Annotated in this window: 100 protein-coding genes, 1 tRNA gene and 1 pseudogene; 46 read left to right on the top strand and 56 right to left on the bottom strand. The window is 65.8% G+C overall.

Features of this window, described 5'->3' with window-relative positions:
- Positions 1-65: 65 nt before the first annotated feature.
- From DIE06_RS26760 to DIE06_RS26635, 26 genes are all read right to left on the bottom strand, one after another.
- Complete coding sequence (locus tag DIE06_RS26760; RefSeq protein ID WP_124663947.1) at positions 66-1,793, bottom strand: AMP-binding protein; 1,728 nt, start codon at positions 1,791-1,793, stop codon at positions 66-68.
- 258 nt (positions 1,794-2,051) lie between these two features.
- A complete protein-coding gene (locus DIE06_RS26755; RefSeq protein ID WP_006477288.1) occupies positions 2,052-2,477 on the bottom strand; it encodes a F0F1 ATP synthase subunit epsilon in 426 nt (141 codons plus the stop codon).
- Between the two features lie 112 nt (positions 2,478-2,589).
- Positions 2,590-3,984 carry a F0F1 ATP synthase subunit beta gene (gene atpD, locus DIE06_RS26750; protein ID WP_059531206.1) on the bottom strand — a complete coding sequence of 465 codons (1,395 nt, stop codon included), beginning with the start codon at positions 3,982-3,984 and terminating at the stop codon, positions 2,590-2,592.
- A 66-nt stretch (positions 3,985-4,050) separates the two neighbouring features.
- Positions 4,051-4,926, bottom strand: coding sequence for a F0F1 ATP synthase subunit gamma (gene atpG / locus DIE06_RS26745; RefSeq protein WP_124663946.1), 876 nt, complete (start codon positions 4,924-4,926; stop codon positions 4,051-4,053).
- A 69-nt stretch (positions 4,927-4,995) separates the two neighbouring features.
- Complete coding sequence (gene atpA / locus DIE06_RS26740; RefSeq protein ID WP_014895499.1) at positions 4,996-6,537, bottom strand: F0F1 ATP synthase subunit alpha; 1,542 nt, start codon at positions 6,535-6,537, stop codon at positions 4,996-4,998.
- Positions 6,538-6,581: 44 nt separating this feature from the next.
- Complete coding sequence (locus DIE06_RS26735) at positions 6,582-7,121, bottom strand: F0F1 ATP synthase subunit delta (protein ID WP_014895498.1); 540 nt, start codon at positions 7,119-7,121, stop codon at positions 6,582-6,584.
- 2 nt (positions 7,122-7,123) lie between these two features.
- Positions 7,124-7,594 carry a F0F1 ATP synthase subunit B gene (locus DIE06_RS26730; RefSeq protein WP_006477283.1) on the bottom strand — a complete coding sequence of 157 codons (471 nt, stop codon included), beginning with the start codon at positions 7,592-7,594 and terminating at the stop codon, positions 7,124-7,126.
- Between the two features lie 129 nt (positions 7,595-7,723).
- Positions 7,724-7,996, bottom strand: a complete 273-nt coding sequence (gene atpE / locus DIE06_RS26725; protein ID WP_021160442.1) for a F0F1 ATP synthase subunit C — start codon at positions 7,994-7,996, stop codon at positions 7,724-7,726.
- Between the two features lie 75 nt (positions 7,997-8,071).
- Positions 8,072-8,923, bottom strand: coding sequence for a F0F1 ATP synthase subunit A (gene atpB / locus DIE06_RS26720; RefSeq protein WP_124663952.1), 852 nt, complete (start codon positions 8,921-8,923; stop codon positions 8,072-8,074).
- 110 nt (positions 8,924-9,033) lie between these two features.
- A complete protein-coding gene (locus DIE06_RS26715; RefSeq protein WP_124663945.1) occupies positions 9,034-9,561 on the bottom strand; it encodes an ATP synthase subunit I in 528 nt (175 codons plus the stop codon).
- 151 nt (positions 9,562-9,712) lie between these two features.
- Positions 9,713-10,012 (bottom strand): hypothetical protein, encoded by a 300-nt coding sequence (locus DIE06_RS26710; protein WP_185733484.1) that lies wholly within the window; start codon positions 10,010-10,012, stop codon positions 9,713-9,715.
- Between the two features lie 123 nt (positions 10,013-10,135).
- Entirely contained in the window at positions 10,136-11,266 is a 1,131-nt protein-coding gene (locus tag DIE06_RS26705; protein WP_185733485.1) for an SLC13 family permease, read from the bottom strand.
- 13 nt (positions 11,267-11,279) lie between these two features.
- Positions 11,280-12,173 (bottom strand): ParB/RepB/Spo0J family partition protein, encoded by an 894-nt coding sequence (locus DIE06_RS26700; protein ID WP_034183983.1) that lies wholly within the window; start codon positions 12,171-12,173, stop codon positions 11,280-11,282.
- Between the two features lie 31 nt (positions 12,174-12,204).
- Positions 12,205-12,984, bottom strand: coding sequence for a ParA family protein (locus tag DIE06_RS26695; RefSeq protein WP_124663943.1), 780 nt, complete (start codon positions 12,982-12,984; stop codon positions 12,205-12,207).
- Between the two features lie 51 nt (positions 12,985-13,035).
- Positions 13,036-13,722, bottom strand: a complete 687-nt coding sequence (gene rsmG / locus DIE06_RS26690; protein WP_124663942.1) for a 16S rRNA (guanine(527)-N(7))-methyltransferase RsmG — start codon at positions 13,720-13,722, stop codon at positions 13,036-13,038.
- Entirely contained in the window at positions 13,719-15,689 is a 1,971-nt protein-coding gene (gene mnmG / locus DIE06_RS26685) for a tRNA uridine-5-carboxymethylaminomethyl(34) synthesis enzyme MnmG (RefSeq protein WP_124663941.1), read from the bottom strand. The genes rsmG and mnmG overlap by 4 nt, the downstream gene beginning before the upstream one ends.
- Positions 15,690-16,203: 514 nt before the next feature.
- Complete coding sequence (locus DIE06_RS26680) at positions 16,204-16,959, bottom strand: ABC transporter ATP-binding protein (RefSeq protein WP_124663940.1); 756 nt, start codon at positions 16,957-16,959, stop codon at positions 16,204-16,206.
- Positions 16,959-18,743 carry an ABC transporter permease subunit gene (locus tag DIE06_RS26675; protein WP_124663939.1) on the bottom strand — a complete coding sequence of 595 codons (1,785 nt, stop codon included), beginning with the start codon at positions 18,741-18,743 and terminating at the stop codon, positions 16,959-16,961. The genes DIE06_RS26680 and DIE06_RS26675 overlap by 1 nt, the downstream gene beginning before the upstream one ends.
- Before the next feature lie 4 nt (positions 18,744-18,747).
- Entirely contained in the window at positions 18,748-19,803 is a 1,056-nt protein-coding gene (locus tag DIE06_RS26670) for a branched-chain amino acid ABC transporter permease (RefSeq protein ID WP_124663938.1), read from the bottom strand.
- 199 nt (positions 19,804-20,002) lie between these two features.
- A complete protein-coding gene (locus tag DIE06_RS26665; protein WP_124663937.1) occupies positions 20,003-21,160 on the bottom strand; it encodes an ABC transporter substrate-binding protein in 1,158 nt (385 codons plus the stop codon).
- A gap of 1,121 nt (positions 21,161-22,281) precedes the next feature.
- A complete protein-coding gene (locus DIE06_RS26660) occupies positions 22,282-23,256 on the bottom strand; it encodes a branched-chain amino acid ABC transporter permease (protein ID WP_185733483.1) in 975 nt (324 codons plus the stop codon).
- Positions 23,256-24,140 (bottom strand): branched-chain amino acid ABC transporter permease, encoded by an 885-nt coding sequence (locus DIE06_RS26655; RefSeq protein WP_124613219.1) that lies wholly within the window; start codon positions 24,138-24,140, stop codon positions 23,256-23,258. Before DIE06_RS26655 ends, DIE06_RS26660 begins: the two co-directional genes overlap by 1 nt.
- A gap of 114 nt (positions 24,141-24,254) precedes the next feature.
- Positions 24,255-25,454, bottom strand: coding sequence for an ABC transporter substrate-binding protein (locus DIE06_RS26650; RefSeq protein ID WP_124663935.1), 1,200 nt, complete (start codon positions 25,452-25,454; stop codon positions 24,255-24,257).
- Positions 25,455-25,530: 76 nt separating this feature from the next.
- Positions 25,531-26,286, bottom strand: coding sequence for an ABC transporter ATP-binding protein (locus tag DIE06_RS26645; RefSeq protein ID WP_124663934.1), 756 nt, complete (start codon positions 26,284-26,286; stop codon positions 25,531-25,533).
- On the bottom strand, positions 26,283-27,062 hold the full coding sequence (locus DIE06_RS26640) for an ABC transporter ATP-binding protein (protein WP_040142748.1): 780 nt from the start codon (positions 27,060-27,062) through the stop codon (positions 26,283-26,285). The genes DIE06_RS26645 and DIE06_RS26640 overlap by 4 nt, the downstream gene beginning before the upstream one ends.
- A 484-nt stretch (positions 27,063-27,546) precedes the next feature.
- Positions 27,547-29,232 carry a GMC family oxidoreductase gene (locus tag DIE06_RS26635; RefSeq protein WP_124663933.1) on the bottom strand — a complete coding sequence of 562 codons (1,686 nt, stop codon included), beginning with the start codon at positions 29,230-29,232 and terminating at the stop codon, positions 27,547-27,549.
- 314 nt (positions 29,233-29,546) lie between these two features.
- Between DIE06_RS26635 and DIE06_RS26630 the strand changes: the two genes are divergently transcribed.
- Positions 29,547-30,446 (top strand): LysR family transcriptional regulator, encoded by a 900-nt coding sequence (locus DIE06_RS26630; RefSeq protein ID WP_124663932.1) that lies wholly within the window; start codon positions 29,547-29,549, stop codon positions 30,444-30,446.
- Between the two features lie 236 nt (positions 30,447-30,682).
- Complete coding sequence (locus DIE06_RS26625) at positions 30,683-31,216, top strand: class IV adenylate cyclase (protein WP_124663931.1); 534 nt, start codon at positions 30,683-30,685, stop codon at positions 31,214-31,216.
- A gap of 54 nt (positions 31,217-31,270) precedes the next feature.
- Here DIE06_RS26625 and DIE06_RS26620 read toward each other — a convergent pair whose 3' ends face one another.
- Positions 31,271-31,756 (bottom strand): Lrp/AsnC family transcriptional regulator, encoded by a 486-nt coding sequence (locus DIE06_RS26620; protein WP_006408082.1) that lies wholly within the window; start codon positions 31,754-31,756, stop codon positions 31,271-31,273.
- Between the two features lie 140 nt (positions 31,757-31,896).
- Here DIE06_RS26620 and phhA point away from each other — a divergent pair, with 140 nt between their 5' ends.
- Positions 31,897-32,790, top strand: coding sequence for a phenylalanine 4-monooxygenase (gene phhA / locus DIE06_RS26615; RefSeq protein ID WP_221624067.1), 894 nt, complete (start codon positions 31,897-31,899; stop codon positions 32,788-32,790).
- 161 nt (positions 32,791-32,951) lie between these two features.
- The gene (locus tag DIE06_RS26610) at positions 32,952-33,260 is read left to right on the top strand and encodes a 4a-hydroxytetrahydrobiopterin dehydratase (protein ID WP_124663929.1); all 309 of its coding nucleotides are present in this window, start codon (positions 32,952-32,954) and stop codon (positions 33,258-33,260) included.
- A 92-nt stretch (positions 33,261-33,352) separates the two neighbouring features.
- On the opposite strand, the gene DIE06_RS26605 is transcribed toward DIE06_RS26610, so the two are convergent.
- Positions 33,353-33,583 (bottom strand): DUF3717 domain-containing protein, encoded by a 231-nt coding sequence (locus DIE06_RS26605; protein WP_059682648.1) that lies wholly within the window; start codon positions 33,581-33,583, stop codon positions 33,353-33,355.
- Between the two features lie 122 nt (positions 33,584-33,705).
- Here DIE06_RS26605 and DIE06_RS26600 point away from each other — a divergent pair, with 122 nt between their 5' ends.
- Together DIE06_RS26600 and DIE06_RS26595 are read left to right on the top strand one after the other, a co-directional pair.
- Positions 33,706-34,398, top strand: coding sequence for a response regulator transcription factor (locus DIE06_RS26600; protein ID WP_006401494.1), 693 nt, complete (start codon positions 33,706-33,708; stop codon positions 34,396-34,398).
- Positions 34,399-34,514: 116 nt separating this feature from the next.
- Positions 34,515-35,999 carry a sensor histidine kinase gene (locus DIE06_RS26595; RefSeq protein WP_124663928.1) on the top strand — a complete coding sequence of 495 codons (1,485 nt, stop codon included), beginning with the start codon at positions 34,515-34,517 and terminating at the stop codon, positions 35,997-35,999.
- A 103-nt stretch (positions 36,000-36,102) separates the two neighbouring features.
- Here DIE06_RS26595 and DIE06_RS26590 read toward each other — a convergent pair whose 3' ends face one another.
- From DIE06_RS26590 to mnmC, 7 genes are all read right to left on the bottom strand, one after another.
- The gene (locus DIE06_RS26590) at positions 36,103-36,624 is read right to left on the bottom strand and encodes an SET domain-containing protein (RefSeq protein ID WP_124663927.1); all 522 of its coding nucleotides are present in this window, start codon (positions 36,622-36,624) and stop codon (positions 36,103-36,105) included.
- Between the two features lie 179 nt (positions 36,625-36,803).
- A complete protein-coding gene (locus tag DIE06_RS26585) occupies positions 36,804-37,916 on the bottom strand; it encodes an NADH:flavin oxidoreductase/NADH oxidase (RefSeq protein WP_124663926.1) in 1,113 nt (370 codons plus the stop codon).
- Positions 37,917-38,119: 203 nt separating this feature from the next.
- Entirely contained in the window at positions 38,120-38,830 is a 711-nt protein-coding gene (locus tag DIE06_RS26580) for a glutamine amidotransferase (RefSeq protein ID WP_124663925.1), read from the bottom strand.
- Positions 38,831-38,858: 28 nt separating this feature from the next.
- Positions 38,859-39,497 carry a MarR family winged helix-turn-helix transcriptional regulator gene (locus DIE06_RS26575; protein ID WP_124663924.1) on the bottom strand — a complete coding sequence of 213 codons (639 nt, stop codon included), beginning with the start codon at positions 39,495-39,497 and terminating at the stop codon, positions 38,859-38,861.
- 505 nt (positions 39,498-40,002) lie between these two features.
- Positions 40,003-41,118 (bottom strand): YbdK family carboxylate-amine ligase, encoded by a 1,116-nt coding sequence (locus DIE06_RS26570; RefSeq protein WP_006751345.1) that lies wholly within the window; start codon positions 41,116-41,118, stop codon positions 40,003-40,005.
- Between the two features lie 14 nt (positions 41,119-41,132).
- Positions 41,133-42,347 carry a cation:proton antiporter gene (locus DIE06_RS26565; protein ID WP_124663923.1) on the bottom strand — a complete coding sequence of 405 codons (1,215 nt, stop codon included), beginning with the start codon at positions 42,345-42,347 and terminating at the stop codon, positions 41,133-41,135.
- A 673-nt stretch (positions 42,348-43,020) separates the two neighbouring features.
- Positions 43,021-44,979 (bottom strand): bifunctional tRNA (5-methylaminomethyl-2-thiouridine)(34)-methyltransferase MnmD/FAD-dependent 5-carboxymethylaminomethyl-2-thiouridine(34) oxidoreductase MnmC, encoded by a 1,959-nt coding sequence (gene mnmC / locus DIE06_RS26550; protein WP_124663920.1) that lies wholly within the window; start codon positions 44,977-44,979, stop codon positions 43,021-43,023.
- 389 nt (positions 44,980-45,368) lie between these two features.
- Here mnmC and DIE06_RS26545 point away from each other — a divergent pair, with 389 nt between their 5' ends.
- On the top strand, positions 45,369-45,647 hold the full coding sequence (locus DIE06_RS26545; protein WP_006401505.1) for an HU family DNA-binding protein: 279 nt from the start codon (positions 45,369-45,371) through the stop codon (positions 45,645-45,647).
- A 143-nt stretch (positions 45,648-45,790) separates the two neighbouring features.
- Here DIE06_RS26545 and DIE06_RS26540 read toward each other — a convergent pair whose 3' ends face one another.
- Both DIE06_RS26540 and DIE06_RS26535 read right to left on the bottom strand, forming a co-directional pair.
- Positions 45,791-47,101 carry a GTP-binding protein gene (locus DIE06_RS26540; protein ID WP_124663919.1) on the bottom strand — a complete coding sequence of 437 codons (1,311 nt, stop codon included), beginning with the start codon at positions 47,099-47,101 and terminating at the stop codon, positions 45,791-45,793.
- Between the two features lie 172 nt (positions 47,102-47,273).
- The gene (locus DIE06_RS26535; RefSeq protein ID WP_124613203.1) at positions 47,274-47,723 is read right to left on the bottom strand and encodes a lytic transglycosylase domain-containing protein; all 450 of its coding nucleotides are present in this window, start codon (positions 47,721-47,723) and stop codon (positions 47,274-47,276) included.
- A 367-nt stretch (positions 47,724-48,090) separates the two neighbouring features.
- Between DIE06_RS26535 and gspD the strand changes: the two genes are divergently transcribed.
- From gspD to gspF, 3 genes are read left to right on the top strand one after another with little or no spacing between them, the layout of a single operon-like run.
- Positions 48,091-50,415 (top strand): type II secretion system secretin GspD, encoded by a 2,325-nt coding sequence (gene gspD, locus DIE06_RS26530; protein ID WP_124663918.1) that lies wholly within the window; start codon positions 48,091-48,093, stop codon positions 50,413-50,415.
- A complete protein-coding gene (gene gspE, locus DIE06_RS26525) occupies positions 50,412-51,911 on the top strand; it encodes a type II secretion system ATPase GspE (protein WP_124663917.1) in 1,500 nt (499 codons plus the stop codon). Before gspD ends, gspE begins: the two co-directional genes overlap by 4 nt.
- Before the next feature lie 4 nt (positions 51,912-51,915).
- Positions 51,916-53,133 carry a type II secretion system inner membrane protein GspF gene (gene gspF, locus DIE06_RS26520; protein ID WP_124663916.1) on the top strand — a complete coding sequence of 406 codons (1,218 nt, stop codon included), beginning with the start codon at positions 51,916-51,918 and terminating at the stop codon, positions 53,131-53,133.
- A gap of 30 nt (positions 53,134-53,163) precedes the next feature.
- On the opposite strand, the gene DIE06_RS26515 is transcribed toward gspF, so the two are convergent.
- Positions 53,164-53,574, bottom strand: a complete 411-nt coding sequence (locus tag DIE06_RS26515) for a type II secretion system protein N (protein WP_124613199.1) — start codon at positions 53,572-53,574, stop codon at positions 53,164-53,166.
- 176 nt (positions 53,575-53,750) lie between these two features.
- On the opposite strand from DIE06_RS26515, the gene gspG reads away from it, so the two are divergent.
- The 8 genes from gspG to DIE06_RS26475 are packed head-to-tail and all read left to right on the top strand — an operon-like array spanning position 53,751 to position 59,715.
- Positions 53,751-54,203 (top strand): type II secretion system major pseudopilin GspG, encoded by a 453-nt coding sequence (gspG, locus tag DIE06_RS26510; RefSeq protein WP_124663915.1) that lies wholly within the window; start codon positions 53,751-53,753, stop codon positions 54,201-54,203.
- A 44-nt stretch (positions 54,204-54,247) separates the two neighbouring features.
- Complete coding sequence (locus DIE06_RS26505) at positions 54,248-54,796, top strand: GspH/FimT family pseudopilin (RefSeq protein ID WP_124663914.1); 549 nt, start codon at positions 54,248-54,250, stop codon at positions 54,794-54,796.
- A gap of 2 nt (positions 54,797-54,798) precedes the next feature.
- A complete protein-coding gene (gene gspI, locus DIE06_RS26500) occupies positions 54,799-55,200 on the top strand; it encodes a type II secretion system minor pseudopilin GspI (RefSeq protein ID WP_124663951.1) in 402 nt (133 codons plus the stop codon).
- Positions 55,178-55,882: a type II secretion system protein J gene (locus tag DIE06_RS26495; protein ID WP_124663913.1), complete on the top strand. Its 705-nt coding sequence runs from the start codon at positions 55,178-55,180 to the stop codon at positions 55,880-55,882. Before gspI ends, DIE06_RS26495 begins: the two co-directional genes overlap by 23 nt.
- A 2-nt stretch (positions 55,883-55,884) precedes the next feature.
- A complete protein-coding gene (gspK, locus tag DIE06_RS26490; protein ID WP_124663912.1) occupies positions 55,885-56,997 on the top strand; it encodes a type II secretion system minor pseudopilin GspK in 1,113 nt (370 codons plus the stop codon).
- A gap of 24 nt (positions 56,998-57,021) precedes the next feature.
- The gene (gene gspL / locus DIE06_RS26485) at positions 57,022-58,392 is read left to right on the top strand and encodes a type II secretion system protein GspL (RefSeq protein WP_124663911.1); all 1,371 of its coding nucleotides are present in this window, start codon (positions 57,022-57,024) and stop codon (positions 58,390-58,392) included.
- The gene (gene gspM, locus DIE06_RS26480; protein ID WP_124663910.1) at positions 58,389-58,895 is read left to right on the top strand and encodes a type II secretion system protein GspM; all 507 of its coding nucleotides are present in this window, start codon (positions 58,389-58,391) and stop codon (positions 58,893-58,895) included. Before gspL ends, gspM begins: the two co-directional genes overlap by 4 nt.
- Positions 58,896-58,926: 31 nt before the next feature.
- Positions 58,927-59,715, top strand: a complete 789-nt coding sequence (locus tag DIE06_RS26475) for a type II secretion system protein N (protein ID WP_124663950.1) — start codon at positions 58,927-58,929, stop codon at positions 59,713-59,715.
- A 28-nt stretch (positions 59,716-59,743) separates the two neighbouring features.
- On the opposite strand, the gene DIE06_RS26470 is transcribed toward DIE06_RS26475, so the two are convergent.
- Together DIE06_RS26470 and DIE06_RS26465 are read right to left on the bottom strand one after the other, a co-directional pair.
- Positions 59,744-61,297, bottom strand: a complete 1,554-nt coding sequence (locus tag DIE06_RS26470) for an efflux transporter outer membrane subunit (protein WP_124663909.1) — start codon at positions 61,295-61,297, stop codon at positions 59,744-59,746.
- A 269-nt stretch (positions 61,298-61,566) separates the two neighbouring features.
- A complete protein-coding gene (locus tag DIE06_RS26465; RefSeq protein ID WP_124663908.1) occupies positions 61,567-61,851 on the bottom strand; it encodes a multidrug ABC transporter ATPase in 285 nt (94 codons plus the stop codon).
- 174 nt (positions 61,852-62,025) lie between these two features.
- Here DIE06_RS26465 and DIE06_RS26460 point away from each other — a divergent pair, with 174 nt between their 5' ends.
- Positions 62,026-62,514 (top strand): MarR family winged helix-turn-helix transcriptional regulator, encoded by a 489-nt coding sequence (locus tag DIE06_RS26460; RefSeq protein WP_124613189.1) that lies wholly within the window; start codon positions 62,026-62,028, stop codon positions 62,512-62,514.
- A 175-nt stretch (positions 62,515-62,689) separates the two neighbouring features.
- Positions 62,690-64,252: a DHA2 family efflux MFS transporter permease subunit gene (locus tag DIE06_RS26455; RefSeq protein WP_124663907.1), complete on the top strand. Its 1,563-nt coding sequence runs from the start codon at positions 62,690-62,692 to the stop codon at positions 64,250-64,252.
- Positions 64,253-64,305: 53 nt separating this feature from the next.
- On the opposite strand, the gene DIE06_RS26450 is transcribed toward DIE06_RS26455, so the two are convergent.
- Entirely contained in the window at positions 64,306-65,232 is a 927-nt protein-coding gene (locus DIE06_RS26450) for a LysR family transcriptional regulator (protein WP_124663906.1), read from the bottom strand.
- A gap of 139 nt (positions 65,233-65,371) precedes the next feature.
- On the opposite strand from DIE06_RS26450, the gene DIE06_RS26445 reads away from it, so the two are divergent.
- The 9 genes from DIE06_RS26445 (at position 65,372) to fliR (ending at position 71,290) form a co-directional block, all read left to right on the top strand.
- Positions 65,372-65,848: a CidA/LrgA family protein gene (locus tag DIE06_RS26445; RefSeq protein WP_124663905.1), complete on the top strand. Its 477-nt coding sequence runs from the start codon at positions 65,372-65,374 to the stop codon at positions 65,846-65,848.
- Between the two features lie 13 nt (positions 65,849-65,861).
- Positions 65,862-66,584 (top strand): LrgB family protein, encoded by a 723-nt coding sequence (locus tag DIE06_RS26440; RefSeq protein WP_124663904.1) that lies wholly within the window; start codon positions 65,862-65,864, stop codon positions 66,582-66,584.
- 202 nt (positions 66,585-66,786) lie between these two features.
- Positions 66,787-67,323: a flagellar basal body-associated protein FliL gene (gene fliL, locus DIE06_RS26435; RefSeq protein WP_124663903.1), complete on the top strand. Its 537-nt coding sequence runs from the start codon at positions 66,787-66,789 to the stop codon at positions 67,321-67,323.
- A 22-nt stretch (positions 67,324-67,345) separates the two neighbouring features.
- Positions 67,346-68,344, top strand: coding sequence for a flagellar motor switch protein FliM (gene fliM / locus DIE06_RS26430; protein WP_124663902.1), 999 nt, complete (start codon positions 67,346-67,348; stop codon positions 68,342-68,344).
- Entirely contained in the window at positions 68,337-68,828 is a 492-nt protein-coding gene (gene fliN, locus DIE06_RS26425) for a flagellar motor switch protein FliN (protein WP_124663901.1), read from the top strand. Before fliM ends, fliN begins: the two co-directional genes overlap by 8 nt.
- Positions 68,825-69,391 carry a flagellar biosynthetic protein FliO gene (gene fliO, locus DIE06_RS26420; RefSeq protein WP_124663900.1) on the top strand — a complete coding sequence of 189 codons (567 nt, stop codon included), beginning with the start codon at positions 68,825-68,827 and terminating at the stop codon, positions 69,389-69,391. The genes fliN and fliO overlap by 4 nt, the downstream gene beginning before the upstream one ends.
- Positions 69,392-69,427: 36 nt before the next feature.
- Positions 69,428-70,189 (top strand): flagellar type III secretion system pore protein FliP, encoded by a 762-nt coding sequence (gene fliP / locus DIE06_RS26415; protein WP_124663899.1) that lies wholly within the window; start codon positions 69,428-69,430, stop codon positions 70,187-70,189.
- 17 nt (positions 70,190-70,206) lie between these two features.
- Positions 70,207-70,479, top strand: a complete 273-nt coding sequence (gene fliQ, locus DIE06_RS26410; RefSeq protein WP_006750427.1) for a flagellar biosynthesis protein FliQ — start codon at positions 70,207-70,209, stop codon at positions 70,477-70,479.
- Positions 70,480-70,507: 28 nt separating this feature from the next.
- Positions 70,508-71,290 carry a flagellar biosynthetic protein FliR gene (gene fliR / locus DIE06_RS26405; protein WP_124663898.1) on the top strand — a complete coding sequence of 261 codons (783 nt, stop codon included), beginning with the start codon at positions 70,508-70,510 and terminating at the stop codon, positions 71,288-71,290.
- 126 nt (positions 71,291-71,416) lie between these two features.
- Here the strand turns inward: fliR and DIE06_RS26400 are convergent, their stop codons facing one another.
- Genes DIE06_RS26400 through DIE06_RS26385 form a run of 4 tightly spaced genes read right to left on the bottom strand, consistent with a single transcriptional unit; the run spans position 71,417 to position 73,769 of the window.
- A complete protein-coding gene (locus DIE06_RS26400; RefSeq protein ID WP_260433774.1) occupies positions 71,417-71,995 on the bottom strand; it encodes a CPBP family intramembrane glutamic endopeptidase in 579 nt (192 codons plus the stop codon).
- Between the two features lie 39 nt (positions 71,996-72,034).
- The gene (locus DIE06_RS26395) at positions 72,035-72,262 is read right to left on the bottom strand and encodes a hypothetical protein (protein WP_124663897.1); all 228 of its coding nucleotides are present in this window, start codon (positions 72,260-72,262) and stop codon (positions 72,035-72,037) included.
- Between the two features lie 34 nt (positions 72,263-72,296).
- Positions 72,297-73,439 (bottom strand): JmjC domain-containing protein, encoded by a 1,143-nt coding sequence (locus DIE06_RS26390; protein WP_124663896.1) that lies wholly within the window; start codon positions 73,437-73,439, stop codon positions 72,297-72,299.
- 39 nt (positions 73,440-73,478) lie between these two features.
- Positions 73,479-73,769 (bottom strand): hypothetical protein, encoded by a 291-nt coding sequence (locus DIE06_RS26385; RefSeq protein ID WP_124663895.1) that lies wholly within the window; start codon positions 73,767-73,769, stop codon positions 73,479-73,481.
- Positions 73,770-73,970: 201 nt separating this feature from the next.
- Between DIE06_RS26385 and DIE06_RS26380 the strand changes: the two genes are divergently transcribed.
- The 3 genes from DIE06_RS26380 to DIE06_RS26370 are packed head-to-tail and all read left to right on the top strand — an operon-like array spanning position 73,971 to position 78,772.
- On the top strand, positions 73,971-75,329 hold the full coding sequence (locus DIE06_RS26380; protein WP_260433773.1) for a TolC family outer membrane protein: 1,359 nt from the start codon (positions 73,971-73,973) through the stop codon (positions 75,327-75,329).
- Positions 75,326-76,585, top strand: a complete 1,260-nt coding sequence (locus DIE06_RS26375) for an HlyD family secretion protein (protein ID WP_124663894.1) — start codon at positions 75,326-75,328, stop codon at positions 76,583-76,585. Before DIE06_RS26380 ends, DIE06_RS26375 begins: the two co-directional genes overlap by 4 nt.
- A 39-nt stretch (positions 76,586-76,624) precedes the next feature.
- The gene (locus DIE06_RS26370; RefSeq protein ID WP_124663893.1) at positions 76,625-78,772 is read left to right on the top strand and encodes a peptidase domain-containing ABC transporter; all 2,148 of its coding nucleotides are present in this window, start codon (positions 76,625-76,627) and stop codon (positions 78,770-78,772) included.
- Between the two features lie 391 nt (positions 78,773-79,163).
- Here the strand turns inward: DIE06_RS26370 and DIE06_RS26365 are convergent, their stop codons facing one another.
- The gene (locus tag DIE06_RS26365) at positions 79,164-79,886 is read right to left on the bottom strand and encodes a response regulator transcription factor (protein ID WP_124663892.1); all 723 of its coding nucleotides are present in this window, start codon (positions 79,884-79,886) and stop codon (positions 79,164-79,166) included.
- 316 nt (positions 79,887-80,202) lie between these two features.
- Here DIE06_RS26365 and DIE06_RS26360 point away from each other — a divergent pair, with 316 nt between their 5' ends.
- The 8 genes from DIE06_RS26360 to DIE06_RS26325 all read left to right on the top strand — a co-directional run bounded on the left by DIE06_RS26360 (position 80,203) and on the right by DIE06_RS26325 (position 91,968).
- Positions 80,203-81,207: an ABC transporter substrate-binding protein gene (locus DIE06_RS26360; RefSeq protein ID WP_124663891.1), complete on the top strand. Its 1,005-nt coding sequence runs from the start codon at positions 80,203-80,205 to the stop codon at positions 81,205-81,207.
- A 121-nt stretch (positions 81,208-81,328) separates the two neighbouring features.
- Positions 81,329-82,126: an ABC transporter ATP-binding protein gene (locus tag DIE06_RS26355; protein WP_124663890.1), complete on the top strand. Its 798-nt coding sequence runs from the start codon at positions 81,329-81,331 to the stop codon at positions 82,124-82,126.
- A 58-nt stretch (positions 82,127-82,184) separates the two neighbouring features.
- Complete coding sequence (locus DIE06_RS26350) at positions 82,185-83,033, top strand: ABC transporter permease (protein WP_409364515.1); 849 nt, start codon at positions 82,185-82,187, stop codon at positions 83,031-83,033.
- A 77-nt stretch (positions 83,034-83,110) separates the two neighbouring features.
- Positions 83,111-84,478, top strand: coding sequence for a sensor histidine kinase (locus DIE06_RS26345; protein ID WP_124663888.1), 1,368 nt, complete (start codon positions 83,111-83,113; stop codon positions 84,476-84,478).
- A gap of 12 nt (positions 84,479-84,490) precedes the next feature.
- Positions 84,491-85,168, top strand: a complete 678-nt coding sequence (locus DIE06_RS26340; protein ID WP_124663887.1) for a response regulator — start codon at positions 84,491-84,493, stop codon at positions 85,166-85,168.
- Positions 85,169-85,448: 280 nt separating this feature from the next.
- On the top strand, positions 85,449-86,579 hold the full coding sequence (locus tag DIE06_RS26335) for a porin (RefSeq protein WP_124663886.1): 1,131 nt from the start codon (positions 85,449-85,451) through the stop codon (positions 86,577-86,579).
- Between the two features lie 335 nt (positions 86,580-86,914).
- The gene (locus tag DIE06_RS26330; protein ID WP_124663885.1) at positions 86,915-88,933 is read left to right on the top strand and encodes a site-specific DNA-methyltransferase; all 2,019 of its coding nucleotides are present in this window, start codon (positions 86,915-86,917) and stop codon (positions 88,931-88,933) included.
- Positions 88,933-91,968, top strand: coding sequence for a type III restriction-modification system endonuclease (locus tag DIE06_RS26325; RefSeq protein ID WP_124663884.1), 3,036 nt, complete (start codon positions 88,933-88,935; stop codon positions 91,966-91,968). Before DIE06_RS26330 ends, DIE06_RS26325 begins: the two co-directional genes overlap by 1 nt.
- Before the next feature lie 252 nt (positions 91,969-92,220).
- Here the strand turns inward: DIE06_RS26325 and DIE06_RS26320 are convergent, their stop codons facing one another.
- The 6 genes from DIE06_RS26320 to DIE06_RS38460 form a co-directional block, all read right to left on the bottom strand.
- Entirely contained in the window at positions 92,221-92,589 is a 369-nt protein-coding gene (locus DIE06_RS26320; protein ID WP_124663883.1) for a hypothetical protein, read from the bottom strand.
- A 224-nt stretch (positions 92,590-92,813) separates the two neighbouring features.
- Positions 92,814-93,068, bottom strand: a complete 255-nt coding sequence (locus DIE06_RS26315; protein WP_124663882.1) for a hypothetical protein — start codon at positions 93,066-93,068, stop codon at positions 92,814-92,816.
- Positions 93,069-93,124: 56 nt separating this feature from the next.
- Positions 93,125-93,454 carry a hypothetical protein gene (locus tag DIE06_RS26310; protein WP_124663881.1) on the bottom strand — a complete coding sequence of 110 codons (330 nt, stop codon included), beginning with the start codon at positions 93,452-93,454 and terminating at the stop codon, positions 93,125-93,127.
- 272 nt (positions 93,455-93,726) lie between these two features.
- Entirely contained in the window at positions 93,727-94,740 is a 1,014-nt protein-coding gene (gene egtD, locus DIE06_RS26305) for an L-histidine N(alpha)-methyltransferase (protein WP_124663880.1), read from the bottom strand.
- A complete protein-coding gene (gene egtB, locus DIE06_RS26300; protein ID WP_124663879.1) occupies positions 94,724-95,953 on the bottom strand; it encodes an ergothioneine biosynthesis protein EgtB in 1,230 nt (409 codons plus the stop codon). The genes egtD and egtB overlap by 17 nt, the downstream gene beginning before the upstream one ends.
- A 90-nt stretch (positions 95,954-96,043) precedes the next feature.
- Positions 96,044-96,289 carry a hypothetical protein gene (locus DIE06_RS38460; RefSeq protein ID WP_185733481.1) on the bottom strand — a complete coding sequence of 82 codons (246 nt, stop codon included), beginning with the start codon at positions 96,287-96,289 and terminating at the stop codon, positions 96,044-96,046.
- Between the two features lie 249 nt (positions 96,290-96,538).
- On the opposite strand from DIE06_RS38460, the gene DIE06_RS26290 reads away from it, so the two are divergent.
- A complete protein-coding gene (locus DIE06_RS26290) occupies positions 96,539-97,015 on the top strand; it encodes a carboxymuconolactone decarboxylase family protein (RefSeq protein ID WP_124663878.1) in 477 nt (158 codons plus the stop codon).
- Positions 97,015-97,896 carry a sigma-70 family RNA polymerase sigma factor gene (locus DIE06_RS26285; RefSeq protein WP_124663877.1) on the top strand — a complete coding sequence of 294 codons (882 nt, stop codon included), beginning with the start codon at positions 97,015-97,017 and terminating at the stop codon, positions 97,894-97,896. Before DIE06_RS26290 ends, DIE06_RS26285 begins: the two co-directional genes overlap by 1 nt.
- 229 nt (positions 97,897-98,125) lie before the next feature.
- Here DIE06_RS26285 and DIE06_RS26280 read toward each other — a convergent pair.
- Positions 98,126-98,202 (bottom strand) — tRNA-Val (locus DIE06_RS26280).
- A gap of 548 nt (positions 98,203-98,750) precedes the next feature.
- Positions 98,751-98,954 carry a hypothetical protein gene (locus tag DIE06_RS38455; protein ID WP_185733480.1) on the bottom strand — a complete coding sequence of 68 codons (204 nt, stop codon included), beginning with the start codon at positions 98,952-98,954 and terminating at the stop codon, positions 98,751-98,753.
- A gap of 8 nt (positions 98,955-98,962) precedes the next feature.
- Here DIE06_RS38455 and DIE06_RS26270 point away from each other — a divergent pair, with 8 nt between their 5' ends.
- Both DIE06_RS26270 and DIE06_RS26265 read left to right on the top strand, forming a co-directional pair.
- On the top strand, positions 98,963-99,550 hold the full coding sequence (locus tag DIE06_RS26270; RefSeq protein ID WP_260433772.1) for a hypothetical protein: 588 nt from the start codon (positions 98,963-98,965) through the stop codon (positions 99,548-99,550).
- A pseudogene (locus tag DIE06_RS26265) lies at positions 99,547-99,813 on the top strand (Imm71 family immunity protein); the annotation flags it as partial. The gene DIE06_RS26270 and the pseudogene DIE06_RS26265, both read left to right, overlap by 4 nt.
- 591 nt (positions 99,814-100,404) lie before the next feature.
- On the opposite strand, the gene DIE06_RS26260 reads toward DIE06_RS26265, so the two are convergent.
- Together DIE06_RS26260 and DIE06_RS26255 are read right to left on the bottom strand one after the other, a co-directional pair.
- The gene (locus tag DIE06_RS26260) at positions 100,405-101,166 is read right to left on the bottom strand and encodes an anti-sigma factor (protein ID WP_124663876.1); all 762 of its coding nucleotides are present in this window, start codon (positions 101,164-101,166) and stop codon (positions 100,405-100,407) included.
- On the bottom strand, positions 101,163-101,681 hold the full coding sequence (locus DIE06_RS26255) for a sigma-70 family RNA polymerase sigma factor (RefSeq protein ID WP_124663875.1): 519 nt from the start codon (positions 101,679-101,681) through the stop codon (positions 101,163-101,165). Before DIE06_RS26255 ends, DIE06_RS26260 begins: the two co-directional genes overlap by 4 nt.
- 157 nt (positions 101,682-101,838) lie before the next feature.
- Between DIE06_RS26255 and DIE06_RS26250 the strand changes: the two genes are divergently transcribed.
- Together DIE06_RS26250 and DIE06_RS26245 are read left to right on the top strand one after the other, a co-directional pair.
- Positions 101,839-102,927 carry a catalase family peroxidase gene (locus DIE06_RS26250; protein WP_124663874.1) on the top strand — a complete coding sequence of 363 codons (1,089 nt, stop codon included), beginning with the start codon at positions 101,839-101,841 and terminating at the stop codon, positions 102,925-102,927.
- The gene (locus DIE06_RS26245; protein WP_185733479.1) at positions 102,927-103,457 is read left to right on the top strand and encodes a cytochrome b; all 531 of its coding nucleotides are present in this window, start codon (positions 102,927-102,929) and stop codon (positions 103,455-103,457) included. Before DIE06_RS26250 ends, DIE06_RS26245 begins: the two co-directional genes overlap by 1 nt.
- Positions 103,458-103,868: the final 411 nt, after the last annotated feature.

Genomic DNA, 103,868 nt, shown 5'->3' with positions numbered 1-103,868 from the left:
GCCTTGCAAATCTCACAACACCGTTTCAGCTATCGAGCCTTGCTGCACAAGCCTTTGCGAATTGTTCAAGGCCGACTCTGTACGTCGAGCTTCAGTTCGTCGATCATCCGTTCGCGCATCACGAACTTCTGCACCTTGCCCGTCACCGTCATCGGCAACTCGTCGACGAAGCGGATGTAGCGCGGAATCTTGTAGTGCGCGATCTGGCCGTTGCAGAACGCGCGCACGTCATCCTCGGTCATCTGCTCGTCCGCGCGCAGCACGATCCACGCGCACAGCTCCTCGCCGTACTTCGCATCGGGCACGCCGAACACCTGGGCACTCTGAATCTTCGGATGCCTGAACAGGAATTCCTCGATCTCGCGCGGATACACGTTCTCGCCGCCGCGGATCACCATGTCCTTCAGCCGGCCGACGATGTTGCAGTAGCCGTCCGCGTCGAGCGTCGCGAGGTCGCCGGTATGCATCCAGCCGTCGACCAGCACCTCGCGCGTCTTCGCGTCGTCGTCCCAGTAGCCGAGCATCACCGAATAGCCCTTCGTGCACAGCTCGCCCGTCGTGCCGACCGGCACGACGTCGCCGTTCGGATCGACGATCTTCACCTCAAGATGCGGCTGGATGCGGCCGACCGTCGTCGTGCGCTTCTCGAGCGGATCGTCGGTCGAGCTCTGGAACGACACGGGGCTCGTCTCCGTCATCCCGTACGCGATCGTGATCTCGGACAGATGCATCTGCGACACGACGCGCTTCATCGTCTCGATCGGGCACGGCGAACCGGCCATGATCCCGGTGCGCAGCGTCGACAGGTCGAACTTCGCGAAGTCCGGATGATCGAGTTCCGCGATGAACATCGTCGGCACGCCGTGCAGCGCGGTACAGCGTTCGTCGGCGACGGCCGCGAGCGTGGCGACCGGATCGAACGCCTCGCCGGGGAACACCATCGCCGCACCCTTCGACACGCATGCGAGCACGGCCAGCACCATCCCGAAGCAGTGATACAACGGCACCGGGATGCAGAGCGAATCCTGTTCGGTGAAGCGCATCGCCATCGCGATCGAGCGCGCGTTGTTGACGACGTTGCGGTGCGTGAGCGTCGCGCCCTTCGGGCTGCCGGTGGTGCCGCTCGTGAACTGGATGTTGATCGGATCGGTGGCCGCGAGCGTCGCGCCGATCGCGTCGAGCCGCGCGACATCGAGCGTGTCCCGGCCGCGCGCCATTACGTCCGCGAAGCGGAACATGCCGGCCGGCGCGACCTCGCCCATCGACACGACCGTGCGCAGGCTCGGCACGCGCGCCGCGTGCAGGTCGCCCGGCGTCGCGCTTGCGAGCTCCGGCGCGATGGTCTGCAGCATCTCGACGTACGCCGACGTCTTGAAGCGCTCGGCCGCGATCACCGCCTTGCAGCCGACCTTGTTCAGCGCGTATTCGAGTTCCGCGAGCCGGTAGGCCGGGTTGATGTTGACGAGGACCGCGCCGATGCGCGCGGTCGCGAACTGCGTAAGCAGCCATTCGCTGCGGTTCGGCGACCAGATGCCGACGCAATCGCCCTTCACGATCCCGAGCGCGGCGAGGCCGGCCGCGAGCACGTCGACCTCGTGCGCGAATGCGCGCCAGGTCCAGCGCACCTGCTGTTCGCGGAACACGACGGCCGGACGATCGGGGACACGGCCGGCCGTGTCGAGCAGGAACCGGCTGATCGTCGCTTCGGATAGCGGCACGTCGGTCGCGCCGCGCACGTACGACAGTCCGTTTTCGGGCGCGATCAACGCCCCCTTTCCAAGGTCTGCTGCCATCGATGTCTCCGTCCGTTTTTGTCTGATCGGGCAGGCGCGCGGTTGACGCACGCGCCGGCTCCGCCGCGAACGCGGCGCGAACTTCTGATCGGATGATGCCGCGCTTCGCTGACGATACTCTGACATCGAATCGCGGCGGACGGATGAAATAGCACGACCGGACGATATGACCCGGCCCCGCAAAAAACAGACGAAAACGACGGACGAAAAAAAAGCAGCCCGAAGGCTGCTTTCTTTCGCGGGATACGCGCGCGCGGCTCAGTGCCGGCTGCGAATCTTCGCCAGACGCTGGATCGCCTCGAGCTGCGCCATCGCGGTCGCGAGCTCGGATTGCGCCTTTGCGAGGTCGAGGTCCGACTTCGCGTTCTGCAGCGTTTCCTCGGCACGCTTGCGTGCTTCCTCGGCTTTCGCCGCGTCGAGGTCCTTGCCGCGGATCGCGGTATCGGCGAGCACCGTCACGGCGCCCGGCTGCACTTCGAGAATGCCGCCCGCGACGAACACGAATTCGTCGTTGCCGCCCTCGACTTCGATGCGCACCGCACCCGGACGAATCCGCGTGATCAGCGGCGTGTGACCCGGCAGAATGCCCAGCTCACCCGTTTCGCCCGGCAGCGCGACGAATTTCGCCTCGCCCGAGAAGATCTGCTCTTCCGCGCTGACGACGTCTACTTTGATGGTTGCCATATCGACTCCTGGTTGAGCGTGTTGCGGTCGGCGCGACCGGCCGTGAAGCAAATCGACAACAGCGATTCACTACACCGTGGCCGGATCGCGCCAGCGTGCTACCACTCAGCCTTTACTGGATCTTCTTGGCCTTTTCGAAGGCTTCGTCGATCGTGCCGACCATGTAGAACGCCTGTTCCGGCAGGTGGTCGCACTCGCCGTCGACGATCATCTTGAAGCCACGGATCGTTTCCTTCAGCGGCACGTACTTGCCCGGCGAGCCCGTGAACACTTCCGCGACGTGGAACGGCTGCGACAGGAAACGCTGGATCTTACGCGCACGTGCGACCGACAGCTTGTCTTCCGGCGACAGTTCGTCCATGCCCAGAATCGCGATGATGTCGCGCAGTTCCTTGTAGCGCTGCAGCGTCTGCTGAACGCGACGGGTGATCGAGTAGTGCTCTTCACCGATCACGTTCGGGTCGATCTGGCGCGACGTCGAGTCGAGCGGGTCGACCGCCGGGTAGATACCCAGCGAAGCGATGTCACGCGACAGAACGACGGTTGCGTCCAGGTGGCCGAAGGTCGTAGCCGGCGACGGGTCGGTCAAGTCGTCCGCAGGGACGTACACGGCCTGGACCGACGTAATCGAGCCCTTCTTGGTCGACGTGATGCGCTCTTGCAGCTTGCCCATTTCTTCAGCCAGCGTCGGCTGATAGCCCACTGCCGACGGCATACGGCCGAGCAGTGCCGACACTTCGGTACCGGCCAGCGTGAAACGGTAGATGTTGTCGACGAAGAACAGCACGTCGAGGCCTTCGTCACGGAAGTGCTCGGCCATCGTCAGGCCGGTCAGCGCGACGCGCAGACGGTTGCCCGGCGGCTCGTTCATCTGGCCGTACACCAGCGCGACCTTGTCGAGAACGTTCGAGTCCTTCATTTCGTGGTAGAAGTCGTTCCCTTCACGGGTACGCTCGCCCACGCCCGCGAACACGGAGTAACCACCGTGTTCCTTCGCGATGTTGTTGATGAGCTCCATCATGTTGACGGTCTTGCCCACGCCGGCACCGCCGAACAGGCCAACCTTGCCGCCCTTCGCGAACGGGCAGATCAGGTCGATAACCTTGATACCCGTTTCGAGCAGTTCGGTCGACGGCGACAGTTCGTCGAACGCCGGAGCCTTCTGGTGGATCGAGCGCGTATGTTCGCTTTCGATCGGACCGGCTTCGTCGATCGGACGGCCGAGCACGTCCATGATACGACCGAGGGTCGGCTTGCCGACCGGCACCGAAATCGGCTTGCTCGTGTTCTTCACGGTCAGGCCGCGGCGCAGGCCGTCGGATGCACCCAGACAAATGGTACGGACCACGCCGTCGCCCAGCTGTTGCTGGACTTCGAGCGTCAGTTCCGAGCCATCGAGAATGAGCGCGTCGTAGATCTTCGGCATGCTGTCGCGCGGGAATTCCACGTCGATAACGGCGCCGATGCACTGTACGATCTTGCCTTCTACCAAAGCAGCAGTACTCATCGCTTTTCCTTTAAATACCTGATTCTTTACTCGCGCAAAGGCGCAGTTGTCGTCCCGGGCGCGCGCTTAAACAGCGGCTGCGCCGCCGACGATCTCCGACAGTTCTTTCGTGATCGCGGCCTGACGGCTCTTGTTGTACACGAGCTGCAGTTCGCTGATCACCGTCTTCGCGTTGTCGGACGCGGCCTTCATCGCGACCATGCGCGCCGATTGCTCGGACGCCATGTTTTCCGCGACGGCCTGGTACACCAGCGCCTCGACGTAACGCACGAGCAGTTCGTCGACGACTGCCTGCGCGTCCGGCTCGTAGATGTAGTCCCACGACGTGGCCGGCGTACCGTCATCGGCTTCGAAGTGTTCCGACGACAGCGGCAGCAGCTGCTCGATCACGGCTTCCTGCTTCATCGTGTTGACGAAGCGCGTGTAAGCGATATAGACCGCCGACAGCTTGCCTTCCGAGTACAGATCGAGCTGCGTCTTCACAGCGCCGATCAGCTTGTCCAGATGCGGGGTGTCGCCGAGGTGCACGACCTGCGACAGCACCTTCGCGCCGAAGCGGTTCAGGAACCCGAGGCCCTTGCTACCGATCGCGGTGGCTTCGACCTTCTGGCCCTTCTCTTCCAGCTCCTTGAACTTCTGCACCGTCGCACGCAGCACGTTGGTGTTCAGACCACCGCACAGACCCTTGTCCGTCGTGACGAGGATGATGCCGGCCGTGTTCGTGCCTTCGTTCGCCACCATGAACGGGTGGCGGTACTCCGGGTTCGCGCGGCTCATGTGCGCGGCGATGGCACGGACCTTGTCCGCATACGGACGAGCGGCGCGCATGCGTTCCTGCGCGCGACGCATCTTCGATGCGGCCACCATCTCCATCGCCTTCGTGATCTTGCGCGTGTTCTGCACGCTCTTGATCTTGCCGCGAATTTCCTTCATTCCAGCCATAGCTTGCTCCTTGACCGAAGCGGCGCGGGCGCATCAGCACCCGCGCGGCCTCAGTGTGTCACTCGCGGATCAATAGGCACCGGACTTCTTGAAGGATTCGATCGCCGAGCGCAGTGCGCCTTCGTCGTCCTTCGAGAGATCCTTGGTGTCCTCGATGCGCTTGATGAGGTCAGCGTGGCTGGTCTTCAGGTTGTCGCGCAGGCCCTTCTCGAACGACAGCACTTGCTTGACGTCGAGATCGTCGAGGTAACCGTTGTTCGCGGCGTACAGCGACACGGCCAGTTCCCACACCTGCAGCGGCTGGTACTGCGGCTGCTTCAGCAGTTCCGTCACGCGGCGGCCGCGCTCGAGCTGCTTGCGGGTCGCTTCGTCGAGGTCCGATGCGAACTGCGCGAATGCGGCCAGTTCACGGTACTGCGCGAGGTCGGTACGGATACCGCCCGACAGCTTCTTCACGACCTTCGTCTGAGCGGCGCCACCGACGCGCGACACCGACACGCCGGCGTTGATTGCCGGGCGGATGCCTGCGTTGAACAGGTCGGTTTCCAGGAAGATCTGGCCGTCGGTAATCGAGATCACGTTCGTCGGAACGAACGCGGTCACGTCGCCAGCCTGCGTTTCGATGACCGGCAGTGCCGTCAGCGAGCCGCTCTTGCCCTTCACTTCGCCGTTCGTGAACTTCTCGACGTACTCTTCCGACACGCGAGCAGCACGCTCGAGCAGACGCGAGTGCAGATAGAACACGTCACCCGGGTACGCTTCACGGCCCGGCGGGCGGCGCAGCAGCAGCGAGATCTGACGGTATGCCCAGGCTTGCTTGGTCAAGTCGTCATAGATGATCAGCGCGTCCTGGCCGCGGTCGCGGAAGTATTCGCCCATCGTGCAGCCGGCGTACGGTGCCAGGTACTGCATTGCGGCGGAATCCGATGCCGAAGCGGCGACGACGATCGTGTATTCCATCGCGCCCGTTTCTTCGAGCTTGCGAACCACGTTCATGATCGACGAAGCCTTCTGGCCGATCGCGACGTAGATACAGATCAGGTCCTTGCCCTTCTGGTTGATGATCGCGTCGAGCGCCACCGCGGTCTTGCCGCACTGACGGTCGCCGATGATCAGCTCACGCTGGCCACGGCCGATCGGCACCATCGCGTCGATCGACTTGATGCCCGTCTGCACCGGCTGCGACACCGACTTACGCCAGATCACGCCCGGGGCGATCTTTTCGATCGCGTCGGTCAGCTTCGCGTTGACCGGGCCCTTGCCGTCGATCGGGTTGCCGAGCGCGTCGACCACGCGGCCGACGAGTTCCGGACCAACCGGGACTTCCAGAATGCGGCCCGTCGTCTTGACGATGTCGCCTTCCGAGATGTGTTCGTATTCGCCGAGAATCACCGCGCCGACCGAGTCGCGCTCGAGGTTCAGCGCGAGGCCGAACGTGTTGCCCGGAAACTCGAGCATTTCGCCCTGCATCACGTCCGACAGGCCGTGGATGCGCACGATACCGTCGGTCACGGAGATCACGGTGCCCTGGTTGCGAACGTCTGCGCTCGCTTCAAGGCCCTGGATCCGGCTCTTGATCAGCTCGCTGATCTCAGAGGGATTGAGTTGCATTATTCGCTCCTGATAGTCAATTCTGTTGCGTGCCGGCGTGGCGCTCAGGCGGTCAAGGCAGCCTGCATCGATGCGAGGCGCGCGCGAACCGAGGTGTCGAGCACTTCGTCGCCGACCGTCACGCGCACGCCGCCGATCAGCGACGAATCGACTTCGACCGTCGGCTTCAGCTTGCGCTTGAACTTGCGTTCGAGGCCAGAGACGAGGCTTTCGAGATCCGCGCCGTTCAGCGGGAACGCGCTCACGATCTCGGCGTCGGCTGCACCTTCACGTTCGTTCTTGAGCGCCTCGAACTGCTCGGCAATTTCCGGCAGCAGCGCGATGCGATGATTGTCGACCAGCATCTGCACGAAGTTCTTCGCTTCGGCGCCGGCCGCGACCGGCGACTTCACCGCAGCAAGCAGCAGCTCGGCCACTTGCGTGCGCGTCACCTTCGGGCTCGACGCGACCGACAGGACTTCCGGCAGACGCGCAACCTGGGCCAGCTCTTGCACGAGCGTGGACCAGGCGGCGATGTCACCTCCCTCGGCCACGCGGAACAGCGCTTCTGCGTAAGGGCGGGCGATGGTTGCAAGTTCGGCCATGATCAGAGCTCGGCTTTCAGTTGATTCAGCAGTTGGGCGTGGGCCGTTTGATCGACTTCGCGCTTCAGGATCTGCTCGGCGCCCTTCACGGCCAGCGCGGCGACTTCGCCACGCAGCGCTTCGCGCGCCTTCACGATTTGCTGTTCTGCTTCCGCTTTCGCCTGAGCGACGATGCGGGCGGCTTCAGCCTGGGCGTTGGCCTTGATTTCCTCGGCGACCGCCTGGGCACGCTTTTCAGCGTCGGCGATGCGCTGCTGGCCGTCGTTGCGGGCCTGCGCGAGTTCCTGGTCCACGCGCTTGTGCGCTGCGTCGAGTTCCGCCTTGCCCTTCTCCGCGGCGGCGAGGCCGTCGGCGATCTTCTTCGAACGTTCGTCGAGGGCGTTGATCAACGGCGGCCACACGAATTTCATCGTGAACCACGCGAGGACCAGGAACACGACCATTTGCGCAAACAGAGTTGCGTTGAGATTCACGGTGTTTCCTTATCTGCTATTCCGGAAAAATGAAACGGTAAGGCGCTCATCGAGTTGCATTCGATCAGCGCCCCAAGTCTCCGTTCCGCCCTGCGCCGGCTTGCGCCGGACGCATATTTCCGAGGAACCTTAGCCTGCGACGAGCTTCGACAGGAGCGGGTTCGCGAACGCGAACAGCATTGCAACACCCACGCCGATCAGGAATGCCGCGTCGATCAGACCAGCCAGCAGGAACATCTTCGTTTGCAGCGGGTTGATGAGTTCCGGCTGACGTGCGCAGGCTTCGATGTACTTGCCACCCATCAGCGCGATACCGATACAGGCGCCGATTGCACCCAGGCCGATGATGATGCCGATACCGATGGCGGTCAGACCCTGGATGTTGGCGATGTAAGCTTGCATGATCACTCCTTTGTGAAAAGACTTGGAACTGAGATTTAAAAAACTAAAACGGAAACTCTTTCTTGCACGCCGCGCTTAGTGCTTGTCGTGCGCCTGGCCGAGATACACCAGCGTCAGCATCATGAAAATGAATGCCTGCAACAGAACAATCAGGATGTGGAAGATTGCCCAGACGCTGCCCGCGATCACGTGACCAACGAAGCCGAGGAACGTTGCGTCGCCACCGAAGCTCCACATGCTGCCGAGCAGGGCGATCAACAGGAACAACAGCTCACCCGCGTACATGTTGCCGAACAGCCGCATACCGAGGGAGACGGTCTTCGCGAGATATTCGACGATGTTGAGCGCGAGGTTCGGGATCCACAGCAGCGGGTGGGCGCCAAACGGGGCCGACAGCAGCTCATGCACAAAGCCGCCCGCGCCCTTGATCTTGATGCTGTAGTAGATCATCAGGACGAACACGCCGAGCGCGATGCCGAGCGTGCCGTTCAGGTCGGCCGTCGGGACGATGCGATGGTGGGAAATCACGTCCGACAGACCGAGCAGGCCAATGACGCGGCCCGGCAGGTCGACGGGGAGGAAGTCGAGGGAGTTCATCAGCGCGACCCACACGAACACCGTGAGGGCGAGCGGAGCGATGAAGGCACGGTTGCCGTGGACGATGGCCTTCGATTGGTCTTCGACCATTTCGACGAGCATCTCGATCGCGCACTGGAAACGGCCCGGCACGCCCGAGGTCGCCTTGCGGGCGGCCAGGCGCAGCAGGAGGATCGTCACGATGCCGCACACGATCGACCAGAACAGCGTGTCGAGGTTCCAGACGTGGATGTCGAAAATCGACGTCTGATGCGAGGTGGAGAAATTCTGCAAGTGGTGCGCAATGTACTCGGACGGATCCGGACCGCGCGTGCCTTCGCTAGCTGCCATATCGTTAATGCCACCCAAATTGTCGAAAATCGTTTTGCCCCGTTCCGCAATACGCTATTGCGGGAACGAGCCGGTGCGGTTCATTGTCGAAACCGCACGCTGCTTGTTTCTTACCGCCAGGCCAGCGCGATCCAGTACGTCTTCAGCACGACGAGGTAGGTGACGAGGAGTGCCGGCCAGTGCACGCCGGCGTAGCCGTACGCCACTGCGGCGAACATCCCGATCGTCACGCCGAGCTTCAGGGCTTCACCCATCACCCAGCTCATCACGGTGGCCGAGCCACCTGCCTTCAGTCGTGCCACGAACAACGCGCTTGGCACCCAGCCGATCGCCCCGCCCAGAAACGCGGATTGCGCAGCGGCGCCCGGTGACTTTGAAAACAGCCACCACGCCAGCGTTGCAACCAGGGACAAGACCACCTGCGCGATCACCACCTTGTAGGGGGTCACGCGCGACGGCTTGCTCACGTTCGGACCGAACAGCCTCTCGGCTTCCGTCCGCGTGAGCGGAACGATGTTGTCATCTTGCTGCTCGACATCCCAGTCGTCGTCATCGGACTCGCGCCGCTCGCCGGCCGCTGAAGCGGTGCGTTGCGCTCGGTGATCATCGTGCCTGTCGTTCGGCGCCTGACCCGCCATCGCAATCTTCCGCAAAATCCTTGAACCCGGCCCCAAGCTTTCCGAAAGCTTTCAGGGGTGCCTAGCTAACAAATCCGGGCGATTGTAAGCGATAGTTGCAAGTGATTCAAGGCTTTAGACGCGACAAAAACCTGCGTAAAACGACGCGTCATCATGTGAAAAACGCGCGAATCGACGACGTACGATGACAGTTGTAAGGTCGGTTTTTTGCACCCGTATTTCTTGCTCGAAAAAGTCCGTCGACGAGGCAACGACACAACATCGGCGCCTGGCGCGGGCGCCAGCGGCGCGATGCGATTGCAACAGGAATTCCGCTGTGACGCGACCGCCGGAAATGACCTGGCGCGACGGAACGAAAGAGAGGAAATACTGTGACCACCACATCGAGCATGATGCGCGAAATTCGCTTGAACGCGAGCGCGCCGATGCCTGCAATCAGTTGTTGTGCCACCACAGTAGATCGACTGTGGGTTGCCACACTTATCAACAACCCTCGCCTCGCATCCACTGCGAATGCTGTGCCCCCCCCCCCTTCAAGCTTGCAGCCCGCCTGCACCGCACGCGGGCGCACTGCTCAGCCGTGCACGAGCAGCCACGCGCCCAGTGCCGCGCTCACGAGCGCGAACGGAATCGACACGAGGTGAAACGGCAGCCACATGCGCGGCTCCTTGGCGAGACGCACCGCGATCAGGTTCGCGAGCGAACCGATCGCGAAACCAAAACCGCCGACCGACACCCCGAACGCAAGCGCACGCCAGTCGTGTGTGAATTCCGACAGCAGGATCGCCGCCGGCACGTTGCTGATGCCCTGCGACAGCACCGCACCTGCCGCGAACACGCGCAGCGGCGAATCGAGATGGGTCCGCGCGATCGCGTCGTGGACAACGGGCAACGCGGCCGCGCTGCGCAACACGACGAACATCAGCACGAAGATCAGCAACAGCAGCCAGTCGATCTTCAGGACTGCCTCACGTTTTGCCACGAGCAGCGCGATCACGACGACGATGAGGCCCGGCAACGGATGATGCGCGTCGGCCAGCAACACGAATGCACCGAACAGCACCGCCGCGAGCAGTGCGTGGATGCGCTGCACGGGAACAACCTCGACGTCTCCCGACAGGTCGAGCGGCCTCGCGCGAAACGCACACGCCGTCAGCCCGAGCAGCAGCGCCATCAGCGCGAGGGCAAGCGGCCCGAGCTCGACGACGAAGCGGCCGAACGACATGCCGCTCAATTGCCACAGGAAAAGGTTCTGGGGGTTACCGAGCGGCGTCGCGACAGACCCCGCGTTGACGGCCAGCGCGACCACGATCACGAGCCGGCGGAACGGCAGCGGTGTCAGCGCACGCAGCGACACCATCAGCGGCACGACGACGAACAGCGCGACATCGTTGGTGAGCCACATTGCGAGCACCGCCGCAAACACGACGAGCAACATCGCGAGCCCGCGCTCGGAGTGCACGTGATGCACGATGCGATGCGCAAGCCACATCAGGCATCCGGACAGCTCGAGCGCCTTGGTCAGCATCAGCAAACCCGCGAGCGTCGCAACGGTCGGCCAGTCGACGAGACCGGCCAACGCGGAAATTGGTTGCGGATGCAACCACTGAAGAAGAATCAGCGCAAGCCCCAGTACCGTCAGTACTGGTTCCTGCGCAAGCCAGCCGAGCCACCGGCGTGGCGCCGGCGCGCCCGTACTTTCCACCAATTGCGCCTCGTTATTCTTCAGTTGCGACGTTGCCGCGCAGGCGCGCGAGGATGCCCTCGAGCGCATCGAGATTGCCGAAGTCGATCATCACCTGCCCTCGCCCGCGGCGGCCGAGCTTGATCTTCACGGTCGACGCGAGCAGGTCGGACAACTCCTCTTCGAGACGGCGCGTGTCGCGGCCACCGTCGTCCTTCGCGCGCGCCTTCACGGCCGGCGCTTCCTTCGTCGTGTGCGCGACCAGCTTCTCGGTTTCACGAACCGACATGCGCTTGTTGACGACCTGGTGCGCGAGCGTGATCTGCGTCGCCGCGTCGACCGCGAGCAGCGCACGCGCGTGCCCCATGTCGAGATCGCCGGCCAGCAGCATCGTCTGCACCGGCGATGCGAGGTTCAGCAGGCGCAGCAGGTTCGACACCGCGCTGCGCGAACGGCCGACCGATTCGGCCGCCTGCTCGTGCGTGAAACCGAACTCGTCGAGCAGACGCTGGATACCGTGCGCCTCTTCCAGTGGATTCAGGTCCTCGCGCTGGATGTTCTCGATCAGCGCCATCGCGGCGGCGGCCTGATCGGACACGTCCTTCACGAGCACCGGCACTTCGTCGAGACCGGCCAGGCGTGCCGCGCGGAAACGCCGCTCGCCGGCGATGATCTCGTATTTGTCAGACGAAATGGGCCGTACCAGGATCGGCTGCATCACACCTTGTGCGCGAATGCTGGCCGCCAGCTCCTGCAGGCTGCCTTCGTCCATCCGCGTCCGCGGCTGGTACTTGCCGGCCTGCAGCTTGCCGAGTGCGAGCGTGTTCGGTGCCCCTTCGATCTTCACCGCTTCGGTGATGTCCGCACTGCCGCCGAGCAGCGCTTCGAGGCCACGTCCCAAGCCCTTCTTCTTTGGTACCGCGTTCATGTCTTTCTTCCTCGCTTCGCTCATGTCCGGATCACGACACCTCGAACGCGCGCACGCGGTCGATCATCTCGGCACCGAACTGGAGATACGCCTGCGCACCGCGCGAGTTGCGGTCGAACACGACGCCCGGCAACCCGTAACTCGGCGCTTCCGCCAGGCGCACGTTGCGCGGAATCACCGCGTCGAACACCTTGTCGCCGAAGTGCGCTTTCAGTTGATCGGAGACTTGCTGCTGCAGCGTAATACGCGGATCGAACATCACGCGCAGCAAGCCGATGATCTTCAGGTCGCGGTTCATGTTCGCGTGAACCTGCTTGATCGTATTGACGAGATCCGACAGCCCTTCCAGCGCGAAGTACTCGCACTGCATCGGGATCACGACGCCATGCGCCGCGCACAGCCCGTTCAGCGTCAGCAGCGACAGCGTCGGCGGGCAATCGATCAGCACGAAATCGTAGTCGTCGGCCACGCGCTCGAGCGCGACCTTCAACCGACGCTCGCGGTTGTCGATGCTGATCAGCTCGATCTCGGCTCCGGACAGCTCGCGGTTGGCCGGCAGCACGTCGTACGTGACACCTTCCGGGCGCACACGCGCGTCCGTCACCGATACGCCGTCGACCAGCACTTCGTACACGGTCGACTCGCAGGCAGCCTTGTCGATCCCGCTACCCATCGTCGCGTTGCCCTGCGGGTCGAGATCGATCAGCAGGACTCGTTGCTCCTGCGCTGCAAGGCTCGCGGCGAGATTGACCGATGTCGTCGTCTTGCCGACGCCCCCCTTCTGGTTCGCAACGCAGAAGATCTTTGCCATCGTTGGTGTGTTCCCTTTACCTTCAAACAAACGGCGCACTACCGCACGCCTTCAATTCGCCTCGTCGACGGTGACCTCGATCAGATGCCGTTCGGCATCGAGCATCGGTACCGCCAGCCGCATCGTCTGCTTTACGCGACTGCCTTCCGGCAGCCGTGCAATTTCGTCGTCCGGGTGGACACCCTTCATTGCCCAAATCGATCCGCCGGGCGCGACGAGATGTCGAGCAAGTTTAACGAAGTCGGATAGGTCCGCGAAAGCACGGGATACGATCATGTCGAATTTTTCCGGCACTTCGACACCCGGCTGCAGCGATTCGACCCGCCCGGTGACGACCGACAGGTTCGCGAGCTTCAACTCCGCACGCATCTGCGTCTGGAATGCAGACTTCTTCTGCACGATATCGTTCAGCGTGACCTGCCAGTCCGGCTGGACGATCGCCAGTACGATGCCGGGCAACCCGCCGCCCGAACCCACGTCGAGCACGCGCGCCGATGCACGGTCGCGCAGATGCGGAACGATGGAGAGCGAATCGAGAATGTGCTGGATCAGCATCTGCTTCGGGTCGCGGATCGCCGTCAGGTTGTAGACCGCGTTCCACTTGCCGAGCAGCGCGACGTAGTCGAGCAGCTGGTTGCGTTGTGCATCCGTCAAGGCGATGTCGAGCGCGGCCGTGCCGTCGACGAGCATCTGTTCAAGTACATCCCGATTAACCGCCGGCGCGCGACGCGCCGTCATTGTTGCGTCGGGACGGTGCCGTCCCCCTGCTCGGTCGCTTCTGTGGCCGTGCCGTTACGGCGGCCGAGGCCACGGCGCTTCAGGTGCACCATCAGCAGCGAGATCGCAGCCGGCGTGACGCCCGAGATCCGCGATGCCTGGCCGATCGTTTCCGGCCGGAACTCGTTGAGCTTCTGGCTTACTTCGAACGACAGGCCGCGAACCTCACGGTAGTCGATACCGTCCGGCAGGCGCGTGTTCTCGTTCGCATCGTTGCGTTCGATTTCGCTGGCCTGACGCTCGATATAGCCCTGATATTTGATGCCGATCTCGACCTGTTCCTTGATCTGCTCGAGCAGCACCGGATCGTCGGCCAGCGGCTCAGCCGGACCGCATTCGCCGCCCTTCAGGCCGCACACGCCGTCGTAGCTGACGCCCGGGCGACGCAGCAGTTCAGCGAGGCTGTACTCGTGATCGATTGCCTTGCCGAGCAACGCGGTCGCCTCTTCAGGCGGCAGCGTCTTCGGCGTGACCCACGTCGATTTCAACCGTTCGGTTTCACGTGAAACAGCGTCGCGCTTACGGCCGAACGCATCCCAGCGCACGTCGTCGACCAGGCCCAGCTCGCGGCCGATCTCGGTCAGGCGCATGTCCGCATTGTCTTCACGCAGGCTCAGACGGTACTCGGCACGGCTCGTGAACATCCGGTATGGCTCGGCCACACCACGCGTGACAAGGTCGTCGACCAGCACACCCAGGTAGGCCTGGTCGCGACGCGGGCACCATGCGTCCTTCTCCTGCACGTAACGGCCTGCGTTCAGGCCAGCCAGCAGGCCTTGTGCAGCCGCTTCTTCGTAGCCGGTCGTGCCGTTGATCTGGCCCGCAAAGAACAGCCCGTTGATCGCCTTCGTCTCGAGCGACGCCTTCAGCGCACGCGGGTCGAAATAGTCGTACTCGATCGCGTAGCCGGGGCGCAGGATGTGCGCGTTCTCGAGGCCGCGCATCGAGTGAACGAGCTCGAGCTGCACGTCGAACGGCAGGCTCGTCGAAATCCCGTTCGGATAGAACTCGTTGGTCGTCAGCCCTTCCGGCTCGAGGAAGATCTGGTGCGATTCCTTCGACGCGAACCGGTGGATCTTGTCCTCGATCGACGGGCAGTAACGCGGGCCGACGCCTTCGATCACGCCTGTATACATGGGCGAACGGTCGAGGCCGCCGCGAATGATGTCGTGCGTGCGCTCGTTCGTATGCGTGACCCAGCACGGCAGCTGCTGCGGATGCTGCTCCGCGCGGCCCAGGAACGAGAACACCGGGATCGGATCGAGGTCGCCCGGCTGCTCGTCCAGCATCGAAAAGTCGATCGAGCGGCCGTCGATACGCGGCGGCGTACCGGTCTTCAGGCGGCCCTGCGGCAGCTTCAGCTCCTTCAGGCGTGCCGACAGCGACACGGCCGCCGGATCCCCCGCGCGACCGCCCGTGTAGTTGTTCAGGCCGACGTGGATCTTGCCGTCGAGGAACGTACCGGCCGTCAGCACCACCGCGCGTGCGCGGAAGCGGATGCCGATCTGCGTGACGGCGCCGACCACGCGGTCGCCTTCGACCATCAGGTCGTCGACGGCCTGCTGGAACAGCCACAGGTTCGGCTGGTTCTCGAGTCGATGGCGGATTGCAGCCTTGTACAGGATGCGGTCGGCCTGCGCACGCGTCGCGCGCACGGCCGGGCCCTTCGACGAATTCAGGATCCGGAACTGAATACCGCTCTCGTCCGTCGCGGCGGCCATCGCGCCGCCGAGCGCATCGACTTCCTTGACCAGGTGGCCCTTGCCAATGCCGCCGATCGACGGATTGCAGCTCATCTGCCCGAGCGTTTCGATGTTATGGGTCAGCAGCAGCGTCTTCGCACCCATGCGGGCCGATGCCAACGCGGCTTCCGTGCCGGCGTGCCCGCCACCGACGACGATGACGTCAAATTCTGTGGGAAAAAGCATGGTGGATTCCGTGCACAGAACTGCGCACGAACCTATCTGAGAAATGTATGGGCCGAATTATAGCGGGTTCGCTTTTCACCCGAAGACCGTCCGAATGATAGGGCCTGTTCATTTGCTCGTTTTTTCGGCCGAATAGCCGAGCTGTGCCGCCCCCACCTGCTTCGGCGCCGTTGCCGCAGCCTCAACACACAACATCAAACTGTGGAAAACCGCGGATCGGGACGCGGCTCGCGAACCCGACATCGCCGTAGCATCACAGTATTTCCGATCATTCACCCGACACTTATCCCCTGTGCCGTGTGGGCTGCGGCGACAGAGCACGGTCGGCGCCTATAGCGCTCATTACTCTGTGCGACCCGACGTGACGAGCGTCGCACTCCCATCACAGGGCTTCCGCTTGTTGCTCCGGCACTTATCCCCACATCCACATCACCGAAGCACCTCCTCCTCCCGAAAACAAAAACGGCGTGTTTCACGTGAAACACGCCGCCCGTTTCCCGGCCCGCGCCAACCATCAAGCCGTTTTCTTCGCCAAGCCGAGGTACGTTTCAATCACGCGCGGGTTCTGTGCCAGCTCGGCCGCCGGCCCCTCCAGCGCAAACTCACCCGTCTCCAGCACATAACCGTAGTCCGAGATCTGCAGCGCTGCCCGCGCGTTCTGCTCGATCAATAGCGTCGCGACGCCTGTGCCGCGCAACGCGCTGATGATATGAAAAATCTCCTTCACGATCAGCGGGGCCAGCCCGAGACTCGGCTCGTCCAGCATCAGCAAGTCGGGCTTACCCATCAGCGCGCGGCCCACCGCGAGCATCTGCCGTTCACCGCCCGACAGCGTGCCGGCCGCCTGCTTGCGCCGCTCCTTGAGCCGCGGAAACAGCGTGAACACATGATCGAGCTGGTCGAGGAAGTTCGACTCGCCCGCGAGCTTGCGGCGATACGCGCCCAACACGAGGTTGTCCTCGACCGTCATCGTACTGAACAGCTCGCGCTTTTCCGGCACGAGGCACATTCCACGTGCCACTCGCTGCTCGACCGGCAGCGCACCCACGTCGTTGCCGCGGTACACGACCGAGCCTGACGCATGCCCGGTCACCGGCAACGCGCCCATGATCGCGTTCAGCAGCGTCGACTTGCCGGCCCCGTTCGGGCCGATCACGCTGACGATCTGGCCTGCGCCGACCTTGATCGCCGCACCGTGCAGCGCCTCGACCTTCCCGTACCGCACCGTCAGTCCGCGCACCTCGAGAATCGGCATCGTCGTGTCCGTCATCACTCCACCCCGCCCAGATACGCTTCGAGCACCGCCGGATCCTGCTGCACGTCCTGCGGCAGCCCTTCCGCGATCCGCGTGCCGAATTCCATCACCACCAGCCGGTCGGTGAGGTTCATCACGAAATCCATGTCATGTTCCACGAGCAACACGCTCATTCCTTCCGCCTTCAGGCGTCGCAGCAGATTCGCGAGCTGCTGCTTCTCCTGGTAGCGCAGCCCGGCGGCCGGCTCGTCGAGCAGCAGCAGCGTCGGATCGCAGCACAAAGCGCGTGCGATTTCGAGAATGCGCTGCTGGCCGAGCGCGAGGCTGCCCGCTTCGTCGTACATGTGCCGCTCGAGCCCGACGCGGCGGATTTGCCGTGCCGCTTCGGCCAGCAGTTGCGCTTCCTCGTGTGCATTGAGCCGCGCGATGCTGCGCCACACGCCGGTATGGCCGCGCAGATGCGCGCCGATCGCGACATTCTCGAGCACCGTCATGGTCGGCAGCAGCTTCACGTGCTGGAACGTACGGCCGATCCCGCGTCGGACGATCTGGCGCGCCGTGAGCCCGTCGATCCGCTCGCCGCGGAACGTGATCGTGCCGCCGGTCGGCTGCAGCACGCCGGTCACGAGGTTGAACGTGGTCGACTTGCCGGCGCCGTTCGGGCCGATCAGACCGATGATCTGCCCCGCCTTCACATCGAAACTGACGTCGTTGACGGCCACCAGCCCGCCGAACTGCTTGCGCGCGTTATCGACGACGAGCAGCGGCTCGCCCGCCACCGGCTTCGCGCGCTGCGGCAGCGGATCCGCATGGTCGGGCACGTGCGCGCGCGGCCCGCGCGGAAACAGCTTCGCGACGAACGGCCACACGCCTTGGCGCGCGTACTGCAGCAGCAGCACCATCAGCACGCCGAACACGATGATCTCGAAGTTGCCCTCCGAGCCCAGCAGCTTCGGCAACAGCGTCTGCAGGTAGTCCTGCAGCACGGTGAGGATCGCCGCACCGAGCACCGCGCCCCACACGTGCGACACGCCGCCAACCACGGCCATGAACAGGAATTCGATCCCGTGATTCAGGCCGAACGGGGTCGGGTTCACCGCGCGCTGCAGGTGCGCGTACAGGAAGCCCGATACCGCCGCGAGCACGGCCGCGTAGATAAAGATCACGACGCGCATCCACGCGGTGTTCACGCCCATCGCCTCGGCCATCACGCCGCCGCCGCGCAGCGCGCGGATCGCGCGGCCGGGCCGGCTGTTGAGCAGGTTCTGCACCGACACGATCGCGGCCAGCACGACCGCCCAGATCAGGAAGTACAAGCTGCGCCCGCTGCCGAGCTCGATGCCGAACAGGTTCAGCGCCGGAATCCCGTTGATCCCGTCGTACTTGCCGAGCAGTTCGAGGTTGCCGAACAGATAGAACAGCGCGAGGCCCCACGCGATCGTGCCGAGCGGCAGGAAGTGCCCGGACAGGCGCATCGTGACCGCACCGAGCACGAGGGCGACGAGCGCCGTCAGCACGACGCCGACGATCAGCGCGAGCCACGGCGACACGCCGTATCGCGTGGTCAGGAATGCGGTCGCATACGCGCCGATGCCGACGAACGCGGCCTGCCCGAAGCTCGTCATCCCGCCGACGCCCGTCAGCAGCACGAGCCCGATCGCGACGATCGCGTAGAGGCCGATGTAGTTCAGCAGCGTGATCCAGTATTCGGGCACCTGCAGCGCACCGGGCAGCACCGGCAGCGCGAACAGCACCGCGAGAAACACCCAGAAGGTCTTGTTGCGTACCATCGTCTTCATCGCGTCACTCCTCTTCCTCTTCCGCATGCGGCGTCGCGAAACTGCGCCACAGCAGCACCGGGATGATCAGCGTGAACACGATCACTTCCTTGTACGCGCTCGCCCAGAACGACGAATACGATTCGAGCACGCCGACCAGCAGCGAGCCGGCGGCCGCAAGCGGATAACTGACCAGCCCGCCGATGATCGCGCCGACGAAGCCCTTCAGGCCGATCAGGAAGCCGGAGTCGTAATAGATGGTCGTCAGCGGACCGACGAGGATGCCGGACAGCACGCCGAGCCCGGCCGCCAGCGTGAATGCGAGTCGCCCGGCTTCGGTCGTGCCGATGCCGACGAGCCGCGCGCCGAGCCGGTTCACCGAGGTCGCGCGTAGCGCCTTGCCGGCGATCGTGCGGCCGAAGTACACGTAGAGCGCGCCGATCAGCACCAGCGCGGTCACGACCACGAGGATGCTCTGCACCGACACCGTCATACTGCCGACCGACAGCGATGCATCCGCGAAGCCGTTGGTGCGCGACCCTTCCGCACCGAACATCACGAGCCCGAGGCCGACCATCGCGAAATGGACGGCGACCGACACGATCAGCAACAGCAGCGTTGTGCCTTCGGCGATCGGCTGATAGACGAGCCGGTAGACGAACGGCCCCATCGGCACGACGATCGCGAGCGTCAGCGCGATCTGCCCGAGCATCGGCATCGGCTGCGCGGCAAAGCTGCGCGTGATCGCGAACACCGCGAGCGGCAGCAGCACGTAGCGGCTGCCGAGCGTCGCGAGCGTGCGGCCGAGCTGATGGCGGCGTTCGCGATGGCGGATCAGGCCACCGACTTCCAGCAGGAAGCACGCGATGCCCATCACGAACAGCAGCCAGCAGGTGGCGGGGAATTTCTGCGCCTGCAACGCCGCAAGCGTGAGCGCACCGTAGGCGACGAATTCGCCCTGGGGAATGAAGATCACCCGCGTGACGGAAAACACCAGCACGAGCGCCAGCGACAGCAATGCATAAATGGCGCCGGTCGTGATGCCGTCTTGCGCGAGGATCGCCGCAATCGAGAGATCCATACGTTTCGTGTATCGAGAAAACTGCGGAGAAACGGCGACGGGAACGACCCGCGCGCGGACGGCAAGATCGGGGGGTCAGGCGTCGTGCGGCGGCTTCCCGGACATTCCATGCGGCGCGAGCACGGGCCGTCAGGCCCGCCCCGCTGCCGACGGCGCGCACGGCGCCGTTCGCGCCGCGCCCGCCGGTTTCACGTGATGCTTACTCGGCCTGCAGCTTCCACTTGCCGTCGACGATCTGCACCATCACGCGCGCCCGCGTGTCGAAGCCGTTGTGATCGGTCGCCGTCATGTTGATCACGCCGTGCGACACGGGCAGGTCCTTCACGCTCTCGATCGACGCGCGCAGCGCCTCGCGGAACGCCTCGGTGCCCGGCTGGCCCTTCTTCAGCGCGTCGGGAATCGCACGCTGCAGCAGCAGCCCCGCATCCCATGCGTGGCCGCCAAAGGTCGCCAGCGAACCCGCGCCGTACGCCTTCTCGTATGCGGCCTTGTAGCCGAGCGCCGGCTTCTTCACCGGGTTCGAATCGGGCAGCTGGTCGGTGACGAGCACCGGGCCGGCCGGCAGGATCTCGCCTTCGCAATCCTTGCCGCACACGCGCAGGAAGTCGTTGTTCGCGACGCCGTGCGTCTGGTACACCTTGCCCTTGTAGCCACGCTCCTTCAGCGTCTTGGCCGGCAGCGCGGCCGGCGTGCCGGACCCGGCGATCAGCACCGCGTCGGGGTTCGAGCCCATCAGCTTCAGCACCTGCCCCATCACCGACGCGTCGGTGCGGTTGAAGCGCTCGTTCGACACGACCTTCAGCCCGTTCTTCGCGGCAGCCGCGTTGAACGTGTTGTACCAGCTGTCGCCGTACGCATCGGCGAAGCCGATGAAGCCGACCGTCTTCACGCCATGCTTCGCCATGTAGCCGGCGATCGCATCGGCCATCAGCTGGTCGTTCTGCGGCACCTTGAACATCCAGGCGCGCTTCGCGTCCATCGGCGCGATGATCTGCGCGCTCGCCGCGAGCGAGATCGTCGGCGTCTTGCCCTGCGACACCGGATCGAGCATCGCGAGCGAGTTCGGCGTGACGGACGAACCGATGATCGCGTCGACGTGATCCTCGTCGATCAGCTTGCGCACGTTCTGCACCGCGCGGCTCGTGTCGGATGCATCGTCGAGCACGATGTACTGGACGCTCTTGCCCGCGATTTCCTTCGGCAGCAGCGCGATCGTGTTCTTTTCCGGAATCCCGAGCGAGGCGGCCGGCCCGGTGGCCGACAGCGTCACGCCGATCTTCACCTGCGCCGACGCCGTGGCCGCCGCACACACGAGGCCCGCGGCAAGCAGAACCTCCATCCATCGATTCATCTTCATTTACGTTGTCTCCAAACGCTGCTCGAAAAATCCACGGGTCGCTCGGGCGGCTCCCGGTCCTCAAACAAGTTAATAAATTAACTATCTCGCCATACCGCGTCTACGCTCGTTTTCCCGTGAAACACCGGCACCGCGACCGCGCCCTCGGCGCTGCGGCGCGTTCCGACACGGCCGTTCGATCGCCACGATGTGCGGCGGCCATGTCGTCAGGATGAAGAAAGCGGAGAAATGCGGCGTCGCGCGAGCGGCGATCGATGCGGACGCAACGATCGCCGGAAGGTCGGCCGGACGGGCCGGGTTCGGCCCCGCGCGCAAGCGGTGCAAGATCGGGAAACCGGCCGTTCATGCGAATGCGAATCTGGACGTCGGGTCGGATGCGAACGCAACGACCGGGCAAACAGCCGTGCCGGCCAATCGCGCCAGAACGCGCATGCCGGCCGCGGGACGGCTTGTGAAAGCGGCGGCATACCCATGCGCCCCCGGCCCCGAACGAGCGGCGCCAGCCGCCTCTCGTACCCCGATCCATCGTCCTGCGCTTCTCATCCAACCGCACTCCCTCTTCTGCATTTTGCTTGTAGGAGAACTGCCGATCTTTTTCCCGACCGCACGGTCGGCGAAAGCTGAGTGTAACGGACGCTTTTTGCGCACGCCAACCGGGTAAGCCCGGACGGCATGCATGCGGCTGGGCGCCAGCGGCGATCGACCGGCAGGATGGAACGAAAACGGGGGGACGGGAAGAAACGCGAGCGAGGCGACGCAGAACACGGGCGCGCGGAACGTGGCGCCACTCGCCTGCACCATCAATGGAAATTCGCGCACACAAATGAAAAAGCGCTGTTGGATTCCGTCCAACAGCGCTTTGGGGTCCGGGCACTTTGTGCCTCGATTGTCTCCTCGTTCTCCACCTGCAAATTCGTTTCGCGGTGCATCAGAACTGGAACGAAGATTAAAGGACCTTTCACCCTGCGACAACTTAGCATTTACCCCTATGGTGCATCGCCGCACGAAAATGGGGCACCAGCCTTGCCGCGCGGCACCGTCCGGAGGCCGCCGACACCCCCTTCCCCGCCGCGCCGGATGGTGCTTTGCATCAACGCGCCGCAGCACCCGGTGGAATGCGATCAGGACGGCCTGAGCGTCTTGACCCGCGCGACCATCTCGCCGACGATCCCGCGCCGGAACGCAAGCACGCATGCGATGAAGATCAGCCCCGTGACGATCGTCGCCGATTCGCCGAGCGAGTGGAACCAGCCGACGCCGGTCGCCGACGCGAGCCATTCGCCGATGTCGCCGAGCCGGTCCTCCAGCGCGACGATCAGCGCCGCGCCGAGCAGCGGCCCGAACAGCGTGCCCATCCCGCCGACGAGCGTCATCAGCACGACGAGGCCCGACATCGTCCAGTACGCGTCGGACAGCGTCTCGAAGCCGAGCACCAGCACCTTCAGCGAACCGGCCAGCCCCGCGAGCCCCGCCGACAGGATGAACGCGAGCAGCTTGAAGCGGTCGGTGTCGTAACCAAGCGAGATCGTGCGCGCCTCGTTTTCCTTGATCGCGACAAGCACCTGGCCGAACGGCGAATGCACGATCCGCACGATGAACGCGCACGCCGCGACGATCACCGCGAGCACGACGTAGTAGAGCGCGACGTCGTTCGACAGGTCGACGAGCCCGAACAGATGCCCGCGCGGGACGCCCTGAAGGCCGTCCTCGCCGTGCGTGAACGGCGCCTGCAGGTAGATGAAGTAGACCATCTGCGCGAACGCGAGCGTGATCATCGCGAAGTAGATGCCCTGCCGGCGGATCGCGAACAGGCCGACGACGAGCCCGAGCAGCGTCGCGGCGAACGTGCCGACGAGCACACCGAGCTCCGGCGTGAAGCCGAGCGTCTGGATCGCATAGCCGGTCGCGTAGCCGGCGGTCGCGAGGAACATCGCATGGCCGAACGACAGCAGCCCCGTATAGCCGATCAGCAGGTTGAACGCGGCCGCGAACAGCGCGAACGTGAGCACCTTCATCACGAACACCGGATACGCGCCGACGAACGGCGCGACGAGCAGTGCGGCGAGCAGCACGCCGTAGAGCACTTTTCTCTGCATCATTTTTCCTTGCCGAACAGGCCCGCCGGACGGATCAGCAGCACGATCGCCATGATCACGAACACCACCGTGGCCGACGCTTCCGGATAGAACACGCGCGTGAAGCCCTCGATCACGCCGAGCAGCAGCCCGGTGATGATCGAGCCGAGAATCGAGCCCATCCCGCCGATCACGACCACCGCGAACACGGTGATGATCATCGGCTGGCCCATCAGCGGCGACACCTGGATCACCGGCGCGGCCAGCACGCCCGCGAATGCCGCAAGCGCGACGCCGAAGCCGTAAGTGAGCGTGATCATCATCGGCACGTTCACGCCGAACGCCTCGACCAGCTTCGGGTTCTCGGTGCCGGCGCGCAGATAGGCGCCCAGGCGCGTCTTCTCGATCACGAACCAGGTCGCGAGACACACCGCGAGCGACGCCACGACCACCCACGCGCGGTAGTTCGGCAGGAACATGAAGCCGAGATTGGTCGCGCCGGACAGCTGCGACGGCACGTCGTACGGCTGGCCGGACGACCCGTAGATCGAGCGGAACACGCCTTCGACGACGAGCGTGAGGCCGAACGTGAGCAGCAGCCCGTACAGGTGATCGAGCTTGTACAGCCAGCGCAGCATCGAACGCTCGATCACGATCCCGAACGCGCCGACGATCAGCGGCGCGAGCGCGAGCATCGCCCAGTACGGCAACCCGAAGTACGACAGCCCCATCCATGCGAGCATCGCGCCCAGCATGAACAGCGCGCCGTGCGCGAAGTTGATCACGTTGAGCAGCCCGAAGATCACCGCGAGCCCGAGGCTCAGGATCGCGTAGAACGAGCCGTTGACGAGCCCGAGCAGCAACTGGCTCAGCATCGCCGGCAACGGAATGCCAAAGATTTCCATCGACTTAGCCGTCAGGTTGAGTTTCGTTGCGTGCGCAACTTTCAAGCCGTCGCGCGCGCGGGCGGCGCAGCAGGCACAGCACTGCAGCCGCCGGCACGCGCCGCACCGTCGCACTTACTTCCACATCGCGCAGCGCGTCTCCTGCTTGGTCGTGAACGCCTGCTCGCCCGGAATCGTCGCGAGCACCTTGTAGTAATCCCAGGGTTCCTTCGATTCCGACGGTTTCTTCACTTCCATCAGGTACATGTCGTGGATCATGCTGCCGTCCGCGCGGATGTAGCCCTTCGCGTAGAAGTCGTTGATCTTGATCTTCTTCAGCTCGGCCATCACCTTGTCGGAGTCGGTCGTGCCGGCGGCCTGCACGGCCTTCAGGTAGGTCGTCACCGATGAGTAGTCGGCCGCCTGCAGGCTCGACGGCATTTTCTTCATCTTGCCGAAGTAGCGCTGCGCCCACTGGCGCGCCGCCGCGTCGCGGTTCCAGTACCAGCTGTCGGTCAGCACGAGGCCCTGGGTCGTCTCGAGGCCGAGGCTGTGCACGTCGTTGATGAACATCAGCAGCGCGGCGATCTTCATCGTCTTCGTGATGCCGAACTCCTTTGCGGCCTTGATCGCGTTGATCGTATCGCCGCCCGCGTTCGCGAGGCCGAGGATCTGCGCCTTCGACGACTGCGCCTGCAGCAGGAACGACGAGAAGTCCGACGCCGACAGCGGGTGCCGCACCGCGCCGAGCACCTGGCCGCCGCTCGCCTTCACGACGTCCGACGTGTTCTTCTCGAGTGCCTTGCCGAACGCATAGTCGGCGGTCAGGAAGAACCAGCTCTTGCCGCCCTGCTTCACCACCGCCGAGCCGGTGCCCTTCGCGAGCGCCATCGTGTCGTAGGCGTAGTGGACCGTGTACGGCGTGCACTGCTCGTTGGTCAGCGTGTCGGCGCCCGCGCCGATGTTGATGTAGACCTTCTTCTTTTCGGCCGCGACCTGGTTCATCGACAGCGCGGTCGCGGAGTTGGTGCCGCCGACCAGCAGGTCGAGCCCGCCGCGGTCCATCCATTCGCGCGCCTTCGACGCGGCGATGTCCGCCTTGTTCTGGTGGTCGGCATAGACGACCTCGATCGGCTTGCCGAGCACCTTGCCGCCGAAGTCGGCGACCGCCATCCGGATCGCCTCGAGGCCGCCCTGCCCGTCGATGTCCGCGTAAAGCCCCGACATGTCGGTGATGAAGCCGATCTTCACGCTATCCGCGGCGTGTGCGGCGCCGGCGGTGAACGCTGCGGTCGCGACCGCGAGACATGCGTGTGCGAGGGTCTTCATTTTCATTGACGTCTCCTGTTCTTCTGATGCGTTGTGGTTGTTCGAGGCCGCCACGGCTAGCGGCAAGGGAAACGGGGCGGCGTCACACCCCGAGCAGGTCGTGAAGGATCGGCATCTTGCCTTCCAGTTCGGATGAGCGGAAATGCTCGACGATGCGGCCATGCTCCATCACGTAGAAGCGGTCGGCGAGCGGCGCGGCGAAGCGGAAATTCTGTTCGACCATCACGACCGTGTAGCCGCGCGCCTTCAGCGCGACGATCATTCGCGCGAGCGCCTGCACGATCACCGGCGCGAGGCCTTCGGAAATTTCATCGAGCAGCAGCAGGTTCGCGCCGGTGCGCAGGATCCGCGCGACCGCGAGCATCTGCTGCTCGCCGCCGGACAGCCGCGTGCCCTGGCTCTGCCGGCGCGACGCGAGGTTCGGGAACATCGCGTAGATCTCGTCGAGCGACATCGCGTGCTCGCTCGGGCCGATCGGCGGCGGCAGCATCAGGTTCTCCTCGCACGACAGGCTCGAGAAGATCCCGCGCTCCTCCGGGCAATAGCCGACGCCGAAATGCGCGATGCGGTGCGTCGCGAGCCCGATCGTCTCGTTGCCCGCGACCTTGATCGAGCCGCTGCGCCGGCCGGTGAGACCCATGATCGCGCGCAGCGTCGTGGTGCGGCCCGCGCCGTTGCGGCCGAGCAGCGTGACGACCTCGCCGCGATGCACGCTCAGGTCGACACCGTGCAATATGTGGGATTCCCCGTACCAGGCCTCGAGGCCCGTGATCTCCAGCGCGGGCGCGCCGCTTTCGACGCCGCTCAATTCGCGTTCCTCCCGTTCGCTGTGCTTCATGCGTGCGCCCCCGCGAGCGCCGCGTCGGCGCTGCCCATGTAGGCCTCGATCACGAGCGGATTCTTCGACACTTCCGCATACGAGCCCTCGGCCAGCACCTCGCCGCGCTGCAGGACGGTAATCGTGTCGGAGATGCCCGCGATCACGTTCATGTTGTGCTCGACCATCAGGATCGTGCGGCCGCTCGCGACCTTCTTGATCAGCGCGGTCACGCGATCGACGTCCTCGTGACCCATCCCTTGCGTGGGCTCGTCGAGCAGCATCAGCTCGGGTTCCATCGCGAGCGTCGTCGCGATCTCGAGCGCGCGCTTGCGGCCGTATGCAAGCTCGACCGTCGGCACGTGCGCGAAATCGGTGAGGCCGACCTGCGTGAGGAGATCCATCGCGCGATCGTCGAGGCGCCGCAACGTGCGCTCGCTGCGCCAGAAATGGAATTCGGTGCCGAGTGCGCGCTGCAGGCCGATGCGCACGTTCTGCAATGCGGTCAGGTGCGGGAATACCGCCGAGATCTGGAAGGAACGGATGATGCCGCGGCGCGCGACTTGCGCGGGCCGCTCGTCGGTGATGTCAATCCCGTTGAAGACGATCTGACCGGCCGTCGGCGTCAGGAACTTGGTCAGCAGGTTGAAGCAGGTGGTCTTGCCCGCGCCGTTCGGTCCGATCAATGCATGGATCGCACCGCGGCGCACACGCAGGTTGACACCGTTCACGGCGGTGAAGCCCCTGAACTCCTTCGTCAGTCCGCGTGTTTCCAGAATCGTGTCGCCGAGAATCATGTTCCCTTCCGTACGAAGTCAGGCGAAGCACCGGGAAGATTCGCGCAAGCGACCGCGATCAGGTCTGCGGATGAGCGAGCTGCCCCGGACGCCGTATCACGCATCGAGGGTGGTCTCCCGCGCCGACGCGTATGCACACTGCGCAACATTGTCGCGCCGTTGGTGCAGTGCAATCATCGGGATTTGCACTTATAGGGCTGGCCGCCCTATCGGACGCGGCTGAGCGCGCATTTTCGACGCGTTTTTTTGACACGCGCATCATCGACAGTCGCGCGCTCGCATCGCGCGTGCCTGTGCGAACGCGGGCACGTTACGCCGCGCGTCATGTCGTCGCGCGACAAGAACGCTGCGGGCAATGCACGGCTCGCGGCGTAATCACCTGCGTGTCGTCGATCCATTGCGATCCGCACGTGTCGGCTTGTTTCGCATGGCGAACCAGCAGGCGCCATAATGACGGCCCGCTGTCGTGCGCGTCAGCCTGGTGTCACGCAGCCGTCATCGCCGCGTCCGTTCGCACTTGCGCCGCGTCATGCGCCGCGCGTCGATCGGCGCGGATCATGTCGCTCGCGCGCTCGGCGATCATCAGCGTCGGCGAATTCGTGTTGCCCGACGTGATGAACGGCATCACCGATGCATCGACGATCCGCAGCCCGGCGATGCCGCGCACGCGCAGCCGGCTGTCGACGACGGCACGCATATCCTCCGCGCGCCCCATCCGGCACGTACCGACCGGATGGAAGATCGTCGTGCCGACCGCGCCCGCCGCTTCGATCAGTTCGGCTTCGGTCCGGTACTGCGTGCCCGGCAGGATCTCCTCCGGGCGATAGCGCGCGAGCGCCGGTGCGGATGCGATCCGGCGCGTGAGGCGCAGCGCATTCGCGGCGACATGACGATCGTGGTCGGTCGACAGGTAGTTCGGTGCGATCGTCGGCGCCACGCCCGCATCAGGGCTCGCAATATGCACGCTGCCGCGCGAGCTCGGCCGCAGATGGCAGACGGACGCCGTGAAGGCGTTGAAGCTGTGCAGCGGCTCGCCGAAGCGCTCGAGCGACAGCGGCTGCACGTGGTATTCGAGATCGGGGCGCGTGAGCGCGGGATCGTCGGGATCGGATTTCGCGAACGCGCCGAGCTGCGACGGCGCCATCGACATCGGCCCGCGCTGCAGCAGCGCATATTCGGCGCCGATCATCAGCTTGCCCCACCAGTGCGCGGACAGCGTGTTCAACGTGCGCACGCCTTCGACGCGAAACGCCATCCGCAGCTGCAGGTGATCCTGCAGGTTCTCGCCGACGCCCGGCAGATCCTGCACGACGTCGATGCCGAGCGCCTGCAGCCGTGCACCGGCACCGATGCCCGACAGTTCGAGCAGCTGCGGCGAATTCACTGCGCCGGCGGTCAGCAGCACTTCGGCGCGCGCGCGCGCGACGTAGTCGGTGCCGCCGCCGCGATACTCGACGCCGACCGCCCGACGTCCGTCGAAGATCACGCGCTGCGCATGCGCGCCGGTGATTATGGTCAGGTTCGGGCGCGTCATCGCGGGCCGCAGGAACGCCTTCGACGTATTCCAGCGTACGCCGCGCTTCTGGTTCACCTCGAAATAGCCGACCCCGGTGTTGTCGCCGCGGTTGAAATCGTCGGTCGCCGGGATGCCCGTCTGCTGCGCGGCCTGCGCGAACGATTCGAGGATCTCCCAGCGCAGCCGCTGCTTCTCGACGCGCCAGTAGCCGCCCGCGCCGTGCGCGTCGCTCGCGCCCGCGTGGTGGTCCTCGCTGCGCTTGAAGATCGGCAGCACGCTGTCCCACGACCAGCCGGCGTCGCCGGTTTCCTGCGCCCAGCTGTCGTAATCCTCGCGCTGGCCGCGCATGTAGATCATTCCGTTGATCGACGAGCAGCCGCCGAGCACGCGGCCACGCGGATACGACAGCGCGCGGCCGTTCAGCGCCGCCTCGGGTTGCGTCTTGTACAGCCAGTCGGTGCGCGGGTTGCCGATGCAGTACAGATAGCCGACCGGGATGTGGATCCAGTGATAGTCGTCCTTGCCGCCCGCTTCGAGCAGCAGCACGCGGATCTCGGGATCCTCGGTCAGGCGGTTCGCGAGCACGCAGCCCGCGGTGCCTGCACCGACGATCACGTAATCGAATTCGCCCTCGAGCGTGCGTTGAGTACTCACAGCGTGTCTCCTGTCGACCCGAGTTAGCGCTTTAGCGCTTACTCGGGTCCCATGCTTTGCGGTCGACCCGAGTCCGTACTTCAGCGCTTACTCGGGTCCCATGCTTTGCGGTCGACCCGAGTCCGTACTTCAGCGCTTACTCGAATCCCATGCAAAGCTCATTGTTGTTTGTGCCCCGCGCGGCACATTCCCGCGCGTCGTTTTCAGCATAGTGCGTCGCGGGCGACGCGATCGATGAAGCGTACTCCGCCCGCCCGCCGCCGATCCAATGAGTTATGCTGAACTGCGTTATAAGCCGCGCTCATATCACGACGATGGATCTCACCCTGCTCCGTGCGTTCGCGACGGTCGCCCGCGAAGGCAACCTGACGCGCGCCGCCGTGCAGCTGCACCTGACACAGCCGGCCGTCAGCCTGCAGATCAAGCATCTGCAGGAAACGCTCGGCGTCACCCTGTTCACGCGCACGTCGCGCGGGCTCGCGCTCACGCGCGACGGCCAGACGCTGCTGCCGCACGCGGAGCGCGCGCTGGCCGCGGCCGCCGACGTGCAGCGCGCCGCTGCTGCGCTGCGGCACGAGGTGCGCGGCCGGCTGCGGATCGGCACGATCCTCGATCCGGGCTTCCTGCGGCTCGGCGGCTTCCTGCGCGCGCTCGTCGAAACCCATCCGCAGATCGAAACCGCGCTGCGGCACGGGATGTCCGGCTGGGTGCTCGAACAGGTGCGTGCGCAGGCGCTCGACGTCGGCTACTACATCGGCCGGCCTGGCGAAGACGATCCGCGCGACGACACGCTGTTCCACACGGTCACGCTCACGCGTTTCCACTACCGCGTGCTCGCGCCGGCCGGCTGGAAGGAGCGCGTGCAGCGCGCGCACGACTGGCGCGCGCTCGCCACGCTGCCGTGGATCTGGACGCCGCCGGCGTCCGCCCATCACCGGCTGCTGTCACGGCTGTTCGCGGCGGCCGGCGCGCAGCCGGCGAAGGTCGCCGAGGTCGACCAGGAGCAGTCGATGCTCGACCTCGTCAAATCGGGGATCGGGTTGACGCTCGCACGCGACTCGACCGCGCTGGCCGAAGCGCACGCGCATGCGCTGACGATCGTCGAACGCGTGACGGTGCCGACCGAGCTGACGTTCGTGACGCTCGCCGAGCGGCGCGACGAACCGGCGATCGCGGCCGCGCTGCGGTTGATCGAGAGCCAGTGGGTGACATGAGTGCGGCTGATGTCGGCGTGGTCGGTCGTGCATCGGGCATCGGCGCCTGACACATCCGGTGCATCCTGCGGATCGCCAACCCGCGCCCCGCGTGACGCGTGGCATCACGAACAGGCTCGAATCGCCCACCCCGCGACGTGTCGCCGCGTCCCGCTTGCTCGTCACGCCGCCATCGCAGGCTTTTTGCTAGATTGTGCCTTCGCACACCGCGAGACCCCTGATTGAAGGAGACCCGCATGGCCCGCAACATCGAGATCAAAGCCCGCGCCCGCGAATTCGACCGGCTGCGCGAACAGGCGGCTACGCTCGCGACCGAAGCGCCGCTCTTCTACCGCCAGCAGGATTTCTTCTACGACGTGCCGCGCGGCCGGCTGAAGCTGCGCCGCTTCGAGGACGGCACGCCGGCCGAACTGATCTTCTACCAGCGCGACGACCGCGACGGCCCGAAGGCGTCGTACTACACGCGCAGCCCGGTGACGAACGCGGACGCGATGCACTCGCTGCTGGCGACCGCGCTGACCACACGCGGGATCGTGACGAAGGAACGGCACGTGTACCTGGTCGGCCGCACGCGGATCCACCTCGACCGTGTCGACGGCCTCGGCGACTTCATCGAACTGGAAGTGGTGCTCGGCCCCGACGACGACGAAGCCGGCGGCGAAGCCGAGGCGCATGACGTGTTCGCGAAGCTCGGCGTGGCGCAGGAGGATCTCGTCGCGGTCGCGTGCGTCGACCTGCTGAACGCCGACGCGCAATCCGAACCGGCCTGATCGGGCCCTATCCGCGGCGGCGCCTTGCGCCCCGCCGCCGGGCCGGCCGCCGCGTCAGGCGGCGCCGGGCGCCAGGTGCGCGAGCGGCAGCGCACCGTTGCGCTTGAAGGTCGTCAGCACGATGTTCGAGCGCACGCTGTCGACGCCCGGCACGCGCATCAGCTTCTTCATCACGAACTGCGACAGCGCGTTGAGATCCGGCGCGACGATCCGCAGCAGATAGTCGGCATCGCCGACCACCGCATGGCATTCGAGCACCTCGGGCAGCACGTCGATCTGCTGCTGGAACTGCTCGATGATCGAATCGCCGTGGTGCTTGAGCTTCAGGCTCGTGAACGCCGTGACGCCAAGCCCGAGCTTCTCGGGGCGCAGCATCACACGGTAGCCTTCGATCACGCCGGCCGCCTCGAGCCGCTGCAACCGCCGGCCGATCTGCGACGGCGACAGCGGCACCTCCTCGCCAAGCTGCTGGTGCGTCGCGCGACCGAAGCGCTGCAGCACGTCGAGAAGCGCGAGATCGAAGTGATCGAGTTCCAGCATGAGCATTCTCCGCATTGATTCCTGTTTTGATGCGAGATTATCGCATCAATAAGCGAATCAACGCCATCTTTGCGCCCATTCCGCACGTCGCCCGCTCTACACTTGCATGGTTCCCAACCAACAGCGTGCAGAGCCAGATCATGTCCACCGTCGTCACCGCGAAACTGCAGGAGCAGTTCGACGCGGGCCTCGAAACCCGCGCCGATTTCACCATCGACCAGCCGCTCGAACGCTACGGCCAGGTCGACCACGCGGTGTGGCAGCAGCTCTATGCACGTCAGTCGGCGCTGCTGCACGGACGCGCGTGCGACGCGTTCGTCGCCGGGCTCGGGAAGATCGACCTGCCGGCCGACCGCGTGCCGTCGTTCGCCGACGTGAACCGCCAGCTGAAGCCGGCCACCGGCTGGGAGATCGTCGCGGTGCCGGGCCTCGTGCCCGATCGCGTGTTCTTCGAGCACCTTGCGAACCGGCGGTTTCCGGTCACCTGGTGGATGCGCCGCCCGGATCAACTCGACTACCTGCAGGAACCCGACTGTTTTCACGATCTGTTCGGCCACGTGCCGCTCCTGATCGAGCCGGTATTCGCCGACTACATGCAGGCATACGGCCGCACCGCGCTCGCGGTCGCGGACGACGAAGCGGCACTCGCGCGGCTGGCGCGGCTCTATTGGTATACGGTGGAATTCGGCCTGATCCGCGACCCGCACAGCCCGAACGGGCTGTCGATCTACGGCGCCGGAATCGTGTCGAGCAAGGGTGAAAGCCTCTACAGCATGGAAAGCGCGGCGCCGAACCGGCTCGGCTTCGACCTCGAGCGCGTGATGCGCACGCGGTACCGCATCGACACGTTCCAGAAGACTTACTTCGTGATCGACGATTTTTCGCAGCTGTTCGCGCTCGCCGACGTCGACGGCCGTGCGCTGGCCGACCGGCTGGCCGCGCTGCCGGAAATCCCGGCTGGCGCGGTGGTCGATGGCGATCTCGTGCTGCATCGCGGCACGGGCGAAGGCTGGCCGGACGACGCGGACGCGTAAGGCCGCGGGCCGTGCCGGCGTGATGCGCATGCCGGGCCGGGGGCCGCCTCCCGATGCCGGCCCCCGGGTGCCCATCGCGCAACTATGAAACAATGACCTGTACCGGCTTTGCCGCGTGGCCTTTGCCCGCGTGCGGGCGCCGTTACCGAACGAGGTGCAACATGATCCACAAGCTCACATCAGAAGAACGCAAGACCCGGCTCGAAGGCCTGCCGCACTGGACGGCCGTGCCGGGCCGCGACGCGATCCAGCGCAGCCTGCGCTTCGCCGATTTCAACGAAGCCTTCGGCTTCATGACGCGCGTCGCGATCAAGGCGCAGGAAATGAACCACCATCCGGAATGGTTCAACGTGTACAACCGCGTCGACGTGACGCTGTCGACCCACGATGCGGACGGCCTGACCGAGCGCGATATCGCGCTCGCGACGTTCATCGACCAGGTGTGCGCACACACCCCGCCGGCCGCCTGAGACCTTCCTCTACCGCCGCGCATCTTTCGACGCGCGGCGCGTCAACTTTTCATTTCGCTGAACGTTTTCTAGGATGTATTCAGCGAAAGCCTTCAGCTTTCCAAGCCATCCTTAAGGCGCACGTAAGTCTCGTACGCTTTCCGCGCCTTGGGGTCCAAACCTTCCAGTTGCAGCGCGCCTCCGCGCTGTACAATCAGCAGCGCATACGGCTTGGAGAGCGCGCTGGCCTCTTCGCAGAGTTTGAGTTCGTCGCCGCTCGACGGCGAGCGGGCGCGCCAGAAATTGATCGCGGCTTCGAGGTCGTGGATCGAAATATCGGACATGATTGGATTTAATCGTTCGCTGGCCGCCATGCTTGATGTCAGGCGCTGCGGCGCCCCTGTGGAAACGGCGTCGTGCTGTCCGCGTGCCTGAACCGCCAACCCATTGTACTTGAGCGAACTTCATGCGACTCCTTCTGATCGAAGACGACCGCCCCATCGCACGCGGTATCCAGAGCAGCCTCGAGCAGGCTGGCTTCACCGTCGACATGGTGCATGACGGCATCTTTGCCGAACAGGCACTGGCACAGAACCGCCACGAACTCGTGATCCTCGACCTCGGCCTGCCGGGCATCGACGGGATGACGCTGCTCACGCGTTTCCGCCAGACCAACCGCCACACGCCGGTCATCGTGCTGACCGCGCGCGACGAGCTGAACGACCGGATCCAGGGCCTGAACTCCGGCGCCGACGACTACATGCTCAAGCCGTTCGAGCCGGCCGAGCTCGAAGCGCGCATCCGCGCGGTGATGCGCCGCAGCGGCCCGCACAGCGACATGCCGCGCCCGGAAGTGTCGCTCGGCGGCGTCCGCCTGTCGGGCGTCGATCGCCGCATCTTCAACGACGACAAGCCGCTGGAACTGTCGCCGCGCGAATTCGCGGTGCTCGAAATGCTGCTGCTGCGTCACGGCCGCGTCGTCAGCAAGGCCCAGCTGCAGGATCACCTCACGCACTTCGGCGGCGATCTCGGCGACACCGCGATCGAAGTCTACGTGCACCGGGTGCGCAAGAAACTCGAGCAGTGCCGCGTCGAAATCGTCACGGTGCGCGGCTTCGGCTACCTGCTGCAGGAAATCCGCCAGACGGCGAGCGTCTGAGCGGCGCCGCGCGCCGGCCGGCCGCGTGCCGCCCGGCGGGCGCCCTGCCCGCGTCGCCGTCCGACGCACCACCGCGCCGCTCCCCGTGAGCGGCGCTTATCCATTTGCCCGTCGAAATGTCTTCTGATCCGGCTGTGACCACCAGCCTGCGCCGCTCGCTGCTCCGGCGCCTCGCCGCGCCGCTGTCGATGCTCGCGCTGATGAGCGGCCTGATCGCCTACTGGCTCGCGTGGCAATACACGCAACACGTGATCGACCGCTCGCTCGCCGATCTCGCGACCGCCATCTCCAAACAGATCCAGATCGCCGGCCCCGATGCGCCGTTCACCGTGCCGCCGCTCGCCCAGGCAATGTTCTCCGATCCGGCCGAGGCACTGATCTACCGGATCAGCGACGGCGAACAGGAACTCGCCGGCGACCCGAAGCTGCCGCTGCGTGGCATCAACGTGCGCCGCATGCATTACGCCTACGTGTTCGAGGCCGAGTACGACAACCGCGCGGTGCGGGTCGCGCAGGTGCGCGTCGAAGAAGTCGAGGGCGGCCGGCCGATGGTGGTCGAGGTCGCGCAGCCGGTGCGGCACCGCTACCGGATCGCGGCCGAATTCCTCGTCGCGATCATGATGCCGCTGCTGCTGCTGCTGCTCGCGGGCTGGGGCATCGTGTGGCGTGTCGTGAACCAGCAGCTCGGCCCGCTCACGCATCTCGCCGATTCGCTGAACCGGCAGACGCACACGTCACTGGAACCCGTCGACGAAACCGAAGTGCCGCTCGAGATCCGGCCGCTGACGAGCGCGATGAACGCGCTGCTCGGCCGCCTGAAGACCGCGCTCGATGCGCAGCGCAAGTTCATCGCCGATGCCGCGCACCAGTTGCGCACGCCGCTCACGGCCGTGAAGCTGCATGCCGAACAGGCCGCCGTCGCGCGCGACCCGCAGCAGACCTACGCCGCGGTGCGCGAACTGCGGGCGGCCGCCGATCGCGCGGTGCGTCTGTCGAATCAGCTGCTGTCGCTCGCGCGTGCGGAGCCGGGCGAACAGGCCGCGCGCTTCGTCGACGTCGACCTGGCGGCGATGGCGTTCGAGACGGGCGCCGAATGGGTGCCGCGCGCGCTCGCGTCGCATGTCGACCTCGGCTTCCAGCGCAGCGACGATCCCGGCGAAGACGAAACGCTGAACGTGCGCGGCAACCCCGTGCTGCTGCGCGAGGTGATCGCGAACCTGCTCGACAATGCGCTGAAGTATGTGCCGCTCGCACGGCCGGACGGCGCACGGATCACGGTGAACGTCGCGCGCGGCGTGCTCGAGGACGGCCAGCCGGCCGCCGAGATCGTCGTCGAGGACAACGGTCCGGGCGTGCCTGCGAACCAGCAGGCAGACCTGTTCAAGCGCTTCTTCCGCGGCGATGCGCAAAGCGGCAACGGCGTCGAGACGGGCGCCGGCCTCGGGCTCGCGATCGTGCACGACATCATCGCGATGCACGGCGGCACGGTGTCGTACGAGGATGCGTCGGAAGGCGGTTCGCGCTTCGTGGTGCGGGTGCCGCTCGCCAAGCGCGCGGCGAAGCCGGCGAGCGAGACGCCGGCCGCCACGCCGACGCACTGACGCGCGCACGGCCCTCTATCGGGCGGGACGGCTGGCCGCGCGGCCCCTCGGCGCATGGCGGCCAGCCGGTGCAGCAGCCGCGCACGAAGCGCGGCCGCGGCAGTCACTTCTTCTTTTTCTTGTCCTTCGTGCCGGACTCGGACTTGCCGTCCTTCTTCTTTTTCTTCTTGCCGTCGTCGTCCGGGGTGGCGAGCAGCGTGCCACGGCACGCGGCCGCGCCGCAATGGCACGCGTATTCGCGCTTGAGCTTCTTCGTCAGCTTCTCGTCGATCACGAGGCCATAGTCGTAGAACAGCTCCTCTTCCGGCCCGATGTCGCGCAGCGCGTGGATGAACACGCGGCCCTTGATCTCCTCGGCCTCGCAGTTCGGCGCGCACGAATGGTTGATCCAGCGCGCGCTGTTGCCGTCGATCTTGCCGTCGATCACCCCGCCCTCTTCCAGTGCGAAGTAGAACGTATGGTTTGGCTCGTTCGGGTCGTGCGGATGGCGGCGCAGCGCTTCCTTCCACGAAATTCGCTCGCCCTTGTATTCCACTACGCGCTCGCCGGCCTTGATCGGCTCCACCGCGAACACGCCCTTGCCGTGTACTCCCGAGCGGCGCACCGCGATCCTGCGTGAACTCATCGAACGAATCCTTTGAAGACGACTTGAATGGAAGACGGCCGCGATCGCGGCCCTGCGCCGCGCAAAACGAAAACGCGGCACCGACCGGTGCCGCGTCGGGGCGTGCGGCGAATCACCCGCATCCTACACGTTCGCGATTGCTTCGTTCAACATCGCGCGCAATATTGCGCGCATGACGCTCAGCGCTGGCCGAATGCGATGTCGCCGAACAACGTTTTGTGCTCGCGCGGCTGCGAACGCCAGTACTGCGGCGGCGCCGATACCTGCGCGCCGAGCTCGGCAGCCGCATGCCACGGCCAGCGCGGGTCGTACAGCATCGCGCGCGCCATCGCGACGAAATCGGCGTCGCCCGACTCGATCAGCCGGTTCGCATGCGCGGGGTCGTTGATGAGGCCGACCGCAATCGTCGGCATCCCGACCGCGCGCTTCACGGCCTGCGCGAACGGCACCTGGTAACCGGGCGACAGCGGAATCTTCTGCAGCGGCGACACCCCGCCGGACGACACGTCGATCCAGTCGCAGCCGCGCTGCTTCAGTTCGTGGGCAAATGCGATCGTGTCGTCGAGCTCCCAGCCGCCCTCGACCCAGTCGGTCGCCGACACGCGCACGCCGACCGGCCGGTCCTCCGGAAACGCCGCGCGCACGATCTCGAAGATCTCGAGCGGAAAGCGCATCCGGTTTTCGCGCGAGCCGCCGTATTCGTCGGTACGCTGGTTCGACAGCGGCGACAGGAACTGATGCAGCAGGTAGCCGTGCGCCGCGTGCACTTCGATCGCATCGATGCCGAGGCGCGCGGCACGCCTCGCGGCGGCCGCGAACGCTTCGCGGATCCGGTTCAGGCCGGCCGCGTCGAGCGCGAGCGGCGGCGTCTCGCCGTCCTTGTGCGGCACGGCCGACGGCGCATGCGGCAGCCAGCCGCCATCGGCGACGGACACGAGCTGGCCGCCCATCCACGGCACCTCGCTCGACGCCTTGCGCCCCGCATGCGACAGCTGCATCGCGATGCGGATCGGCGAATGCTTGCGGATCGCCGCCAGTACGGGCTTGAGCGCCGCTTCGGTCACGTCGTCCCACAGACCAAGGTCGCCGGCCGTGATGCGTCCATCGGGTTCGACGGCGGTCGCTTCGATGCAGAGCAGGCCCGCGCCGGACAGCGCGAGATGGCCGAGGTGGATCATGTGCCAGTCGGTCGCCTCGCCGCGCTCGGCAGAGTACTGGCACATCGGGGAGATCACGATCCGGTTCGGAAGGATCACGCCGCGCAGCGTGAACGGGGAAAACAGCGCAGTCATGGATGCCGCTCGCCAGGGAAGGGAAAGAGCAAACGAGCGTAGCACGCAGGCTCGAAGCCTGCTGGCGGCCGGTTCGGCAGTAAGCGGATGGTCAGGCAGGGCCGGCGTGCGGCCGGCAGCGAGGCCGCGCGCACGCGGCGTGCAGCGGTGTGCCGGCCGGCAATGCCTGCGGGCCGGTCACGCGCGGTGCAGTTCGTTCGGGATCAAAGCCCGACGCTATCGAGCCACTCCGCGAACATGCGCCGCGCGGCCGTCTCCAGCGCGGGACCGTATTGCACGGTGTCGTCACGCAACCGGCACGCGTCGATGCCGGGCGTCGACGCGATTTCACCGGCGTTGCCGATCAGCCAGGGTTCGAAGCGGTCGGCGCGGATTTCGGGATGGCATTGCAACGCCAGCACGTGCTGCCCCCACGCGAATGCCTGGTGGCGACAGGCCGGTGTCGACGCGAGATGGATTGCGCCGCCCGGCAGGTCGAACGTATCGCCATGCCAGTGCAGCATCGAGGTCGTCGCGCCGTCGAGATGGCGCATCGGCGACGCGCGGCCCGCATCGGTGAGCGTCAGCGGCGCCCAGCCGAGTTCCTTCTGCGCCGCCGGATAGACACGCGCACCGAGCGCGCGGGCGATGAACTGCGCCCCCAGGCAGATACCGAGGATCGGCAGTCCGGCGTCGATGCGCTGGCGCACGAGCGCCGCGAGCGGCGCGATCGACGGATACTGCGCGTCGTCGTACACGCTGAGCGGCCCGCCGAGCATCACGAGCAGCGACGGCTTGAGCGCGTCGAGCACCTCGACGCGCGACGATCCGACGTCGACGTAGCGTACTCGCCGCCCGCGCTCTCCGAGCACCTGCTCGAAGCTGCCGAGGTCCTCGAAATGCACGTGGCGGATCGCCACCACTTCAGCGTTCATCATCGGCCTCCCGGTCGATCGACGGACGTCAGCCGGCGAACACCTTCCAGGTCTTCTTTTGCGTCGCCGCGTCGGCTTCTTCCTGCACCGAACAGTCGAGACGCAGATCGCTGTCGGCCATCGACAGGTCGAGCGCCGCGCAGTAATGCACGGTCTTCTTCGACTGCTTGCCCGGCTGGAAATGCGCGCACGTCAGGCACATGCGCTGCGGCGGCGTCGCACCGGCCACCTGCAGTTCACGCAGCGTCTTCAGCAGCGCGCGGTACAGCGCGCCCTGCTCGTCCGCGCCGAGCTTGCCGACGGCTTTCGTCAGGAATTCCGGCCATTGCAGCGCCTTCTTTGCCGCGGTACGGCCGCGGGCCGACAGGCGCACGGCCAGCGCGCGGCCGTCGTCCAGTGCGCGACGCTTCTCGACGAGCCCCTTCGTCTCGAGCGTGCTGACCGCATCGCTGGTGGTCGCAGCCGTGAGCTGCGTCTCGCGCGCGATCTCGCCGAGCCGCATCGGGCCCTTGCGTTGCAGCAGCAGCACGAGGATCTCGCCCTGCGTCGGCGTGAGGCCAGCGCCTTCCGCCCAATCCCATGCCTGGCTTCGCATGGCCGTACTCAACCGCAGCAAGCTGTGGGTCACACGTCCCGAAGCCTGATTCCCGTAAACGCCTTCGCTCATAGTCTTTTCGCTTTGCCGCCGCCCGGATTGCCGAGCAGCCGTAGTGTGGAGATCGAATGTCTATCTCAAAACAGACGCTCGTTGCAGAGCGTCGACACGGCCGTCGCGAGGCACACGCGGCGGTCGCGTTCGCGGCGACCGGTGAGACACGCGTCGTTCCGGTGTCCGCAAAGCCGACATTCTAAGCGAGAGCGGAAAATCGCACAGCTAAGTTATCCCCTTCATTCTGTGGAAAATCGCTGGATAACCGCATTTTTTCGTTGTGCCGCCAATCTCTGCCGGCCCCACGGCGCAACGCGCGACCATTTTCCTGTCCGAATCGGCCATCGTGCCGATGGCACCGATCCACCGGGTTATCCCGCTCCTAGCGCGTTGACTTTGAAGCGGAATATCAGGTTATCCACAGATTTTCAGGACGCCTGCCGACGCGGTGCGCACGAATCGGCGTCGACCGGCGTTCAGCGAATCGCCGCGCGGTCGAGCCTCTAATCTGCAAAACATTTTTTCATTCTCGCCAGCGCAGGCACTGCTGGCGGACCGTCTCGTTCAGCGATTTTTCCTGTTTGAAAACGGTTCTCAACCACGATGCGTCATTCACGCGTGCCTTCGCGAGCGCGCCGATCTCGTCGAGCGCCGCGCGCGAGCCGAGCGCCGCCGCATGCGGCGCAATCCGGTCGAGCGTGTCGAGGATATCTTCCGCGATCGTGCGGCGCTCACCTGTCTGAGGATTGACGCAGGTGCCCTCGAGCCCGAATCGGCACGCTTCGAAGCGGTTGAATGTATAGACGAGATAGTCGTCCTCCGACAGCTTCAGCGGCCGGTCGGTCAGCAGGTAGCGCGCGAGCGTCTGGATGTAGCACGCGATCGCGGCCGCGCGGTCGACCGACAGCGGCGTGTCCATCACGCGCACCTCGATCGTCCCGTAGCCGGGCTTCGGCCGGATGTCCCAGTAAAAGTCCTTCATCGAGTTGACGACGCCCGTGTTGACCATCTTCGTGAAGTACTCCTCGAAGCTGTCCCAGGTCAGCACGAACGGCGCGCGGCCCGATAGCGGGAACGCGAACACCGAATTCAGGCGCGCCGAATGAAAGCCGGTGTCGACGTTCTGCACGAACGGCGACGACGCGGACAGCGCGATGAAGTGCGGAATGAAGCGCGACATCGAGTGCAGCAGGAACAGCGCGCTGTCCGGATCGGGGCAGCCGATGTGCACGTGCTGGCCGAACACGGTGAACTGCTTCGCGAGATAGCCGTACAGCTCGGAGATGTACTGGAAGCGCGGCGCGTCGTAGATCTGCCGGTCGCTCCACTGCTGGAACGCATGCGTGCCGCCGCCGCACAGCCCGACGTTGAGCTGGTCGGCCGCCTTCACGAGCACGTCGCGGATCGCGTGCAGCTCGGAGACCGCCTGCTCGTGCGAATGGCAGATGCCGGTCGACAGCTCGATCATGCTCTCGGTGATTTCCGGCGTGATGTTGCCGGGGAAGGTCTCGCCCTGGATCAGGCGCATCAGGTCGGATGCCGCCTTGGTCAGGTCGTAGTTGTGCGTGTTGACGACCTGGATCTCCAGTTCGACGCCGAACGTGAACGGTTCGGAATTGACGAAGGTTTCGAGTGCCATGGCAGGTTCCGGAATCAGTTTCTGTCGCTGCGTTCGCTGACCGCCGACAGGCAGCGGTAGACGACGAACGGGCTGACGAGCTGCAGGATCACGATCGTGCACATCACGATCGCGCGCAGGTGCGGGTCGAAATTCGGATAGAGCTGGTAGGTGTCGTCGACGAGCAGGTACGACAGCGCGGACATCGGTGTCAGCGCGATGCCGAGCGCGACGCCCTGCTTCATCCCGAGCCCGCTCGGCTTCGCGAACGCGACGACGCCGGCGAGCTTGGCGGCGAGCCGCGTGACGATCAGCGCGATCGCGAGCAGGCCGCCGAGCGCGATGTCGCCCCACGTGAACGACGTGAGCGTGAGCACGAACAGGATCACCGTCAGCAGCCAGCCGGCCGTGCCGAAGTGCTCGGGCCACAGCTGCGGCCGCGCTTCGAGGTTCTTCACGATGATGCCGGCGAGCAGCAGCGTGAGCAGCGTCGACAGCTTCAGCGCCTGAGCCACCGCGATCGCGAGCATCACGAGCCCGAACAGCGCGACGAACGAGTGCTCGTCGCGCATCGTCGCGGTCATGTGACGGAACAGGTAATTGCACGCCCGCGCGACCAGGTACGCGACGATGAACGAACCGACGATCAGGTAGACGGGTTGCAGGATCGTCGCGAAAACGTTCCCGTACGCTTCCTGGTGGAGCCAGCTCGTGACGAGCTTGGTCAGCACGATCGCGTACACGCTGTTCAGCGCGGTCAGCGTGATGAGGCGCTGCGACACCTGCCCTTCCGCGCGCAGTTCGGTCTTGAGCTGGATCACCATCGACGGCGACGTCGCGATCGCGATCGCCGACAACACGAGCGCGACCATGCCCGACACGCCGAGCGCGAGCATCACGAACAGCACGAGCACGAACGTCAGGGTTGCCTCCGCGAGGCTCGATGCAATCAGCCACGGATTGCGGCGAATCCATTTCAGGTCGAGACGGCTGCCGAGCTCGAACAGCAGCAGGCCGAGCGCGACGTCGATCAGCAGCCGCGAGGTTTCGTCGGTGCTCGCGTCGATCACGCCGAATCCGAACGAACCGGCGATGAGACCGATCACCGCATAACCGGTGATGCGCGGCAGCCGCCATGCGCGATAGCACAGCTCGCCACACAGACCGGCCGCGAACAACGCGAGCCCGGCCCAGAACACGGCATCCGGCGCGAGCGGCCAGTTGGGCAGGAATGAGAACGCCGACTTCATCGTGGTGACTTCTCCTTTGGAAGCAATCGCCAGCGGCGCGGGGTCAAGCGTCAGAAATGAGATGCGAGCCGGCTGGGTATCGCCCCGAGTGTGATTGTTGTGGTCGACGACGGCGGGACATGGGATCCGCCTCTTCCGCCATCCGGCGGACTGTCGTTCAGGCTGCCGATCTGGATTGTCGGCCTGGTGTGTGAACGGACTGCGCAGTCTCGAAGATTCAGATTCGAAATCGAGCCGACCGTTCCATTGAAGCATGTCCGGCGCTTGGCCGAACGAACGCGAAGGAAACCGATTGTGCCACAGCTTTTTCGCTCCGGAACCGATTGAATCGACTCGCGGCGCTGTGAGGCACCACAGGTCTTTGGTTTCAATGGTTTACTTGTATATATACGTAGTAGAAGTTAACAAGACGCGCACAGTTCTGTGGATAACTTCAGTTTACGCAACAAGATCAAGGTGTTGGCGCAGCCATAACCCGTTGCACAGGCTGTTTGCTCACAGAGGTTTGAGTTGAGCAACTTTGGGGCCGCTTCGTGGCTGTGCCGAGTTGCCCAGTTTACGTCCACTGTGATTGCACACGAAGTGCGTGCGGATTCCGTGCGGTTATCCACAGCGTCGAGTGGATAACCTTGCGCGGAAAAATCGAAGTACTGTGAGGATTCGGCTGACGAGATCAGCCGATCTGGCGGCCGCGCAGCGCGCGGATCAGGAACCGGGCCGGATCGACGGCATCGGCGAGTTCACGCTCGAGCGGCAGCGGCTCGCCTTCGAGTTGCGACGCAATCAGCTCGGCGCCGAGCGCCGCCCATACCAGGCCGCGGGAGCCGTAGCCGAATGCGCCGTAGAGGCCCGCGGTGCGCGGCAGGTCGCGCGCCTTCGCACCGCTCAGCGCGCGTGCGTTCGCGACGGCCTGCGCTTCGTCGGCGAGCGGGCCGATCACCGGCACGCGATCGGCGACGACCCAGCGAAACGCGACGCGCCCGCGCAGCGTTTCGACGTCCGGCAACTCGCCGATCAGGCCCGGCAGCAGATGCCGGACGCGCGCGATATTTTCGATATGTCCGGCAGTGCGCATCGCCGGATCGAGGTCGTCGGGTTCGAACGTCGCGCCGATCAGCAGCGTGCCGTCGTCGAGCGGCACGGCATAGCCGTCGCCGATCGCCGGACACGTTAGCGGCGCCGTGCTGCCGGGCGGCAGCAGCGTGAGCTGGCCGCGCACCGGTTGCAGCGCGACATGCCGCAGGCCCGCGAGACGCACGGCGTCACCCGCATTCGCGAGCACGACGACCGGCGCTTCGGCGAGCGTCGCGCCTGCCGCATCGACGGCGCGCCACGTGTCGCCGTCACGCTCGAGTCGCGCGACTTCGGTGCCGGCCAGCAGTGTCACGCGTTCACCGGCCGCCGCGACCTGTGCGGCGCAGAGCCCGGCCGGCCATACGGCGCCGCCGTGCGGAAACAGCAGGCCGCCATGTGCGACCGGCAGGTTCAGATGCGCGCGGGCGGCGTCGGTGTCGAGCAGCGACACATAGTCGGACGGTGCGCCGAGCGCATCGAACGCATCGCGCATCCGCACGAAATCGTCCGCCGATTCCGCGAGATGGATCATCCCGCGTGTGCTGCGCGCAAACGTGTGGCCGGCGTTCTCGAGCGCGCGCCAGCGTGCGAGCGCATGCAGGAAACCGCTGCGCGTGAGGCGGCTCGCGACGTTGTCGTCGCGCGTCATCAGTGGATGGAATACCCCGGCCGGATTGCCCGATGCATCGCTCGCGATCCGCTCGTGCCGCTCGATCAGCGTGACGTTCCAGCCGCGTGAGGCGAGCCGTTCGACGACCGCGCAACCAGCCAGCCCGGCGCCGATCACGATCGCGTCGCGCGCGGCGACCGGCAATGCGCGCGGCGGTTCGTGCCGGCGCATCCGCCAGCGCGGGGCATATTCGCCGACGCGCAGCGCGGGTTCGCCGGCGCAATCGTCGACCTCGCGACTCGTGAAACCCGTTTCCTCGAGCGTTTGTTTCACGGCATCGTCGCGCGAATGCGTCGCATAGGTTGCCCCAACGCCGGCGATGCGTGCGAATGCGCGCGTCACGTCGGCCGACAGCAAATCGCCATACTCGGCGGACACGACGTTGCCGAGATAGAACGCATCGGCGCGCGCGACGAACCGTTGCAGCATGTCACGCGCGTCGCCGAATGCAAGCGTGAGCACCACGCGCCCTTCGTCGAATTCGAGCCGATGCAGGCCGGGCACATGCATCGGCCACGCATCGAGCAGCGTATCCGCGTATTCCGATATGGTTGTGCCCGCAACGATATGTGAAATGGCGCGTTGCAGGTCCTCGCGCGAGAACGGATGCGGTTCGACCGCGACGAAATGCAGCCGCTCGCAGCGTGCGGGATCGTCGCGCCACGCGGCCCACGTCGCGAGGAAATGGCCGCCCGTGCCGAATCCCGTCTCGACGACCGTGAACGTGCGGCGGCCGCGCCAGCGGGCCGGCAGCCCGTTGCCGGCGAGCATCCGGTTCGCGTGCGCGCGTGCGCGCGAGGCGTCGCGACGGAGCTCGCCGTACTCGGGCGAGACCAGAATGCCGTCGTCGCGGCGGGCGAGCGTGGCGGGAACGAGTCGGTCGGTCATGCGAAACAAAAAACGTGGCAGCCAAGCCTGGCAAGGGATTGCGCGGAGGCGTCCGGCGGGCCGTTGGCAAAAACCAACGGCGTTGCGCGGTGGCGGACCCGACTGCATACCCTGTCCGGTTGGCGCAGGTCAAAAAACGGGCAATCGACGATTCATTCGGCGAAATACCGATGAAAATCTTTGAAACCCTTGTCGTTATTGGGTTTGCGCTGCGCTATCATAGCAACGCCGTACCGCGGGGTGGCCGCCGGCAAGCCGGACGGCACGTCGCGCGGGCCAGGATTCGGCGCTGTGCCATCGAAGTCTGACTCTCGACGGCACGGTTCGCGCACGTATAATCGGCGCGTTCGCGCTGTTCGTGTCAAACCTAACCTGAAAAAGGAACCTTAATGAACAAACAGGAACTGATCGACGCCGTCGCCGCCCAAACGGGCGCCAGCAAGGCTCAAACCGGCGAAACGCTGGACACGCTGCTCGAAGTCATCAAGAAGGCCGTGTCGAAGGGTGATGCGGTTCAGCTGATCGGCTTCGGCAGCTTCGGTTCGGGCAAGCGCGCAGCACGTACGGGCCGCAACCCGAAGACCGGCGAAACCATCAAGATCCCGGCAGCCAAGACGGTCAAGTTCACGGCTGGCAAGGCGTTCAAGGACGCCGTCAACAAGCGTTGATTCAGCGCCTGTTCCAGGAAAAAAACCCGCCTTTCGGCGGGTTTTTTGTTGGACGCGCGCGGCATTTTCGCCACAGTTCGCGCCGCTCTTGCAAGATTTAACGGTTCCTTCCGCAGGCCGTTTTTACCGCGGTTTACCGCGTATTACGCGTGCACGATCTGCGTGTCGCCGGGATCGTCGTCGTGCGCATCGACATCCCACACCGGGAACGGATCGTCGAACGCGGTCCATTGCGCCGCACCGAGTGCGAATTCCGCATCGGTGAGCAGGCATGCGTCGAGTTTCGCGCGCCATGCGTCGGCATCGAGCCCGATGCCGATCAGCACGAGTTCCTGACGGCGATCGCCAACCGAACGGTCGTCGAGGTCGCCCTGCCACTCCGTGCGAATTTCAGCGAGCAACTCGTCGTCGTCCGGCCATTCCGTGCGATCCTGCGCGGCCCACCAGAGGCCCGCCGGGCCATGCCGGCATACGCCGCCCGCCTGCGACAACGAACCCGCGATGTCGTTGCGCGTCGCGAGCCAGAAAAAGCCCTTGCTGCGCAGCACGCCCGGCCACTCCTGATGCAGCAGCGCCCAGAGTCGTGCCGGATGAAACGGCCGGCGCGCGCGGTAAACAAAATTGCCGATGCCGAATTCGTCGGCTTCGCCATGCACGTGCGCGTGATGCGGGTCGTGGCACTCGGGATCGTCGCAATGCGTGTGATCGTGATCGAGTGACGCGAGCCAGCCCGGCGCGTTCGCGGCTTCGTCGAAATCGAAACGTCCGGTGTTCAGCACTTCGTCGAGCGGCACGTTGCCGAACGTCGACACGACCTGGTGCGCGCGCGGGTTGAGCCGCGCGAGGATGTGCTGCAGGCGCGCGCGTTCTTCCGCGCCGACGAGGTCGGTCTTGTTGATCACCAGCACGTCGCAGAACTCGATCTGCTCGATCAGCAGCTCGACGAGCGTGCGATCGTCTTCGTCCGAGGCGGCGATGCCGCGTGTCGCGAGCGCGTCGTCGGATCCGTAGTCGCGCAGGAAATTGTAGGCGTCGACTACGGTGACGAGCGTGTCGAGCCGCGCGACGTTCGACAGCGATGCGCCGTCGTCGTCGACGAACGTGAAGGTTTCGGCGATCGGCATCGGCTCCGCGATGCCGGTCGATTCGATCACGATCGCGTCGAAGCGGCCGTCCGCCGCGAGATTGCGGATCTCGACGAGCAGGTCGTCGCGCAGCGTGCAGCAGATGCAGCCGTTCGACATCTCGACGAGGCGTTCCTCGACGTGCGACAGCGCCTGCGCATCGCGCACGAGCGATGCGTCGATGTTGACCGCCGCGAGATCGTTGACGATCACGGCGACTTTCAGGCCCGCGCGGTTCGCGAGGATGTGATTGAGCAGCGTGGTCTTGCCGGCGCCGAGGAAACCGGACAGCACGGTGACGGGCAACGGCTGGTTCATTGCCGGGTTCATAACGATTTGCACCAACGGAAAAGATGAAAAAGCGGCCGCGGCGCCCTGGCGGGGCGCGATCAGCCCGAAGCCGGTCGCCCGGGGCCAGTCGAAACCGCGGCGTGAGCCCGCATTGTGCATCAAACGCGCGCCGGCCGAGCGGCCCGGCGTCAGCCCACGCTGCGTCGTGGCGTCACTGCTCGGGCGGCAGCAGCTTCCACTGCGCCAGGATCCCGGCGATCTGCCGCGCGTACTTGTCGCGCAGCGACGGCGTTTCGGAATGATAGGCGCCGACGGCCTGCCATGTGTTGCCGTAGCGATTCATCTTCTGGCGCAGGTGCCACGCGGCGATGTAGACGTTCTTGCACGGCTGCATCAGCGTGTCTCGGCCGATGCCGTAGCGCGACAGCGTCGGCAGGTGGATCGAATTGATCTGCATCAGGCCGTAGTCGACCGAGCCGTTCGTATTCTTGTTCAGCGCGTCGGGCCGGTTGCGCGACTCCTGCCACGCGATCGCGCGGAGGATCAACGGATTGACCTTCTGGTACCGGGCGGCCTCGTCGAAACAATCCGCGCGAGCGTTCCCGCAGGCGAACCACACGCCGGCGGCGATCAACGCGATCGAAGCGAACCGTCTGTTCATGGAGCGGAAACGAAAAGGGAATGACGCAAGGATCGGGAAAACCCGTGGCTGTTATCCGTACGACCGGAAACGCGCCGACCGTATCATACCGACAGTCCGTCACGTGACGACATGCAAAAGACGGCAGCCCGTTTATACCGCATTTCCGTGTCGATTCATCGCAAAACGACGGCGATGGCCGGAATGCCGAGGCGGTGCCGGAATCTTACATATTGCATACGGTATGTCGGATAGATGTCGTTTGTGAGACAGTCCTCGGATCAATGTGATATTTCGGACATGAAAAACTGCTAATGTCGCCTCTTTAGGACTTGGATCCCAGCACTACCGCCGGAAGTGGCCTGAGCCGGCATCGACCCATTCATCCATGACAAGAAATCGCTTCGTTATGCGGCGCATCGCCACGACCCTGATGGTCGCCGGCATCATCGTCTCGCAGGCCGCCTACGCTCAGGTCACGCTCAATTTCGTGAATGCGGATATCGACCAGGTCGCCAAGGCGATCGGCGCCGCAACCGGCAAGACCATCATCGTCGACCCCCGCGTGAAGGGGCAGCTCAATCTCGTGGCCGAGCGGCCGGTGCCGGAAGACCAGGCGCTGAAGACGCTGCAGTCGGCGCTGCGCATGCAGGGCTTCGCGCTCGTGCAGGATCACGGCGTGCTGAAGGTCGTGCCGGAGGCCGACGCGAAGCTGCAGGGCGTGCCGACCTATGTCGGCAATGCGCCGCAGGCGCGCGGCGACCAGGTCATCACGCAGGTGTTCGAGCTGCACAGCGAATCGGCGAACAACCTGCTGCCGGTGCTGCGGCCGCTGATCTCGCCGAACAATACGGTCGCCGCCTACCCGGCGAACAACACGATCGTCGTCACCGACTATGCGGACAACGTGCGCCGCATCGCGCAGATCATCTCGGGTATCGACAGCGCCGCCGGCGCGCAGGTTCAGGTCGTGCCGCTGCGCAACGCGAACGCGATCGACCTGGCCGCGCAACTGCAGAAGATGCTCGACCCCGGCGCGATCGGCAACAGCGACGCGACGCTGAAGGTGTCGGTCACGGCTGACCCGCGCACCAACTCGCTGATGCTGCGCGCATCGAGCGCCTCGCGCCTCGCGGCGGCGAAGCGCCTCGTGCAGCAGCTCGACGCGCCGAGCGCGGTGCCCGGCAACATGCACGTCGTGCCGCTGCGCAATGCCGACGCGGTGAAGCTCGCGAAGACGCTGCGCGGGATGCTCGGCAAGAGCGGAAACGAAAGCGGCTCGTCGGCGTCGTCCAACGATGCGAACAGCTTCAACCAGAGCGGCGGCTCGTCGTCGAGCGGCAACTTCTCCACCGGCACGTCGGGCACCCCGCCGCTGCCGTCCGGCGGGCTCGGCGGTTCGTCGTCGTCATCGTCGTACGGCAGCGGTGCGTCGGGCAGCGGCGGCCTCGGCAGCGGCGGCCTGCTCGGCGGCGACAAGGACAAGGGCGACGACAATCAGCCCGGCGGGATGATCCAGGCCGATGCGGCAACCAATTCGCTGATCATCACCGCATCCGATCCGGTCTACCGGAACCTGCGCTCGGTGATCGACCAGCTCGACGCGCGGCGTGCGCAGGTCTACATCGAAGCGCTGATCGTCGAGCTGAACTCGACGACGCAGGGCAACCTCGGGATCCAGTGGCAGGTGGCGAGCGGCCAGTTCCTCGGCGGCACGAACCTGAACCCCGCGCTAGGCCTGGGCAACAGCATCATCAACCTGACGACCGGCGGCACGGCCGCCACCACGGGGCTGGCCGCCAATCTCTCGAACCTGAGCCAGGGCCTCAACATCGGCTGGCTGCACAACATGTTCGGCGTGCAGGGGCTCGGTGCGCTGCTGCAGTATTTCTCGGGCGTGGCCGACGCAAACGTGCTGTCGACGCCGAACCTGGTCACGCTCGACAACGAGGAAGCGAAGATCGTCGTCGGCCAGAACGTGCCGATCGCGACCGGTTCGTATTCGAACCTGACGAGCGGCACGACGAGCAACGCGTTCAATACGTACGACCGGCGCGACGTCGGCCTGACGCTGCACGTGAAGCCGCAGATCACCGACGGCGGGATCCTGAAGCTGCAGCTCTACACGGAAGATTCGGCCGTCGTCAGCGGCACCACCAACGCGCAGACCGGCCCGACCTTCACGAAGCGCTCGATCCAGTCGACGATCCTGGCCGACAACGGCGAGATCATCGTGCTCGGCGGCCTGATGCAGGACAACTACCAGGTGACGAACAGCAAGGTGCCGCTGCTCGGCGACATCCCGTGGCTCGGCCAGCTGTTCCGTTCGGAATCGAAGCAGCGCCAGAAGACCAACCTGATGGTGTTCCTGCGTCCGGTGATCATCTCCGATCGCAGCACCGCGCAGGAAGTCACGGCCAACCGCTACGACTACATTCAGGGCGTGACGGGTGCGTACAAGTCGGACAACAACGTGATCCGCGACAAGGACGATCCGGTCGTCCCGCCGATGCCGCTCGGTCCGAGCCAGGGTGGAACGCCTGCGGGCAACCTGTTCGACCTCGACAAGATGCGCCGTCAGCAGATGCAGCGCCAGGTGGCGCCGGTGCCGGCCCAGCCGCTGCCGGAGCAGACGCCCGTGCAGCCGCAGAGCGTGCCGCAGCAGTCGGTGCCGCAACAACCGCTGACCGCCACGCCGGGAGCCTCGCAGTGAGCGACGTGTTCGCGTCCTCGCCCCAAGACGGCGCGCCCGGCGAGCGGCAGCCGCCGTCGCCGCTCGCCGCGCGCCTGCTGCCGTACGGCTTCGCGAAGAGCGGCCAGGTGCTGATCGCGCACCAGCTCGACGACACACTCGAGGTGTGGATCAGCGAACGCACGAACGATGCGGCGCTCGCCGAAATCGCGCGCAACTTCGGCTCGATCTCCGTGCATCGCGTGCCGGCCGACGAGCTCGCGCAGGCGATCAACCAGGCCTACGCGCGCCACGACGGCAGCGCGGCGCAGATCGTCGGCGAGGTCGAAGGCGAAGTCGACCTGTCGCGGCTGATGCAGGACATTCCCGAAGTCGAGGATCTGCTCGAATCGGAAGACGACGCGCCGATCATCCGGATGATCAACGCGCTGCTCACGCAAGCGGCGCGCGAACAGGCATCGGACATTCACATCGAGCCGTTCGAGAATGCATCGGTCGTGCGGTTTCGCGTCGACGGCACGCTGCGCGACGTCGTGCGTCCGAAGAAGGCGCTGCACGGCGCGCTGATCTCGCGGATCAAGATCATGGCGCAGCTCGACATCGCAGAGAAACGTTTGCCGCAGGACGGCCGCATCACGCTGCGCGTCGGCGGCCGGCCGGTCGACGTGCGGGTGTCGACGCTGCCGACCGGGCACGGCGAGCGCGCGGTGCTGCGTCTGCTGGAAAAGGATGCGCAGCGCCTGAACCTCGAAGCGCTCGGGATGGGCCGCGACACGCTCGGCCAGTTCGACAAGCTGATCGGCCGCCCACACGGGATCGTGCTGGTGACGGGCCCGACCGGCTCGGGCAAGACGACGACGCTGTATGCGTCGATGTCGCGGCTCGAGACGGCGACGACCAACATCATGACCGTCGAGGACCCGATCGAATACGACCTGTCCGGCATCGGTCAGACGCAGGTGAACGAGCGGATCGGGATGACCTTTGCCCGCGCGCTGCGTTCGATCCTGCGCCAGGACCCGGACGTGATCATGATCGGCGAAATCCGCGATCTCGAAACCGCGCAGATCGCGGTGCAGGCATCGCTGACGGGCCACCTCGTGCTCGCGACGCTGCACACCAACGACGCGGCATCGGCCGTCACGCGTCTGACCGACATGGGCGTCGAGCCGTACCTGCTCGCGTCGTCGCTGCTCGGCGTGCTCGCGCAGCGCCTGGTGCGCCAGCTCTGCCCGGTCTGCAAGGAAGCGCGGCAGGAGGAAGGCCGCACCGTGTGGCATCCGGTCGGCTGCGACAAGTGCGGGCATTCGGGCTACACGGGGCGGCGCGGCGTGTACGAACTGCTGGTGGTCGACGATTCGATCCGCACGCTGATCCACCGCAACGCGGCCGATGCCGAGATTCTCGCCGCGGGCCGCGCGGAAGGGATGCGCACGCTGCGCGACGACGCGGAACGCTGGCTCGCGGCCGGCGCGACCTCGCTCGAGGAAGTGCTGCGCGTGACGGGAGGCGCATAGCGCGATGTCGGCATTCCGTTTCGAAGCAATCGATTCGGCGGGGCGCGCGCAGAAGGGCGTGATCGATGCCGACAGCGCGCGCGCCGCGCGCGGCCAGCTGCGCACGCAGGGGCTCACGCCGCTCGTCGTCGAGCCGGCCGCCAGCGCGAGCCGCGGCGCGCGCTCGCAGCGCCTCGCGTTCGGCCGCAAGCTGTCGCAGCGCGAGCAGGCGATCCTCACGCGCCAGCTCGCAAGCCTGCTGATCGCGGGGTTGCCGCTCGACGAGGCGCTCGGCGTGCTCACCGAGCAGGCCGAGCGCGACTACATCCGCGAACTGATGGCCTCGATCCGCGCGGAAGTGCTCGGCGGCCATTCGCTCGCGAATGCGCTGGGCCAGCATCCGCGCGACTTCCCGGAAATCTACCGCGCGCTCGTCGCGGCCGGCGAGCACACCGGCAAGCTCGGCATCGTGCTGTCGCGCCTCGCCGACTACATCGAACAGAGCAACGCGCTGAAGCAGAAGATCCTGCTCGCGTTCACGTATCCGGGGATCGTCACGCTGATCGCGTTCGGCATCGTCACGTTCCTGCTGAGCTACGTCGTGCCGCAGGTCGTCAACGTGTTCGCGAGCACGAAGCAGCAGCTGCCGGTGCTGACGGTCGTGATGATGGCGCTGTCGGATTTCGTGCGGCACTGGTGGTGGGCGATCCTGATCGCGGTCGCGCTCGTCGTGTGGTTCGTGAAGGCGACGCTGTCGCGCGACGGGCCCAGGCTCGCGTTCGACCGCTGGGTGCTGACCGCGCCGCTCGCGGGCAAGCTCGTGCGCGGCTACAACACGGTGCGCTTCGCGAGCACGCTCGGCATCCTGACCGCGGCCGGCGTGCCGATCCTGCGCGCGCTGCAGGCGGCCGGCGAGACGTTGTCGAACCGCGCGATGCGCGCGAACATCGACGATGCGATCGTGCGCGTGCGCGAAGGCTCCGCGTTGTCACGCGCGCTGAACAACGTGAAGACGTTCCCGCCGGTGCTCGTGCACCTGATCCGCTCCGGCGAAGCGACGGGCGACGTGACGACGATGCTCGATCGCGCGGCGGAAGGCGAGGCGCGCGAACTCGAGCGGCGCACGATGTTCCTGACGAGCCTGCTCGAGCCGCTGCTGATCCTGGCGATGGGCGGCATCGTGCTCGTGATCGTGCTGGCCGTGATGCTGCCGATCATCGAGCTGAACAACATGGTGCAGTGACGGCCTGACCGCCGGTCAGGCCACCGCCGTTCAACGCATGTAGATCGCGGGGGACGGCGTGTTCGCGGGGAGCTGGATTTCGGCGCGGGCGCCGTTGCGGTCGACGATGATCGACCGGCTGCGGACTTCGGCGAGCTTCGCGCCGGATGTGACCTCCGCACCGAGCGACACGGCACGCGGCGGTTCGCCGCCGACGCCGACGATCGCTGCGCCGCCATGATCGAGCGCGAGAATGCCGAACAGGTGGATGTCCTGCACGGGATTCTTGTCGAGCTGTCCGCCGAAGAGCGCGGCGGCGTCCTCCGTGCGGATCGGCAACCGCGCGGCGGCGGCGGGCAGCGGCGCTTCGCGGGCCGACAGCGTGACGACCCAGTAGGTGGCCGTCGCGCACAAACCCGCGAAGAGGGCTAGGGAGAGGATCCGGATCGAGAGCGCGTTCATGCGCGCTATTGTACGGATGTATATGAAATTTGCGTTGGGTGAAAGCCCTCGGCGATGCGCGCCTTACAATGCGTGCTCCGCGTCCGGGGAAACGGAAGCTGGCCGTCAGGCAAACGTTCGTCATGCGCCGGGCGCGTCACTCAATCGACGATATTTTTTGGAAGAGGTAGTCAGTCATGCAAACGTGGATCACTCGCCGTAATGCGGCCGTGCGCCGTCAGCGCGGTTTCACGCTGATCGAGATCATGGTGGTGGTCGCGATCCTCGGGATCCTGGCGGCACTGATCGTGCCGAAGATCATGAGCCGTCCCGACGAGGCGCGCCGCATCGCCGCGAAGCAGGACATCGGCACGATCATGCAGGCGCTCAAGCTGTACCGTCTCGACAACGGCCGCTATCCGTCCCAGGAGCAGGGTCTGAACGCGCTGATCCAGAAGCCGACCACCGATCCGATTCCGAACAACTGGAAGGACGGCGGCTATCTCGAGCGCCTGCCGAACGATCCGTGGGGCAACGGGTACAAGTACCTGAACCCGGGCGTGCACGGCGAGATCGACGTGTTCAGCTACGGCGCGGACGGCAAGGAAGGCGGCGAAAGCAACGACTCCGACATCGGTTCGTGGCAGTAAGCCTGCGCTGACCGCGCCCGACATTCGTCTCCGTTCTTCACATCATGCCCGCCCTTCGCACGCCCTCGCGCTCCGCACGCGCTCGCCGCGATGCCCGCGACGGCCGCGTGCGTCGCGGCTCGGCCGTGACCGCGGCACACGCGCGTGGACGCGGCTTCACGCTGCTCGAGATGCTGGTCGTGCTCGTGATCGCGGGCCTGCTGGTGTCGCTCGCGTCGCTGTCGCTGACGCGCAATCCGCGCACCGACCTGCGCGAGGAAGCGCAGCGCATCGCCCTGCTGTTCGAGTCGGCCGGCGACGAGGCGCAGGTGCGCGCGCGCCCGATCGCGTGGCAGCCGACCGCGCACGGCTTCCGTTTCGACGTGAGCTCGCCCGACGGCTGGCGCACGCTGCGCGACGACCTGCTGCGCCCGCGCGACTGGGACGGCGGCGTCACGGGCGCCGACATCGACTATCCCGGGTCCGACACGCGCGCGAGCCGCGTCGTGTTCGGCACCGAAAGCATCGACGCGCCGGTGCGCGTGACGCTGCATTCGGCGGTTGGCAGCGCGACGATCGTCGGCACGGGCAACGGCCGCTACGAGGTGCAATGACGATGCGTCGTCGCCTGCCCTTTCCGGTTTCTTCCTCGCGTGGCTTCACGATGATCGAGGTGCTGGTCGCGCTCGCGATCATCGCGGTCGCGCTCGCCGCGTCGATCCGCGCGGTCGGCACGATGGCGACCAATGCGTCCGATCTCCATCGCCGGCTGCTCGCCGGCTGGAGTGCCGACAACGCGCTCGCGCAGCTGCGCCTCACGCATGCGTGGCCGGAGGTCGGCGAGCAGAACTTCGACTGCTCGCAAGGCAACGTGCAGCTGGTCTGCACGCAGCGCGTGAGCACGACGCCGAACCCGGTGTTCCGGCGCGTGCAGGTGTCGGTGAGCATGCCGGGGCACGCCGGCGTGCTCGCGCAAATGGTGACGGTGGTCGCGAATGAAACCAGCCGTCCGCTCTGACGCGCCGATGCGGCGCCGGCCCCTGCGCTCCGTCGGCTCGCGCCGCGTGCGAGGCTTCACGCTGATCGAACTGATGATCGCGATCGCGATCCTCGCGGTGGTCGCGATCCTCTCGTGGCGCGGGCTCGACCAGATCATGCGCGGCCGCGACAAGGTCGCGTCCGCGATGGAGGACGAGCGCATATTCGCGCAGATGTTCGACCAGATGCGCATCGACGCGCGGCTCGCCGCGACCGACGACGAAGCCGGCCAGCCGGCGATCGGCGTCGCCGGCAACACGCTGCAGATCGTCCGCGAACTCGACGTGCCGGGCGCCGCGCCGCGGCTGCAGGTGGTCCGCTACCGGATCGCCGGCGGGCGTGTCGTGCGCTATGCGTCGCCGCCGCTCGACGACGCGAACCGCCTGCGCGACGTGCTGAAGGACAGCAGCGTCGACGGCTGGAGCTGGGTCGCGCTGATGGGCGGCGTCGGTGCGATCGACGCGAAGCTGTACGTGCCGCGCGTCGGCTGGACCACCAATCTGCAGGCGGCCAGCGATGCACTGTCGCAGAACAACGATGCGCTGAAGGTGCCGCAGATCGGCAACGCGCCGCCGGCGCGCGCGGTGACCGGGCTGCAGGTCAGCATCGGCGCGACGTCGCTGCGTGTGCCCGTCACGCGCATCTTCCTCGTCGGGGAATGACGATGCGCGCGCGCCCTCACCGTTCCCGGTTCGCCGCGCGTGGCGCCGCACGCGCACGCCGCGAGCGCGGCGCGGCGATCATCACCGCGCTGCTCGTCGTCGCGCTGTCGGCGATCCTCGTGTCGGGGATGCTGTGGCGCCAGCAGGTGCAGATTCGCCGCATCGAGAACCAGCGCGTGATCGCGCAGGCGCAATGGGTCGCGCGCGGCGCGCTCGACTGGACGCGCATGATCCTGCGCTCCGAAGGCGACACGGCGCCCGGCGTCACCTATCTCGGCGGGATCTGGGCCGTGCCGATCGCGAAGACCAAGCTGTCGGACTTCCTCGGCCGGATCGGCGCGCCGAACGACACCGGCGGCGAAGACACCTACATTTCCGGATCGATCGAGGACGCACAGGCGAAGTACAACCTGCGCAACCTCGTGTCGTCGCCGACGCCCGGCGTGCTGCAGCTCAACGCGATGCAGCTCCAGGCGTTCCAGCGGCTGCTGACGACGCTCGGCTACGACGGCGCGCTCGCGAAACGGATCGCGCTGCAGATGCGCGCGGGCCTGATGCACTCGGCGACGCGTTTCCAGACACCGGCGCTGCCCGGCGCCGGGACGGCCGCGACCGCGCCGGTGCCCGGCGGCGACATGGCCGGCAATTTCACCGACGAGCCGGGGATGTCCGACAGCGACCGCGGGCCCGCGCCGCTCGTGATGACCGGCGTCGACAGCCTGCTGGACATCGACGGCGTGACGCCCGAGATGGTCGCGCGGCTGCGCCCGTTCGTCACCGTGCTGCCGACCACGACGCCGGTGAACATGAACACCGCGCCGGCCGAGGTGATCGCGGCGCTGGTGCCGGGGATGAGCGTGTCGTCCGCGCAGGCGCTCGTGTCGCGCCGCGAGACCGTGTTTTTCCGCAACGTCGGCGACGTGCAGCTCGCGCTGCGCGGCGCCGGCGCGCCGAACGTGACGATCGACTCGAGCCTCGTCGACGTCAATTCGAGTTATTTCATCGTGCATGGCCGGATTCAGCACGATCGCGCGGAGGTCGATCGCACCTCGCTCGTGTATCGTGATCCGACCGCGCACTCGACGCGGGTCGTGCGCATCCGCGACCAGCTATAACGACGCCATTCGGGAGAGGAGCTCTTGAGCACGCTGATTGTTTCTTTGCCGCCGCGCGAGCCGGCCGTGCCGTTGCAGGAGTGGCAGTGGCCCGAACTGCCGTTCACGCTCGTGGACAAGGCCGGCCACGTGCAGCGCTCGGGCCGTGCCGCGCTCGCGCTGCTGCCGCGCGCGAACGCGACGGTGCTGATCGTCGCCGCGCGCGACGTGCTGCTGCTGGCCGCGACCGTGCCGCCGCTCAAGGGGCCGAAGCTGCGCCAGGCACTGCCGAACATCGTCGAGGATCAGCTGATCCAGGATCCGCTCGGCTGTCATATCGCGCTCGATCCGGTCGCGCTGCCCGACGGCCGCCGCGTGCTGGCCGTCGTCGATCGCGCGTGGTTCCGCGCGATCTGCGACGCGTTCGCCGCGGCCGGCCACCGGCACCTGAGCGCGGTGCCCGCGACGCGCTGCCTGCCTGCGCCGCGCACGCCGGCGGAGCCCACGCTCGGCGCACCTGCCGACGGTGAGGCCATCAACGCCGACGCGGTCGCGGACGCGGATGAGCCGCCCCCCCGCCCGACGGCGGTGGCCGTGGTGCTCGGCCTCGCGACGCCGGTCGAACCGCTGCTCGTGGAAGCGGGCGCACAGCCGGCCGCGGCCGGTGCGCCGCGTCTCGAACTCGCGGTCGCGCGCGGCGCGCTCGGTGAAGGTTTCGCGGCACCCGCGGCACGCGCTGGCGGCACGCTGGCCGCACTCGCGGGCGGCGGCGACGTCGAACTGTACGAGCTCGGCGAACCGGGCGCGGAGCCGCGCCTCGCGTCGGCCGGACGCGCCGACGGCCCGCTGCTGCCGGGCGCGCAACCGCTGTCGTTCGATGCGTTCGCGCGGCGGGCGCTGACCGAGCGCTTCGATCTGTGCCAGTTCGAATTCGAATCGCAGCCGTGGCGCTTCGACCGCGCGACGATGAAGCGCCTGCGTGTGCCGATCGCACTCGCCGCGGCCACGCTTGGCGTCGCGGTGATCGGGATGAACCTGCACTGGTGGAAGCTGTCGCGCGAGCGCGACGCGCTGTCCGCGCAGATCACCGAGACGCTGCTGTCGGCCTTCCCGAAGACGACGACGGTGCTCGATCCGCCCGCGCAGATGCAGCGTCAGCTCGACCAGCTGCGCCTCGCGGCCGGCGAGCTGTCGCCGAACGACTTCCTCGCGCTGTCGAGCGGGCTGTCGCGTTCGATGGGCGCGCTGCCGCTCAACGGAATCGCGTCGCTCGATTATCACGACCGGCGGCTCGACGTCGGCTTCAAGCCGGAGGTCAAGGTCGACCCCGATTTCCCGCAGCGTCTCGCGCGCAACGGGCTGGCCGGCGAAGTCGACAGCAGCACCGGCAAATGGACGATCCGGAGCCGCTCATGAAGACCGAACAACTGAACCAGACGCTGGCCCAGTTCTGGGGCGAGCGCACGCCACGCGAGCGGACGCTGCTCGGCTGGGGCGGCACCGTGCTGGCCGTCGCGATCGCGTATTCGGTGCTGTGGTCGCCCGCGCAGGAAGGCCGCGCGCGCATCCGCCACGAGCTGCCGACGATGCGCCGCGAGCTCGCGCAGATGACCGCGCAGGCCAACGAGGCGAAGTCGCTGACGGCCGCCGCGCAAGGCGTCGCGCCGACCGGCCTCGCGCTGAAGGACGCGCTCACCGCGTCGCTGTCCGATCACGGGCTGCAGGGCGCGCAGCTGCAGGTCGTCGGCAACGGCGTGCAGATCCAGATAAAGAACGCCCCGTTCCCGGTGTGGACGCAGTGGCTCGACGACGCGCGCCGGCAGTTCAAGGTGCAGGTCGGCGAAGCGCACGTGACCGCGCTGAAGGAAGACGGTCAGGTCGACCTGACGGCCGTGATGCAACCCTCGACGCAGAAATGACGCGGTGGATGAAACCAGCGACGGTCGGCCGATGAGGCCAGGGATCAGGCGGCTCGTCGCCGCATTGCCGTGGGTGGTGGCAGGCGGGTTCGCGACGGCGCTGACGCTCGTCGCGCTCGCGCCGGCCGCATGGATCGCGCCGCAGTTCGCGCGCGCGACCGGCGGCCACGTGAATCTCGTCGATCCGGACGGGTCGCTATGGCATGGTTCGGGCACGCTGATGCTCGCACCGGGCGCCGACCAGGGCGCGGCGACGCTGCTGCCGGGCCGGGTCGAATGGACCACCGGCTTCTGGCCGCTCCTGACCGGGCGCGTGCGGATGCGCATGCGGCAGACCGAGGCGATGCCCGACGCCGTCACGCTGGATGCGACGTGGCGTGGCGCGGTGCTGTCGGCGGGCGCGATGACCGTGCCCGCGTCGCTGCTCGCCGGGCTCGGCACGCCGTTCAACACGCTCGACCTGCAGGGCGACGTGCGGCTCGGCTGGACCGACTGGCGGATGATCGGCAACAACGCGTTCGGCCAGCTGACGGTGACGATCGATTCGATGAGTTCGCGCGTGTCGCGCGTGAAGCCGCTCGGGTCGTACCGTGCGGTACTGCAGGCGAAGGGTTCAGGCGCCGATCTCGACCTGTCGACGACGCAGGGCCCGCTGTTCCTCGACGGACACGGCAGCTTCGGCCCCGGCCAGGGTTCGTTCCGCGGCACCGCGCATGCGGCGCCCGAGCAGCAGGCGAACCTCGCGGGGCTGCTGAACCTGCTCGGTCATCCGATGGGTAACAACCAGGTGTCGCTGATCTTCGGCGACGCGACGCGCTGAACGCGCGCCGGCCCCCTCCTTTTCTCCGTTACTTTTGCGCGAGCGGCACCGCGGCCGACGGTGCGGTCGCGGCCGGCGCCGCCGCACCGGATGCCGGTACCGGTGCAGGTGCCGCCATGTCGCCCGTTTCGCGCGCCATGTCCGACGCATCCCAGCCGCCGCCGAGCGCCTTCACGAGCCCGACCGACGACACCATCCGCTGGCCGGCGATCGTCGCGAGCTTCTGCTGCGCGGTGAATGCGGTGGTTTGCGCGGTCAGCACGTTCAGGTAGGCGACCGTACCGGCCTTGTACTGGTTCGTGACGATCGCGAGCGCGTGCTCGGCGCTGTCGACGGCCTGCCGCTGCACGTCGACTTCCTGCGCGAGGACGCGCTGCGACGCGAGGTTGTCCTCGACGTCCTGGAACGCGGTGAGCACCGCGAGACGGTACGCGGCGACGTCCTGGTCGTAGGTCGCGCGCGCGGCATCGGTCTGCGCGGCGCGCAGGCCGGCGTCGAACAGCGTCGCCGCGAGCTGCGGGCCGACCGTCCAGAACCGCGCGGGCAGCGTGAACAATTGCGACCACACCGAGCTCTGGAAGCCGCCGGTGGCCGACAGCGTGAGCGTCGGGAAAAACGCGGCGATCGCGACGCCGATCTGCTCGTTCGCGGCGGCCGCGCGGCGCTCGGCCGCCGCGATGTCGGGGCGGCGCTCGAGCAGCGCGGACGGCACGTCGACCGGCGTGATCGGCGGTTCCGCCGCGAGCGGGTTCGGCGGCAGCGAGAACGTCGATGCCGGTTCGCCGATCAGTGTCGCGATCGCATGCTCGTACTGCGCGCGCGCGACGCCGTTGTCGATCGACGCGGCCTGCGCGCTCTGCAGCTGCGTCTGCGCCTGGATCACGTCCGCGCGCGCGGCGACGCCCTGCGCGTACTGGTTCTGCGTAAGCTTCAGCGATTCGCCGTACGACTTCACGGTGTCGTCGAGCAGCTTCTGCAGCGAATCGGACGTGCGCAGATGGAAGTAGGTCTGCGCGAGCAGCGCCTGCTGTGACAGCCGCGCGTTCGCGAGATCGGCCGCGGCGGCCGCCTCGCCGGCGCGCTGCGCGCTGACGCCGCGGCTCACCTTGCCCCACAGGTCGGGCTCCCAGCTCGCATCGAGGCCGACGCTGTAGCTGTTGCTGATCGACGCGCTGCTGCCGAAGCTCGACGACGTAGACGTGCGCCCGGTGCGGGAGCGCGAGCCCGACGCGGTCAGCCCGACGGTCGGGAAATACGCGGCACGCGCTTCGGCGACGAGCGCGCGTGCCTGCCGGTATGCGGCGGCCGATTGCGCGATGGTCTGGTTCGATGCGTTGAGCTTGCCGATCAGCGCGTCGAGCGATTGATCGTTGTAGACGGTCCACCACGGGCCGCGGTCGGCCCGGTCGGCGGGCTGCGCGACCTTCCAGCCGGCCGGCGCTTCCTTGAAGGCGGCGGGGATCGACGTGTCGGGCCGGTGATAATCGGGCCCGACGGCGCAGCCGGCGAGCAGCACGGCCATCGCAACGGCGACGGCGGCGCTCAGCGGGCGAAGGGCGCGCGGGAGGGGGGCGTACGGCATCGTGGTTTTCCTGTCTGGGTGCTGCGGCCGGCGAGCGGCGTCGCGCGATGCGGCCGTGGTGCCGCTGGCGGACAAATGGTAACTGACGGCGGGGAAGCTGCGCAGCCCTAAGGGTACGGTGCGCGGCGGCACGAATGTGTTACCGGCGCGGCCAGCCGGTTTACAGGTCATTACGGATCGCTTGCGCGCGAGGCAGGCATCGAATGCGGCGCAGGCGACGCCGGGCCGCGGGGGCGCGGCCGGCGTTCAGTCGGGATGATGGTGCGGTGTCAGTGACAGCGCACGGGCACCGGGACGGGATCGGCGGCGGACCGCCATGTCGACGGCTCCGTTGCCGCCGGCTGGCTCATGCGGCGGGTGGTGCCCTTCGGGTTGCGTTGCCGGCGATGATCGAACCATGCGAACCCGAGTGCCGCGAGCGATCCGCCCGGTACCGCCAGCATCGTCACGTACAGCGCGATCTTCCAGCCGCGGTGCGGCCCGGGGAACACATGATGAGCGGTATCGGTCAGGTTGCGGCGCAGCGCGCCGGCGGCATTTTTCAGGAACAGCATCGCGAACATCCTCGGGGGCCCGGCAGCGCGGGCTAAGCGGTCAGAACATCGTCTCCGGCAGTGCAGCATGCACGTCGTAACTGGTTGCCTGAAATAATATTGACTAAGCAATCATTTTTCAAGATACTGGGCGCGTTTTGACCTGAAACGCACTGTTGCTGCGCGCGCAATCGCATGAACGGCGGCCTCTACGATCCCGACACCATCGCGCTGGAAACGAGCCTCGGTTACTACCTGACCAAGGCCCGGCAGGCGCTCGTCGAGCGCATGGATCGCGCGCTCGAGCCGTATGACCTCACCGCGCAGCAGATCGGCGTGATCCTGCTGCTGTCGCGCGGCTATGCGCGCACGCCGTTCGAGCTGTCACGCAAGATGTCGTACGACAGCGGCTCGATGACCCGGATGCTCGACCGTCTCGAGCGCAAGGGCCTGGTCGCGCGCTCGCGCAGCGAACAGGACCGCCGGGTGATCGAACTGACACTGACCGAACGCGGCGCCGAGGCGGCCCGCGCGCTGCCGTCGTTGATCGCGACCGCGCTGAACGCGCAGCTCGCCGGCTTCTCGGCCGACGAACTCGCGCTGCTCACCGGCCTGCTGCAGCGGTTCATCGCCAACGGGCCCGGCGACGCCGGCTGCCCGAAGCCCGACGAACCGGATTGCTGAGCGTGGGAGGCCCGATGTCTAGGTTAAGCATTCGCTTATTTCTCTGTCTGGGCAGAAGATGACAAGGCACGTGCTCCGTCTCTCCCCTGACCCGTTCCACCTGGCCGGGCCGCGCGATATCGTGCGCCCGTGCGTCGTACCGGCGCGTTGCACGCGCCGCGTCTAGGAGATTCCGATGTCCGCCACCACGGCATCCGCCGCGCCTCCCGCCGCCCAACCCGCGCCGCTGACCGGCGGCGCGCTCGCGCTCCTCACCGTCGGGCTCGCGCTCGGCACCTTCATGGAAGTGCTCGACACATCGATCGCGAACGTCGCGGTGCCGACCATCTCGGGCAGCCTCGGCGTCGCGACGAGCGAAGGCACATGGGTGATCTCGTCGTATTCGGTCGCGTCCGCGATCGCGGTGCCGCTGACCGGCTGGCTCGCTCGGCGGGTCGGCGAGGTGCGCCTGTTCACGCTGTCGGTGCTCGCGTTCACGATCGCGTCGGCGCTGTGCGGCCTCGCGTCGAACTTCGAGACGCTGATCGCGTTCCGGCTGCTGCAGGGCCTCGTGTCCGGGCCGATGGTGCCGCTGTCGCAGACGATCCTGATGCGCAGCTACCCGCCCGCGAAACGCGGGCTCGCGCTCGGGCTATGGGCGATGACGGTGATCGTCGCGCCGATCTTCGGCCCGTTGCTGGGCGGCTGGATCAGCGACAACTACACATGGCCGTGGATCTTCTACATCAACCTGCCGATCGGCATCTTCTCCGCGGCCTGCGCGTACTTCCTGCTGCGCGGCCGCGAGACGAAGACGACGAAGCAGCGGATCGACGCGATCGGCCTCGCGCTGCTCGTGATCGGCGTGTCGTGCCTGCAGATGATGCTCGACCTCGGCAAGGACCGCGACTGGTTCAACTCGAGCTTCATCGTCGCGCTCGCGCTGATCGCGGTCGTGTCGATCGCGTTCATGCTCGTGTGGGAGGCGACCGAGAAGGAACCGGTGGTCGACCTGTCGCTGTTCAAGGACCGCAACTTCGCGCTCGGCGCATTGATCATCTCGTTCGGCTTCATGGCGTTCTTCGGCTCGGTCGTGATCTTCCCGCTGTGGCTGCAGACGGTGATGGGCTACACGGCCGGCAAGGCCGGCCTCGCGACCGCGCCGGTCGGGCTGCTCGCGCTGGTGCTGTCGCCGCTGATCGGGCGCAACATGCACCGGCTCGACCTGCGGATGGTCGCGAGCTTCGCGTTCATCGTGTTCGCGGGCGTGTCGGTCTGGAATTCGACGTTCACGCTCGACGTGCCGTTCAACCACGTGATCCTGCCGCGGCTCGTGCAGGGGATCGGCGTCGCGTGCTTCTTCGTGCCGATGACGACGATCACGCTGTCGAGCATCTCCGACGAGCGGCTCGCGAGCGCGTCGGGGCTGTCGAACTTCCTGCGCACGCTGTCCGGCGCGATCGGCACCGCGGCCAGCTCGACGTTCTGGGAGAACGATGCGATCTACCACCACGCGCGGCTGTCGGAATCGGTGAGCGTCTACGCGCAGAACACGACCGACTATCAGGGCGCGCTCACGCAGCTCGGGATCGTCGGGCAGACGGCCAACGCGCAGCTCAACCAGCTGGTCACGCAGCAGGGCTTCATGATGGCGACCAACGACTTTTTCCACCTGTCGGCGGGCGTGTTCATCGCGCTCGCGGCGCTCGTGTGGATCACGAAGCCGAAGAAGGGCGCGGGGCCGGCGATGGGGCACTGAACGGCGGCGGCCCGCCCGTTCCCCGGCCCGTCCTGCCGCCCGCGTCGCTGGCCTCACTCCCTCGCCCGCAACCCGCCGAACGCCAGATCGTCGCCCGACGCGATCGGCAGCGTCGCCCGCGCGACTTCGAGCCACGCCCGCGCCGCGTGCGACAGGTACCCCTTCTTCAGCCAGCCGAGCGCGATCGCCCACGTGATCTCCGGCTCGACGATCGGCCGGCACGTGAACTGCCGCGTATCGAGCCGCCGGCAGTACGGCTCCGGCAACAGCGCGATGCCGACGCCCGCGTGCACCAGCGCCGCCATGAAATCCCAGTGGCCGCTGCGGCTCACGATCGACGGCGTGAAGCCGACCTGCCGGCACGCGTCGAGCACCGCATCGTGCAGCGCGAGGCTTTCCGCGTAGAACACGAACGACTCGCGCGCGAGATCGGCGAGCGGCACGGCCGCGTGATCCTCCCAGCGCGACTCGCGCGGCGCGACGAGCCACAGCGGCGCGCGCACCATCGGCAGCCGGTCGAACGTGGCGGGATCGACCGGCTCCAGCAGCCCACCAAGCTCGAGCTCGCCCGACATCAGCGCGGCCTCGATCATCCGCGCGCCCTGCTCGAACAGCTTCAGCTCGATGTTCGGATAGCGCTGCTTGTACGCGGCGATGATCGGCGTGAACAGCGACCCGCCGAGCGGCGGAATCCCGATCGTCAGCTCGCCGCGCCCGAGCGTGCCCAGATCGTTCAGCTCGGACTGCAGCTGCGCCTGCGCGGCGAGCACGTCCTGGCCGCGCTGGAACACGATCCGCCCCGCGTCGGTCAGCACCATCTGCCGGCCGTCGCGCAGCAGCAGCGGCGAGCCGATCTCGTCCTCGAGCGCCTTCACCATCTTGCTGATGGTCGGCTGCGTGACGAACAGGCGGTCGGCGGCGGCCGTGAAACTCTGCTGACGAACCACCTCGACGAAGTACCGCAGCGCGCGCAATTCCATCGATCACTCCCCAGGTTGGTGCAGCACACACAAGTGAATTCCGAATTGGAATGACAAGGATAGAGACAAGTCATTTTATTTATGGTTAGGGGAAACCCTATACTCACTCCATCGACGAAATACCTGTATGGAGCCCGCCATGACCCAGCCGACCGCCACTGCCGCCGCCCGCCCCGCCGCTTCGGGCAATGTTGCGCGTACGAGCCGGATCGTGCTGCAGTCCGCCGCGCTCGGTGTGCTGTGGATGGCGGTCGACTGGGCGGTTCGCGCCATCGGGCTGCCGGTGCCGTCCGGCGTCGTCGGTCTCGCCGTGCTGCTCGTGCTGCTGTTCTCGGGCGGCGTCGCCCCCGCATGGGTGAAGGACGGCGCGAACTGGCTGCTGTCCGACATGCTGCTGTTCTTCGTGCCGGCCGCCGTCGCGGCGGTCAAGTACGGCGGGCTGTTCCGCGAGGACGGCTGGCGCATCGCGCTGGTCATGCTCGCCGGCACCGCATTCGTGATGGTCGCGGTGGCGGTGGCGGTCGACCTCGCCGCGAAGCTCGAACGCCGGCTCGCCGCGCAGCGCGTGTTCGCCGAACGCCGCCGCGCACGCGTCGCCACCGTGTCGGCCCACTGAGCCGGAGCCTGCGATGCTTGCGCTGCTGTCGAGCCTGTCCACCGACCAGGTGAATACCGCGATTTCCGTCGGCTGCTTCGTGCTGACGGTCGTCCTGTATGTCGTGTCGAAGCGGCTCTACGCGTACAAGAAGACGCTGCTGTTCTCGCCGCTCGTATTCGTGCCGGGCGTGCTGGCGCTGCTCGTCGTGCTGACCGGCATCCCGTATTCGGTCTACTTCCGCGACACGCGCTGGCTGATGTGGCTGCTCGGCCCGGCAACGATCGCGTTCGCGGTGCCGATCTACGAGTATCGCGACCTGATCCGTCGCCACTGGCTGTCGCTGTCGGTCGGCGTCGCGGTCGGGATCGGCGCGGGCGTGTGCGGGTCGCTGCTGCTCGCGAAGCTGCTGCACCTGTCGCCCGAGCTGCAGCGCTCGCTGATGACGCGCTCGGTCTCGACCCCGTTCGCGCTCGCCGTATCTGACAAGATCCATGCGCCGAAGGACCTCACCGCCCTGTTCGTGATCGCGACCGGCATCTGCGGGATGCTGCTCGGCGAAATCGTGCTCGCGCTGGTGCCGATGCGCACGCGGCTCGCGCGCGGCGCGCTGTTCGGCGCGGCCGCCCACGGCGTGGGCACCGCGAAGGCACGCGAGATCGGCAGCGAGGAAGGCGTCGTGTCGAGCCTCACGATGATGATCGCGGGCGTCGCGATGGTGCTGATCGCGCCGCTGCTCTCGCGGCTGCCGATCTGACGATGCACGGGCGGGGCCGCCGCCCGCCCTTCCCGCCTGGGCCCGATGCCCTGATGCCCGCCAGTCGCCTGCCACACTCCGCCCGGTCGCTTTCCCCGCCGATCGTACCCTGCATCGAGCCGACACCCGGCCGACAATCGGCTGAGATAGCCGCAATTCCCCCCTCTTTTCCGCCCATCGGGCTCGGCCCGGATGCCGAACAATGCATGCTACGAGACATCACGCACGCATTCACATGGCCTCCACGACCGCAAACCCGACTGCCGACAAGCCGGCTTCGTCCGGCAAGTTCAAGCGCATCGCGCTCATCGCCGTCATCGCGCTGGGCGCGGCGGCCGCCGCCGCGGGCGGCATGTACGTGTTCCTGAGCAAGGCCGGCGTCGGCCGTGCGAGCGCGCCCGCCGAACCGGCGCCGCTCGCCGCGCCGGTGTTCTTCCCGCTCGACCCGCTGACCGTCAACCTGCAGTCGGAGGACGGCGTGCAACACTACCTGCGCGTCGGCCTGTCGCTGAAGCTCACCGACCCGAAGGCGCAGGAGCAGCTGACCGCGCGCATGCCGGAGATCCGCAGCCGGATCCTGCTCGCGCTGTCGAACAAGCATCCCGAGGATCTCGCGACGCCGGACGGCAAGCGTTCGCTCGCGCAGGAACTGCGGGAGCTGATCGAGCAGCCGACGCAGCCGGGCAACCAGCGCGCGAAGGTCGACGACGTGCTGTTTACCGAATTCGTCGTCCAGTAACGCGGCCGGAAAAGGAGCGCGCATGGGCCACCAGGAGTTCATGTCCCAGGAGGAGGTCGACGCCCTCCTCAAGGGCGTCACGGGCGAAACCGACGCAGTCGACGAGCACCGCGACACGTCGGGCGTCCGCCCCTACAACATCGCGACGCAGGAGCGGATCGTCCGCGGCCGGATGCCCGGCCTCGAGATCATCAACGACCGCTTCGCGCGCCTGCTGCGGATCGGCATCTTCAACTTCATGCGGCGCACGGCGGAAATCTCCGTGAGCCAGGTGAAGGTGCAGAAGTACAGCGAGTTCACCCGCAACCTGCCGATCCCGACGAACCTGAACCTGGTGCACGTGAAGCCGCTGCGCGGCACGTCGCTGTTCGTGTTCGACCCGAACCTCGTGTTCTTCGTCGTCGACAACCTGTTCGGCGGCGACGGACGCTTTCACACGCGCGTCGAGGGCCGCGACTTCACGGCCACCGAGCAGCGGATCATCGGCAAGCTGCTGAACCTCGTGTTCGAGCACTACACGACCGCGTGGAAGAGCGTGCGGCCGCTGCAGTTCGAATTCGTGCGCTCGGAGATGCATACGCAGTTCGCGAACGTCGCGACGCCGAACGAGATCGTGATCGTCACGCAGTTCTCGATCGAGTTCGGGCCGACGGGCGGCACGCTGCACATCTGCATGCCGTACTCGATGGTCGAGCCGATCCGCGACGTGCTCGCATCGCCGATCCAGGGCGAGGCACTCGAAGTCGACCGCCGCTGGGTACGCGTGCTGTCGCAGCAGGTGCAGTCGGCCGAAGTCGAGCTGAGCGCGGATCTCGCCGAGATCCCGTCGACGTTCGAGAAGATCCTGAACCTGCGCGCGGGCGACGTGCTGCCGCTGGAGATCGCGGAAACGATCACCGCGAAGGTCGACGGCGTGCCGGTGATGGAATGCGGCTACGGCATTTTCAATGGTCAATATGCGTTGCGCGTGCAGAAGATGATCAGCGCAGGCGACACGATGAAGGAAGGTGGATATGAGTGAGCTGAACCCGACGCCCGAACTCGACCCGCAGGCGCTTGCCGACGCGGCGCTCGCGGAATCGGCCGTGGCCGTGCAGGCGGCACCTGCCGCGGTGGAAGAAGAGTCGAGCCTGGACGACTGGGCTGCCGCGCTCGCCGAGCAGAACCAGCAGCCGGTGCAGGCGGGCGCGACCGGCGCCGGCGTGTTCCAGCCGCTGTCGAAGGCCGCGGCCAGCTCGACGCACAACGACATCGAGATGATTCTCGACATCCCGGTCAAGATGACCGTGGAGCTCGGCCGCACGAAGATCGCGATCCGCAACCTGCTGCAGCTCGCGCAAGGTTCGGTCGTCGAGCTCGACGGCCTCGCCGGCGAGCCGATGGACGTGCTCGTGAACGGCTGCCTGATCGCGCAGGGCGAGGTCGTGGTCGTCAACGACAAGTTCGGCATCCGGCTGACCGACATCATCACGCCGGCCGAACGCATCCGGAAGCTGAATCGGTGAACGTCGTGACGTCCGGCCGCCGTGCGCGCCTTGTCCCGGGCGTGGCGGCGGCGACCATTGCCGCGTCGCTCGCGTGCGCGCCGGCCGGCGCCGCCGACATGAACGCGGTGAACCACGCCAGCGCCATCGCGTCGAGCGTGATGGTCGGCTCGGCGGCGCCGTCGCTCGGCGTCGGCGCGGTGCTGCAGACGCTCGTCGGGCTCGCGGTCGTGATCGGCCTCGTGTTCGGCTGCGCGTGGCTCGCCCGCCGCTTCGGGTTCCAGCCCGCGCGGCGCGGCGGCCCGCTGAAGGTCGTGTCGAGCGTCGGGCTCGGCGCGAAGGAGAGCGCGACGATCGTCGAGATCGGCGACACCTGGCTCGTGCTCGGCGTCGCGCCGGGCAACGTGCGGCTGCTGCATACGCTGCCGGCCGGCTCGGCGGTGGCGCCGGCGTCGCTCTCGCCCGACGTCCCCGCCGGCACGGCTTCCGCCGAACCCGGCCAGCCCGGCACGTTCGGCGCGCGGTTTCGCGACGCGCTCGCGGGCGAAGCCGCGAAGCGCCTTGGACGCGGCAAGGACCGCTGACATGGTGTCGCGCCCTCTTTCCGTACTCGCATTCCGATGAAACGCCCATTCCTGCGTCGCGCGGCGCGCTTCGCGCCCGTGCTGATCCTCGGCCTCGCTCCCGCGCTCGCGTGCGCGCAGGCGGCCGGCCTGCCCGCGTTCAACACGAGCCCGGGCCCGAACGGCGGCACCACGTATTCGCTGAGCGTGCAGACGATGCTGCTGCTCACGATGCTGTCGTTCCTGCCGGCGATGCTGCTGATGATGACGAGCTTCACGCGCATCATCATCGTGCTGTCGCTGCTGCGCCAGGCGCTCGGCACCGCGACGACGCCGCCGAACCAGGTGCTGGTCGGCCTCGCGATGTTCCTCACCTTCTTCGTGATGTCGCCGGTGCTCGACCGCGCGTACAGCGACGGCTACAAGCCGTTCTCCGACGGCTCGATGCCGATGGAGCAGGCCGTGCAACGCGGCGTCGCGCCGTTCAAGACCTTCATGCTGAAGCAGACCCGCGAGACCGATCTCGCGCTGTTCGCGAAGATCTCGAAGGCCGCGCCGATGCAGGGCCCGGAAGACGTGCCGCTGTCGCTGCTGGTGCCGGCGTTCGTTACGAGCGAGCTGAAGACCGGCTTCCAGATCGGCTTCACGATCTTCATCCCGTTCCTGATCATCGACATGGTCGTCGCGAGCGTGCTGATGTCGATGGGGATGATGATGGTGTCGCCGTCCACCGTGTCGCTGCCGTTCAAGCTGATGCTGTTCGTGCTGGTCGACGGCTGGCAGCTCCTGATCGGCTCGCTCGCGCAGAGCTTCACGTAAGCGGAGGAGAACGCGCGATGACGCCCGAACAGGTGATGACGCTGGCGCACCAGGCGATGATGGTCGGCCTGCTGCTGGCCGCCCCGCTGCTGCTGGTCGCGCTCGCGGTCGGCCTCGTCGTGAGCCTGTTCCAGGCCGCGACGCAGATCAACGAATCGACGCTGTCGTTCATCCCGAAGCTGCTCGCGGTGGCCGCGACGCTCGTGATCGCCGGCCCGTGGATGCTGACGACGATGCTCGACTACCTGCGGCAGACGCTGCTGCACGTCGCGACGCTCGGCGCCGGCTGAGCGGCGCGCCCGGCTCCGCTCCACCGCGATGTTCTCGGTTACCTACGCGCAGCTCAACGGCTGGCTGACCGCCTTCCTGTGGCCGTTCGTGCGGATGCTCGCGCTCGTCGCGACGGCACCCGTGGTCGGCCACGCGGCCGTGCCGGTGCGCGTGAAGATCGGCATCGCCGCCTTCATGGCGCTGGTCGTCGCGCCGACACTCGGCGCGATGCCGGGGGTCACCGTGTTCTCCGCGCAGGGCATCTGGATCGTCGTCACGCAGTTCCTGATCGGCGTCGCGATGGGCTTCACGATGCAGCTCGTGTTCGCGGCCGTCGAGGCCGCCGGCGACTTCATCGGCCTGTCGATGGGGCTCGGTTTCGCCACCTTCTTCGACCCGCATTCGAACGGCGCGACGCCGGTGATGGGCCGCTTCCTGAACGCGATCGCGATGCTCGCGTTCCTCGCGGTGGACGGCCACCTGCAGGTGTTCGCGGCGCTGGCTGCGTCGTTCCAGTCGCTGCCGGTATCGGCCGACCTGCTGCACGCGCCCGGCTGGCGCACCCTCGCCGCGTTCGGCGCGACCGTGTTCGAGATGGGGCTGCTGCTCGCGCTGCCGGTGGTCGCGGCGCTGCTGATCGCGAACCTCGCGCTCGGGATCCTGAACCGCGCGGCGCCGCAGATCGGGATCTTCCAGATCGGCTTTCCGGTCACGATGCTGGTCGGGCTGTTGCTCGTGCAACTGATGATCCCGAACCTCGTGCCGTTCGTGTCGCACCTGTTCGACATGGGGCTCGATGCGATGGGGCGGGTGTTGCTCGGGTGGCGGTAGGCGCGGGTCATTCGACCCGAGGTACAGGCGCAACCGAGTCATCAGGATTTCGTGTGAGTTCAGGGCCTATCCACCCGGCCAATTGGCGACGAATCTATCGATCGACCCGGGGATGATGCATCCGTGTCAGATGAGGAAACTTGCCAGCGTGTTGCGGGCGGCGTGGGCGGTGGCGATCACCAAAAAGGGATGGCCACCGGGGTAATCACGCAGCACGAAGACCGTTGCGAAAGTCAGCCCTCCCCATAAAGCGACTGCCATGTACAGGATGCTATAGCCGTGCGCTGCACCGAATACAAGAGTCGAAGCGCCGATCGCCGAATAAACGCTCCCACCGAATGTGCGGCGAATCAACCGAATGGGAAGCCACTGGAAGAGGAATGTTTCCACTATCGGTGCAGCGAGCGAGCCAACAAACAGGCGGGTTAATAGGTCGTACTTCACTATTTCAGGCAGCGCACCGGTGGAGGGACCGAATGGCAGTCCGAATACAAATTGGCCGCCCCAAACAAAAACACCGGCGATGTATGTGAGAACGCAAGTCAAAAGCGCGGAAACGAGCACCGGGCCATGCGAGATAGGGCACACCACACGGCTATCAGGGCAGTCTTTCATTGCGATTCGCCACCGATTCATAGGACGATATTTGGATGCAACTTTACAAATAAAAATCTCGAAAATATGCGCGCGGAATTTTCTGTTCAATTTCCGCCCCGCCCCTGCCCGGTACCCAAAGTATCAAGATCACTGACCGTCCGCGTCGTTTCCTTGGTTGTTAAAGTCACCCATGGCGTTGTACATGGTTATATCGTTGACTTCCACTTTATTTCTGGAAATCCAGTCCATGGTATATCTAATTAAATCATATGTCGCATCCATCCCCTTGCTTACAAACCATCCAATAATTGCACCTTGCACCATGCCGTTGCCAGCGCTGACCAGGTTAATTTCACCATCCGTCAAGAGTTCCATCTTATTCTCCAATTCCAATCAGTCAGCCGATCAATCAAATGAGCTCAAGCACATCGATTTCCAGCAATTTCATTATCAACGAATCAAACTCCTCAGCTGGAATTTCGCAAGCACAATCACGCAATTCTTTGTACGAAATAGCCCCCGTCGACGCAAAGATAAACTTGCGCAATTCTTCAAGGTTTTTTCCAATCGGTATTGGTGCGCCATTTATTTTTTCATCAATGGCAATGCCTCTTACCGGTGTATTCACAAGAAATTTCGCCTCCTTATCTAGTCGAAATTTTGACCGAACGGCGTGCAGTTGCAGGCTTGGCTTTGATGCCTCTCTAAAATTACGCCGCCGGCGATCGTTGTAGTTGGCCAGCACATGGTGATCCTCAACAATTCGTGCAAACTCACTTGCCACTACCCTGAGATCGATATCCCGTCTTTCTCCGAGGGGAATCGTCTGCCTGAATGCATCAAAATCGCCAATGATTTCGTTTGCCAGATATTTTATATAGTCCGAAACGGTGGACTCGTGCACGCCCACGGCCAAATGAAAAGTCTCTTCATTCAAGGGAATCGCGGTGTGCCACCATCCTCTCGGTAGATATAGGATGTCTCCGGTCTCTATCGTGACATCCATGTATGGGTCGGCCGGGCATTCGGATTGCCTTCCAGTGCTTCGTTGATTCTTTAGCGGCAATGCATGTGTGGGTTCGTAGATCAACCATCGTTTTCTACCCATCATTTGAACTGCAAAGACACTATGGGTATCCCAGTGCTTTCCAAACGATTCATCTTCTCCGAATGCGATGTATCCGTTCGCAACAGTGTGCTCACCAACAAATCTTGAGATCGACTTGCATATCAATCTTATTTTATACGAAGACAACTCCATCCGATTAAATACAAGAGTTGTTCCATTGCGGAGTTCGTCGTAAAGAACACCCTTTTCAATCCTCCGCCTGACTTGCCCCAGTTCGCCGCAATTTATGATGTATTTTGATTCATCAAGAAACCCACCCTTGTTCAATCTCGGCCCTTGCGTCATCGATTCTCCAATATATATCGCCTCCGACACTTCTTCCCATGACAAAAAATTCTTTTGCAACGCATCTTTGAACAGGATGGGGCGCTTGTCGAGGTAATTTTCAATAAAATGACTGGACGTCATGTTCAACTCAATCACGCTGCATCACCTCCACAAAACGTTACCCGGTCACGGCCACTAAATGACTCGATCGGCATGGAAAAATACAATAATAATTGCAATTACAGAATGAAAGTTCGCCTCCTCTGCATCTGTAAAATATTCCCAAATTAAAATCGAATCCATAGTTAAAAATCCAATTTTTGATGACGTCGCCGCTTCTGAAACAGCGCGCGTCCAAGCGCTGCCAATATGGAAACATTTGTGCTGCCCTCGCAACTGACGAGGCTTGTCGGACGGGGTTGGTTCGCTGGTGTCGGTGTCTCGCTCACACCAGACTTCCTCGGCGTCCGCTTTCCGGACGCGCATACCCGTGCTTTGCACAGCGTGCCGCTATTTCCGCTTGGCATTCAGTCGCATTCCACAATTCGCAGCCGTGCGGGCACCGGCCGGAAATTGGATGAACGACGATATCGTGCCGTCACGGACCCCGGAATAATCCTCTACTTTGCGGCATAACCTCGCCGCGGTTCCCGCAACCTACGGACAGGTAGCGCCGCGCACTGGCAAATGATCTCGACACGATCCTTCCGGCTGATGGCCATTCTCGGCTGGCTCGGTGCCGCCTGGCCCGCGCACGCCGCCAACCTGCTCGACGCGGTGAACGCGGCGCGGCGCTTCGATGCGGGCATCAGCGCGGCGCGCAACGCACAGCTCGCCGGCCACGAGAAGCGCTGGCAAGGTCTTGCTTGGCTGTTGCCCCGCGCCGAGCTCAATGGCAGCTACACGAAGCAGGACCAGCCCACCGCGGCGTATGCGGCGGCGGTCCGCCGTCACAGCGCTTCCGCAACCGTCACGCAGCCACTGTTCGATCTGTCCCGCGTCGCCAATTTCAAGCGTGGCGGCACGCTCGCCGATCAGGCCGACATCGAGTACGAGAAGGCGTCGCAATCCCTGATCACCGAGGTCGCCAGCGCTTATTTCGACGTCCTGTTCGGACGCGAAGTGCTCCAGGCCGCCGAAGCCGCGCGGCAGGCATTCCATAAGCAATTCGACCAAGCACAGGCTGCGCTGAGGATCGGCGACGGCACGCGGACTGACGTCGACGAGGCGCGCGCGAATCTCGACGAAGCGCTGGCGCGCACGGTGAGCGCGCAAACCGATCTGGAGATAGCGAGCGGCACGCTGCAGCGGATGACGGGCTTGATGGCGGCAGAGCTATCGCCAATCTCATGGCAATGCGCGCCGCAGGCCGTGCCGGTCGATCTCGCGACCGCGATGGACAACGCGGCTCGCGACAACGTCGACGTGCGGATCGCTGGCAAGCAGCTCGACCAGTCGCAGGCCGACGTCGTCGCCGCGACGAGCGCGCATCTGCCGGTCGTGAACCTGCAGGCGAGCTACGGCACGAACTGGAGCCGCGGCGCCAACGAGAACGGACTCGATACTGTGTTCGGCACAACATCGAAAACCCGTTCGTCAATGATCGGTGTGACGGTCACGATCCCGCTGTTCGCCAGCGGCGGCCCGCTGTCGGTAAGCCGCGAAGCCTACCGCCGGCGCGATCAAGCACGGGACGCGCTCGAAGATGCACGCCGCAAGGCCCGCGAGCGTGCCCGTGCGGCCTATCTCGGCATCACCAACGGCGTCGCGCTGATCCGCGCGCAGGAACGCGTGCTCGCGTCGGCGGACAGCAAGTTGAAATCGACCCGCGTCGGACGCGAAGTCGGACTGCGCACGCTGATCGACGAACTGAATGCCCAGCAGCACTATTTCGAAGCGATCCGCGATCTCGCCGACGCCCGCTACCGTTACCTGCGTGCGCGACTTCAACTGTCCGCCGCGCTCGGCACGCTCGGCGACGACGACGTGGCCGGTATCGGCTGCCACGCTGCCGGCCCAGCGCCCGCTGGGGGGATCCGATCATGACCGCTTCCTTGTTCCGCAAGGAAGCGCTCGACGCAACCCGGCACAGGCTGATGGGTGCCGTCGGCCTGTACTCGCCACCTTGGCGCTGGCTGATGATCGGCGTCGCGGCCGCGCTGACGTTCGTGGTCGTCGCGTTTTTCGTATTGGGCAGCTACACGAAACGCGAGCGCGTGACTGGTCAGTTGTTGCCGGCGACTGGGCTGCTGACGGTGGCACCGCCGTTGACGGGCACCGTAGTCGCCATGCGGGTCCGCGAAGGACAGACGGTGGCGGCCGGTGCGGAACTGCTGGCTATCTCGGCCGAAGTGGCGACCGAGCTGGGCGGAACGCGCGAGACGGTCGCCCGGCAATTGAAGTTTCAGCGCTCGCGCCTGGAGACCGATCTGACTAGCCAGTCGCAACTGAGCGCCGAAGCGCAGCGCGGCCTGCGGACGCGCGCCGCGGCACTTGGCGACCAGCTCACACAGATCGCACGGCAGAACGCGCAGCGGCTGCGCCAGGCCGAGCTCGCACAACGCCAGCTCCACAAGCTTTGGTCGATGCGTGAGCTGGGCTATGCGTCGAACAGCCAGGTCGAGCAGCAGGAAGGCGTGCTGCTTGACGCGCAGGCGCGACTGCAGGAGCTGGTCCGCCAGCGCCTCGACGTTGGCCAGCAACTCGACCAGACCCGCCAGCAGTTACGCGAGCTGCCGCTCACCACCCGCAACCAGCAGAACGACATCCAGCGCAAGCTCGCGGACGTCGATCAATCGATAGCCGAGAACGAAGCGCGCCGCACGGTCATCCTGCGCGCACCGCAGGCGAGCGTCGTCGCTGCGTTGCTCGCGAAGCCCGGGCAGATTGTCAACGCAGGCCAGTCGGCGGTGTCGCTGTTGCCGCAAGGCGTGCCGCTCGAGGCACAACTGATGGTGCCGAGCCGCGCTATTGGCTTCGTGCGGGCCGGCTCGCGCGTGGTGCTGCGCTACGAAGCGTACCCGTTTCAGAAATTCGGCCAACAGTTCGGGCGCGTGACTGAGGTGTCGCGTACCGCCCTGTCGCCGCAGGAAGTCGCGAATCTGACCGGGCACACCAATGTGCCGGAGCAGTTATACCGCGTCGTCGTCGCGCTCGATCGCCAGGACATCGTCGCGTACGGCAAGCGCGAGGCGCTGCGCCCCGGGATGGCGCTCGACGCCGACGTGCTGATCGACCGGCGCCGGCTGGTCGAGTGGGTGCTCGAGCCGCTGTATGCCCTCGGCAGCCGCATGTCGAGCTGATGCGCGCCCTCAATGCATTCGTTACGGAGCCCCTCAATCATGAAATGGATCGATGCGCTTCAATTCGGCTGGCGCCGCCGCCTGCCAGTGATCCTGCAGACGCAGGCGGCCGAGTGCGGGCTCGCGTGCGTCGGGATGGTCGCGAGCCATTTTGGCCACGACCTCGACCTCATCAGCCTGCGTCGGCGCTTCAGCCCGTCGCTGAAGGGGGCGACCCTCAACGATGTGATGCTGATCGCATACCGGCTCGGCCTCGCTTCGCGCGCGTTGCGGCTCGAACTTGGCGAACTGAGCAAGCTGCAGCGCCCGTGCATTCTGCACTGGAACATGAATCATTTCGTCGTGCTGAAGTCGATGTCGCGGGGCCGGATCACGATCCATGATCCGGCACGCGGGCGTCGCGACTTGCCGCTTTCCGAAGTGTCCGACCACTTCACCGGCGTGGCGCTAGAGCTGACGCCATCGCCGACGTTCGAGCGCACCGAGGCGCGCGAAACGATCTCGATGGTGAAGCTCATCGGCAACGTCACGGGCATCCGCGAGGCGTTCGCTCAGGTGCTGCTGCTTTCCGCGGCGCTGGAAGTGTTCGGCATCGTCACGCCGTTCTACATGCAGTGGGTGATGGACCAAGTACTGGTATCGGCCGACGCGGACCTGCTGACGCTGCTCGGCATCGGCTTCCTGCTCGTCGTACTGTTTCAAAACGCGGTGTCGGCGTTGCGCTCATGGGTGGTGACGTGGTTCTCGAGCCTGCTCTGCGTGCAGTGGCCCCCCAACGTCTGTGCGCACCTGCTCAGGCTGCCGATGGCGTATTTCGAGCAGCGCCACATCGGCGACGTCGTGTCGCGATTTAGCGCGATCAATACGATCCAGGCGACGCTGACCACGCAGTTCATCGGCGCGCTGCTCGACGGCGCGATGGCGATCGCAACGCTTGCGATGCTGTTCGTCTACAGCCCGGCACTCACATGGCTCGTGCTAGGCCTGTTTGCCGTGTATGGCGCGATCCGATGGATCGCGTATCGGCCGTTCCGGCAGGCTAACGAGGAACAGATCGTGTATGCGGCGCGCGCCCAGACTAACCTGCTCGAATCGATCCGCGGCGTGCAGGCGATCAAGCTCGCAAACAAGCAGGAAGCACGCGTCGCCGCCTATGCGAACGCGGTGGTCAACGCCACCAACAAACACGTCGCAATCGAGCGGCTGTCGATCGGCTTCTCGACGCTGCATGGCGTGATTTCCGGTGCGGGCCGCGTGGTGCTCGTCTGGCTCACGGCGAAGCAGGTGCTCGACGGTCAGTTATCGGCCGGGATGCTGGTCGCATTCATTAGTTTTGCAGACCAGTTCATGGCGCGCGGCGCCGGTCTGATCGGAACGCTTATCAACTTCAGAATGCTGCGCCTGCACGGAGAACGTCTCGCCGACATCGTGCTGACCGACGTCGAGGACGACATGGATGCAAAAACCGGCCGATCGCCGGATGTGAGCCGAGTGGTACCTCCCGCGATCGATGTACGCGACGTGCGTTTCCGTTATGCGGAAACGGACCCGTGGGTACTCGACGGCTGCTCGTTTTCGATCGCCGCCGGCGAGTCGGTTGCACTCATCGGGCCATCGGGCCAGGGCAAGACGACGATGGCGAAGCTGCTGCTCGGCCTGCTGACGCCCGAGCACGGCAGTGTGCACATCGATGGTATCGACATCCGTAAATTCGGCCTGTATCCATATCGCGACCGGATTGGCTGCGTGATGCAGGACGACATTCTGTTCGCCGGCTCGATTGCCGACAACATCTGCTTCTTTGATCTGCAGCCCGACGACACGCGAATCGAGGAAGCCGCGCGGCACGCGCAGATTCACGACGACATCGTCGCGATGCCGATGGGCTACCGGAGCCTAGTTGGCGACATGGGATCGTCGCTGTCGGGTGGGCAGCGCCAGCGCGTGCTCCTCGCCCGCGCCTTCTACCGTCGGCCCGCGATCCTCGTACTCGACGAAGCGACGAGTCATCTCGACACAGACAGCGAATCCCTGATCAACGACGCGGTGCGTGGCATGAACGTCACGCGAATCATCGTCGCGCACCGGCCAGAGACGATCCGGAGTGCAGATCGCGCGATCGAAATTGCATATGGCTGCACACGCGAACTGGATATTAACGCCTTGTTCCAGACACAGCCTGCATAGCATCGCTACGCGAATGCTTGCTACGCGCGGCGCCGAGAGATGGGTGATGCCGATCTTCCAGTCATCGACTGGCTTCCGTAGCCGGGCGGCAACGTCGCTGAAGGGGCGCCGACGTGCCCGACGGATACGGCAGAATTCTCGCTGGCATGACGGCGAGCACCGAGACCGGACAGAACCGAATAGGCGCACGGTATGCCATCGAAATCCGCACTTCCGCCATTCAACTGCGCAACCGCGAAGGCTAGCCGGCACTGCTTGGTATACCGTGAGAAATCGGCGAATCGGGTGGCATCGAATCATTGGAGCGTTCCCTTCAACCGCCTCGACGATTGAGACACGCCACGCCGAAGGCACGCCGACGTTCACGGTCACCTGCCGGCAGTGAGTCTCGTCAAATCAGCCCGCTTTCGTACGCATAGCGGATCAGGTCGGTGTTCGTATCGGCCCGTAGCTTTTTCATCGCCGTGTATTTCTGCGTCGACACGGTGCTGACGGAGCGGCCTAGCCTCTCCGCAATGCTCGCGAGCGAATGACCTAATGCGAACAGGCGCACGACATCAAGCTCCTTCCGTGTCAGCCTGGGGAGTGTATCGCCGCCGCTCGCACCGGATTGCTCGACGATCACGCGGACCGTCGGCGAAAAATACCGCGTTTGCCCCGCGCGCACGTGTCGGCACGCACGCACGATCTCGTCGATCCCATCTTCCTTGCTGACGATGGCTTTCACACACAGTCGCAGCGCAGCCGCGAAGATGCTCGGATTTTTTTGCGCGGTCAGCATCACGCATTGCGTACTCGGTGCGACATCGCATAGCTTGCGCAGCAACCTCAGGCCGTCGATCGGTTTGTCGCCCCGACTCATCGAATAGTCGACGACGATGAGATCGACCGCGGAGCGCCTCAATGCGTCGAACAGCTCCTCCCCGCTATTGCAGCAATGCGAGATGAGGAAATCCGGTTCCCATTGTGGCAGGCGCTTCAGCATTTCGATTACGATCGGATGGTCGTCGGCAATGGCGATGGTGGTTAGACTCATTGGATCGTCGAAATGAAATATCAAGTCAGAAGGCGAACCGAACAGATTACGAGGAACCAAAGGCGGCAAGTTGCGCAACGCGATGAGTCCTCGTCGGCCAAGGCTTTTGCCGTGGAGCCATACTTCCGTAGTCGGTCCGGGCTCAATGAATGATTCTTTTCGTGCTTGCCAAAGCGTAATGCTGAGAAATCAGCATAGATAGGCCTGTTGCCATTCCAACCTGCGGCGCAATCCGGCTGGGGGGCGCTCTCCGAGCATTCGCGTCGGATTCGTGGAAAACCCCTAACGGATCCGCCTCCCCGCGAAAGGTTGCAGAAGGTTTCACCTCCCTATACTCGTTAAGACGATGCAGCAAGCATCGCGCCATACGAATACAACGAAGGAGACGACCCCGATGCGACCCATCCTGCGCACCCTCGCCGTTGCAGCCACCCTGAGCTGCGCGCTCGCCGCTCACCCCGCTTTCGCCGACGACGGCGGCAAGATCACGATCATGGTCGGCGGGATCGCGAAGCTGATCTACCTGCCCGCGCGGCTCACGCAAGAGCTCGGCTACTTCAAGGCCGAAGGGCTCGACGTCGAGCTGCTGTCGCAGCCGGCCGGCGTCGACGCCGAGAACGAGCTGCTGGCGGGCGCCGTGCAGGGCGTCGTCGGCTTCTACGACCATACGGTCGACCTGCAGAGCAAGGGCAAGGACGTGAAGGCGATCGCCGTGTTGTGCCAGGTGCCGGGCGAGGTCGAGATGGTGTCGACCAAGGCGGCGCCGACGTTCAAGTCGATGGCCGACGCGAAGGGCAAGACGCTCGGCGTGACGGGCCTCGGCTCGTCGACGAGCTTCCTCACGCAATACCTCGCACTGCAGCACGGCGTGCAGTCGACGCAGTACACGATGCTGCCGGTCGGCGCCGACGCGAGCTTCATCGCCGCGATCAAGCAGGGCCGTATCGACGCCGGCATGACGACCGAGCCGACGGTATCCGCGCTCGAGAAGATGGGCGACGCGAAGGTGCTGGTCGACCTGCGCACGCTGGAAGGCACGCGCGCCGCGCTCGGCGGCACCTACCCGGCCGCGAGCCTGTACGTGCAGTCGGCGTGGGCCGATTCGCACAAGGCCGAAGCCACCAAGCTCGCGCACGCGTTCGCGAAGACGATGCAGTTCATCCACACGCACAGCGCCGACGAAATCGCCGCGAAGATGCCGGCCGACTACCAGAAGGACAAGGGCCTGTACGTGGCCGCGCTGAAGGCATCGCTGCCGATGTACACGGCTGACGCGAAGATGCCGGCCGACGGCCCGGCGACCGTGCTGAAGGTGCTGTCGGCGTTCAATCCGTCGGTGAAGGGCAAGCACATCGACCTGGCGCGCACCTATACGAACGATTTTGTGAACGCGAAGTAATCGATATCGGTACAGGCGCCGGCGGCGGCGATCCCGCCGCCGCGCGTTCCCCGTTCCGGCCCGGCTGACCGGCCCGGCGTCGCCACGATGCGGCGCCCTCCTCACCCGCAGGACGAATGCGATGACCCAGGCAGTTTCCCCTAGCACACCGGCGATCGAGTTTCGCAACGTGTCGTGCCGCTTCATTTCGCCGGAAGGCAAGGCTACCGTCGCACTGCGCGACTTCAGCATGAGCGTCGCGCGTGGCGAGTTCATCGCGATCGTCGGGCCGACCGGCTGCGGCAAGTCGACCACGCTGAACATGATCACCGGGCTGCTCAAGCCTGTGTCGGGCGAGGTGCGCGTGATGGGCCGCCCGGTCGACGGGATCGACCCGCGCATCGGTTTCGTGTTCCAGGCCGACGCCGTGTTCCCGTGGCGCAACGTGATCGACAACGTCGCGGCCGGCCCGCTGTTTCGCGGCCGCTCGAAGGACGTCGCGTACACGCAGGCCGAGGAATGGATCCGCAAGGTCGGCCTCGACAAGTTCACGAAGCACTACCCGCACCAGCTCTCCGGCGGCATGCGCAAGCGCGTCGCGCTCGCGCAGACCTTCATCAACCAGCCGGAAATCCTGCTGATGGACGAGCCGTTCTCCGCGCTCGACATGCAGACGCGCACGCTGATGCAGGACGAGCTGCTGCAGCTCTGGTCCGCGAACAAGGGCTCGGTCGTGTTCGTCACGCACGATCTCGAGGAAGCGATCGCGCTCGCCGACCGCGTGTTCGTGCTGACCGCGCGCCCCGCGACGCTCAAGCGCGTGTACGAGATCGACCTGCCGCGCCCGCGCGTCACGTCCGAGATCCGCTACGACACACGCTTCATCGAAATTTCCAAGGACATCTGGCACGACCTGCGCGAAGAAGTGCAGATCGGCTGACGCATACGCCGCACGGCAAGCAATGGCAAGAAACTGCAAGGACAGGAGCATGACCGACATGACGCTTCCCACTACCGCCCTTCCGGCGCCGACGCTCGAGGACGACGAGCGCGCCGCGCAACGCCGGCTGCGCCGCCGGCGCAACCTGATCGTCACGCTGCGGATCGCCGTGCTTGTCATCGTGCTGGGCGGGTGGGAACTCGCCGCACGACTCAAGTGGATCGATCCGTTCTTCTTCTCGATGCCGTCGCTGATCTTTGCGCAGATCCAGGACTGGTTCGTGAACGGCACGTCGCAGGGCCCGCTGCTCACGCAGGTGTGGGTCACGCTCGAGGAAACCGGCATCGGCTTCCTGATCGGCTCGGTCGCCGGCGTGATCTGCGGGATCGTGCTCGGCCGCAACAAGCTGATGGCCGACGTGTTCGGCCTGTACATCCAGATAGCGAACTCGATCCCGCGCGTCGTGCTCGGCTCGATCTTCGTGATCGCGCTCGGCCTCGGGATGGCGTCGAAGATCGCGCTGGCCGTCGTGATGGTGTTCTTCGTCGTGTTCGGCAACGCGTTCCAGGGTGTGCGCGAAGCCGACCGCTACCTGATCGCGAACGCGCAGATCCTCGGCGCGTCGCGCCGGCAGATCACCACGTCCGTCGTGATCCCGTCCGCACTGAGCTGGATTCTCGCGAGCCTGCACGTAAGCTTCGGCTTCGCGCTGGTCGGTGCGGTCGTCGGCGAATTCCTGGGTTCCAAGCAGGGCATCGGCCTGCTAATCTCCACCGCCCAGGGCGCGTTCAACGCGAGCGGCGTGTTCGCGGCGATGATCGTGCTGGCCGTGGTCGCGCTGGCCGCCGACTATCTGCTGACCTGGCTCGAGAAGCGCTTGCTCAAGTGGCGCCCCGCCGCGTTCTGAGCAGCGCACGCATCATCGGATGACACACCCGAACCGCGCCGGTTGCCCCCGGCGCGGTTCGGCATTGAGGAGACGGAATGGCGCACAGCCTGCGCGGGCGGCTCTTGTGGTGGCTGCTGCTGCCGCTCGCGGCTTTCGTGCTGATCGCGGGCGCGATGTCGTACGACACCGCGCGGCGCACGGCCGGGCTCGTGCAGGACAGCGCGCTCGTCGCATCCGCGCGCACCATCGGCGAGGACGTCGAATGGCGCAACGGGCGGCCGGCGGCCGACGTGCCGCCGGCCGCGCTGGAAATCTTCGAGTCGCCGTCGGGCGATTCGGTGTTCTACAAGGTGATCGACGGCCACGACCGGCTGCTCGCGGGCAATCCCACGCTCGCGGTCCCGGCGCGGCATGGCGTCGAGCCGACGCTGTACGACACCTCGCTCGACGGCGTGCGGCTGCGCGCGACCGCCTACGATCGGCAGCTGTACGACGAGGGGCAGATCGAGACGGTCACGGTCGTCGTCGCGAAGACGACGCGCTCGTACGACGCGATGGTCGCGACGATCTGGCGGCCGCAGCTGATGCGCCTGTCGCTGATGCTGGTGCTCGCGATCGTGCTGGTCTATCTCGGCCTCACGCTCGAGCTGCGCCCGCTGATGAAGCTGAAGGACGACGTCGCCGACCGCGGGCCGATGGAACTGGAGCCGATCCGCCCGGAGCGGCTGCAGCACGAGCTGCGGCCGATCGTCGACGCGATCAACCAGTGCATCGCGCGGCTGAACACACACACGGCCACGCAGCGCCGCTTCATCGCCGACGCCGCGCACCAGCTGCGCACGCCGATCGCGGTGCTCGACACGCAGATCCAGTACGCGCAGCAGCGCGACCATGACGATCGCGAGCTGGCGTCGGTGCTCGACAGCATGCAGCGCAGCAGCCGCAAGATGGCCGACGTGACCGACAAGCTGCTGCTGCTCGCGCACGCGGAAGCGACGCCGTCGACGCTGCTCACGCATCGTGTCGATCTCGCCGCCGTCGTATCGAGCGTGCTCGAGGAAACGATCGTGCTCGCGCAGCAGCGCGACATCGACCTCGGCGCCGATCTCGGCGAACGGCTCGACGTCGCGGGCAGCGACAGCCTGCTGACCGCGCTGGTGATGAACCTCGTCGACAACGCGGTGCGCTATACGCAGCCGGGCGGCTGCGTGACGGTCGCCGCGCGGCGCGACGGCGACGCGGTCGTGCTCGACGTGGTCGACAACGGCCCCGGCATTCCGGCCGAAGCGCGGCCGCACGTGTTCAAGCGGTTCTACCGCGTGTCGGCCGACACCGAAGGCTCGGGCCTGGGCCTCGCGATCGTCCGCGAGATCGCGCAGGCGCACGGCGGCAGCGCGACGCTTGCACCGGGCCCCGGCAATCGCGGTATCGTCGTGACTGTGCGGCTGCCCGCGTACGATTGAAGAGAAGTCGTCATGAAACTCCTGCTGGTCGAAGACAACGCCGAACTCGCGCACTGGATCGTGAACCTGCTGCGCGGCGAGGATTTCGCGGTCGACTGCGTCGGCGACGGCGAACGCGCCGACACGGTGCTGAAGACCGAGCGCTACGACGCGGTGCTGCTCGACATGCGGCTGCCGGGCATCAGCGGCAAGGAAGTGCTCGCGCGATTGCGGCGCCGCAACGACAACGTGCCGGTGCTGATGCTGACCGCGCACGGTTCGGTCGACGACAAGGTCGACTGCTTCGGCGCGGGCGCCGACGACTACGTGGTCAAGCCGTTCGAATCGCGCGAACTGGTCGCGCGGATCCGCGCGCTGATCCGCCGCCAGGCCGGTGTCGGCACGACCCAACTCGTGTGCGGCGATCTCGTCTATGCGTTCGGCACGCGCGAATTCCGTTGCGGCGACACGGTGCTCGCGCTGCGCCGCCGCGAGCATGCGATTCTCGAAACGCTGATCCTGCAGCAGAACAAGACGGTATCGAAGGCGCGGCTGATGGACAGCGTGTTCGCGCTCGACGACGAGCCGAGCGCGGATGCGATCGACATCTACATCCACAGGCTGCGCAAGCATCTCGCGGGCAGCACGGCCGAGATCATCACGCTGCGCGGGCTCGGCTACATCCTGCGCGCAAAGAGCGCGCAGGACTAGCGGGTGTTGTTGCGCCCATCCAACATCGATTCGTAGCGCGAAACGTCGTTCAAATCTGCCGGAAGCCCGCCGGGCGGCGTTCCGGCGGCCTGCCTGCTCCGCGATTATTGCGCGTTCGGTGTTTTCACCGATCCGATTCTTTCCTCCGGGAAAGCGGCGTGAAGGATTTCACGCTCTACGATGCTATGCGTCGGCCCTCTCGCTGTGGTCGGCAATATCCGGCATACATAACGTACTGCCAACAAACAGATTTCAATGCGGCAGCTCGGAGGAGACGATCTTGAAACGAAAAACCCTTGCCCTTTCCATCGCGGCGGCAGGCCTGTGCGCCGGCACCCAGGCGCATGCGCAGTCGAGCGTGCAGCTCTACGGCCTGATGGACCTGAGCTTTCCGACCTACCGGACCCACGCCGACGCGAACGGCAACCATGTGATCGGCATGGGCAACGAAGGCGAGCCGTGGTTCAGCGGCAGCCGCTGGGGCCTGAAAGGCGCTGAAGACATCGGCGGCGGCACGAAGATCATCTTCCGCCTCGAAAGCGAATTCGTGGTCGCGAACGGCCAGATGGAAGACGAAGGCCAGATCTTCGACCGTGACGCATGGGTCGGCGTCGAGGACGAGCGCTTCGGCAAGCTGACGGCCGGCTTCCAGAACACGATCGCGCGCGATGCATCGGCGATCTACGGCGATGCGTACGGCTCCGCGAAGCTCACGACCGAGGAAGGCGGCTGGACCAACTCGAACAACTTCAAGCAGATGATCTTCTACGCGGCCGGCCCGACCGGCACGCGCTACAACAACGGCGTCGCGTGGAAGAAGCTGTTCAGCAACGGCATCTTCGCGAGCGCCGGCTACCAGTTCAGCAACTCGACCTCGTTCGCGACCGGCTCCGCGTATCAGGCCGCGCTCGGCTACAACGGCGGGCCGTTCACCGTGTCGGGCTTCTACAACCACGTGAACCACAACGGCTTCCGGAACCAGACGTTCTCGGTCGGCGGCAACTACGCGTTCAGCATCGTGCGCCTGAATGCCGGCTACTTCCGCTACAACGGCGACCAGGGGCCGCTCGGCCAGCGCCACGACGATTCGTGGACCGTGTCGATGAAGATCGCGCCGAAGGGCGCGCTCGACTACGAGCTCGGTTATCAGCAGATGCGCATCAAGAACGCCGCGTACAACGCTGACGGCTTCACGCCGAACGCGAACCTCGGCGCGTTCAGCCTGACCAACGGCGTCGGCAACGGCTTCAAGGAGACGATCTACGGGTCGGTGTTCTACCACCTGAGCAAGCGCACCGAGCTGTACCTGGCCGGCGACTACATGAAGCTGCATGGCGGCTACAAGGTGTCGTCGACGTTCGGTGCGAAGAACCAGCTCGAACTGACGTCGGGCATCCGCACGCGCTTCTGACCCGAAGCGGGGCCCGTCGGGCCCCGCCCTACCCTCCGTTCGGGATTTCTCCATGCGGGCACGCCGGCGCATTGCGCCGACCGTGCCCTTTTTTTCATCGTTTTCGGCCCGCGCGACGTCCCCGGAAAGCGCCCGCTGGCCGGCGCTGCGACAACCGGCCCGAAGTCGCTTGCGGCCCGTCGGGCGGGCGATCGCGGCCGATGCGCGCACGATCGCCTCACATCGGTGCTTGACCTGCGCCGACCGACTCGCTAGCGTTTCGGGTTTGCCCGGGTGGCCATTGCCGCCGGTGCCGTGAGTGCGCCCGACGTCCTGGCGCACGCGGCCGGGCTCCGATGGAAAAAACGATGCAGAAACTCGATGCGGCGAGCCCGCAGGCGATGTCGACGGATTTCACCGCCGACAACGTCGCGCGCCTGAAGGCGCTGTTCCCCGAACTCGTGACCGAAGGCCCGCACGGCGCGTCGGTCGACGTCGACGTGCTGAAGGCGCTGATCGGCGAGCGCACCGTCGGCGACGCCGACGAGCGCTACGGCTTCCACTGGCACGGCAAGCGCAGCGCGCGCCAGGCCGCGCTCACGCCGTCGACGGGCACGCTGCGTCCGTGCCCCGGCGACAGCGTCGCATGGGACGACACGCGCCATCTCGTGATCGAGGGCGACAACCTCGACGTGATGAAGCTGCTGCACAAGAGCTACGCGGGCAAGGTGAAGCTCGTCTACATCGACCCGCCGTACAACACCGGCAGCGATTTCGTCTATCCGGACGACTTCAGCGACAGCATCCGCCACTACCTGGCGATGACGGGCCAGACCGACGGCGGCGTGAAGCGCAGCACCAACACCGAGGCAAACGGCCGGTTCCACACGGACTGGCTGAACATGATGTATCCGCGCCTGAAGCTTGCGCACGCGCTGCTGTCCGACGAAGGGCTGATCGCCGTGCACATCGACGAGCACGAGGTGCATGCGCTCGTGCTGATGCTGCGCGAGATCTTCGGCGAGGAGAACGAACTCGGCGTCGCCGTGTGGGACAAGCGCAATCCGAAGGGCGATGCGCGCGGCGTCGCGTACCAGCACGAATCGCTGGTGCTGTTCGCGCGCAACGCCGAGACGCTGCTCGAGCAGGCGCCGCTGAAGCGCCCCAAGCGCAACGCGCAGCGCATGCTCGATGCCGCGCACGACGCGGTGTACCGCAGCGGCAACGCGAAGGATGCGCAGAAGGCCTACCGCGCGTGGATGAAGGCGCAGACCAACCTGTCCGGCGGCGAAGTGATGTACGACCGGCTGTCGGCCGACGGGCGCGTGTACCGCCTCGTGTCGATGGCGTGGCCGAACAAGAAGAAGGCGCCGGAAGAGTATTTCACGCCGCTGATCCACCCGGTCACCGGCAAGCCGTGCGCGATGCCGGCGCGCGGCTGGCGCAATCCGCCCGCGACCATGCAGGCGCTGATCGAGCGCGGCCAGATCGAGTTCGGCCCGGATGAAACCACGCAGCCGCAGCGAATCTACTACCTCGACGAGAACATGTATGAGAACGTGCCGTCGGTGCTGCCGTTCGCCGGCTCCGACGACGCGTTGCTGAAGACGCTCGGCATCCCGTTCGACCAGCCGAAGCCGGTCGATTTCACGGCGGCCGTGATCGGCTGGTGCACGCGCGGCGACGACATCGTGCTCGACTGCTTCGCCGGCTCCGGTTCGACCGGCCACGCGGTGATGCAGGTGAACGCGACCGACGGCGGCGCGCGCCGCTACATCCTCGTGCAACTGCCCGAGGCACTCGACCGCCGCGACAAGACGCAGCTGGCGGCCGCCGACTTCTGCGCGAAGCTGAAGAAGCCGCTGACGCTCGCGGAAGTGACGAAGGAACGCCTGCGCCGCACCGCGCAGCAGGTCGCGCGCGACTATCCGGAAAGCTATGGCGACCTCGGTTTCCGCGTGTACCGCCTCGACACGACCAACGTGATCGAATGGGACCCGCGCCGCGACGACTTCGACCATGCGCTGTTCGCGTCCGTCGAGCACGTGAAGACCGGCCGCAGCGAGGACGACCTGCTCGCCGAGCTGACGCTGAAGCTCGGCCTCGATCTGTGCACGCCGGTCGAGCATCACCCGGTCGCCGGCAAGACCGTGCACCTGATCGGCCGCTCGATCGTCGCGTGCTTCGATGCGCGCATCTCGCGCGACGACGCGGGCCCGCTCGCCGACGGCATCGTCGAACTGCTCGACGCGACCGGCGCGACGCGCGACGTCACGTGCCTGTTCCGCGACAGCGGCTTCGTCGACGACGTCGCGAAGCTCAATCTCGCCGCGCTGCTCGAACAGCACGGCGTGAAGCGCGTGCGGAGCCTGTGATGCGGCTGCATTTCGAAGCGGATCTCGACTACCAGCGCGAGGCGATCGACGCCGTCTGCGACCTGTTTCGCGGCCAGGAATCGTATCGCGGCGACTTCAGCGTGCTCGCGAACGCCGCGCCCGGCACCACGGCCGCCGCGCAAGGCTCGCTCGGCTTCGCCGTGTCGGAGCAAGGCGTCGGCAACCGGCTGTCGCTGACCGACGACGCGCTCGCGCGCAATCTCGCCGACGTGCAGTTGCGCGGCGGGCTGCCGCCGTCCGGCCTGCCCGGCTCGCGCGACTTCACCGTCGAGATGGAGACCGGCACCGGCAAGACCTACGTGTACCTGCGCACGATCTTCGAGCTGAACCGCCGCTACGGTTTCACGAAGTTCGTGATCGTCGTGCCGTCGATCGCGATCAAGGAAGGCGTGCACAAGACGCTGTCGATCACCGAGGACCATTTCCGCGCGCTGTACGCGGGCGTGCCGTACGACTACTTCCTGTACGACTCCGCGAAGCTCGGCCAGGTGCGCCACTTCGCGGCGAGCGCCGCGATCCAGATCATGGTGATGACGGTTGCCGCGATCAACAAGAAAGAGATCAACAACCTCTACAAGGACAGCGAGAAGACCGGCGGCGAGAAGCCGATCGACCTGATCCGCGCGACGCGGCCGATCGTGATCGTCGACGAGCCGCAAAGCGTCGACGGCGGGCTCGAGGGGCGCGGGCGCGAGGCGCTCGCCGCGATGGCGCCGCTCTGCACGCTGCGCTATTCGGCGACGCACGTCGATCGCCACCACATGGTGTACCGGCTCGATGCGGTCGACGCGTACGAGCGCAAGCTCGTCAAGCAGATCGAGATCGCGTCGGCGATCGTCGAGGATGCGCACAACAAGCCGTACGTGCGGCTCGTCGGCGTGTCGAACCGGCGCGGCGCGATCAGTGCGCGCATCGAGCTCGACGCCGCGACCGCGGCCGGCGTGAAGCGCCAGATCGTGTCCGCGACCGACGGTGATGATCTCGAGCGCCTGACGAAGCGCGCGCTGTACGCGGGCCTGCGGATCGGCGAAGTGCATGCGGTGAAGGGCGCCGAGTACGTCGAGCTTCGCCATCCGGAAGGCGAGGCGTTCCTGTCGCTCGGCGAGGCGTTCGGCGACATCGACACGCTCGCCGTGCAGCGCGAGATGATCCGCCGCACGATCCGCGAGCATCTCGACAAGGAATTGCGCCTGGCCGAACGCGGCGTGAAGGTGCTGTCGCTGTTCTTCGTCGATTCGGTCGAACGCTATCGCCGCTACGACGAGAACGGGATGCCCGTGAAGGGCGACTACGCGCTGATCTTCGAAGAGGAATATGCGCGCGCGGCGCGCGTGCCGGCCTACCGTGCGCTGTTCGACGGCGTCGACGTCGCGCTCGAGGTCGAGCGCGCGCACAACGGGTACTTCTCGATCGACCGCAAGGGCGGCTGGACCGACACGAGCGAGAGCAGCGCCGCGGCTCGCGAGAACGCGGAGCGCGCGTACGGCCTCATCATGCGCGAGAAGGAAGCGCTGCTGTCGTTCGACACGCCGCTGAAGTTCATCTTCTCGCACTCGGCGCTGAAGGAAGGCTGGGACAACCCGAACGTGTTCCAGATCTGCACGCTGCGCGACATCCAGACCGAACGCGAGCGCCGCCAGACGCTCGGCCGCGGGCTGCGTCTCGCGGTCGACCAGGACGGCGAACGCGTGCGCGATGCGGGCGTGAACACGCTCACCGTGATCGCGACCGAGCGCTACGAGTCGTTCGCGGAGAACCTGCAGAAGGAAATCGAGGCCGATACGGGCATCCGTTTCGGGATCGTCGAGGAACACCAGTTCGCGGCGCTGCCCGTGCAGGAAGGCGACGGGCCCGCGCATGCGCTCGGCGTCGAGCTGTCGCGCGTGCTGTGGGCGCACCTGCACGAGCAGGGCTACGTCGACGCGCAGGGCAAGGTGCTCGACCGGCTGAAGGATGCGCTGCGCCAGAGCGCGCTCGTGCTGCCCGAGGCGTTCGAATCGCTGCGCGCGCCGATCGTCGCGACGCTGCGCAAGCTGTCGGGCCGCTTCGCGGTGCGCAATGCGGATGAGCGCCGCGCGATCGCGTTGCGGCGCGACACGTCGGGCAAGGCCGTCGTGTTCGGCGACGACTTCCGCGCGCTGTGGGACCGTATCCGCCATCGCACCGTGTACAGCGTCGAGTTCGACAACGCGAAGCTCGTGCGCGACTGCACGGCCGCGCTGCGCGACGCGCCGGACATCGCGCGCGCACGGCTGCAGTGGCGCAAGGCCGAGATCGACATCGGCAAGGCCGGCATCGAGGCGATCGAGGTCGGCGGCGCCGGCACGGTGCTGATCGACGAAGGCGAGCTGCCGCTGCCCGACCTGCTCACCGAACTGCAGGACCGCACGCAGCTCACGCGCCGCTCGCTCGCGACGATCCTGGCCGACAGCGGCCGGCTCGACGATTTCCGCGTGAATCCGCAGCAGTTCATCGCGCTGGCCGCCGATGCGATCAACCGCTGCAAGCGGCTCGCGCTCGTCGCGGGCATCGCGTACCGGAAACTCGGCGAACGCCACGTCCATGCGCTCGAGTCGTTCGAGAGCGAGGCGCTGACCGGCTATCTGCGCAACCTGCGGCCCGATGCGCGGAAGTCGATCCACGAGGCCGTCGTGTGCGAGACCGACGCGGAGCGCGCGTTCGCCGATGCGCTCGAAGCGCACGACGGCGTGAAGCTGTACGCAAAGCTGCCTGCATGGTTCCGCGTGCCGACGCCGCTCGGCAGCTATCACCCCGACTGGGCGGTGCTCGCGGAGCAGGATGGCGGCGAGCGGCTGTATTTCGTCGTCGATACGCCGAATGCCGACGGCGACGTGACGAGCGAGCACGAGCGCGCGAAGCTCGCGTGTGGCGAAGCGCATTTCCGGGCACTGGTGGATGGAGGAGACGCGGCGCGGTTCGTGCGCGTCAGGCAGGCCGATGCGTTGTTCGAGCCTGTTGCATCCGTCGCGCCGCTGGCGAGCGCGGGGCGCTGAAACGAAGGGCGGCGACGAGCCGCCCTTTTTTCATCGAGCGGGCCGCAGATGCTGCTGCGATGGCGGGCTCCACGGGGACGAATCCGTCTGTCATTCAGATGAAAGCAATTCGTATCCTCGCGCGTTCGTGCGCGTGGTTACGGCTGGTTGCAAATCGGGGTCGATGCGATGCTGTCGCGCGACACTACCGTTTCGCCGCCGCCATGAAAAAAGGGCGCCGAAGCGCCCTTCTTCCGCATGCGTGCGCCGCGGTTACAGCGTGCGCCCGAACGCGTTGCGATGTGCGTGGTGCGTGGACGTCGACGCATGTGCGGTATGGCCGTGCGTATGGCCGTGACCGTGGCCCGGTTGTGCACCGGCACGATCGGCGATCGAATCCGAGCGATCGGCCGCGCGCGACAGGCCCTTGTCGCGGTCGCCTGCGTGCATGCCGTTCGAGTTGCTCAGCGCTTCGCCGCTCATGTGGCCACCGGACATGCCGCCCGCGTTGCCGCCCATGCCGCCTGCGCCATGACCGCCGCCGTTGCCGCCACCATTACCGCCGGCTGCCGCATTCGCGGAAACGGCACCGAGTGCGAGCAGCGCGGCTGCCAGGACGGAAAAATATCGTTGCGTTTTCATTGTTTGCTCCCTGGAGCGCGTTCGAATGATTGCATTCTAGGAACGCGCGGTTTCCGCGCGACTCGACGTTGTAAATGATCGTAACGGTGTGCGCAATGCGCATTCATCAGATCAATGTGCGGCGTGCCGGCTGCGTGCGCGGACTGCGCGGCCGGCCCTTCACCGGACAAGGAAGATGAAAGGCGGGAACGGCACCGCGGCGCCGGTTCCGCCGGTGAGCACGCTTACTGCGCCGGCTGCATGCCCTGTGCGGCCGCCTTGCGCTGCGCAGCCTGCTCCTGCTCATGCTTCTTCGCCATGTGGTGGCCCACGATACAGCCGCCGACCGCGCCGACCACGGCGTGATGTCCTGCGTAGTGGCCGGCGACGCCGCCCACCACCGCGCCCTTCATGCAGCCCGCCGCGTGTGCGTTGCCGATCGTTGCGAGCGCAACGATGGCGGCGGTTGCGCACACCCTGATGTGTCGAATGGGCATCATGCGATCACTCTCCTCTTGTCGTCGTGATCCGTGTTCTCGTGAGCCGGTCGCCGGGCTCAGTTCCAGCGGCCGCGCCAGCCGTCGCCGTCACGCCAGCCGCCGCGGTCGCGCCACTCGTGCTCGCGCCATTCACGGCGGCGCCATTCGTGTTCGCGCCACTGACGCGCACGCCAGTCGTCATCGCGATAGCCCACCGGCGCGTACATCACCGGCGGCGACGGCGCGACATAGACGGGCTGCGGCGGCGCGACGTAGACCGGCTCCGGTGCCGCATAGACGCCCGGCACGCCGATGCCGACCGACAGGTCGACGTGGGCCGATGCGACGCCCGAAGCTGCCAGCGCTGCCACACCGAGAACTGCACCGAGAATTAGTTTCTTGCTCATTTCGCGACTCCCTGCACGTGTCGTGCGTCATGTGACTACGGTTCGGAGTCTAGGCATTGGGCGCCGACACAGGTGAAACCGCTCTGCGAGACCGGTAACGGACGTTTACGGCGGGGCGTAAAGCCTTGCGGGACAAGGGGGACGAGCGATTCGACACGCCGTTGCAACGGCGCATCGAATCGGTAAGGTCGGGAAATTTTGCCGGAGCGCGGGCCGGCGATGCAGACAGCACGCGATCCGCACGCACGCCGCGCGAGCAGATCGCAACGACGTTACGCGCGGATATCGTCGACGCTGCGCAGCCAGTGCACGCTGAACAGGTTGTCCGCGTCGGTCCACACCGTGTCGGGCTCGAAGCCCGCACGCCGCGCGATCGCATGGAAGCCGTCGATCGTGAACTTGTGCGAGTTCTCCGTGTGGATGCGCTCGCCGGCCTCGAAGCGAAACGCGTGGCCGCGCACGTGCACCGTCTGCGCGATATCGCTGACGAGATGCATCTCGATGCGCTGCCGCCCGCGATCGTAGAACGCGCAATGCGAGAACGCGTCGACGTCGAAATCCGCGCCGAGCTCCGCGTTCGCGCGCACCAGCAGGTTCAGGTTGAACTGCGCGGTCACGCCCTGCGCGTCGTTGTACGCGTGATGCAGCGTGCGCTCGTCCTTTACGAGATCGGCGCCGACCAGCAGGCCGCCGCCCCGCAGCAGCCGCGCCGCACCGCGCAGGAACGTGTCGGCTTCTTCCGGCGAGAAGTTGCCGATCGTCGAGCCGGGAAAGAAGCCGATCCGCCGCCGCGGTGTCTCGGTCAGCACGGCGAGCTGCTCGGCCTTCGTGTAGTCGGCCGCGAGCGGCGCGACGTCGAGCCACGGATAGGCCGCACGCAGCCGCGCGGCCGCGCCGTGCAGGTAGTCGGCCGAGATGTCGACCGGCACGTAGCGCGCCGGCGCGTTCGCGTAATTGCTCGCGAATGCGTCGAGCAGCACGCGGATCTTCTCGAGCGAGCCCGCGCCGAATTCGACGATGTCCGCATGCGGGCCGACGCGCCGCACGATCTCAGCCGCGCGATCGCGCAGGATGCCGAGCTCGGTACGCGTCGGGTAGTACTCGGGCAGTTCGCAGATGCGGTCGAACAGCACGGAGCCGGCCGCATCGTAGAAGTATTTCGGCGGAATGCTGCGCGGCGTGCGCGACAGTCCATCGATCAGGTCGCGCTCGAACGCGCTCGGCCGCGCATCGCGGGCGGGTTGCAGGCCACCGCTCGTGGCCGTCAGGTCAGACGTCTCGCGCAAGTCGCACTCCCGTGAATTGCCAGCGGGCGGCCGGCGGAAAGAAATTGCGATACGTCGGCCGTTCGTGCCCCGGCGGCGTCGCGATGCTGCTGCCGCGCAGGACCTGCTGGCCGACCATGAACTTGCCGTTGTATTCGGCAGCGACCCCGGCGAGCGGCCGAAAGCCCGGATACGGCTCGTAGGACGAACGCGTCCACTGCCATACGTGCCCGAGCATTTGCGTGATGCCATCCGCGCCGAACGCGGCCTCCCATTCGAATTCCGTCGGCAGGCGTGCGCCGGCCCATTCCGCGTAGGCGGCCGCTTCGTAAAAGCTCACATGACATACCGGCGTATCGGGCGCGAGCGGCTCCACGCCGTGCAGGCCGAACGCGCGCCATGCATGGACGGTTCTGGCATCGCCGTCGTCGTCGGGAATCCAGTACGGGGGCGCCGACCACCCTTCCCGCTGCACCGTTGCCCAGCCGTCGGACAGCCAGTATTCGGGGCGGGCGTAGCCGCCGTCCGCGATGAAGGCCGCGAATTCCGCATTCGTGACGAGACGGTTCGCGATCTCGCACGGTCGCACGAGCGCCGTATGGCGCGGCCGCTCGTTGTCGAACGAGAACGCGTCGCCGTCGTGGCCGATCTCGACGAGCCCGCCCGGCTGATGCAGCCAGCGCAACGGGCCGGCATCGCCCGCGGCCAGCGCGGCGTGCGTGGCGGCGCCGTCGCGCGGCCGGAAGGCGGGCTTCAGCGGGTTGCACGAGAACGCATGCAGCATGTCCGTGACGATCAGCTCCTGATGCTGCTGCTCGTGATGCAGCCCAAGCTCGATCTCGGGTGCGATCGCGTCGAGCAGCGCCGCGTCGGCGCCGGCCAGCGCGCGCAGCATCGCGTCGTCGACGTATTGCCGGTACGCATGCACCTCGTCGAGCGACGGACGCGTGAGCAGCCCGCGTTGCGGCCGCGGATGGCGCGGGCCGAGCGCTTCGTAATAGGAATTGAAGAGGAACTGGAAGGCCGCGTCGAACGGCGCGTAGCCGGGCACGCGGCGCATCAGCACGACGGTTTCGAAGAACCAGGTCGTATGCGCGAGATGCCATTTCACCGGACTCGCGTCGGGCATCGACTGCACGGCCTGGTCTTCGGCGGATAGCGTCGCGGTCAACGCGATGCTATGGGCGCGCACGTCCTGGTAACGGCGCTGAAGCTGGGATGCAAGGAGGCTCATCGGTTTACCGTTCACGTCGCGATTCGCTGCGTTGCGTTGCCGGAAAAAGGAAAGCCTTGCGCTCGAATGCGCGCGGCTGACGTGCGACCTTCATTGCTGCGTCGTCGGGCAGCCGGCGCGCGCGCCGGGCCGCTGATGCGGCATCACTTCTTCTGCCCGTGCAGAACAGTATGGGCCAGAAATGTGAACGTCGCGAATCGGATTTCGGGTGAAACGAATGCGAAAGATAAATGAAAGCATCGAACATGCACCGGTCAGCGGCATGACGAACCGTCGATGCCCGTCATGACCGGGCTCGACAGGTGAGCGCAATGTGCATGCCTGCGTGTTCGCCATGCCGACGCCTGATGACACCCACGCCGGAGTCGTGAAAGGTCGGATGGTATGGGTGCGCCGCGGGAGCGGCATCATGCAACCGATATCGGTCCTGGTCCGCGCGTGGGTATCGCAGGCATCGATACCGCCGTTCGACTGCTCTGCCCTCCGCATGCTTCCCGGCCTTCGAAAAATTTTTTGCGTCGATGTCACGCGCGCGGGGTGCTCGCTCGTCATATCACCGGAACCCACACGAAAGGAGAAGGAATCATGACTGCGAAACTCAATCCGTTTGCCGCGGCCCCTGCGCTGATGAAGAGCTGGATGACCGTGTCGGTCGCCGCTGCCGGGAGCCTCGAGCCGACGCTGATCGAGCTGGTCAAGATCCGCGCATCGCAGATCAACGCGTGTGCGAACTGCCTTAACATGCACACCGTCGAGGCGCGCGAGCAAGGCGAGACCGAGCAGCGCATCAACCTGCTGGCCGCTTGGCGCGAAGCGCCCTGCTACACCGACCGCGAACGCGCGGCGCTCGGCTGGACCGACGCGCTCACGCGGCTGTCGGAGGGCCACGGCGCGCACGAAGCCGCGTATGCGGCGCTGAACGACCACTTCAGCCAGGAGGAACAGGTGAAACTCACGCTGATGATCAACGTGATCAACGGCTGGAACCGGCTTGCTGTCGGCTTCGGGCTGTGGGTCGATCCGGCCGAAGCGAAGGCCGCGGCCGCGAAGATGGTGGCCTGATGACGAGCGTCGATCCGGCCACGGGCAGTGCCGAAGACCGGGCCGACGCAGCGGCGAGCTTCGACCCGCTGCGTCGCACGCTGATTCGCGTCGCGTACCGGATGCTCGGTTCCGTCGCGGATGCCGAAGACATGGTGCAGGAGGCATTCATCCGCTGGATGGACGTCGATCGCAGCGAGGTGCGCGTGCCCGAGGCGTTCCTGCGCCGCATGGTGATGCGCATGTGCCTCGATCAGCTGAAGTCCGCGCGGCACCAGCGCGAGACCTATATCGGCCCGTGGCTGCCCGAGCCGGTCGTCGAGGAAGATGAACAGGAGGACGTCACGCTGCCGCTGATGCTCGCGCTCGAACGTCTGTCGCCGCTGGAGCGCGCGGCGTTCCTGCTGCACGACGTGTTCGGCCTCGAGTTCGACGAGATCGCGACGACGATCCAGCGCGACCCGGCCGCATGTCGGCAGCTTGCCGCGCGCGCACGCACGCATGTGCGCGAGGCGCGGCCGCGGTTTCATGTCGAGAAGCAGCGCGGGATCGAGCTCGCCGAGGCATTCTTCGCGGCGTCCCGCAGCGGCGACATGCGCGCGCTCGGCGCGATGCTCGCCGAGGACGTGAGCCTGCATTCGGACGGCGGCGGCAAGCGCCCGGCCGCGGGCAAGCCGGTATTCGGCTTCGAGCGCGTGATGAAGGTGCACGAGTACCTCGCCGAGCTGTTCGCCACGCATGCGTCGAAGCTCGTGCGTGCGGGGTTCATCAACGGGCTGCCGGGGTTCGTCACGCTGGAGGCCGACGGCGAGCTGCAGACGACCGCGCTCGAGATCGAGGACGGGAAGGTCGTCGCGATCTATGTCGTGCGGAATCCTGACAAGTTGAAGCATCTGCATTGAGGGTGATGGATGGGCGCTATGCGCCCGCCTTCCCTGCTCTGCGCCCTGCTTTGTCGATTGCCGGATGCTGGCCGCGCGTGGCATCGCGCGATGCATCGTGCACATGCATGCGCAGTTTCGACCGCAAAAAGAAAAACGCCACGCGAGGTTGCCGCGTGGCGTTTGTATGTTTGGCGAGCCGGATTGCCTGTAGGCAATTCGCGCTGCCGGACCCCTTCATTTTGTTCGTTGGTAGGCTCGATTGGATTCGAACCAACGACCCCCACCATGTCAAGGTGGTGCTCTAACCAACTGAGCTACGAGCCTAAGAAGCCGCGAATTATAGAGAGGGTTTTGGAGGAGCACAAGCCCCTTCGTGAAAATTTTTTGAAACGGGGATGCGGGCGCTGATGATCGCCCGGTGCCTGGTGCGGCGAGCACGTCGGCTCCACGTCTTCATGTCACAGCAAAACGCGTCGATGTGCTGTGAGGTTATCCACATTCCCCTCTGGATAACCATCCGGCAAGCCTCTGGATTCACAGTGGAACGATTGAGGATATGTCGGCGCGGCTGTGAATCGTCGAAAAGTTGTTCTGTGCCGCACAGAGCTTTGAGTGTGCATTGCCTGTGGTTATGCATTCCGATTCGCGCTGAAAATTCAGGACGTTACGGTGGTTATCCACTGTGAGGCCGCGTGCTTGTTAACTATCACTACGTATGTATACGAACTCTGTTAACACCATTGGATAAGCACAGTCCGGCGACTGTGATCCGAGCAGGCCATGCACTGCGAGCAGCGAGCAGACAACCAAATCGGCGGGCTGTGAGGCCGGGGTCAATGTGCGAACGGTCATGTCTGTAGAATCGCCGGCATTCACGATGCGACGAGTTCGACATGACATTGGCGATCCGGGTTGACTGGCAAAGCGGCGAGGTCCACGCCAACCGCGTGCGTATCGAGGTCGGCGACGACGGGAGATTGAGCGAGGGCGTCCGGCGCTTGTGTTCGCCGGTGCAGGAGCTGGAGAACGGTGCGGTGCGTTATCGCATATCGCAGAAGATCACCTTCGGTGGACATGCGGGCGAATGCTTGATCGACATGGTCGAAGCACGCCAGGCGAGCGTGGCGATCCTGTTCGATGCGATTCGCTTCCTCGACGCGAGCCGCCGAAGACCGCGGAGGAGTGGCGCAGGCTCGCCGCGGTGCTGGATACCTGGAACGGTAACGGGTTCATCGTGGTCATGCAGTTGCCGCACGATTTCGGCGAGCGGATGCCGACGGCCAATGCGTGGGCCGGAAAGATTGCCGAGCAGTACGGCACGGCGACGCCCGTACAGTATCTCGAGGGCGGCGGCGATCAATTGGTCGTCGACTTCGGCAAGCTGTCGGAATATGTGACCGAGGAAGGGAACAGGATCAAGCAGCAGTTCCTGAACGTCACTGGGCACGCCGAGTTGCACGTCCAGCGGGAGTTCGACGGCGTCAAGATCGAGTTCCACAAGACGAACTGGGAGAATATCGAGAAGGTCTGTGGCTACAGCAAGTACGAGGGCGACATCCAGTACTCGACGAAGACGCGCCGGCTGGCGAGTGACGAAATCCAAACCAAGACGACCAACAGCAAAGTAACCGCGACGACACGATCGGCAGCCAATTACGAAGGTCGGCGATGAGGAATACGATCCAGCAATACGACATGACGGATGACACGACGCGCCGCAGGATTTTCTGGCTGCTTCAACGCCTGACCAGTTGTTCGCTCTGGAAGCGCAAGCGAGATGCATTTGCAGTCTTCGCGAATGAATACGAGAACGCGGTGAAGACCTGTGCCGACGATGATCCGGAGCCCATGCCGGCAGACAATTTGCCGACTATCTTCGAGATCCTCGCGGCCTACGATCGAGGGTTGTCGGAGCTGGCCCGAGGGTCCCGATTCGGGGTCCCCACCGACAAGTGGGGATTCGAAGTACTGGCGCGACGCAGTCACTTGCCGAGCTGATGCGCGCGGATTCACTTGTTCGAGCCGCGGCTCATGTTGAAAAGATTGTTGATAATCCTGCGCCGGAACCAATCAAAATGCTGTGCGACGAAAGGGTGAGCGCTCCGTAGACGGATGATTTCGTCGCGCCATGAGGCCCTTATGACATGGCTTCGAGCGTTTTGACGCATTGACTCGATCAAGAGGCGGACAATCGATCGCAGTAACGGTCGGGGTGTGGATATCCTGACGGCAAATTTACTCGAAACGCTGTGCGCCGCATCGGTGAGCACAATCGACCCCGGCGGCTCAGGATGTGGAGATCCAATCCGGAAGCCACTCGAAATCCAGTGAAGGAGGAAGGTGAGGGCGGCGACGTTCGATCAAGACATCAATCCGTCAGCCCGATGTGGATAACCGACGCCGAATCGACTCCAAACGCTGTGCACTTGAATGGAGTAGGCGCACCGATGATTGGCCGCCCGCATAATCTGGTACTCAGACGGCGCATCAGCGATGCCGGGCCTACGAAGCCGCGCATCGTACCAGTCAAATCTGCTGATCAAGCGCCCGCACAACGGCTTGTTCGCCGAGATTGACCGCCGGCCCGACCACCGCGAAGTTAATCCCGTTCGCCGACCCATACCGCGCCAGCAACGAGCCATCCACGCGTTGCCCAGCCGGCAACAGCCGATGTTTCGATTCCGCCGGCCGGAGATAGAAGCTGAGCGTCCGTCCGGCATTGTCCTCATAGAGCACCATCGCGGCCGTGGCCCCACTGTCCGTTGTAAACAACCGACCGCCAACCGGCCTGAACCCCGCCGCACTCAAATCCGGCAGCTTCGCCGAAGGCCCGACGCGTCTGGTGAGCCACCCCTGCAAATCGCCCGCACTCGTCGGCCGGAAATCCACCTTCGCGACCTGATCGACCACCATCATCCGATAAGCCTCGAGCGCATCGCTCATCGGCGCGATCGGCGGCGCCGCGTTCCACCCGCGCGCCTGCCACCCGCCGAACGTCCCCAGCCCGATGCAGAACACGAACGAAGCCGCGATCGCGAACCGCATCCGCGAGCGCTCCGCACGCCGCGCACGAATCGCCGCCGGATCCAGGTCAGGATTCTCACTCGGCATCCGCACGCTCTCGAGCGCGGCCCGCAACCGCTGCGCATCCTGCTGCCAGCGCTTCACCTGTTCCGCACTCTCCGGATGCAGCGCGAGATATCGCTCGACCGCGGCACGCGCATCGTCGTCGAGCTGGCCGTCGACATAGGCCTGGAGATCGTGTTCGTCGGGACGGAGGGTGTTCATTTCATCAACCGGAGAGAAGGAGCGGGAAGCTCGCCGTCGCTGAGCTGGCGCAGTGCCTGACGCGCGCGGGAGAGTCGCGACATCACGGTGCCGATGGGCACGTCGAGCAGGTCGGCGACTTCCTGATACGTGAAGCCCTCGACCGCGATCAGCAACAGCAGGCTGCGCTGCTCGTCGGACAGGCGGCCGAACGCTTCGAGCGTCGCCCGCGCGGCCACCTCGCGTTCGGCGGACGGCCAGTGGAGCTCGTCGTCGTTACTAATGCGGCCGAGCAGCCACGCGTAACGCTTCGCGCTGCGTTTGCCGTCGAGAAACTGCCGGTAAAGGATCGTGAAGAGCCAGCTGCGCAGCGACGCGTCGTCGCGACGGCTCGCCCAGCGCGACAGCGCGCGCTCGAGCGTCGACTGGACGAGATCGTCGGCCGCATGGACGTCGCGCGCCAGCCAGAGCGCGAAGCGCCGCAGCCTGGGGATGAGTTCGCGCAATGCGTCGTCGTCGGGGGCGTTTGGGGGCATGGCCGGGGCGCGAGCCGATAAGCGTGGAGATGCAGCGTAGGACGCCGGTCGGCGCCGCTTATTCCGTCAGCATACGAAAAAATTCTTCATGGAATAAAGCGGCGCGTGCGGCGTCCTATGCCTGTTCGACAATGATCTGATGATCGGGAGTGCATCCATGAAGCAATCTTCCTCTTCTTCGCCGCCGCGCGAGCCTGGGCGCGGGTGGTGGCGCTGGGCCGTGATCGGCGGTGCGGTGGCCGGCGTGGCCGTGGCGTTCGGGTATGTCGGCGGCTGGCTCGCGCCGGCGCGTCTGACCCCGCACCGGCTCGTCGACGCGCTGCAGACGGCCGGCGGCGAGCATCCGGGCTTCCGGCGCAATCACGCGAAGGGCGTGTGCGTGACCGGTTACTTCGAAGGCAACGGCGCCGCGAGCGCGTATTCGGTCGCGCCGTTCTTCAAGGCGGTGCGCACGCCGGTGGTCGGGCGGTTCGCGCTGCCGGGCGGGAATCCGTATGCGCCCGACAGCAGCGTGCCGATCCGCAGCCTCGCGCTGAAGCTCACCGCGCCGGACGGCCAGCAATGGCGGACCGGGATGAACGCGATGCCGGTGTTTCCGGTGGCGACGCCGAAGGCCTTCTACGCGCAGTTGCTGGCGACCCGGCCGGATCCGGCGACGGGCAAGCCCGATCCGGCGAAGGTGAAGGCGTTTTTCGGTGCGCATCCGGAGACGGCCGCGTTCCGCGCATGGGTGAAGGGTGCGAAGCCGAGCGCGAGCTACGTCACCGAAAGCTATTACGGGCTGAACGCGTTCTACTTCGTCGATGCGGCCGGCAAGCGCCAGGCGGTGAGGTGGCGGGTCGTGCCGGAGCAGACGGCCGGCGCCGGGGACGTCGCGACGGCCGCGGATCCGAACGTGTTGCAGCAGGACCTGACGCGGCGCATCGCGGACGGTGCGCAGAAGTGGAAGCTGCTGGTCACGCTCGCGGAGCCCGGCGACCCGGTGGATGACGCGACGAAGACCTGGCCGGCGCAGCGGACGACGATCGACGCGGGGACGCTCGTACTCGATCGCGTGGAGCCGCAGGACAGCGGGCCGTGCCGGGACGTGAATTACGACCCGACGGTGCTGCCGCAGGGGATTCAGGTGTCGGGGGATCCGTTGCTGGCGGCGCGGTCGGCGGCTTATGCGGATTCGTATCTGCGCAGGACGAGTGAAGAGGCCGGCGTGGCCGGCGCGGCGCGATTGAGTGCGGAGGGACGGTGATGAAGGCGACTACGACGTTTGGCTTGCCGGCGAGGCTGCTGCATTGGGTGATGGCCGCGATGATCGTCGCGATGCTGTTCATCGGCGTGGGGATGGTGGCGTCGGTTTCCGGGCGGCACGATGTTCTGGTGGCCTTGCACAAGCCGCTGGGAGTTGCCGTGCTGGTGCTGGTGTGTGTGCGGATCGTGGTGCGGTTCGTGTCGAAGCCGCCGGCGTTGCCCGAGGATCTGCCTGGGTGGCAGAAGGTTGCCGCGCATGGGTCGCATTTGGTGCTGTATGCACTGATGCTGGCGATGCCGCTGATCGGGTGGGCGATGCTGTCGGCCGGCGGATATCCGGTGACCTTGGGAGGCGGCGTGCAGTTGCCGGCGCTGGTTTCGGCTGATCCGGTGACGTTTGCCTGGCTCCGGGTCGCGCACCGGGTGCTGGCTTACCTGTTCTTCGCTACGTTCCTCGCGCACTTTGCGGCTGCGCTGTATCACGGGTTGATCCGTCGGGACGGGGTGGTGAGGGCGATGGTGGGGCGGTGAGCGACGGAGGGTTGCGTTCGACGCGGCGGGGCTTGTTCACGGGATACCGAGGTCTGGCCTGCCGTGTCGCTTATATATGATCAATGGCGTGGCTTAACGGGTCCCTGGCGCCGCATGTCAAAATAATTTCACAAAAGGGGTTGCGGAGTCCGAGACAGGTGCTTAGAATCACGCCTCTTTCGCGCTAACGGAAACGCAGCGCGGGGGAAAGAAGGGAAGCGGGTGCGGTTGATGGCAAGTTGTAGAGCCCCAGCGCACACGGATTTAAACCGCAGTCGTCGCAACGAAGTCGTTAAAAAAGTTGTTGACGAGTTTTAAAAAACGGTTAATAATCTCGCTTCTCTGCTGCTGAAAACGCAGCGCTGCTGAGAAACTTCAGGTTTCTCGCAGAAATGCTCTTTAAAAATTAAC

This window comes from Burkholderia sp. Bp8998, assembly GCF_003854235.1.
Taxonomy (GTDB): domain Bacteria; phylum Pseudomonadota; class Gammaproteobacteria; order Burkholderiales; family Burkholderiaceae; genus Burkholderia.
The sequence above is the reverse complement of the archived record's forward strand: the minus strand, read 5'-3'. Positions and strand labels throughout refer to the sequence as shown.

Excerpts from the sequence above, each read along its gene's own strand:
- DIE06_RS26760 (WP_124663947.1), bottom strand. The coding sequence starts at position 1,793 with ATGGCAGCAGACCTTGGAAAGGGGGCGTTGATCGCGCCCGAAAACGGA.
- DIE06_RS26755 (WP_006477288.1), bottom strand. The coding sequence starts at position 2,477 with ATGGCAACCATCAAAGTAGACGTCGTCAGCGCGGAAGAGCAGATCTTC.
- atpD (WP_059531206.1), bottom strand. The coding sequence starts at position 3,984 with ATGAGTACTGCTGCTTTGGTAGAAGGCAAGATCGTACAGTGCATCGGC.
- atpG (WP_124663946.1), bottom strand. The coding sequence starts at position 4,926 with ATGGCTGGAATGAAGGAAATTCGCGGCAAGATCAAGAGCGTGCAGAAC.
- atpA (WP_014895499.1), bottom strand. The coding sequence starts at position 6,537 with ATGCAACTCAATCCCTCTGAGATCAGCGAGCTGATCAAGAGCCGGATC.
- DIE06_RS26735 (WP_014895498.1), bottom strand. The coding sequence starts at position 7,121 with ATGGCCGAACTTGCAACCATCGCCCGCCCTTACGCAGAAGCGCTGTTC.
- atpE (WP_021160442.1), bottom strand. The coding sequence starts at position 7,996 with ATGCAAGCTTACATCGCCAACATCCAGGGTCTGACCGCCATCGGTATC.
- atpB (WP_124663952.1), bottom strand. The coding sequence starts at position 8,923 with ATGGCAGCTAGCGAAGGCACGCGCGGTCCGGATCCGTCCGAGTACATT.
- DIE06_RS26715 (WP_124663945.1), bottom strand. The coding sequence starts at position 9,561 with ATGGCGGGTCAGGCGCCGAACGACAGGCACGATGATCACCGAGCGCAA.
- DIE06_RS26700 (WP_034183983.1), bottom strand. The coding sequence starts at position 12,173 with ATGAACGCGGTACCAAAGAAGAAGGGCTTGGGACGTGGCCTCGAAGCG.
- DIE06_RS26695 (WP_124663943.1), bottom strand. The coding sequence starts at position 12,984 with ATGGCAAAGATCTTCTGCGTTGCGAACCAGAAGGGGGGCGTCGGCAAG.
- rsmG (WP_124663942.1), bottom strand. The coding sequence starts at position 13,722 with ATGACGGCGCGTCGCGCGCCGGCGGTTAATCGGGATGTACTTGAACAG.
- mnmG (WP_124663941.1), bottom strand. The coding sequence starts at position 15,689 with ATGCTTTTTCCCACAGAATTTGACGTCATCGTCGTCGGTGGCGGGCAC.
- DIE06_RS26680 (WP_124663940.1), bottom strand. The coding sequence starts at position 16,959 with ATGACGGACACGACGATGCCGATTCTCGAGGTGCGCGGACTGACGGTG.
- DIE06_RS26675 (WP_124663939.1), bottom strand. The coding sequence starts at position 18,743 with ATGAAGACGATGGTACGCAACAAGACCTTCTGGGTGTTTCTCGCGGTG.
- DIE06_RS26670 (WP_124663938.1), bottom strand. The coding sequence starts at position 19,803 with ATGGATCTCTCGATTGCGGCGATCCTCGCGCAAGACGGCATCACGACC.
- DIE06_RS26665 (WP_124663937.1), bottom strand. The coding sequence starts at position 21,160 with ATGAAGATGAATCGATGGATGGAGGTTCTGCTTGCCGCGGGCCTCGTG.
- DIE06_RS26660 (WP_185733483.1), bottom strand. The coding sequence starts at position 23,256 with ATGCAGAGAAAAGTGCTCTACGGCGTGCTGCTCGCCGCACTGCTCGTC.
- DIE06_RS26655 (WP_124613219.1), bottom strand. The coding sequence starts at position 24,140 with ATGGAAATCTTTGGCATTCCGTTGCCGGCGATGCTGAGCCAGTTGCTG.
- DIE06_RS26650 (WP_124663935.1), bottom strand. The coding sequence starts at position 25,454 with ATGAAAATGAAGACCCTCGCACACGCATGTCTCGCGGTCGCGACCGCA.
- DIE06_RS26645 (WP_124663934.1), bottom strand. The coding sequence starts at position 26,286 with ATGAAGCACAGCGAACGGGAGGAACGCGAATTGAGCGGCGTCGAAAGC.
- DIE06_RS26640 (WP_040142748.1), bottom strand. The coding sequence starts at position 27,062 with ATGATTCTCGGCGACACGATTCTGGAAACACGCGGACTGACGAAGGAG.
- DIE06_RS26630 (WP_124663932.1), top strand. The coding sequence starts at position 29,547 with ATGGATCTCACCCTGCTCCGTGCGTTCGCGACGGTCGCCCGCGAAGGC.
- DIE06_RS26625 (WP_124663931.1), top strand. The coding sequence starts at position 30,683 with ATGGCCCGCAACATCGAGATCAAAGCCCGCGCCCGCGAATTCGACCGG.
- DIE06_RS26620 (WP_006408082.1), bottom strand. The coding sequence starts at position 31,756 with ATGCTGGAACTCGATCACTTCGATCTCGCGCTTCTCGACGTGCTGCAG.
- phhA (WP_221624067.1), top strand. The coding sequence starts at position 31,897 with ATGTCCACCGTCGTCACCGCGAAACTGCAGGAGCAGTTCGACGCGGGC.
- DIE06_RS26610 (WP_124663929.1), top strand. The coding sequence starts at position 32,952 with ATGATCCACAAGCTCACATCAGAAGAACGCAAGACCCGGCTCGAAGGC.
- DIE06_RS26605 (WP_059682648.1), bottom strand. The coding sequence starts at position 33,583 with ATGTCCGATATTTCGATCCACGACCTCGAAGCCGCGATCAATTTCTGG.
- DIE06_RS26600 (WP_006401494.1), top strand. The coding sequence starts at position 33,706 with ATGCGACTCCTTCTGATCGAAGACGACCGCCCCATCGCACGCGGTATC.
- DIE06_RS26595 (WP_124663928.1), top strand. The coding sequence starts at position 34,515 with ATGTCTTCTGATCCGGCTGTGACCACCAGCCTGCGCCGCTCGCTGCTC.
- DIE06_RS26590 (WP_124663927.1), bottom strand. The coding sequence starts at position 36,624 with ATGAGTTCACGCAGGATCGCGGTGCGCCGCTCGGGAGTACACGGCAAG.
- DIE06_RS26585 (WP_124663926.1), bottom strand. The coding sequence starts at position 37,916 with ATGACTGCGCTGTTTTCCCCGTTCACGCTGCGCGGCGTGATCCTTCCG.
- DIE06_RS26580 (WP_124663925.1), bottom strand. The coding sequence starts at position 38,830 with ATGAACGCTGAAGTGGTGGCGATCCGCCACGTGCATTTCGAGGACCTC.
- DIE06_RS26575 (WP_124663924.1), bottom strand. The coding sequence starts at position 39,497 with ATGAGCGAAGGCGTTTACGGGAATCAGGCTTCGGGACGTGTGACCCAC.
- DIE06_RS26570 (WP_006751345.1), bottom strand. The coding sequence starts at position 41,118 with ATGGCACTCGAAACCTTCGTCAATTCCGAACCGTTCACGTTCGGCGTC.
- DIE06_RS26565 (WP_124663923.1), bottom strand. The coding sequence starts at position 42,347 with ATGAAGTCGGCGTTCTCATTCCTGCCCAACTGGCCGCTCGCGCCGGAT.
- mnmC (WP_124663920.1), bottom strand. The coding sequence starts at position 44,979 with ATGACCGACCGACTCGTTCCCGCCACGCTCGCCCGCCGCGACGACGGC.
- DIE06_RS26545 (WP_006401505.1), top strand. The coding sequence starts at position 45,369 with ATGAACAAACAGGAACTGATCGACGCCGTCGCCGCCCAAACGGGCGCC.
- DIE06_RS26540 (WP_124663919.1), bottom strand. The coding sequence starts at position 47,101 with ATGAACCCGGCAATGAACCAGCCGTTGCCCGTCACCGTGCTGTCCGGT.
- DIE06_RS26535 (WP_124613203.1), bottom strand. The coding sequence starts at position 47,723 with ATGAACAGACGGTTCGCTTCGATCGCGTTGATCGCCGCCGGCGTGTGG.
- gspD (WP_124663918.1), top strand. The coding sequence starts at position 48,091 with ATGACAAGAAATCGCTTCGTTATGCGGCGCATCGCCACGACCCTGATG.
- gspF (WP_124663916.1), top strand. The coding sequence starts at position 51,916 with ATGTCGGCATTCCGTTTCGAAGCAATCGATTCGGCGGGGCGCGCGCAG.
- DIE06_RS26515 (WP_124613199.1), bottom strand. The coding sequence starts at position 53,574 with ATGAACGCGCTCTCGATCCGGATCCTCTCCCTAGCCCTCTTCGCGGGT.
- gspG (WP_124663915.1), top strand. The coding sequence starts at position 53,751 with ATGCAAACGTGGATCACTCGCCGTAATGCGGCCGTGCGCCGTCAGCGC.
- DIE06_RS26505 (WP_124663914.1), top strand. The coding sequence starts at position 54,248 with ATGCCCGCCCTTCGCACGCCCTCGCGCTCCGCACGCGCTCGCCGCGAT.
- gspI (WP_124663951.1), top strand. The coding sequence starts at position 54,799 with ATGCGTCGTCGCCTGCCCTTTCCGGTTTCTTCCTCGCGTGGCTTCACG.
- DIE06_RS26495 (WP_124663913.1), top strand. The coding sequence starts at position 55,178 with ATGAAACCAGCCGTCCGCTCTGACGCGCCGATGCGGCGCCGGCCCCTG.
- gspK (WP_124663912.1), top strand. The coding sequence starts at position 55,885 with ATGCGCGCGCGCCCTCACCGTTCCCGGTTCGCCGCGCGTGGCGCCGCA.
- gspM (WP_124663910.1), top strand. The coding sequence starts at position 58,389 with ATGAAGACCGAACAACTGAACCAGACGCTGGCCCAGTTCTGGGGCGAG.
- DIE06_RS26475 (WP_124663950.1), top strand. The coding sequence starts at position 58,927 with ATGAGGCCAGGGATCAGGCGGCTCGTCGCCGCATTGCCGTGGGTGGTG.
- DIE06_RS26470 (WP_124663909.1), bottom strand. The coding sequence starts at position 61,297 with ATGCCGTACGCCCCCCTCCCGCGCGCCCTTCGCCCGCTGAGCGCCGCC.
- DIE06_RS26465 (WP_124663908.1), bottom strand. The coding sequence starts at position 61,851 with ATGCTGTTCCTGAAAAATGCCGCCGGCGCGCTGCGCCGCAACCTGACC.
- DIE06_RS26460 (WP_124613189.1), top strand. The coding sequence starts at position 62,026 with ATGAACGGCGGCCTCTACGATCCCGACACCATCGCGCTGGAAACGAGC.
- DIE06_RS26455 (WP_124663907.1), top strand. The coding sequence starts at position 62,690 with ATGTCCGCCACCACGGCATCCGCCGCGCCTCCCGCCGCCCAACCCGCG.
- DIE06_RS26450 (WP_124663906.1), bottom strand. The coding sequence starts at position 65,232 with ATGGAATTGCGCGCGCTGCGGTACTTCGTCGAGGTGGTTCGTCAGCAG.
- DIE06_RS26445 (WP_124663905.1), top strand. The coding sequence starts at position 65,372 with ATGACCCAGCCGACCGCCACTGCCGCCGCCCGCCCCGCCGCTTCGGGC.
- DIE06_RS26440 (WP_124663904.1), top strand. The coding sequence starts at position 65,862 with ATGCTTGCGCTGCTGTCGAGCCTGTCCACCGACCAGGTGAATACCGCG.
- fliL (WP_124663903.1), top strand. The coding sequence starts at position 66,787 with ATGCATGCTACGAGACATCACGCACGCATTCACATGGCCTCCACGACC.
- fliM (WP_124663902.1), top strand. The coding sequence starts at position 67,346 with ATGGGCCACCAGGAGTTCATGTCCCAGGAGGAGGTCGACGCCCTCCTC.
- fliN (WP_124663901.1), top strand. The coding sequence starts at position 68,337 with ATGAGTGAGCTGAACCCGACGCCCGAACTCGACCCGCAGGCGCTTGCC.
- fliP (WP_124663899.1), top strand. The coding sequence starts at position 69,428 with ATGAAACGCCCATTCCTGCGTCGCGCGGCGCGCTTCGCGCCCGTGCTG.
- fliQ (WP_006750427.1), top strand. The coding sequence starts at position 70,207 with ATGACGCCCGAACAGGTGATGACGCTGGCGCACCAGGCGATGATGGTC.
- fliR (WP_124663898.1), top strand. The coding sequence starts at position 70,508 with ATGTTCTCGGTTACCTACGCGCAGCTCAACGGCTGGCTGACCGCCTTC.
- DIE06_RS26395 (WP_124663897.1), bottom strand. The coding sequence starts at position 72,262 with ATGGAACTCTTGACGGATGGTGAAATTAACCTGGTCAGCGCTGGCAAC.
- DIE06_RS26385 (WP_124663895.1), bottom strand. The coding sequence starts at position 73,769 with ATGCGCGTCCGGAAAGCGGACGCCGAGGAAGTCTGGTGTGAGCGAGAC.
- DIE06_RS26380 (WP_260433773.1), top strand. The coding sequence starts at position 73,971 with ATGATCTCGACACGATCCTTCCGGCTGATGGCCATTCTCGGCTGGCTC.
- DIE06_RS26375 (WP_124663894.1), top strand. The coding sequence starts at position 75,326 with ATGACCGCTTCCTTGTTCCGCAAGGAAGCGCTCGACGCAACCCGGCAC.
- DIE06_RS26370 (WP_124663893.1), top strand. The coding sequence starts at position 76,625 with ATGAAATGGATCGATGCGCTTCAATTCGGCTGGCGCCGCCGCCTGCCA.
- DIE06_RS26360 (WP_124663891.1), top strand. The coding sequence starts at position 80,203 with ATGCGACCCATCCTGCGCACCCTCGCCGTTGCAGCCACCCTGAGCTGC.
- DIE06_RS26355 (WP_124663890.1), top strand. The coding sequence starts at position 81,329 with ATGACCCAGGCAGTTTCCCCTAGCACACCGGCGATCGAGTTTCGCAAC.
- DIE06_RS26350 (WP_409364515.1), top strand. The coding sequence starts at position 82,185 with ATGACGCTTCCCACTACCGCCCTTCCGGCGCCGACGCTCGAGGACGAC.
- DIE06_RS26345 (WP_124663888.1), top strand. The coding sequence starts at position 83,111 with ATGGCGCACAGCCTGCGCGGGCGGCTCTTGTGGTGGCTGCTGCTGCCG.
- DIE06_RS26340 (WP_124663887.1), top strand. The coding sequence starts at position 84,491 with ATGAAACTCCTGCTGGTCGAAGACAACGCCGAACTCGCGCACTGGATC.
- DIE06_RS26330 (WP_124663885.1), top strand. The coding sequence starts at position 86,915 with ATGGAAAAAACGATGCAGAAACTCGATGCGGCGAGCCCGCAGGCGATG.
- DIE06_RS26325 (WP_124663884.1), top strand. The coding sequence starts at position 88,933 with ATGCGGCTGCATTTCGAAGCGGATCTCGACTACCAGCGCGAGGCGATC.
- DIE06_RS26320 (WP_124663883.1), bottom strand. The coding sequence starts at position 92,589 with ATGAAAACGCAACGATATTTTTCCGTCCTGGCAGCCGCGCTGCTCGCA.
- DIE06_RS26315 (WP_124663882.1), bottom strand. The coding sequence starts at position 93,068 with ATGATGCCCATTCGACACATCAGGGTGTGCGCAACCGCCGCCATCGTT.
- DIE06_RS26310 (WP_124663881.1), bottom strand. The coding sequence starts at position 93,454 with ATGAGCAAGAAACTAATTCTCGGTGCAGTTCTCGGTGTGGCAGCGCTG.
- egtB (WP_124663879.1), bottom strand. The coding sequence starts at position 95,953 with ATGAGCCTCCTTGCATCCCAGCTTCAGCGCCGTTACCAGGACGTGCGC.
- DIE06_RS38460 (WP_185733481.1), bottom strand. The coding sequence starts at position 96,289 with ATGGCGAACACGCAGGCATGCACATTGCGCTCACCTGTCGAGCCCGGT.
- DIE06_RS26290 (WP_124663878.1), top strand. The coding sequence starts at position 96,539 with ATGACTGCGAAACTCAATCCGTTTGCCGCGGCCCCTGCGCTGATGAAG.
- DIE06_RS26285 (WP_124663877.1), top strand. The coding sequence starts at position 97,015 with ATGACGAGCGTCGATCCGGCCACGGGCAGTGCCGAAGACCGGGCCGAC.
- DIE06_RS38455 (WP_185733480.1), bottom strand. The coding sequence starts at position 98,954 with ATGTCCACCGAAGGTGATCTTCTGCGATATGCGATAACGCACCGCACC.
- DIE06_RS26270 (WP_260433772.1), top strand. The coding sequence starts at position 98,963 with ATGCTTGATCGACATGGTCGAAGCACGCCAGGCGAGCGTGGCGATCCT.
- DIE06_RS26260 (WP_124663876.1), bottom strand. The coding sequence starts at position 101,166 with ATGAACACCCTCCGTCCCGACGAACACGATCTCCAGGCCTATGTCGAC.
- DIE06_RS26255 (WP_124663875.1), bottom strand. The coding sequence starts at position 101,681 with ATGCCCCCAAACGCCCCCGACGACGACGCATTGCGCGAACTCATCCCC.
- DIE06_RS26250 (WP_124663874.1), top strand. The coding sequence starts at position 101,839 with ATGAAGCAATCTTCCTCTTCTTCGCCGCCGCGCGAGCCTGGGCGCGGG.
- DIE06_RS26245 (WP_185733479.1), top strand. The coding sequence starts at position 102,927 with ATGAAGGCGACTACGACGTTTGGCTTGCCGGCGAGGCTGCTGCATTGG.